Source organism: Haloferula chungangensis, assembly GCF_042664875.1.
Classification (GTDB): domain Bacteria; phylum Verrucomicrobiota; class Verrucomicrobiia; order Verrucomicrobiales; family Akkermansiaceae; genus Haloferula; species Haloferula chungangensis.
In genome coordinates this window covers 57672-139236 of record NZ_JBHTBS010000010.1, presented here as the reverse complement: position 1 = coordinate 139236, position 81565 = coordinate 57672, and the positions used below count along the sequence as shown (strand labels likewise).

At 58.5% G+C, this 81565-nt stretch carries 63 protein-coding genes (1 of these 63 running past the window's edge); 26 read left to right on the top strand and 37 right to left on the bottom strand.

The annotated features are described in order from the left end of the window. The first annotated feature begins 58 nt into the window (after nt 1-58). The 6 genes from ACFQY0_RS17020 to fabV all read left to right on the top strand — a co-directional run bounded on the left by ACFQY0_RS17020 (nt 59) and on the right by fabV (nt 5239). Nucleotides 59-184 carry a hypothetical protein gene (locus tag ACFQY0_RS17020; RefSeq protein ID WP_379714863.1) on the top strand — a complete coding sequence of 42 codons (126 nt, stop codon included), beginning with the start codon at nt 59-61 and terminating at the stop codon, nt 182-184. 106 nt (nt 185-290) lie between these two features. Continuing rightward, nucleotides 291-719 carry a hypothetical protein gene (locus ACFQY0_RS17015; protein WP_379714861.1) on the top strand — a complete coding sequence of 143 codons (429 nt, stop codon included), beginning with the start codon at nt 291-293 and terminating at the stop codon, nt 717-719. Between the two features lie 50 nt (nt 720-769). Then, nucleotides 770-1294, top strand: a complete 525-nt coding sequence (locus tag ACFQY0_RS17010; protein ID WP_379714859.1) for a hypothetical protein — start codon at nt 770-772, stop codon at nt 1292-1294. 650 nt (nt 1295-1944) lie between these two features. After that, nucleotides 1945-2463: a hypothetical protein gene (locus ACFQY0_RS17005; protein ID WP_379714857.1), complete on the top strand. Its 519-nt coding sequence runs from the start codon at nt 1945-1947 to the stop codon at nt 2461-2463. Between the two features lie 418 nt (nt 2464-2881). Then, nucleotides 2882-3850, top strand: coding sequence for an FAD-dependent oxidoreductase (locus ACFQY0_RS17000; RefSeq protein ID WP_379714855.1), 969 nt, complete (start codon nt 2882-2884; stop codon nt 3848-3850). A 195-nt stretch (nt 3851-4045) separates the two neighbouring features. Next, nucleotides 4046-5239, top strand: a complete 1194-nt coding sequence (gene fabV / locus ACFQY0_RS16995; RefSeq protein WP_379714853.1) for an enoyl-ACP reductase FabV — start codon at nt 4046-4048, stop codon at nt 5237-5239. 226 nt (nt 5240-5465) lie between these two features. Here the strand turns inward: fabV and ACFQY0_RS16990 are convergent, their stop codons facing one another. The 6 genes from ACFQY0_RS16990 to ACFQY0_RS16965 all read right to left on the bottom strand — a co-directional run bounded on the left by ACFQY0_RS16990 (nt 5466) and on the right by ACFQY0_RS16965 (nt 13343). Further along, nucleotides 5466-6881 (bottom strand): DUF1501 domain-containing protein, encoded by a 1416-nt coding sequence (locus ACFQY0_RS16990; protein ID WP_379714851.1) that lies wholly within the window; start codon nt 6879-6881, stop codon nt 5466-5468. 3 nt (nt 6882-6884) lie between these two features. Continuing rightward, nucleotides 6885-9737 carry a PSD1 and planctomycete cytochrome C domain-containing protein gene (locus ACFQY0_RS16985; RefSeq protein WP_379714849.1) on the bottom strand — a complete coding sequence of 951 codons (2853 nt, stop codon included), beginning with the start codon at nt 9735-9737 and terminating at the stop codon, nt 6885-6887. A 235-nt stretch (nt 9738-9972) separates the two neighbouring features. After that, the gene (locus tag ACFQY0_RS16980) at nt 9973-10788 is read right to left on the bottom strand and encodes a PEP-CTERM sorting domain-containing protein (protein WP_379714847.1); all 816 of its coding nucleotides are present in this window, start codon (nt 10786-10788) and stop codon (nt 9973-9975) included. 245 nt (nt 10789-11033) lie between these two features. After that, nucleotides 11034-11777, bottom strand: coding sequence for a DUF2459 domain-containing protein (locus tag ACFQY0_RS16975; protein ID WP_379714845.1), 744 nt, complete (start codon nt 11775-11777; stop codon nt 11034-11036). 31 nt (nt 11778-11808) lie between these two features. Continuing rightward, on the bottom strand, nt 11809-12996 hold the full coding sequence (locus ACFQY0_RS16970) for an FKBP-type peptidyl-prolyl cis-trans isomerase (protein WP_379714843.1): 1188 nt from the start codon (nt 12994-12996) through the stop codon (nt 11809-11811). 35 nt (nt 12997-13031) lie between these two features. Beyond that, nucleotides 13032-13343, bottom strand: a complete 312-nt coding sequence (locus ACFQY0_RS16965; RefSeq protein ID WP_379714841.1) for a DUF3817 domain-containing protein — start codon at nt 13341-13343, stop codon at nt 13032-13034. A 96-nt stretch (nt 13344-13439) separates the two neighbouring features. On the opposite strand from ACFQY0_RS16965, the gene hprK reads away from it, so the two are divergent. From hprK to ACFQY0_RS16905, 12 genes are all read left to right on the top strand, one after another. Next, nucleotides 13440-14390 carry an HPr(Ser) kinase/phosphatase gene (hprK, locus tag ACFQY0_RS16960; protein ID WP_379714839.1) on the top strand — a complete coding sequence of 317 codons (951 nt, stop codon included), beginning with the start codon at nt 13440-13442 and terminating at the stop codon, nt 14388-14390. A 90-nt stretch (nt 14391-14480) separates the two neighbouring features. Further along, the gene (locus tag ACFQY0_RS16955; protein WP_379714837.1) at nt 14481-14747 is read left to right on the top strand and encodes an HPr family phosphocarrier protein; all 267 of its coding nucleotides are present in this window, start codon (nt 14481-14483) and stop codon (nt 14745-14747) included. A gap of 293 nt (nt 14748-15040) precedes the next feature. Further along, a complete protein-coding gene (gene ptsP, locus ACFQY0_RS16950) occupies nt 15041-16804 on the top strand; it encodes a phosphoenolpyruvate--protein phosphotransferase (protein WP_379714835.1) in 1764 nt (587 codons plus the stop codon). 153 nt (nt 16805-16957) lie between these two features. Further along, nucleotides 16958-17509, top strand: coding sequence for a hypothetical protein (locus ACFQY0_RS16945; protein ID WP_379714833.1), 552 nt, complete (start codon nt 16958-16960; stop codon nt 17507-17509). 531 nt (nt 17510-18040) lie between these two features. Further along, nucleotides 18041-19414, top strand: a complete 1374-nt coding sequence (locus ACFQY0_RS16940; protein WP_379714831.1) for a DEAD/DEAH box helicase — start codon at nt 18041-18043, stop codon at nt 19412-19414. Between the two features lie 90 nt (nt 19415-19504). Beyond that, nucleotides 19505-20593, top strand: coding sequence for a chorismate synthase (gene aroC / locus ACFQY0_RS16935; protein WP_379714829.1), 1089 nt, complete (start codon nt 19505-19507; stop codon nt 20591-20593). 109 nt (nt 20594-20702) lie between these two features. Further along, a complete protein-coding gene (locus ACFQY0_RS16930) occupies nt 20703-21518 on the top strand; it encodes a hypothetical protein (RefSeq protein WP_379714827.1) in 816 nt (271 codons plus the stop codon). 32 nt (nt 21519-21550) lie between these two features. Next, nucleotides 21551-23011: an Asp-tRNA(Asn)/Glu-tRNA(Gln) amidotransferase subunit GatB gene (gene gatB, locus ACFQY0_RS16925; RefSeq protein ID WP_379714825.1), complete on the top strand. Its 1461-nt coding sequence runs from the start codon at nt 21551-21553 to the stop codon at nt 23009-23011. 51 nt (nt 23012-23062) lie between these two features. Beyond that, complete coding sequence (locus tag ACFQY0_RS16920) at nt 23063-23602, top strand: nucleotidyl transferase AbiEii/AbiGii toxin family protein (protein WP_379714823.1); 540 nt, start codon at nt 23063-23065, stop codon at nt 23600-23602. After that, the gene (locus ACFQY0_RS16915) at nt 23602-23811 is read left to right on the top strand and encodes a hypothetical protein (protein ID WP_379714821.1); all 210 of its coding nucleotides are present in this window, start codon (nt 23602-23604) and stop codon (nt 23809-23811) included. The genes ACFQY0_RS16920 and ACFQY0_RS16915 overlap by 1 nt, the downstream gene beginning before the upstream one ends. A 31-nt stretch (nt 23812-23842) precedes the next feature. Further along, the gene (locus ACFQY0_RS16910) at nt 23843-24661 is read left to right on the top strand and encodes a DNA-methyltransferase (protein WP_379714819.1); all 819 of its coding nucleotides are present in this window, start codon (nt 23843-23845) and stop codon (nt 24659-24661) included. Between the two features lie 77 nt (nt 24662-24738). Continuing rightward, nucleotides 24739-25509: an Hsp33 family molecular chaperone HslO gene (locus tag ACFQY0_RS16905; RefSeq protein ID WP_379714817.1), complete on the top strand. Its 771-nt coding sequence runs from the start codon at nt 24739-24741 to the stop codon at nt 25507-25509. A gap of 21 nt (nt 25510-25530) precedes the next feature. On the opposite strand, the gene ACFQY0_RS16900 is transcribed toward ACFQY0_RS16905, so the two are convergent. From ACFQY0_RS16900 to urtA, 7 genes are all read right to left on the bottom strand, one after another. Continuing rightward, nucleotides 25531-25866, bottom strand: coding sequence for an FmdB family zinc ribbon protein (locus ACFQY0_RS16900; protein WP_379714815.1), 336 nt, complete (start codon nt 25864-25866; stop codon nt 25531-25533). An 18-nt stretch (nt 25867-25884) separates the two neighbouring features. Then, complete coding sequence (gene fmdA, locus ACFQY0_RS16895) at nt 25885-27105, bottom strand: formamidase (RefSeq protein WP_379714813.1); 1221 nt, start codon at nt 27103-27105, stop codon at nt 25885-25887. Between the two features lie 36 nt (nt 27106-27141). Then, nucleotides 27142-27831, bottom strand: a complete 690-nt coding sequence (urtE, locus tag ACFQY0_RS16890; RefSeq protein WP_379714811.1) for an urea ABC transporter ATP-binding subunit UrtE — start codon at nt 27829-27831, stop codon at nt 27142-27144. An 11-nt stretch (nt 27832-27842) separates the two neighbouring features. Beyond that, nucleotides 27843-28589: an urea ABC transporter ATP-binding protein UrtD gene (gene urtD / locus ACFQY0_RS16885; protein WP_379714867.1), complete on the bottom strand. Its 747-nt coding sequence runs from the start codon at nt 28587-28589 to the stop codon at nt 27843-27845. Further along, on the bottom strand, nt 28579-29730 hold the full coding sequence (gene urtC, locus ACFQY0_RS16880) for an urea ABC transporter permease subunit UrtC (RefSeq protein ID WP_379714809.1): 1152 nt from the start codon (nt 29728-29730) through the stop codon (nt 28579-28581). Before urtC ends, urtD begins: the two co-directional genes overlap by 11 nt. A 36-nt stretch (nt 29731-29766) precedes the next feature. Next, nucleotides 29767-30696, bottom strand: a complete 930-nt coding sequence (gene urtB, locus ACFQY0_RS16875) for an urea ABC transporter permease subunit UrtB (protein ID WP_379714807.1) — start codon at nt 30694-30696, stop codon at nt 29767-29769. A 130-nt stretch (nt 30697-30826) separates the two neighbouring features. Further along, a complete protein-coding gene (urtA, locus tag ACFQY0_RS16870; protein WP_379714805.1) occupies nt 30827-32044 on the bottom strand; it encodes an urea ABC transporter substrate-binding protein in 1218 nt (405 codons plus the stop codon). Nucleotides 32045-32323: 279 nt separating this feature from the next. On the opposite strand from urtA, the gene ACFQY0_RS16865 reads away from it, so the two are divergent. Next, nucleotides 32324-33256, top strand: coding sequence for a LysR family transcriptional regulator (locus ACFQY0_RS16865; protein ID WP_379714804.1), 933 nt, complete (start codon nt 32324-32326; stop codon nt 33254-33256). Nucleotides 33257-33281: 25 nt separating this feature from the next. Here ACFQY0_RS16865 and ACFQY0_RS16860 read toward each other — a convergent pair whose 3' ends face one another. Beyond that, on the bottom strand, nt 33282-34193 hold the full coding sequence (locus ACFQY0_RS16860; protein ID WP_379714802.1) for an ABC transporter substrate-binding protein: 912 nt from the start codon (nt 34191-34193) through the stop codon (nt 33282-33284). A gap of 201 nt (nt 34194-34394) precedes the next feature. Here ACFQY0_RS16860 and ACFQY0_RS16855 point away from each other — a divergent pair, with 201 nt between their 5' ends. From ACFQY0_RS16855 to rpsU, 4 genes are all read left to right on the top strand, one after another. Beyond that, nucleotides 34395-35225, top strand: coding sequence for a fructosamine kinase family protein (locus ACFQY0_RS16855; protein WP_379714800.1), 831 nt, complete (start codon nt 34395-34397; stop codon nt 35223-35225). A gap of 125 nt (nt 35226-35350) precedes the next feature. Then, a complete protein-coding gene (locus ACFQY0_RS16850) occupies nt 35351-36139 on the top strand; it encodes an SDR family oxidoreductase (protein ID WP_379714798.1) in 789 nt (262 codons plus the stop codon). A 206-nt stretch (nt 36140-36345) separates the two neighbouring features. Next, on the top strand, nt 36346-39531 hold the full coding sequence (secA, locus tag ACFQY0_RS16845; RefSeq protein ID WP_379714797.1) for a preprotein translocase subunit SecA: 3186 nt from the start codon (nt 36346-36348) through the stop codon (nt 39529-39531). 184 nt (nt 39532-39715) lie between these two features. Then, a complete protein-coding gene (gene rpsU / locus ACFQY0_RS16840) occupies nt 39716-39982 on the top strand; it encodes a 30S ribosomal protein S21 (RefSeq protein WP_379714795.1) in 267 nt (88 codons plus the stop codon). A gap of 208 nt (nt 39983-40190) precedes the next feature. On the opposite strand, the gene fabF is transcribed toward rpsU, so the two are convergent. The 4 genes from fabF to ACFQY0_RS16820 form a co-directional block, all read right to left on the bottom strand. Then, complete coding sequence (gene fabF, locus ACFQY0_RS16835) at nt 40191-41438, bottom strand: beta-ketoacyl-ACP synthase II (protein ID WP_379714793.1); 1248 nt, start codon at nt 41436-41438, stop codon at nt 40191-40193. Between the two features lie 300 nt (nt 41439-41738). Continuing rightward, the gene (locus ACFQY0_RS16830; protein ID WP_379714791.1) at nt 41739-42485 is read right to left on the bottom strand and encodes a hypothetical protein; all 747 of its coding nucleotides are present in this window, start codon (nt 42483-42485) and stop codon (nt 41739-41741) included. A 5-nt stretch (nt 42486-42490) separates the two neighbouring features. Next, entirely contained in the window at nt 42491-42916 is a 426-nt protein-coding gene (locus tag ACFQY0_RS16825; protein ID WP_379714789.1) for an ExbD/TolR family protein, read from the bottom strand. Then, nucleotides 42913-43608 (bottom strand): MotA/TolQ/ExbB proton channel family protein, encoded by a 696-nt coding sequence (locus ACFQY0_RS16820; protein ID WP_379714786.1) that lies wholly within the window; start codon nt 43606-43608, stop codon nt 42913-42915. Before ACFQY0_RS16820 ends, ACFQY0_RS16825 begins: the two co-directional genes overlap by 4 nt. 257 nt (nt 43609-43865) lie before the next feature. Here ACFQY0_RS16820 and ACFQY0_RS16815 point away from each other — a divergent pair, with 257 nt between their 5' ends. The 3 genes from ACFQY0_RS16815 (at nt 43866) to nusB (ending at nt 46527) form a co-directional block, all read left to right on the top strand. Next, nucleotides 43866-45068 (top strand): bifunctional 3,4-dihydroxy-2-butanone-4-phosphate synthase/GTP cyclohydrolase II, encoded by a 1203-nt coding sequence (locus tag ACFQY0_RS16815; RefSeq protein WP_379714783.1) that lies wholly within the window; start codon nt 43866-43868, stop codon nt 45066-45068. Nucleotides 45069-45164: 96 nt separating this feature from the next. Beyond that, entirely contained in the window at nt 45165-45650 is a 486-nt protein-coding gene (ribH, locus tag ACFQY0_RS16810; RefSeq protein WP_379714781.1) for a 6,7-dimethyl-8-ribityllumazine synthase, read from the top strand. Beyond that, entirely contained in the window at nt 45643-46527 is an 885-nt protein-coding gene (gene nusB, locus ACFQY0_RS16805; protein WP_379714779.1) for a transcription antitermination factor NusB, read from the top strand. The genes ribH and nusB overlap by 8 nt, the downstream gene beginning before the upstream one ends. A gap of 145 nt (nt 46528-46672) precedes the next feature. Here nusB and ACFQY0_RS16800 read toward each other — a convergent pair whose 3' ends face one another. The 19 genes from ACFQY0_RS16800 to ACFQY0_RS16710 all read right to left on the bottom strand — a co-directional run. Continuing rightward, the gene (locus ACFQY0_RS16800) at nt 46673-48742 is read right to left on the bottom strand and encodes a Sip1-related alpha-galactosidase (RefSeq protein ID WP_379714777.1); all 2070 of its coding nucleotides are present in this window, start codon (nt 48740-48742) and stop codon (nt 46673-46675) included. 206 nt (nt 48743-48948) lie between these two features. Further along, entirely contained in the window at nt 48949-51384 is a 2436-nt protein-coding gene (locus ACFQY0_RS16795) for a glycoside hydrolase family 95 protein (RefSeq protein WP_379714776.1), read from the bottom strand. Between the two features lie 87 nt (nt 51385-51471). Continuing rightward, complete coding sequence (locus ACFQY0_RS16790; RefSeq protein ID WP_379714774.1) at nt 51472-55437, bottom strand: sulfatase-like hydrolase/transferase; 3966 nt, start codon at nt 55435-55437, stop codon at nt 51472-51474. Between the two features lie 192 nt (nt 55438-55629). Beyond that, nucleotides 55630-58425, bottom strand: a complete 2796-nt coding sequence (locus ACFQY0_RS16785; RefSeq protein WP_379714772.1) for a beta strand repeat-containing protein — start codon at nt 58423-58425, stop codon at nt 55630-55632. A gap of 169 nt (nt 58426-58594) precedes the next feature. Further along, entirely contained in the window at nt 58595-59548 is a 954-nt protein-coding gene (locus tag ACFQY0_RS16780; RefSeq protein WP_379714770.1) for a PEP-CTERM sorting domain-containing protein, read from the bottom strand. 153 nt (nt 59549-59701) lie between these two features. Then, the gene (locus ACFQY0_RS16775; protein WP_379714768.1) at nt 59702-60337 is read right to left on the bottom strand and encodes a response regulator; all 636 of its coding nucleotides are present in this window, start codon (nt 60335-60337) and stop codon (nt 59702-59704) included. Nucleotides 60338-60339: 2 nt separating this feature from the next. Beyond that, complete coding sequence (locus ACFQY0_RS16770; protein WP_379714765.1) at nt 60340-62412, bottom strand: sensor histidine kinase; 2073 nt, start codon at nt 62410-62412, stop codon at nt 60340-60342. Nucleotides 62413-62542: 130 nt separating this feature from the next. Next, nucleotides 62543-63727 carry a putative glycoside hydrolase gene (locus ACFQY0_RS16765; protein WP_379714762.1) on the bottom strand — a complete coding sequence of 395 codons (1185 nt, stop codon included), beginning with the start codon at nt 63725-63727 and terminating at the stop codon, nt 62543-62545. A gap of 135 nt (nt 63728-63862) precedes the next feature. Beyond that, on the bottom strand, nt 63863-66424 hold the full coding sequence (locus tag ACFQY0_RS16760) for a glycoside hydrolase family 95 protein (protein WP_379714759.1): 2562 nt from the start codon (nt 66422-66424) through the stop codon (nt 63863-63865). Between the two features lie 196 nt (nt 66425-66620). Further along, nucleotides 66621-68450 carry a DUF5060 domain-containing protein gene (locus ACFQY0_RS16755; protein WP_379714756.1) on the bottom strand — a complete coding sequence of 610 codons (1830 nt, stop codon included), beginning with the start codon at nt 68448-68450 and terminating at the stop codon, nt 66621-66623. A gap of 17 nt (nt 68451-68467) precedes the next feature. Further along, a complete protein-coding gene (locus tag ACFQY0_RS16750) occupies nt 68468-70690 on the bottom strand; it encodes a right-handed parallel beta-helix repeat-containing protein (RefSeq protein ID WP_379714753.1) in 2223 nt (740 codons plus the stop codon). 21 nt (nt 70691-70711) lie between these two features. Further along, nucleotides 70712-72115: a DUF1552 domain-containing protein gene (locus ACFQY0_RS16745; RefSeq protein WP_379714750.1), complete on the bottom strand. Its 1404-nt coding sequence runs from the start codon at nt 72113-72115 to the stop codon at nt 70712-70714. A gap of 23 nt (nt 72116-72138) precedes the next feature. Next, on the bottom strand, nt 72139-74751 hold the full coding sequence (locus ACFQY0_RS16740) for a DUF1592 domain-containing protein (protein WP_379714747.1): 2613 nt from the start codon (nt 74749-74751) through the stop codon (nt 72139-72141). 36 nt (nt 74752-74787) lie between these two features. After that, nucleotides 74788-76953 (bottom strand): right-handed parallel beta-helix repeat-containing protein, encoded by a 2166-nt coding sequence (locus ACFQY0_RS16735; protein ID WP_379714744.1) that lies wholly within the window; start codon nt 76951-76953, stop codon nt 74788-74790. 527 nt (nt 76954-77480) lie between these two features. Further along, nucleotides 77481-78281, bottom strand: a complete 801-nt coding sequence (locus ACFQY0_RS16730; protein WP_379714741.1) for a CAAX prenyl protease-related protein — start codon at nt 78279-78281, stop codon at nt 77481-77483. A 6-nt stretch (nt 78282-78287) separates the two neighbouring features. Then, nucleotides 78288-79457, bottom strand: coding sequence for an aminotransferase class I/II-fold pyridoxal phosphate-dependent enzyme (locus tag ACFQY0_RS16725; protein ID WP_379714738.1), 1170 nt, complete (start codon nt 79455-79457; stop codon nt 78288-78290). Nucleotides 79458-79560: 103 nt separating this feature from the next. Next, nucleotides 79561-80223 (bottom strand): metal-dependent transcriptional regulator, encoded by a 663-nt coding sequence (locus ACFQY0_RS16720; protein WP_379714735.1) that lies wholly within the window; start codon nt 80221-80223, stop codon nt 79561-79563. Between the two features lie 65 nt (nt 80224-80288). Then, on the bottom strand, nt 80289-81188 hold the full coding sequence (locus ACFQY0_RS16715; protein ID WP_379714732.1) for a squalene/phytoene synthase family protein: 900 nt from the start codon (nt 81186-81188) through the stop codon (nt 80289-80291). Nucleotides 81189-81196: 8 nt separating this feature from the next. After that, a protein-coding gene (locus ACFQY0_RS16710) for a protein kinase domain-containing protein (protein ID WP_379714730.1) crosses the window boundary here: on the bottom strand, nt 81197-81565 show its final stretch. Its footprint extends 2163 nt past the window's final position; 369 of the gene's 2532 nt are visible here — the last part of the coding sequence; its start codon lies off the right edge, out of view; it ends in the stop codon at nt 81197-81199.

Sequence of the window (81565 nt, the reverse complement as noted above, 5' to 3'; positions counted from 1 at the left end):
ACCAAGTGGCTGAGGCGAGTCGTTTATGTGCATTATCTTTTTTACGCATTAGTGAGCCATGACGGCTTCGCCTCACCTCTGCAATACCCACCAAACGAAATTGCCGCGCAGCGGCTCTGTTCAACAAGGCGAACAAGGCGAACAAGGCGAACAAGGCGAACAAGGCGGCGAAGGCGACGCCTAACAGCGGCCTTGTTGAATTCCCTCACCATGATTCAATCCTTTCAATCAGGCACGGAGCGCCGTCTCAGTTCGGGCGTCGCGCCATGCCTCAGACGTTCTGCAAAGAAATGAAGACCTTGGATGCAATAAGGATTCGTCAGCATCCACGCTTTCGGAGTAGGTCGCTCAAACTCGTCATCATCGGCACGTTGATCATCGCACTTGCACTTCCTTTCGAGTCTATCCGTATGTATGGCTACTTCGGTGTCGTAGTTGCAGCTATTGGCAATATTATTGGGGCGATTGGAACCTCGATATCGATTAAGCAAGATTCACTGGCCTACGGCACTGCAACAATTCCCTCAGAACTTGGAGATATCGCGATTTCAGTAACAGAGAGTGGCATTAGGATCGTTCGACCGAAGAAGCGAGAATTGAACCTTCGTGAGACGAACTATCACCCGGAAGATTGGCCAATCGTGACGGCCTTTTTCCGAGACAGCAAAAAGCAGCAGAACAAGCCGGACATGGCGACGGCGGATAAGCCGCTTTGTTGAATTTCGACCTTCTCCCCGCCGCGCCATTCCTCTAACGTTGGCGAAGAAATATGCATCGCGTTGCTTCAATCTGGATCGGGCCTTGCCTGTTGTTCCTAGCCGGCTGTGGTCCCGAAGAACTACAAGAGGATGTTGAGTCGCCATCTGAGGCGATGAGAGCACTAGAAGAGCTCCGTGCTCGAATTGATCTTTCCGACGACGAGCTCATCCGAGCGGTTGAGCGCCTGGCGAAAACAGAAGCAGCTTGGCGAGAGGCGATTGAGGCCGGGCTGATTACTGAAGAGGAGATCGCTCAGATGCATGCTTCAATGCCTGAAACGTTGCGGGAGACCAAGAAGTTGGTAGCTGAGGTGCAATTGCAGGATGAGATGGCTGCAGTGGTTGCCCTAAGCGCCCTCAGGAAGCATCGAGATGGCAACCTTGAGGACGCGCTCCCGCTTTTGAGACGAACGGTCGCTACCTACTACCGCGGAATTTCGTCAGAACCTTCTCCTCTACAAGAGAGCTTTCTAGAGAGGGTTGATGGCTTGGCCGAATCTGATCCCGAGCTCAAAAGCCTCCTCGAACAACCATAACGCCAACAAGTCGAAGATGGCGACGCCTCACAGCGCCCTTGTCGAATTTTCGGTTTGGTGGTTTCATCCAGCAACGAGAAACGGAGTGGCGCTGTAAGGGGACGGCGCCGCCATTTCTCAGACGTTGGCAAAAATATGATCCGCTCACTCCAAGCATCGGCCGTGCTCGCAATTCTGTGCAACTGTGCGAGCCATCCATCAGGTGCCAACTTGGTTTTCGAGCGTGCCGAACCGGACGCGGGTGAAGTTGGAGTTGTCTTGGGTTGGATCCCAAATCCAACTGAATACTACACTCCGAGAGGACTGATGACCGAGATCAGCGTTCATGAGGGAGCAAGGTCAGTCGTGATTCCGAAAGAGATGATAGCGACGATCCAGGATATCTGGCCCGAGCGGGTGACGCTCGCTTCGTCTGCACCGGGATTCTACGAGCTACGAATCCCATCGAGCGTAGGCGAGGGGTGTCTTGATGTGTTTAGAATCGATGATTACCGATTTTCAGGTCGACTCGACGCCCTTACGGAAGACCACCCGGAACTAAAACAAACTGCCAACAAGCCGTGGTAGGCAACCGCGACAAAGCCGCGAGTTCGCTGCGCTCTGGACACTCCAGCGCGCGGTTGCCTACACTCTGACGTTCGACAAAAAACATGAAAACCCTAGCTGCCATACTTGGCCTATTCGTAATCGTTGCAAATTCATCGGTCGCCAACCCAGTGATGATAAGGCTGGAAGTGAGCTACGAAGGTGTCGAGGCCAAGTGGTTTGCTGACCTGAGTTCAGATACCAAGAAGATCCTGAACCAGAATGGAGATTCAGTCGTCCTACCTACCGTGGTTGCAAGACCAGAGGAGAAAGCGGCGCTCGAGATTATCCGAGAATACATGCCGTCGTGGGCGAAGAGCAAAGAAGACGGCGTTCCTTGCGGAGTGGTTATCGAGTTCAACCCAAAAATTGTACCCGATGGAATTCACATTTCCGGAAGCAGCACGCTACGTCGCTCTACAACCCCAGACGATAATGAGGCGGCAATACGATTCGAGGCTCAACAGCTCATCCTCGATAATTTGCTTGAGAACGGGCAACCGAAAGCAATTGCGATGGAGGGCGGTGCTCAGATGGTGGTTACAGCAACCCTCGTCGAGGCGACTGGCCAATCGACAAAGTAGCAAAGTCGAACAAGCCGGATAAGGACGACGCCTGTCAGCGGATTTGTTAAATTTCTGTTTTTGTGATTCAATCTTTCCAACTTGGATCTGAGCGCCGTCCCAATTCACCGGCGCCGCCTGTCCTCGAACGTTGTGCCGAAAAAAACTGCGTTCTCGTGATGTTCAGGTTCCTCAGAAGAATGAAACCGTCTACAAATCAAAGCACCTGGCGCCCAGGGTTACTCTTCCCTTCTGGAGGTCCTTATGGAGCTGATGGATCGATTTACTAGAAGTCCCGTAGTCCGGGAGTGCATCCGCTCCGTGCTCGGCTACTGACGGAACCGACAGGTGAAGTTCCCGCGGGTGCGGTCTGATTGCCGTAGCGCCGAGCGTTTGCATTCGAACTTCCGTGGGGGGCTATTTTTGTTAGAGTCGGCTCATGAGCGACCGGAGCAAGAAAATCGCGGTCATTGGTCAAGGCTTGATGGGTCTTACCTGTGCGGAGCGTCTCCTCGAAGCCGGATTCAATGTTGATATTCATTCCAAAGATGAGTTCTGGAACACGACTTCCACATCGGCTGGCGCCTACTGGTGGCCGCATAAGGCTTACCCCGAAGAACGCGTTTCGAAGTGGGCCAAGGAGACTTACGAAGTCTACAAATCAGTCAGGAATCAAGCTCACACGGGGGTCACTTTTCAACGGCATCGACGCTTTTGTCTCGATCCTGATGACAGCGCCTATGCACGGCATCTTGTTGACGAGTGGGAGCGAATCGACGGGCACGACTACGGGATTGATTGTGTTGAAGCCTTTTCCGTCATCCTTCCTGTGATCGATGTTCCGATCTACATGCCGTTTCTCAGAAATGAGGTGGTGAAGAAGGGTGGTCGGATTCAGCTACGTGATGTCGGCTGTTTCACCGATTTGTTCCCTGAGTATGATCTGATCATCAACTGCACCGGAGTTGGAGCGGGAGAGCTCGCCAACGACAGGGAAGTCTTCTCGATTCGTGGACAGGTGATCCGCGTTTCGGCTTCTTCCGAGATCACCGAATCGACGAGAATTTACAAGGCGAGGGACGAGTTCACATTGGTGCTTCCTCGGAGTCGCGACATCATTCTGGGTGGGACCGCTCAGGAGAATGACTGGTCGCTCGAGGTTCGAGATGAAGACACGGAAGAGATTCTCCGACGCTGTCAGGAAATCGTTCCCGCTCTTGTGGATTGTCAGTTCATGGGCGCGTCGGTTGGTCTCCGGCCAGGTCGTAAGGTGATTCGCTTGGAGCTTGAGCGGCTCAATGATGGGAAAGCGGTCATTCACAACTATGGACACGGTGGTGGCGGCTTCACCGTGGCCTGGGGTTGTGCGAATGAGGTCCGGGACCTTGCGGAGCATTACTTTTGCTGAAGGGTCCTGTCCTCGTCCCATCATCGGGAAGATGTGGCCGTCGCCCCTCCGCCCACCGGCATTTTTCAGCGCGAACTCGGCTGGGGAGAGGCACAGGGTGATCCTCGAGGTCGAAGACGCCAGCCTGAGCATTGATCGAAGCATCCGATTCCCGCACTTGCCCCCTCCAAATCTGCCCTCTAGGCTCCTCAAATCATGATCGTTGAGCCCAAGATTCGCGGATTTATTTGCACCACTTCCCACCCGGACGGCTGCGCCAAGCACGTCGCCGACCAGATCGCCGTCGTTGAATCGCGCGGAGCCATCGAAGGAGGCCCCAAGAAGGTCCTCGTGATTGGTTCCTCGACCGGTTACGGTCTCTCCTCGCGGATCGCTGCCGCCTTCGGATGCGGGGCCGACACCATTGGCGTGTTCTTTGAAAAGCCCGGCGACGAACGCCGCACCGGCACCGCGGGCTGGTACAACACCGCCGCTTTCGAAAAGGAGGCCGCTGCTGCCGGTCTCTACGCCCGCTCCTTCAATGGCGATGCGTTTTCCGATGAAATGAAGGCCACGGTGATCGAGGCGATCAAGGCTGACATGGGCAAGGTCGACTGCGTCGTCTACTCGCTCGCCTCCCCTCGCCGCACCAACCCGCGTGATGGTGAGACCTACAAGTCGGTGCTCAAACCGATCGGCGAGTCCTATACCAACAAGAATCTCAACACCGGCACCAAGGTCGTCGATGAGATCACCATCGAGCCTGCCAATCAGGAAGAAATCGATCACACCGTTGCTGTTATGGGTGGTGAGGATTGGGAGATGTGGATGGATGCGCTGCAGGAAGCTGGGGTGCTCGCGGATGGCGTGAAGACCGTCGCCTACTCCTACATCGGACCTGAAGTCACCTGGCCGATCTACACCAATGGCACCATTGGCGCCGCCAAGGAGGACGTCGAAAAATCCCAGCGTGCCCTCGACGAAAAGCTCGCTCCGCTCAACGGCAAGGCATGGGTTTCCGTCAACAAGGCGCTCGTCACCCAGGCCAGCTCGGCGATCCCGGTTGTGCCGCTCTACATTTCCCTGCTCTACAAGGTCATGAAGGCCAAGGGCACGCACGAAGACACCATCGAGCAGATGGACCGCCTGTTCCGTGAGCGACTTTACGGAAAGTCCGATCCGCAGCCTGATGACAAAGGCCGCATTCGTGTGGACGACTGGGAGATGGCTCCGGACGTGCAGGCTGAAGTCGACAAGGCCTGGAAAGAGGTCAACACCGAGAACCTACGTGAGCTCGGCGACGTCGAAGGCTACGACTCAAGCTTCCTGCGGCTTTTCGGTTTCGGTCTGGATGGCGTTGATTACAGCAAGGACAGCGATCCCGCGACGGGAGTGCCGTCTCTCGCGTGACGTGGGTCCGCATGTCGGCTGCTCGGTTATTTCGCACTGAATTCAAGGCCGGTGCCTTTTGATTGAGCCTGAAGTCGCATGACTTCAGGCTCTTTTCTTGCTCACCTGCCATGGCGCTGGCGCCATCCCGCCATCCTGAGCCGATTTCTGCTTCCCCATCGACCGCGCTCTGAAGATTCTGTACCAGACCGACCAAGGCACCACGCTGACAAAGGATGATTGCTTTTCAGGCGAACAGCTCGGGAATCAGTTCTCCTCCGAACTGACTCAGCTGTTTGAATCTTCCCGCATGGAAGTAGGTCAGCTTGTTGTCATCCAGTCCCATCAGGTGAAGCATCGTCACATGCAGGTCACGGATCGGGTGCACGCAGTCCACCGCCGTCGCGCCCAGTTCATCCGTAGCGCCGACGATCGCCCCCTTTTTCACCCCGCCCCCGGCTAACAGCATCGTCATCGCATCGGCATTGTGTCCGCGCCCCAGGGAATAAACGCCACCTCGCTTGTTGTTGTCGGGCGTGCGGCCGAACTCCCCTGTCCAGACCACCAGGGTATCATCGAGCAAGCCGCGGGCTTTCAGGTCGCGAATGAGTGCGGCCATCGGCTTGTCGACGCTGCGAATGCGGGACGCGTGCCCGCGCTCCAGGTAGTCATGGCTATCCCAGCCACCGGAAAAGATCTGCACGAATCGGACGCCTTGCTCGACCAGGCGACGCGCCAGCAGGCACTGTCTTCCGAAAGCAGCGGTCTCCGGATCATTCATGCCGTACATTTCCCGCATGTATTCCGGTTCGCCGGCGAGGTCGGTGACTTCCGGGACCTCCATCTGCATGCGATAGGCCAGCTCATAGTTTTCCATTCTTGCTGCCAGCGAATCATGCTCCGGATGAAACTCTGCGTGCCTGGCATTGAGGAAATTCAATTCATCCAAGGTTCGGCGAAGATGCTCGCGGTCCTTGAAATCGGGTGATGCCAGGTCGAGGATGGGAGTGCCCTCGGGACGAAGCGGCGTGCCTTGAAACTGAGCAGGAAGAAAGCCACTGCTCCAGTTTCCCGAGCCGCCCTGAGGCTGGGCCAACTCCGTCATCACCACATATCCGGGCAGGTTCTGGTTCACCGAGCCCAGGCCGTAATTGACCCACGAGCCGAGCGCCGGATCGCCCCCGAGACGGCTTCCGGTATTCATGTGAAAGAGAGCCTCAGGATGATTGAGGGACTCGGCCTGGCAGCCGCGGTAGTTGCATAGTTCATCCGCCACGTCCGGCTCGGCGAGATGAACCCATTGATCAGACATCTCCAGTCCGGATTCGCCGACCTTGCGGGATTTGAAAGGACTCCCGACATAGAATTTGAAACCAGTCTCGAGTCCCCTCGTGCTTTTCGACTCCGTCTTGTGGAGTTTGTCGAGCATCGGCTTCGGGTCGAAGGTATCGACCTGGCTTGGTCCGCCTTCCATGAAGAGCATGATGCAGGCCTTTGCTTTGGGCGCGTGCATCGGCGGCTTGACGGCGAGTGGACTCATCGCCGCCTCCTTTGCCAGCAGATCACTCAAGGCGACCGAGCCCAAGGACGCGCCGAGACCGAAAAGAAACTCTCTTCGGCTGGCGGCATGGGAGATTGGGCGGGAACAAATCGGTGATCTCATGGCTTAGTAGACGTAGACGAATTCGTTTGAGTTGAAGATCAGCAAGCAGAAGTCGGCGAGCGCGCGGGTCTCCGCCGGGACCTCCGAGGGCTTGAGGTCAGGCTGATAGGATTCGAAGACCGGGAGGATCTCCTCGTATTCGAAGGGTTTTCCGGATAGCTCTTCGACCAAGGAGCGGGTGATACTCGTCGGGTACTGAACGGCATCCGGAGTTTTCTGCGCGTGATAGGCGGTCATGTCTTCGACGAATCTCATCATTCGTTCCCGTTCGGCGCTCGTGACGGATCGTCCAAGACCAAGCTTGAACGCGGCATCGATTCTCGAGCCGAGTGTCGGGTTCTCCTTTTCTAACCGACGGGCAAGAGCCATCGACCGATCGATCATCATGCTGCTGTTGAGCAAGGTGAAGACTTGAGGAGTCACCGTGGCCGCTGTTCGTGCCTCGCAGGCATCGTTCGGGTTCGGTTGATTGAAAATCTCCAGAAACGGATCCGCCATTCCGCGCACCCGATACGCGTAGATCGTGCGACGGTTTCTTTGCTCGGGAGTCGGAGACGGCTGATAGGCCGGGGCCAGTGAGAACTGCAACATTCTCGGCTGGAGCGCCACTTCCATGGTGATCTCAGGCCGTATCGGCAAACCACCAAGCTCGCGGTTCAGCTCACCCGTCACCGCGAGAAAGCTATCACGCAGCTCCTCCGAGTTCAGTCGGCGTGGAGGAAAATAGGCCAGCAGACGATTGTCGGGATCCGCATTCTTCAAAGCCTCGATCTCCGGGTTCCGGCCGGACTGTCGGTAGGCACGCGACATCATGATTTGCTTGTGCATGCGCTTGAAGCTCCACCCGCCGTCGACAAAGTCGGCCGCCAACCAATCGAGCAACTCCGGATGAGTTGGTTTCTTCCCTTTGCCGCCGAAGTTCGTCGGATTGCCTGCGATTGCTTCGCCAAAGTGGTGCTGCCAAATGCGGTTGACGATCGATCGGGTTGTTAGAGGGTTCTGCGGGTTCGCGATCCACTTCGCCAACTTGAGCCGTCTGCCTTCCAGGTCATCCGGGAGCAGGTATGGTTCTTCGCGGGAAGCCCCCTCCACCGGGAGCCCGATGACGCTCAGGACTCCCGGGGCCACGGGCTCGCCTTCGGCTTCCAGCGCTCCCCCGTTCAGCACGAAATTGCTCGGTCTCCATACCTCGTCGATTTTCCTGGGCATTCGCAACTTCCGCGCCCCCTTGCCCGACGCGTTGCTTCGTTGCCCGTTGTAGACGCTTTGAACCATCGGCTCAAATCGCTCCAATCGCCGGGTCCAGATCCACTCGTCCTGTTCGCGCACCTTGAGGAGTCCTTGTTCCACGTAGTCCAGGCCGACATGGCGTGGTGGTTTCATTTCATCAGGGAGGCCATTCCGTTGCGCCTCGGTGAGATAAGTGAGATGATTTTCGGAGTACCACTTTTTCGCGGCCTCTTCCTGCTTGGCCTTGATCTCCTTCGTCCCGCTCTCAGCGAAGCTCAGCAATCGCTCGACCAGCTCGCGTTCGCTCTTGAAATTCGCCCGATTCTCCTCGGCAAGAAACGGAGCCTTGCGTTCGGCCAGCTGGGTGCCGGCAAAGGCGGCATACATGCGGTAGTAGTCCCGCGTCGGCAGAGGATCGAACTTGTGATCGTGGCATTTGAAGCAACGCATGGTCGTGGCGAGAAAGGTCTGCCCCACGGAATTCACCACATCATCCAGATAGATCTGCCGGGCTTCGGGTTCCTTGATCATCGCCGTGTCCCAGCCCCCCATTCTCAGAAAGCCCGTCGCGATCAGCAGTTCACTTTCCTCAGCGCGGTAATCGCCGTTCAGTCGGACTTGATGAACGTCTGCCCCACGCTCCGCCACAAGCGCATCCGCCAGTTCGTCGCCTGCCAACTGCTCCAGGATGAACTCATCATAGGGCTTGTCCTTATTGAATGAGCGGATCACGTAGTCGCGGTAGCGCCACATGTTAGAGCGTTCCCAATCGTTCGAGTAGCCACCGGTATCGGCATAGCGTGCCACATCCAGCCAGTGCTGCGCCCAGCGCTCTCCGTAATGCGGACTCGCCAGGAGCCGATCAACCAAATGCTCCAGAGCTGCGTCAGAATCCTTCTCCCACGCTTCCTGGAATCGCCCGATTTCCCCGGGCGTGGGTGGAAGGCCTGTTAGATCGTAAGTCGCGCGGCGAATCATCGTTAGGGCATCCGCCTCGGGAGCCATCTCAAAGCCTGCTGCCGCCAGCTTTTCAGAGATGAATCCATCGATGGGATTCCCCTGCTCACCCGGAAGCGCCAGCTTTATCACTGGCTGAAAAGCCCAGAGGTCCTCCGCCTGGTAGCGTCGATACGTCCAGGCATCCGCCTGACCTCCGCTGTGGTCCACGATCACCCCGTCCTCGTTCTCCTTGTTCGCTCGCTCTGCCTTCTGATAGCTCCTCTGAGTCGCTTCGTCCGGCCACGGCGCGCCGCCATCGATCCACTGCTTGATCCACTCGACCTGCTGCGGGTTCAGCCGGTCATTTTCCTTGGGCGGCATCTCCAGGTCCTCATCCTGCCAGGTCACCGCCTGATAGAGCGTGCTCGTCTCCGCATTCCCCGGCACCAGCACCGGCCTTCCCGACTCACCCCCACGCAGCATCCCCTCGCGCGTCATCAAATTGAGGTCTCCCTTGATTTTCTCAGGGTCCTCGCCATGGCAGGCAAGGCACTTTTCCTGAAGCAGCGGCAGAACCTTGAGGGAAAAACCCCGCTCGCTGCTCTCCGTATCCGCCCGCAATTCGGCCGTTAGAAACAGCAGAGCGGCGAGGCTGAAAATTTTCGGGAGCAAGAATAAACAGCGCATGGCGACGAAAGAACTTCCCAACCATTCTAGGCAGTAATCGATTGAATACAATCTTCAGATTGGATTTCCGATCATACCGTCGCCGAGCGCTCAATCTATCGAGGTCATTGGTTTCGCCACCTTGTGACAAACGTTTCGGGCATTCTCCGCTCCCCCGTGGAGACCGAAAAACCCCCTGCTTTTGGAAAGCAGAGGGTCTCGTCATCGGACTTGGTTCAAGTCAGGGCGGAAGAACTCATCGGCGGCGGCGGGCTGCCAGGCCGAAAAGTCCAAGACCGACAAGGGTCATGGAGCTGGGCTCGGGGACGGCGATGTGTTCGATCTGAAAGTTGTCGACCTGAGCGAATGCGGTATTGAGCGCGATCTGACCCGAAGCGTTTCCGAAGGTGAACTGGGGACCGATTGAGTCTAGCCCCGCCGTGATCATGTCCGAGGTGATGAGCAGATCCTTCTGAACGGCGATCAGCTCGCCGTCCACGGCGTTCTTGTAGTCGTCCCAGGTATCCGAAAAGGCAATCACGTTGAAGGCGCTGTCCTTCAGGTTCCAGTTAACGGCCAAATCGTCCGTGCCCGTGACTCTGGCAGCCTGGACATACATGTCGAAGGTGACCCGGATCACGTCGCCCGCTGCGGGGGAAGTTAGAACGATGGGTGAAGGCTGATTGTTCAAACTTCCCACATTCACGATCGGCCCGGTGGAAATGACGCCATAACCGCCGGCAGTGTGGGTATGGATTTGGCCGACGGATCCCGATCCTGTGGTGAAGTTCGGATGCGCCACCGTGGTGTAGCCGCGGATGCCGTTCCGTGTGGAAAGGCCACTAACCGCACCGGTGCTCATGTAGATGCCGCCGGACGCGGCGTCCCCGACTGCATTGGTATCGCCGATCGTGGCATTGGCGGCGAAACTGACCGAGGCATTGCCATCGGAAGCCACCAAGGGCGCCTGATCGACGAGTGAGTCGAAATTTTCCGTGTAGAGGATCGCTGCCTGAGCGGTATTCGCCAGCCCGAGGGATACGATTGAGAGACCAAGTGAGAGGTTCTTCATTTGCTTCGTTTGAATAGGGTTTGATTGCTAAAGTCGGACCTGATCATCGGTCGATTGCCGACAATCGGTCACGGAGCGGAAAACTACACAGTCAAATCTGTATGGCAACTTTATTTGTATGACAGCCCTACCGATTCCTCGAATTCACGATGAGCCCAGAGGCGGCCACCTTTGGGCCAGACCGTTCTAAGTTTGCCTCAGCTTGCGACCTTGGGCCAATCCCGAGATTGACTCAGCTGCCCGCTTCACGGCAAGGTCTCGCCCATTTGCCACTCGGGTGCCCAGATTTGCTGGAAACCGTTGTCCGGGCTTGTCACCTGGCGGACCAGACCGTCAGCCGTCAGTCCTCTGAGGCCGCCAATCTTGAAGCCCGCCGCACGCAGCGCATCGACCGTCCAGATGTTGCAAATTCGGGGGAAATAGTAGGGGTGCGGTGATTGGACCAGCAGGCCCTCACCCCAGCTCGACTTGGCGACCGTGATTGGCCGGCCTTCTTCATTTCTAACAGAGCAGTGATTCAGGAAAGCCGCGAGCTCGGCTCCTGAGGCTTCTCTGGCGAAGCCCTGATAGAGGCGCTGGGTCGGCATCACTTCGGGGATATTCCAGTCCGCAGGAATGATTTCCATCACCGAGTCCGACGGCAGGAAGAGCGCATCGACGACTTGATAGGGAGTCAGCCAGCGTTCCTGCACGTAGGCGGTCTCGTCACCCCAGCTGAAGACCACATGCTCGTGCTCGCCAATTTCCGGAGGGGGAACAAATCCATGCCTTTTCAGCCAGGCGAGTTTCAAAATCAGACCGGTGTGCAGCTTGTCCGCAAACATCACCACCGGGACGTCGGGCGCCCCCGGCTCATCGGCCAGCGTCACCGGTTCCGCACGGGTCGCCATTTCGACCCGCTGCGACTCCACCTTCGGAAAGTGGAGCCCGCAAGACGCCATGAGAGTCGGGAATGCCAGCAGCAATAGCCGAACGATTCCTGACTTCATGGCGATCTAACAAACGACTTGGGTGTCGGCCTTAGCGGACGATCTCAAGCAACTCGATGTCGAACACGAGCATGCCGCCCGGTGCACCACCCTGGGGGTTCTCACCATAGGCGAGGTCTGCCGGGATCCAGAAGCGGCGCTTTTCACCGACGTTCATCAGCTGGACACCTTCGGTCCAACCCTTGATCACCTGATTGAGTGGGAACTGAGTCGGCTCACCACGGGTCACGGAGCTGTCGAACATCTTTCCGTCGAGCGTCCAACCGGTGTAGTGCACGCTGACAGTGTCGGTGGCTTTTGGCTTTTCGCCTTCCGCTGCCTTGATGACCTTTGAAGCGAGACCGCTATCGGTCTTCACCGCATCCGCAGGCACCGCGCCGACATCCTCGGGAACAGGAGGTGCTGGAGGAGCCTTCTTGAAGGAAATCAGCTCAAGTTCTGCGACGACGAATCCACCGGGGACCCGCGGCTCAGGCAACCAGCAAGTGCGCTGTTCACCTGCGACCATGTCACCGAGTGCCTCGGCAAGTTCGGGAGGAAGTCCCGGACCATTGAGCGGGACGCTGGGAGGAGTCGGAGCCGAGCGGGTGTCCTGAAGTGTCTGACCTTCCATGCTCTTGGCAGTCATGTGGAATGTCACCACATCATCCGCGCCTGGTTTGTCGCTGCCTTCACCCTTTTTGGTGACCTTGTAAGCCACACCCTTTTCGCTCTTCTCGGTTCCTTCAGGGGGTTTCGGTGCCTCCTTGATGGAGATGAGTTCCACATCGAAAACGAGCAGACCGCCGGGCCGACCACCGCCGGGATTCTCACCGTAGGCAAGATCCGCAGGGATCCAGAAGCGGCGTTTCTCGCCCTCGACCATCAGCTGAAGACCTTCGGTCCAGCCCTTGATCACCCCGCTCAGCGGGAAGCTCGTCGGCTCACCACGCTCCACGGAGGAGTCGAAAAGTTTTCCATCCGTCGTCCAGCCCGAGTAGTGCACCGTGACCGTATCCGTGGCCGTAGGCTTGGTTTTACCCTTTCCTTCGGTCAGAAGTTTGTGTTTCAGACCGCTCTCAGTTGTGAGGGCGTCTGCGGGCGCGGCGGCTACGTCGGATGGTGTTTCTGGCATGGTTTTGGCAGGTTTCCCTTCTTCCGCATCAGCGGCATACAGGGAGGCGGGCGCGGCCAGGACGAGCGTGGCGGCGGCTAGTTTGGTGAGGGTCCGGAGTTTCATGGACGGCGCAGCCATCTACTCAAAACGCCTCCGTGTCAATCGCCCGCCTCATCCTTCGCCAGTCGGCGGTCGATCAAAAACGGTCCGAAGGGCAGCAGCGAAGCCAGCACCACCAGAGCGGAATCCTTTGTCGAAAGCGCCTTCGAGCCCCAGGCTCCGGCCGTCACCAGCATCAACAGCACGAACAGGCCGCCATGGGCCGAGCCTGTGATTTTCACGGCCATCGGCATGTCGGCCATGTATTTCAGGGGCATCGCGATTCCCAACAGGGCGATATAGGAGATCCCCTCGGCCATGCCGACCCAGCGAACCCGGCCAACCGGGTGTTTTAATGATGGCTTGCTCATGCGCCCCACTGGCTCGGTTACAGGCCATCGAATGTCAACCCCCACCCCCTGCGAAAAGATTCGTCTATTTCGCGCCATTCATGGTTCATTTTCGCCATGCCTCCTCGGGTCAAACAAACCACCTCCGTCCCCATCGGCGAATTTTTCGAACGTCATGGTGAAGAGCTATCGATGAAGCTCCTCAGCAAGCAGCAGGGCTTCGACCACCCCATCAGCGAGCCCGCCCCCAACCGTCCCGGTCTCGCTCTCGCCGGATTCTTTTCCTATTTCGCCAAAAAGCGCATCCAGGTCCTCGGCAACTCCGAAATGTCCTATCTCAAGAAGCTGACTCCCGCGATGCGTGAAGAACGGTTTCTACGCATGTGCGAACGCGACATCCCGGCGATCGTCGTTGCCCGCGGCATTGAGTTCCCCCAGCATCTCCTGCCCATCGCCGCGAAGCATGCCATCCCGGTGTTTACCACCAAGCTGGTGACGATGAAGTTCCTCAACCTTGCCACCCTCAAGCTGGAGGGAGAGTTTGCCCCCTCGACCACTCTTCATGGCTGCATGATCGACATGCGTGGCATCGGTGTCCTGATCATGGGAAAAAGCGGGAGCGGCAAGAGCGAAACCGCCATCGGCATGCTGGAACGCGGTGCTGCCCTCGTCGCCGATGACATGGTCCGTGTGCGCTGGGCAAATGGCGAACTCACCGCCAGCGCCCCGGCCCTTTCCCGCGGATACATCGAAATCCGGGGCATCGGCATCGTCAACGTCGCCAACCTCTTCGGCCTCGCATCGATCCGGCCGGAGAAACGTCTCGACCTCGTCGTCAACCTCACTCCGCACGCCGATCAGAACGACGTCGACCGCCTGGGCCTCCAGCCGAAGTCCTTTGAAATTCACGGTCAGAGTGTCCCCTTGGTCGAAATCCCCGTCGCTCCCGGCCGCGATACCGCCCGCATGGTCGCGATTGCCGCTCTGGACCAGCAACTCCGCCGTCTCGGCTACAACATGGCCGATGAGTTCAATGACCGCCTGATGCGCCACATGGGAAACGCCTGATTATCAATTCGTCGAGAAAGACGAAAAAAACCCATCGACGGCCGCCCCCGTGCTTCCTAGAGTCCGCCCGGCCTGAGGGCCCCTCAAACGATGGCTCAACGTGAACTCACCATTCTAAACAAGCTTGGCATCCATGCCAGGCCCGCTGCCCAGTTCGTCAAAACGGCGAGCAAATTCACCTCCGAAATCCGTGTCGAGAAGGACGGCGAGGAAGTCGACGGGAAGAGCATCATGGGACTGATGATGCTCGCCGCCGGCAATGGCTCCGTCATCATCGTCGCTGCCGAAGGCGAAGACGAAGACGCGGCCCTCGAAGCGCTGACCGATCTCATCGAGCGGAAGTTCGAGGAAGATTAAGTCGCAGCTCATCCCCACTTTACGACTGGCGGATTGATTTGAGAATCCCGGCTGGAGCCGAGCGCCCAGCCTCATCTCGATTTTTTGCAGCGTATTCTTGCATCGCTGGCAAGGATTGAGCTGCTGGATGCTGTTCCCCTCAGGCGCGTTTTCAGCCTCCTTTCCCCGAGTTCCGCATGATCGGGCACCTAGTGCGGGTTGTCGCCTGATCTTGGCTACTACAAAACTGTTCCCATACGGCCAGAATTCGCCCTTCCCTATTCGTCCTGCCGTCCTCACGCTTCTCCCCGTTCATGGATTCAGTCAGGCCAAATACTTCCGGGGAAATCACCCTGCAGGGTATCCCCGTCTCTCGGGGCATCGGCATCGCCCCGATCCATGTCGTCGCCCGAGGCTTCAATGCACCGGAAGTATACCGCATCACGGATGTCGAATTCGAGAAGCAGCGATTCAGCGCCGCGCTTGAGCGCACCAAGGAACAACTCACCGAGCTTCAGAAGCGGATCGAGTCCATATCCGGCGAGAAAGACAGCCAGATTTTTGAAGCTCACCTGATGATGCTCGAGGACCGGGCCATCGTCGATAAAGTCAACGAAGCCATCGCCAACCGCGGCCAGAATGCCGAGTTCGCGCTTTACGCTGTCGCCCAGAATTTCCTCGAGGCGATGCGCCGCGTGCCGGACCCCTATCTCCGTGAACGCACCGCCGATATCGAAGACGTCTGCCAACGCGTCCTGAGAAATTTTTCTCAGGAAGACCAACGCGACAGCGCCCCCCAGGAGCAGCACGTGCTCGTCGCTTACGATCTCTCGCCCTCGGACACGGCGGCGATGAACCGCCAACTCCTGCTCGGATTCGCCACCGAACTCGGCAGCGTCAACTCCCACACCGCCATCCTCGCCCGCTCGCTAGGCATCCCTGCCGTCGTCGGCATCGAGGGTGCCGTTCTCGCGGTCAAGGCCCTCACGCCCGCGATTCTCGATGGCTATTCCGGGAAGCTGATTCTCGACCCCACGGAAGAAACCCTTCATCACTATTCCGAACTCAAGAAGGAAAAGGACCGGGTCCGTCATGAGCTGGAAGCGCAGCGTGACGACGCCGCGATCACCAGCGATGGACGCGCGATCACGCTTTCGGCCAACATCGAGTTGGTTGAGGAACTTCCCCTGGTTCAAAACAGCGGTGCCAAAGGCATCGGCCTTTATCGAACCGAGTTTCTTCTTCTCAATGGAGAGGAACTTCCCGGAGAGAACCAGCAGACCGAAACCTACACCCGTCTCGCCCAGGCGCTCGCACCCCACCCGCTGATTATCCGCACCCTGGATGCCGGCGGCGACAAGCTTCCCATCGAGCCTCTAACAGAGCCCGAACCGAATCCCTTCCTCGGCTGGCGCGGCATCCGCGTTTCGCTCGACCGTCCGGACATGTTCAAGGAGCAACTGCGCGCGATTCTTCGGGCCAGCGCCCACGGCCGGGTCGCCGTCATGTTCCCGCTGGTCTCCGGAATCAAAGAGGTCCGCCGCGGCAAGGACATGATCAAGGAGTGCATGGACGAACTCGCCAGCCAGGACATTCCTTTCGACGAAAACCTGGAAACCGGCGTGATGATCGAGGTGCCTTCCGCCGCCGTGATCGCCGATCTGATCGCCCCCGAAGTCGACTTCTTTTCTATCGGCACCAATGATCTCATCCAGTACACCGTCGCCGTCGACCGCGTGAACCACCACGTGGCCGATCTCTATCGTCCGACCCATCCAGCCGTCATCCGCTTGATCAAGCGGACCATCGACGCGGGAACCGCCAATGGCATCTGGACCGGAGTCTGCGGAGAAATGGCCGGCGACATCCTCCTCACCCCGCTGCTTCTCGGGCTTGGCGTGGAAGAACTGTCGGTCGGTCCGCATCAGGTCCCGCGGGTGCGTCGCGCGATCCGGGCGCTGAGCCACGCGGAATGCAGTGCCATGGCGGAAGAGGCGCTGCAAACCCCGCTGAGCCTTGATATTCTCGAAATGACCAGTACTTTGGCTTCGAAATACTATCCTGAACTCGTTGATTAGGGCCGCTCAAGTCGCTCAAAATCAGGAATTCACGAAAAAACTTCCCGAATCCCGGAATTATTTGGACTTTTTTGGGAACAATTCTATCCCTGAACTGTTCATACATCGGGCTACTTGCCCTTGAACCATCATACCAACCAACGAAACCAACCTATGAAACTGATTCTCAAATCCCTCATCATGGCCGGACTTTGCGCTCCTTTGGCCTTCGCCTGCGACAAGTGCGACAAGCACAAGAAGGATGCTGACAAGGAAGAAGTCCTGGTCGCTGAAAAGTGCAAGAAGTGCGACAAGGATGAAGCCGGTGAGGAGCCTGCTCTCGCTGACAAGTGCAAGAAGTGCGACAAGGACGAAGCCGGTGAAGAGCCTGCACTCGCTGGCAAGGGCAAGAAGTGCGACAAGGACGAAGCTGGTGAAGAGCCCGCTCTCGCTGACAAGTGCAAGAAGTGCGACAAGGACGAAGCTGGTGAAGAGCCTGCACTCGCTGGCAAAGGCAAGAAGTGCGACAAGGACGAAGCTGGTGAAGACCCTGCTCTCGCTGACAAGTGCAAGAAGTGCGACAAGGACGAAGCTGGTGAAGAGCCTGCACTCGCCGGCAAGGGCAAGAAGTGCGACAAGGACGAAGCTGGTGAAGAGCCTGCACTCGCTGGTAAAGGCAAGAAGTGCGACAAGGAAGAGTGCGAAGACGAACTCCTCGTTGCTTAATTCCTCGATCTTCGGATCATTAATCTCAAGAAAACCACTGGGTCCGCCCAGTGGTTTTTTTGTTTCCAGGCATTCAGACAAACCATGGACACAGGGCGATCAAGTTAGGGAGAGAATCGCCTCCAGCTGAATTTTTCCGGACCAAGATGGATAGGATCCTCCGTCGGACAGAAGGGTGGGATTTTGAAATCATGGTCCTCAGTTCAGGCTAGAATTGAGGTTCAACCATGACGATCATCACCAAAATAATTGGATTTCGTTGTCTTCATCCTATTGATCCCATCCATCCTGGTCCAATTTCTCCCCTAGCTTGATCGCCCTGACCATGGACAAGCCGGTTTTCCCTTGCCTTCCCCGGAATCCGGACTAAGAAGCCGTCGTCTTTCCTCGCGGAGGACGCAGCGATTCATTCGTCGAACCGCTCCCGTTGCCGGTCTTCATCGATGAGAGAATGGTCCTGGGTTCCACCTAACACACTCCTCATCGAGACCGCCCAGGCACCAGTTATTGGAAGCCGGGCTTACAGACAACATGACCCCGAATACATTCGAGGCGCTGCCACTGGCCGCGCCCATCCAACGTGCACTTGCCGAACGCAAATACACCACCCCCTCCCCCATCCAGGCCCAGGCCATCCCGCATTTGCTCGAAGGGCGCGACCTGTTAGGCTGCGCTCAGACGGGCACCGGCAAGACCGCGGCGTTCTCTCTGCCAATTTTGCAGGAACTCCACGCCGACCCCCGCCCGCTTCGCCCAAAGAGCCCGCGTGTGCTGGTTCTCACTCCCACTCGTGAACTCGCCACGCAGGTCGGCAAAAGCCTCGAAACCTACGGCAAGTACATCAAGATCAAGCATGCGCTCGTCTACGGCGGCGTCGGTCAGCGTCCGCAGGTCAACGCCATGCGCAGCGGCGTCGACGTCCTTGTGGCCTGCCCCGGCCGCCTGCTCGACCTGATCGACCAAGGTCACATCAACCTTTCCAGCGTCGATTTCTTCGTCCTCGATGAGGTCGACCGGATGCTCGACATGGGCTTCCAGCGCGATGTGCAGCGCATCGTTTCCCTGCTTCCGAAGAAGCGTCAGTCGCTGTTCTTCTCCGCCACTCTGGCTCCGGCCATGGTCAATCTCGCGCACACGATCCTCGTCGATCCCGTGACCGTTTCCATCGCCCCGGAAACCACCACTTCGGAGAAGGTCGAGCAACGCGTCTGCTTCATCGAGCGTGACAACAAGCGCGGCCTGCTCATCAAGCTTCTCAGCGAACAGAAGCCCGGCGAGTTGACCATCGTCTTTTCCCGCACCAAGCACGGTTCGGATAAGCTCGCCCGGATGATCAGCAAGGAAGGATTCGCCGCCGAAGCCATCCACGGCAACCGTTCCCAACCCCAGCGCGACCGGACCCTCGAGCGCTTCCGCGCGGGAAAGATTCCTGTCCTGGTCGCCACCGACGTCGCCGCTCGTGGCGTGGATGTCAAAGCAGTGACGCTGGTCGTCAACTTCGACCTGCCGAATGAACCGGAAGCCTACGTGCACCGCATCGGCCGCACCGGTCGTGCCGGCGCCACCGGCACCGCGATCTCCTTCTGCTGCCCGGACGAGCGCGACTACCTCCGCGACATCGAAAAGCTCATCGGCAACCCCTTGAGCGTCGACAGCGAACACGCATGGCACCTCGACTCTCTGGCAAAAGATCACGTGCGTTTCGGCAAGCGTTCCAACGGTGTGGCCAAGATCAAACAAGGCAACCGTGGGGGCGGCGGAGGTCGCCAGAACAGCGGAGCCCGCTCAGGGGGCGGTCGCTCCGGAGCTTCCTCTAACGGAGGAAACTCCGCTGGAGCCGGCGGAAATGGCGGAGGCGGTGGAAGCCGTCGTCGGCGCCGCGGTCCACGCCGCGCCAACGCCTGATAGACGCTCGGCCGCATCAACCGCCAAGTGCCTGATGCGGGCCAACCATCTGCTCTTGGCAGCGCCATTCGAAGCACTACACTGCGCCGCATGTCTTCGAGCTTCGGCCACGCATTCCGTATCCACACTTTCGGCGAATCCCATGGAGGAGGCGTCGGCGTCACCATCGACGGCTGTCCTCCGGGCATTTCCCTGAGCGCCGAAGACATTCAGTTCGAGCTCGATCGCCGTCGCCCGGGCCAGTCCGAGATTGTCACTCCGCGCAAGGAGTCCGACACCTGCGAAATCCTCTCCGGCCTCCACGATGGCATCACGCTCGGCACGCCGATCTGCGTGATCGTCCGCAACAAGGATCAGCGCCCAGGCGCTTACGATGAGATGGCGGTGAAATACCGTCCATCCCACGCCGACTACACTTACGATGCCAAGTTCGGCATCCGCGCCCCCTCCGGTGGGGGTCGGGCATCGGCCCGCGAAACCATCGGCCGGGTCGCTGGCGCGGCCGTCGCCAAGAAAGTCATCGCGTCCCTTTGCCCCGATCTCGAGATCCTCGCCTGGGTGAAGTCCATCCACGACCTTGAAGCCGAGGTGGATCCTTCGACCGTCACCCTTGCCGACATCGAATCCAACATCGTCCGCACCGCTGACCCGCTGGCCGCCGAAAAAATGATCGAGCGCATCAAGGAGGTTCGCAATGACGGCAACTCGATTGGTGGCACGGTGGAATGCGTGGTCCGCAATTGCCCGCCCGGACTGGGCGAGCCTGTTTTCGACAAACTTGAAGCGGAACTCGCCAAAGCCGTCATGTCGCTCCCAGCCACCAAGGGATTTGAAATTGGATCAGGTTTCGCCGGCACCCGCATGACCGGCCGCGAACACAACGATCCCTTCCGCATGGTCGATGGCAAGGTCCGCACCACGTCGAACCGCTCCGGCGGCATTCAGGGAGGCATCTCCAACGGTGAGAACATCGTTTTCCGTGTCGGCTTCAAGCCAACCGCGACCATCATGACCTCGCAGGAAACCGTCACATCCTCCGGCGAAAATACCGAACTGAAGGGTCGCGGGCGCCACGATGCCTGTGTGCTTCCACGTGCCGTCCCCATGGTCGACGCCATGGCCGCGCTCGTCATTTGTGATCACCTCCTCCGTCAGCGGGGTCAGTGTGGCAGTGTTTAAATCACCGGGACGAGTTACTACCAGCCGAGCCCCCTATCGCTGAGGCTTGATTCCCAGCCCTTTCCCCGCTGCCCTGAGTTTGTTCGGCACCAGATAGATCACCGATTTCATGAGTTCGATTCTTTCCGCCCTGAATCTCGACAGCATTCCTGAATTCAGTCTGGGAACGGCGGCTCTGTTGATTTTCGGCGCGATCGCCAGTCTGGCCGTGCTGCGTGGTCTGCTGCGAATCCTCTGGGGCACCACCATCCTCTGCCTTGCGGGGCTCGCCTCCTTCTACGCCTGGCAGCACGCCCACTCCCTTGCTCTGCAGTGGTTCAAACAGGAGCCCTCATGGTTTCCCATCGCCCTGCCGCTGCTCACCTTTCTCGCATCATTTTTTCTCTTGCGCGCCATCGGTCGCTTCGTGGCCCGTCCGCTCGGAGAGCCCAACGCGGAAATTGCCGAAAAGAACCGACGTTCTCCGATCCGCTGGGTCATCACCCTGTTTCTCAGTCTGATCCCCACCTGCCTCATCTGGTTCGCTGGGGCCACGCTGCTTCGCCACGCCGGCTCCGTGGCCGAGGTCAAAACCTACGCTGAAAATCTCGCCAAGGAGCCCGTCTCGAAGCAGACCGCCTACCTTGCCAAGCTCAAGAATGACATCGAAGCGGCCATCCCCTCCGACTGGTTTTCCAAAGTCGACCCCCTCACCAGCGAGCTGCGGCTGACACTGGCAAAGCTCATTTCCTCTGCCGACGACCCCGCCCCCAAGGCCGTCGCCGTGCTCGAGGAGCCAGAGATGAAAGCCCTCATTCTCAGCGACCCGGAGCTCCGCCAACTCGCCCGCGATGGCCGCTACTCCGATATCCTTCGCGACCCACGACTCGACAGAATGCTCGAAAACGACAACCTCCGCGAGGTCCTTCAGGATCTCGACTTGTAGTCACTCCCAAATTATCCAATTTCCAGTCTCAAATGCCTTCCATCTACCTCGTCACCATCGGCCTCGAAGTCCACTGCCAGGCGAAAACAGAAACCAAGATGTTCTGTTCCTGCCGCACCTCCTTCGCCGATGAACCGAACACCCACACCTGTCCCGTCTGCCTCGGTCTGCCCGGCGCCCTGCCTGTTCTCAACCGCCACGCCATCGAGAAGACGCTGCTCGCCGGACTGCTCATCGACTGCTCGTCGCCGGAAATTTCTAAATGGGATCGGAAGAACTATTTCTATCCGGACATGCCGAAGGACTACCAGACCACCCAGATGGATCTGCCCCTCTGCCTCGGCGGCGAAGTCCCCCTCTACGATCACTGCTACCCCACCGATGTGCGGAAAAACATCCCGCGCCCCGGCTTGAAGGTCCGTCTCAACCGCATCCACCTCGAGGAAGACGTCGCCAAGTCCACGCACCTGGGGAGTTCCTCGATCATCGACTTCAACCGCGCCGGCACTCCATTGATGGAGATCGTCACCGAGCCCGACATCGAGACCTCCGCCGAAGCCTTTTCCTTCCTCAACAGCCTCCAGATGATCCTCCGCCAAGGTGGCATTTCCGATGCCGACATGGAAAAAGGCCAACTCCGTTGCGACGTGAACATCTCCATTCGCAAGAACGAGAGCGACCCGCTCGGCAACCGCATCGAACTGAAGAACCTCAACTCGATCTCTGCCGTCCGTCGCGCCATCGACTATGAAATCGAGCGCCAATCCGAAGACCTCGATCAGGGAATCGAGCAGGTTCAGTCGACCCGCCGATGGGACGACGATCGTGGGGAATCCCAGCTCCTCCGCACCAAGGAGGACGCCCACGATTACCGCTACTTTTCCTGCCCGGACCTTCTTCCGATCCGCACCGCGCCGATCCTCGAAAAAGTCCGCCCGCTTCTAACAGAGCGGCCGCACGATCGCGCCGCCCGCTACGAAGCCGAGTTCGGCGTCACTACCTATGACGCTGCCGTCCTCTCCTCTGACCTTCCCCTCGCCGAATACTTCGAAGCGCTCGCCGCCAACCCGAAGCTCCCCGGAAAAAAGGCCGCGAACTTCCTGCTCAACACCCTCCTCGGACTCCTCAACGAGCGCTCCATTGCCATCGCCGACGCCCCGCTTTCCGCCGAGAAGACCGGCCAACTCCTCGAACTCGTCGAGTCCGGTCAACTTGCCCTCAACCAAGCCAAGGAAGTCCTGCTCGTGCTTCTCGAATCTCCGGAGAAAGATCCTGCTGCCGTCGCCAAGGAAATGGGCTTCGAGCCTGCCGACGCCGGCGAGCTTGAAGCCTTCTGCGACCAGGCCATCGAAGCCAACCCGAAACAAGTCGCCGAGATCAAAGCCGGCAACGAAAAGCTCATCAACTACCTCACTGGCCAGGTCATGAAGCTCTCCAAAGGCAAAGCCAACCCGAAGCAGGTGACGGAGATTTTGCAGAGCAAGCTCCAGTAGGAGCGTCGGGCATCGGCCCGCATCAACCTCACCGCGAAGCGCAAACCAGTTATGGAGATCAAACGTTACCTTCCCGAATTCGCCCATTCACTTTGCACTCGCTTCGAAAGTGAAAACATCCCGCTGCTTTTGGCAGGAGGATGGGCCGTCTGCTTTCACGGATACTCTCGAACCACCCTCGACGTCGACTGGATTTGCCAGCGTTCCAACTACGAGAAAGCGTGCAAGCTGATGTCCGAACTGGGATTTGAGAAGGGATCTGATGGTATGGCTTCCCGGTTCAAGCACGCCCGCGACCCCTCGATTCCATTTACCGATCTCATCTGGGTCGATGACCCAACTTTTGAGGCGATGTCAGAGACTTCGACTCATTCCTCGCCTCCATTGCCAGTCCCAATGCTCGGATTCACCTCCCTTCTCGCCATGAAGCTGTATGCACTCAGAGACAATGAAGATCGGGGCTACAAGGACCTCCTTGATATCAGAAAGCTTCTGCGTAATAATCCTGCCGTGGTAAACGACGAACAACTTAGGCTCATGTGCGAGCGCTACGCTACCCCTCAGACTTTCGACATGATTCGAAATCCCTAATGAAAATCATCGAACTCAACCTACCGGACCTCTCCGACCATCCACCAGATCCCCACGTGGATCTCGGAGTCTACGAGGCATGGGTCCGTGGAGATGCCGCAACCCGTTGCCGTGCAAACATGACCGACGATGAAATCGCTGCTGATTTCAAGAGGAACGAAGGAAGCCAAATCGGACCATGGCCAAACTTTGGATCGTTTCAGGGCTGAATTGCGACCTGCCCAATTCGAAAAGACTCGAATGCCCACAACTTCCCTTCTCCACGGCGACTGCCTTAAAGTCCTTCCCACTCTCGACGTAGCCTCCCACGACCTCGTCGTCACCTCGCCGCCCTACAACCTCGGCATCAACTACCGGTCCTTCGACGACACCGCCAGCCGCTCCGATTTCCTCGACTGGTGCCGCGCCTGGTCCGCCGAAATCAAACGCCTTCTAACAGACGACGGATCCTTCTTTCTCAACGTCGGTGCCGCCCCTTCCAACCCGCTTTTTCCCCACCAGGTCCTTCTCGCCCTGACCGAAGAGTTCTTCGTCCTCCAGAACACTTTCCACTGGATCAAGTCGATCACCATCGAGACGCGCAAGGGTGAACAAATCAGTGCCGGGCATTTCAAGCCGATCAACTCGAAGCGCTACGTCAACGACTGCCACGAGTATGTCTTTCACCTGACAAAAACCGGCAATGTCCCCCTCGACCGGCGTGGTGCCGGGGTCCCCTATCAGGACAAGTCGAACATCGCGCGCTGGGGCCACACCGGTGGCGTGGACAAGCGTTGCCGTGGCAACACCTGGTTCATCCCCTACGACACCATCAAGTCCCGCGACAAGGATCGCCCCCACCCCGCGACTTTTCCGATTGGCCTCGTCGAGCAGTGCATCCACCTCCACGGCAAAGGCCGCGACACCCGCCTGCTCGATCCCTTTCTCGGCATTGGGACCTCCGCGCTCGCCGCCAAGCGCCAAAAGATTGCCCATTTCACCGGCATCGAACTCGACGACCACTACCTCACCGTCGCCCGAGAACGCCTCGAAGCCCCGGAGAACCAAGAGCTCTTCTAATCCGGTGCCGAGCGTTCCGATCCCCGACCGAATTTTTTGGAGTTTGAAGTTTCGGATTTAAAGTTTTCCCTCTTCCTGTGTCCGAGCAAATTTCCGTCGAAGAATTCACCAAAGTCGAATCCATCTTCGTCCGCCACCGCAACGTGCTGGCCGTCCGCGCCCAATTCACACCGATCTACACCGATCACTACCTGCACCTGATGCAGCAGAAGATCCGCCACTCCGGCGAGCTCGATCAGATGCTCAAGGACACCCTCGCGATGCTCACCCTCCACGCCGTTGCGCGCCCGTGGGCCGAGACCATTGCCTGGACGATCAATCTCCGCGCCCCGCGCGTGAACATCTTCGCCTCCGCGTCGTCGCTTGAGGAAAACATCGTCGGCCGACTTTTCACCGAAGGTGTCCGCGAGCCCGACCGGAACTTCTTCTACGCCCAGACCATCTCGGAAAAATTGCCCGAGCCGCGAATGTCCACCCTCGAAGTCGACGACCGCGATCCCCTTCACTGGGTCGAGCAGTACTACACCCAGTCCGAACAACGCCCCGCCCGCGCGTTCCGCCTCGATGACGAAGTCTTCGTCCTGATCGTCGCCCAACCGGACTTCGACGAAGAATGGTTCGCCGGACTCGATGTCGAAGCCGTCGCCCGTCTGGAAAAGGACGAGGAGACCAAGGTGCTTGAGACCCGCAAATTCCGATTCAACTGCGGCTGCAACCTCGATAAGATCCTCCCCGTCCTCGGCGGTTGGCGTGAGAAGCCAGAGGAACTCTTTGAGGGAGCCGACCAGATCACCATCCAGTGCCCCCGCTGCGCCGCCAGCTACCTCGTCACCAGAGACATGCTCTGATGACGAGAGTCGCAGCGTCTCTCAATGCCCGAGCATCCACGGTCTGGCGCTGGCCTTCTGGCTGGCCAGCTTGCCGAGTTTCGTTTCCCTGGTCCGGTTCGGGCGGATTTTTGTTCCACATCCGCAGCCTGAACCGCAGGAGTGGGACTCCCGCACCCGTGGTTCGTGACGACTCTTTTCATTGATCGCCGAAGCCTTGCGGACCAAGGGGTTCATCATCGCCAGATTCGGCGCGAGGATCAAACGTCTCGCAGGACGCTCACACATCGGACAAGCTACCGAGTCATTCCTCTGCTCCATCGACTTGAAGCAGGTGAAATCCCCGCAGTCCTCACAGCTGTAATCATAAAGTGGCATGATACTCGGGCGTAGTTGTTAGAGAACCTTGGCCAGATCGTAGCCCGGCTTCACGAGTTTGGATGGTCCGTCGGCTCCCGGTAAAATATCGAAATCGAAGATCTCACTCGGAAGCCACAAGGTCGCACAGGCATTTGGAACATCGACAATTCCGCTGATATGCCCCTCGACCGGAGCCGTGCCCAGGATTGCATAGGCCTGTTCGCCGGTGTAGCCGAACTTCTTCATGTATTCGATCGCGTTCAAGCAGGCCATCTTGTAGGAAACGAACGGGTCGAGATAGTGCTGCTTTCCCGTCTCGTCCACGGAGATTCCTTCGAAGATGATGTGGCGCTTGTACTCCGGCGTCAGTGGACTTGGCAGGAAAAGTGGATTCCGAATGGCGTACTTCTCCACACCCTTCTTGATGAGGCTGACACGGATGTCGAGGTAGCCGGCCATCTCGATCGCACCACAGAAGGTAATCTCCCCGTCGCCCTGACTGAAGTGGATGTCTCCCATCGATAGGCCACCGTCCTTCACATAGACAGGAAAATAGACCTTTGATCCCTTGGTCAGGTTCTTGATGTCGCAGTTTCCGCCATGCTCCCGAGGCGGGACCGTTCGCGCGCCCTCAGCGGCAGCCTTGTCCCGCTCATCGCCCTTCATCCGTCCCATGTGGGCGGTTGGCGACGAAGGAAGGTTGCACAGTGGTGGAACCCGATCCGGCTCGGTATCAAACAACTCCTTCTCGCGCTTGTTCCAGTCATCCAGCAACTCCCTCGAAGGGAGGCAGCCGATCAATCCCGGGTGCATCACTCCCGCAAACTCGACGTTGGGGATGTGTCGGGACGAGGTATAGATTCCATGAAAATCCCAACATGCCTTTCTCGCATCAGGATAGTGGTCCGTTAGAAACCCTCCACCGTTCGTTTTGGCAAACAGCCCGGTGAATCCCCAGTTACTTTCCTCCAAAACTCCAACATCGAGAATATCCACCACCAGCAGGTCACCCGGCTCAGCTCCTTCGACACCGATCGGTCCGCTAAGGTAGTGCACCTTCGTCAGATCCACTTCATCGATGTCCTTGGCATTGTCATCGTTCTTGATCTGTCCCCCGGTCCAGTCGATGCACTCAACGCGAAACTCATCACCCGGCTTCACCATCGCAACCATGGGAATATCGGGGTGCCAGCGGTTGTGCAGGCAATCATGGGATTCGGGAGTCGCGTCCAAGTCTACTTTAATCAGTGTTTTCATCGTTCGTTGTTTTCTGCTGTATTTGGGAAAGTTGGTTCAAACGGCGAGCATGGCCTTGATCTTATCGGCATCGACATCCTCGCGTCGGTCACGCCGGGTCAGCTTGCCTTTATCGATCACGGTCAGGCTGTCGCAGGTATCGAGGACGAAGCTCAGCACCTGCTCGCTGACGACAATCGTCAGCTTCTTCAGGTCACGAATCTCGCGCAGGCTCCTGGAAATATCCTTGATGATGGATGGCTGGATTCCTTCGGTCGGCTCATCGAGAAGCAATACGCTCGGCTTGGTCATCAGGGCGCGACCGATCGCCAACTGCTGCTGCTGGCCTCCGGAGAGGTTTCCGCCTTTGCGGTTCCGCATTTCCTGAAGCACGGGAAAGAGCGCATAGATCTCTTCCACGTCCGTTCTGTTAGGTCGACCTCTCACGCCGGAGATCAGATTCTCGTAGACACTCAGGTAGGGAAAGATCATCCGCCCCTGGGGAACGAATGCCACGCCGTTGGCAACCCGCTTGAACGAGGGCTGCTTCGTGATCTTCTTGCCGTCGACCGTGATCTCACCGCTCTTTGCAGGAATCATTCCAATCAGCGCCCGGAAGAGCGTCGTCTTCCCCATCCCGTTCCTCCCTACGATTCCGAGGATCTCCCCTTTCTCGGCACTGAAGCTGATATCGGGAATCACCACACTCTGGCCATAAGCCACCTCGAGATTTTCTACTGTAATCATAATAATAGTTTTCAGTGACCGATGTAGACCTCGATAACCTTGGGATCGTTGCTGACGGCATCCATCGAGCCTTCCGCGAGAATCTTCCCGAGATGCATCACGGTGACGCGGTCGGCGATCTCCCGCACAAACTCCATGTCGTGCTCGATCACCATCACTGAGCGATTCATCGAAATTTTCCGGATCAACTCGGCGGTGGCGGCCCGTTCCTTAACGCTCATGCCTGCGACCGGTTCGTCGAGCATGATGATCTCGGGTTCCTGCATCAGCAGCATCCCGATCTCGAGCCACTGTTTCTGACCGTGACTCAGAATGCCCGCTTCTGTGTCCATGAGCTCCAGCAGGCCGATCTCCTCGGCGACACTACGACAACGTTCAAGAATCTCCGGAGTGCGGCGGAAAAGGAGGCACCCGATGACCCCGCGTCCGGCCGGATGGGAGATTTCGAGGTTTTCGAAGACGGTCAGGTTCTCGTAGATCGATGGGTTCTGGAACTTCCTGCCGATCCCTTCGCGCACGATTCGATACTCGCGCTTTCCCCGGATCTCCTTGTTGCGGAACTTGATGCTGCCGCTCGTCGCCCGGGTCTTTCCGCAGATCAAATCCAGAACCGTTGTTTTGCCGGCCCCATTCGGCCCGATGATCACGTGCACATGGTTTCGGGTCAGATAGAAATTGAACCCATCGACTGCCTTGAAGCCATCGAATGAAACTCCAAGGTCCTCAATCTCAAGCACTGTCTCGTTCTTAATGTTCATCATGAAGGGGCTCCGATGGAGCGGTTGGTGATTTCTCCTTGCTGCGGCTCTTGGCGAATGCGGACAGCTTGTTTCCGAGAACCGGGAACTTCTCCATCAGGCCAACCAGTCCGTTCGGGAAGAACATGACCACGGCAATGAAGGTTCCCCCCATGAGATAGAGCCAGAGGTCGGGATAGGCTTCAGAGAAGGTCGTCTTCCCCCAGTTGACCACCAGACAGCCCAGGATCGCGCCCAAGACCGAAAGTCGGCCGCCGACTGCCGTAAAGATCACCATTTCAATCGAGGGAATGATGCCGATGATCGATGGAGACATGAAGCCGACCTGGAGAACAAACAGGGCTCCTCCCAGACCACTCAGCATGGCGGCGAATGCGAAGACGAAGGCGCGGATCATCGCCACATCGTAACCGGAAAAGCGGACCCGGTCCTCGCGATCGCGAATCGCGACCAGCACCCGACCCAAGCGCGTATTGATGATGTACTTCGCACCAATCGCGACAATGAACAGCAGTGTCGCACAAAGGAAATACAGGGTCTGCTGCGCCCCTTCACTGCGGATATCCCAGCCTAACAGGGTGCGAAGATCGGTAATCCCGTTCCGGCCACCGGTGTAGCCTTGATTGCCATCGATTCCCAAGGAGAAGATCAGCGCCAGAGCCTGGGTGATGATGGCGAAGTAGACGCCACCGACACGTCTCCGAAACATCGCCCATCCGATGAAATAGGCCACCACCGCGGGCACGACGAATATCGCCACGATCGTAAATGGCAGACTTTTGAAGGGCTCCCAGAATCCCGGCAATTCGGTCAACTGGTTCCAGTCCATGAAGTCGGGAATTCCGGGGGTCGACTGAATCGACGTGGTCTCCGGATCGGATGCCTCGAGTTTGAGAAACATCGCCATGCAGTAGCCACCGAGGCCGAAGAACACCCCTTGCCCGAGGCTCAGGATCCCGCAGCGCCCCCAAAGGAGCACCAGGCCGATGGCGACAAATCCGAATGAGAGATACTTGCCCACCAGGTTCAGACGGAACACCGGCATGAACAGGGGGAAGATGATGAATACCACGATGAGGAAGAGGGCGAATCCGATCGCTTCCCCTTTGGTCTTGAAGATCGTTTGAATGAAACGTGACATGATTGATATCAGGTGAGAGTGAGTGGCCGTTCTTGCCTAATGCCCGCGAACCTTGCTCGGGAACAATCCCTGGGGGCGGATCATCAGGCCGATGACGATGACCAGCAGTGTCGCGACCTTGCCCTTCGTTCCATCGAGGAAGAACTCGAGGATCGACTGGGCTTGAGCGATACCGAAGGCCGAGGCGATGGTTCCGAAAAGACTTGCGGCACCACCTCCGACAACCACCAGGAAGGCATCCACAATGTAGCGGCTTCCGCTATCCGGGCCGGTCGAACCGATGGTGGTGAAGGCCGCACCGGCGATCCCTGCGATTCCACATCCGACGGCGAAGGCAAGCCGGTCCACTCGGGCCGTATTGATTCCGACCGCTCCACTCATCTTGCGGTTCTGAACGGTCGCCCGCAGGCGCAATCCGAAGTTCGACCGGTAGAGGAATACGATCAAAGAGCCTGTCACCACGATTGATAGGCCGAGGACGAACACACCATTGATCGGAATATCCAGGTCCTCGCTGAAGCTGAATGAGCCCATCAACCAGTCCGGAAGGGTTGGGGAAACCTCTCTGGCACCGAAGATGGTCCGATAGGTTTGCTGAAGCACGAGACTCAGGCCCCAGGTCGCCAGCAAGGTGTCCAGAGGTCGGTGATACAAGTGCCGGATCATCAACCACTCGACCAGTGCGCCTAACAGGGCCGCGACGAAGAAGGCGATGATGATGGCACAGACGAAATAGTAGGGGGCGAACTCGGGAGCGAATTTCTCCGTCAGGTTCGAGCAAAGGTAAACGGTGTAGGCTCCCAAGGCCATGAATTCACCGTGGGCCATATTGATCACTCCCATTTGCCCGAAGATGAGAGCCAGTCCCAGGCCCATGAGAAGCAAGACGCTGAAAAGACTGAGGCCGGAGAAGCCCTGCATGATGAAGATACTCTGAAGCTCTTCGTTGGTATATTCACTGAACATGGCGATCCTGTGGTTGGATGATTAGGGTGAGGTTGCTAGAAAAACGGTTGGGCTTTTTCCTTGGATGGGGGGTCGGGGCAACAGCCCCGACCCCGGAATTGGAAACCCCGTGGCGGGGTCGAATAAGCGTTTACTGGTAGCCTTCCGGAAACGGGTTCGGCTTGATCAGCTCGGACTCATAGAGAACCTTCGCCTGACCGTCGGCGCCCCACTGACCGATCCGCAGCTTGCTCCAAAGGTGGTGGTTGGGATCGATCTTCACGTAACCCTCAGGAGCCGTCTTGAGCTCGATACCGGGTGATGCCGCCGCGATCTTGTCGACATCGAAGCTTCCGGCCTTTTCAACGGCAGCCTTCCACAACCAGGGGCCGAGATAGGCGGCCTGAGTCACATCACCGATCACCGAGTTCTCGCCGTACTTCGCCTTGAAGGCCTTCACGAACGCCTTGTTGTTTTCGTTATCAAGGCTCTGGAAGTACTTCATGGCCGAGTAGAAACCGACAAGGTTCTCTCCACCGATTCCAAGCACCTCATCCTCGGTCACCGAAATGGTGAGCAGGGTCTGCTTCGCGCTGGTGATCCCGGCAGCCTTGAGCTGCTTGTAGAAGGAGACATTGGAACCACCTACGACAATCGCGTAGATGACGTCCGGCTTCTTCAACTTGATCTTGTTGATCAGCGAGCCGAACTGGGTGTGTCCCAGTGCGTAGTACTCTTCACCGACGACCTTGCCACCGAGGACGTTCTCGATGTGCTTGCGGGCAATCTTGTTGGAGGTTCTTGGCCAGATGTAGTCCGATCCGATCAAGTAGAAGGTTTTCGCGGACTTCTCCTTCGCGATCCAGTCAAGGCCCGCAATGATCTGCTGGGTCGCTTCCTGGCCGGTGTAGATCACGTTCTTGGACTGCTCGAGACCCTCGTAGAAGGTCGGATAATAGAGCATCCCGTTCTCCTTCTCGAAGATTGGCAGAACGGCTTTGCGGGACGCCGATGTCCAGCAACCGAAAACGGTTCCCACCTTGTCATTGACCAGCAGCTTCTTCGCCTTTTCGGCAAAGGTTGGCCAGTCACTCGCGCCATCCTCCTTGATCACCTCGATCTTCCGGCCGAGAACACCTCCCATCTCGTTGATCTGATCAATCGCCAGCTGCTCGGCCTGAATCGATCCGGTTTCGCTGATCGCCATGGTGCCGGTAGCCGAGTGCAGCTGACCTACGGTAACCGTAGTATCTGTCACAGCCAGTCCAGTGGTGTTCACCTCCGATGTCGGGGGTGTTTCGGCCAAGGCCGTGCTAGCGAGCGCCAGCGCGAAAGTCGGAACGACTCCCTGGCGCAGAATGCCCATCATTGTTTTAGTTACTTTCATATCGTTGCTTGTTTCTGAGACGTTTCCCTTTGCTTGACGGTTCCGTCGATTTCTTGATCAGGCCGTTCACTCGATGCTTCGATGAGCGACGTGTCGAAGCCCGTAGAGCAACGCGGGTGCCGCCGTCCTTGATCGGGCCAAGTTCGAAGCTGAATTGAATTAACTTTGAAATACTCCGTCGTTCGCTCGCCTTCATTCCGCGCCCAGCAGAGTTCCGCACCAAGCCTGCATGCTTTGTGCTACCGGTGGTCCAAGCACCTCATGAAGCCGTCCACCTCACAAGCCAACCCGCCAACGGATCGCCCTCCCATTGATCTGCGGCGGCTTCAGGTCTTCATTTCGTCCGCCAAGCATCTGAGCTTCGCCGCATCCGCCCACCAGCTTCACCTGACCCCCTCCGCCGTCAGTCATGCGATCAGGGGCCTTGAAGAAGAGCTGGGCTGCGTCCTCTTCCAGCGCCATGGCCCGCGCGTGACCCTCAGCAGAGCCGGGATCCGCCTGATGCCCATCGCGGAAGAGATGCTGGCGAGAGCATTCGAAATCCACAACGAGCTGGCATCGATCGACGAGGAATCCCGCCAACTGCGTGTTGGCATTCCTGAGTTCCTTTCGACGAGCCTGCTGCCCCGCGTTGTTCCTGACTTTTTTGAATGCTTCCCGTCCTTCGCATTTGAAACCGAGTTTCTTCCACGATTAGAAGACGCAGAGCACGCCTTGAGAAATCGAACGACCGATTTGAATCTGGGGATCTGGAATGAGCTGCCCGCAGATCCGGTGCGGAGAATTCTGTTCCGATCCGAGATTCAGCTCCATGTCGCCCCCTTCCATCGCCTGGCCCGGACGAAACGACTGCAGGCCAGTGAACTCTCCGGGCAGGTTCTGCTCATTCCGGATGAGAGTGTCCTTGCCTTGCTGAAATCGTCCGGGCTTCTTGAGAAGTTTCACGCCAGTCGTCTTTGGGTGATTCCGAGTTTGGAGAGCGTGCGCGAGTTCGCACGCATGGGGCTGGGTATCGCCGTGCTCTGTTCCGAACCCTTCAATCCGTCTCCCGACGCCAGGCAATTGCATCAACTCAATGGCGCGTGGCCTCCCATCGACGTTCAGTGCTCGGCATTCTGGCCCGGCCAAACCCAGCTATCCTGGGCGGCCGAGGCATTCCTGAGTTTCATCGAATTGTCGGGCGAAAGTTCCTGACATCCACGGAGCTCAGGCGGCCCGATCAGAACGCCAGCGCCTTCGCGATCTCCGCGATTGATGCCGGTTCCATGGCGATCGACCGTCGTCTGACCAAACTCCCGAGTTGTTCTTCAAACCATTGCCCATCCGGCCCGAACTCATCGGGGAGTTGATCGATCGGGTAGCGACGAAGAGCGAGTTCGAAGAGCTCCTGGGACAGCCCGGGGCTTCCCCCTTCGGCAAGTTTTGCCGACCACCATTGAAAGGACTCCGAGTCCGAATTCAGAACCCGCCCTGCTCGGATTTCTGCCGCGAGATTCCCCGGCAGCTCCCTGAGAGGGCCAGAGACTTCTTCGCTGCACACCAGCACGAGATGCTGGGCATGCTCCCCGACGTTGAAATCCGGATCCACCTTCCCCACCCCATCCAGCTCCGCCTGAAGACCCCACGGACTTGGGGCGAGCACTCCATCCACTTCCCCCAAACTAAGCGCCTTGATCATCAGGTGCATCGGCAGAACCTTGAACACCGGAGCGCCCATGCTCGACATCTTCAGGCCATCGATCCACGACAGAATCTGTTGCTTGGTAAAACTGTGGCGGGCCTCCACTCCAAAGGACAACTGAAGACTCCCCGCAGGGCGAGCACGGCGCTTCGAAGCCGTCACCTGTTTCCACGCCGAACGGCTAAGCGCCAGCTCCATCGGGCAGGCTTTCAAAACCACAGGAACCTTCCAGTTGCGGGTTTGCCCCGGCAGCGAAAGGAGTTCGGTCACGAAGAGTTCCCAGGGCAGAAGACCCATCTGCAGGTCGCCTGTTAGAAGCGATCTCACCAGGTTGCCATAGCCCGGACAGGATTGCGGCTTCACTCCGCGCCCTGTCGCCCACCCCAGGAAAGGCAGCACTTCGAGCGAGGGAACAAAACCCGCGGAAAAATGAGGCTCTATCAGTTTCATCGCAGCCTGCCGAGCCCGCCCTTCTCTTGATAATCCAGCATCTGAAAAAGTCGTCTCCATCCTCGATGCATCCACAAGCACGCATCATGCCCCATCGGACCAGCCCGGTGAATTCGGTTAATGATGAATCGAATTCACGATCGAGGCAGACTGGAAGCCCCGCCATTTCCGCGTAAGATCACGCATCATTTCCCCTTTCGTATGCAAATTCCGTCTGAGCTGAAATCCATCGTCGCAAATCTTCCTTCGGCTCCGGACAGCTGTCCTGTTCCGCTGGGTGGCGGCTGCATTCATCGCGCCTGGAAATGGGGCCCCTACTTCATCAAGACGAACTCGGTCAGCTACGAGCGGGTATTCCAGGCGGAAGCAGACTGCCTCGCTGCGCTCCGGCTTACGGGCTCCATTCGCGTCCCCGAATTGATTTCCCGAGGGCAGACGCAGGATTCTGCCTACCTCGTTCTCGAATATCTCGACCTGCAGCCGACGGGAAACGAGGCCCGTCTCGGAGAACAACTGGCAGCGCTTCATCATCACCAACACACCGACTTCGGCTTCCCATCAGACAATTTCATTGGTGCCAGCCCACAGTCCAACCAGCACACCCGTTCGTGGACCGATTTTTTTCGCGACCAGCGGATCCTGCCCATACTTTCGGCTCTTGAAGCGAAGGGCATTTCTTTCCAGCGGGCGGACCGCTTTCTTGAGCGCCTTGCGGAGCTCTTACCTCAGAGTCCGAAGGCCTCCCTGCTTCACGGCGACCTGTGGAGCGGAAACCGGGCATTTCTCAAGCAGGGCACGCCGGTCATCTTCGACCCCGCCTGCTATTTCGGCCACGCTGCCTGCGATCTCGCCATGACCAGACTTTTCGGTGGATTCGGTCCGCAATTCTATCACGCGTATCGGAGCCATTCCGCCTTCGACGACCCATCTCTCGACGAGATCTACAATCTCTACCATCTTCTCAACCACGCGCTGCTTTTCGGCGGCAGCTACATTTCCCAAGCGGGAGACATCATTCGGCGGTTCTCCTGATCACCCACATGAATCGCCTCCTGCCGATGCCTTCGGGGATGGAAAGTCAGCAAACACGAAGATCCATTGGTGACTTGCCACGTTTCCCACTTGCAACCTCTACGCCCGCCGCCAAATCTCCGCCCATGCCAAGCGCAAATTACTTTAAGAAAATGTTCAGCCTCGAAGGGAAGACCGCCGTCGTGATCGGTGGCACCGGCGAGCTCTGCGGCACCATGGGTGTCGGCCTTGCCAAGGCGGGGGCTGAAGTCGTCATCGTCGGCCGCTCCATCGAGAAAGCCGAGAACCGCATCGCAGAAATCGAGGATGCCGGCGGAACCGCTTACTTCGTGCGTGCCGAAACCACCGACCGCGACTCCCTCAACGAGCTTCTCAACCAGGTGGTCGAGAAATCCGGCCAAGTCGACATCCTCGTCAATGGTGCCGGCGTCAATTCGCCCACCCCAGCTCTCGAGATCACCGACGAAGAGTTTCTGCGCATCCTCGACGTCAACCTCGTCGGTACCCTTCGTGCCTGCCAGATTTTCGCCAACCATTTCCTCAGCCGCGAGATCCCTGGATCCATCATCAACCTCGGCTCGATTTCCGGACTGAATCCTCTCTCGCGGGTATTTTCCTACTCGGCCAGCAAGGCTGCCGTCCACAACCTCACCCGCAACCTCGCCCGCGAGTGGGCAGACCGCGATATCCGCGTCAACACCCTGGTCCCCGGCTTCTTCCCCGCCGAGCAGAACCGAGCCGTGCTGGACGAGTCGCGCGTGCTGGAAATCATGCGTCACACCCCGGCCAGCCGCTTCGGCAACCCCGAAGAACTGATCGGCGCGACCTTGCTGCTCGCCTCGAATGCCGCGGGTGGCTTCATCACCGGCACCGAAATCGTCGTCGATGGTGGCTTCAATGCCATGTCGATCTGATCAAAGTGGCGCATTTCCCCCCGCGCCACCACGTTCCCCATCGCTTGTTGCGGTGGGGAGAGGGAGCAGGCGGTCTTGAGCCGCCTGTTCATGCCTTTACAAAATCCGCGGAAACCTTCGCACCGTGCCACTTGCGCCGGGGGCAATGACGGTGTATGGCGTCCGCCTCAGCGGCTGATATCAAGCCTCTCAAAACAATTTCTCACATGATCAAGTGGATCCTTCAGAAAATCGTTGGCTCAAAGAACCAACGCGAATTGCGCCGAATCAAGCCAACCGTAGAGCGCATCAAGGAGATTGAAGAAGCGCTCCAGCAGGAGTCCGAGGGAAAGCTCCTCGAATTCACCGAGAAGTGGAAAACCCACCTCGCCCGCTATCACGACCTCGATGCCCCGGCCAAGCCCGCCCTTGAGCGCATGGATGCGGCCGACCTGGAGGAAACGGCCAAAATTGTCGAAGCCCGCATCGCCTCCCTCCGCGAAGAATTTCCACAGCTGCCCGCATCCGTTGAGGCCAAGGTCGATTCGATCGAAGCGGCAAAGACCGCCTTCCGCGAAGTCGAACCGGAATTCCGTCAGGCCCGCGCCCGCTACCTCGATCAGATCCTCCCCGAAGCCTACGCGGTGGTGAAAAACGCCGCACGCCGGATGTGCGGATCCAAGATCATGGTCAATGACCACGAACTCGCCTGGGAAATGGTCCACTTCGACGTCCAGCTCGTCGGTGGCATCGCCCTCCACAAGGGCATGATCGCGGAAATGCAGACCGGTGAAGGAAAGACCCTCGTCGCCACCCTGCCCGTCTATCTCAACGCCCTCACCGGCCTCGGCGTTCACATCGTCACCGTCAACGACTACCTCGCGCGTCGTGACTCCGAATGGATGGGAGCCCTCTATAAGTACCTCGGTCTCACCGTCGGCTGCATTCAGAACCAGATGCCCCCTTGGGAACGCCGCGAACAGTACCAGTGCGACATCACCTATGGCACCAACTCGGAGTTCGGTTTCGATTACCTCCGGGACAATGGCATGGCCTCCTCGAAAGAGGATCAGGTCCAGCACGGGCACTACTTCGCCGTGATCGACGAGGTCGACTCCATCCTCATCGATGAAGCCCGGACGCCGCTGATCATTTCCGGTCCATCGACCGTCTCCAGCCACCAGTTCGATCGCTACAAGCCACTCGTCGAGCAGCTCGTCAAACGCCAGACGGCGCTCTGCAACGACCTGGTCGTCGAGGGCAAAAAGGCGCTCGAAGACGAAGACCTCGAAGCCGCCGGCCGCGCGCTTTTCAAAGTCAAACTCGGTCAGCCGCGCAACCGTCAGTTCATGCGCCTGATGCAGGAGCCGGACGTCCGCCGCCTGATGGAGAAAACCGAGCTCTCCTTCTATCAGGACGCCCAAAAGAAGGCCCTCTTCGATCTGAAGGAGGAACTTTACTTCACCATCGACGAAAAAGCACACGACGCCGATCTGATGGAGACAGGCCGCCTGTTCCTCTCACCCGACGAGCCGGAATCCTTCGTCCTTCCCGACCTCGGCACCCTCTACGCCGAGATCGACGCCGACCCCGAACTCACGGACGAAGAGCGCTCGATCAAGAAGGAAAAGCTTCAGGAGAAGCTCGATCATCAGGCTGAAAAGATGCACAACATCTCTCAGCTTCTGAAAGCCTACTGCATCTACGAAAAGGATGTGCAGTACGTCGTCACCGAAGGAAAGGTCGTCATCGTTGACGAAAACACCGGACGTGAAATGGCCGGCCGCCGCTGGTCGGACGGCCTTCACCAGGCGGTCGAGGCCAAGGAAAACGTCGCCATCGAGAAGGAGACGCAGACCTACGCGACGATCACCATTCAGAACTACTTCCGTCTTTACGAAAAGCTCGCCGGCATGACCGGAACCGCTGAAACCGAAGCGGCCGAGTTTTCCGACATCTACAAGCTCGACGTTCTGCCGATTCCCACGAATCAGCCGAACAAGCGTGAAGACCTCAACGATCAGGTCTTCAAGACCCGCCGCGAGAAATACAACGCCGTGGTCGCCAAGATCGAGGACGCCCACAAGAAAGGCCAACCCGTCCTCGTCGGCACCGCATCCGTCGAAGCTTCGGAGACCGTTTCGCGCATGCTCAAGCGCGCCAAGATCCCGCACAACGTGCTGAACGCCAAGTACCACATGCAGGAAGCCGAGATCATCTCCAATGCCGGACAGCGCGGCGGAGTCACCGTTTCCACCAACATGGCGGGCCGCGGAACCGATATCAAACTCGGCGAAGGCGTCGCCGAAGTCGGAGGCCTCTTCGTGATCGGCACCGAGCGCTACGAATCACGCCGTGTCGACCGCCAGCTGCGCGGTCGTTGCGCCCGTCAGGGTGACCCGGGCATGAGCCAGTTCTACATCTCGTTTGAAGATGACCTGATGCGGAACTTCGCCGCGGCCGACCGCATGACCTCGATGATGGAGCGCTTCGGCATGGAAGACGGCGAAGCCCTCGAGCACTCGTGGCTCAACAAGTCCGTCGAAACCGCCCAGAAGCGCGTCGAGCAACGCAACTACACCTGGCGGAAGCGGGTGCTTGAGTTTGACGACGTGATGAACAAGCAGCGTGAAGTCGTTTACGGCTACCGCAACGAAGCCCTCAGCACGGAAAACCCGCGTGACCTCGTCAACGAAGTCATCGACAAGGTGATCCCCGAAAAGGTCGGCGAGTTCTTGAACGACCGCGATGAAGAATCGCCGGACTACAACGAGCTGATGCACTGGGTCAACATGACCCTGCCCATCCGCGTCACCCCGGAAGATCTCGACGTCACCAAGAAGTCGGCCGAAGAGATTTCCGAATTCCTCGTTAGCCGAGTCAAGGAGACCTACGACCTCCGCACCCGCGACCTGCCACCCGAGATTCTTGATTCCGAGGAGCGCCGGATGATCATGGTGGCGATCGACAAGCAGTGGCAGGCCCACCTTTACAACATGGACGCCCTGCGCGAAGGCATCACGCTGCGCGCCCAGGGTCAGAAGGATCCGCTGATCGAGTATAAGAACGAAGCCTACAACCTCTTCGTCACCTTGATGGGCAGCATCGAACAGGAGGCCCTGCAGAATCTCTTCCGCTCGGCCGCCAAGATTGAGCAGTTCCTCAATCAGCTTCATAGCGCACCGCAAAATCTCCAGAGCGCCGGTCAGGCCGAAATCTCGGAGGCGAACGTCGCCAGCTCCGGCAGCTCGGCCGCGATTGATCCTTCGAGGATTCCTGGAAGCGGCCAGTTCAAGCTGAACCTGCCAAAGCGCCGTCCACCAAGCTTCAATATCGATACGGTTGGCCGCAATGCCGACTGCCCCTGTGGCTCCGGGAAGAAGTTCAAGCAATGCTGCGGCAGAGAAGCGTAGCCTCACCGGCCGTCGCCCTCTCCGATCTCTGGACCAGGAGATCGGCGGTTGGGCAGGCCAGTTGGCGAAATCCCCATCAATTAAGGAAAAATCCTCCAATTCGGGCCAATTCCTGCCTTGACAAGGTAGCCCGATCCAACGAGCCTCCGCGCCCGACCTAAAAGGAACGTAGAAAGAACTAAGAATGAGCGACCAAGATATCCGTGGAGTAAGCGTCAAAAAAGGCGAACCGGTAGACCGTGCCCTGAAACGCCTGAAGACCAAGCTGGATACCGAGGGCATCCTCGAGGAAATGCGTCGCCGTCGTGCTTTCGAATCCCCTACCCAACGCAAGATTCGCAAGATGCGCACCGCGCCGAAGCGTCACAAGGTCCGTTGGCGTTACGTGAGCGCCGGTCAGGAAGCCAAGGCTGAAGAAGCCGCTGCTGCCCGCGCTGCTGCCCAAGCCTGAAGCTCTCACGAGCCTACCCATTTCAAACGACGGACACCGGAGACGGTGTCCGTTTTTTTGTGCCCTGTTAGTTACCGGACTGAAGCAGCCGACCAGTTGGCGCGAATCCGTAAGCGGCCTTCGCCGTCACTCCCTTACAGAGCCTCCGGAACTCCAGACAGCAGGGAGCAGAGCCGGTCCTTCGACCAACTCCCCCCTTCCCTTCAGCTTACGCAAAGCGCTTCACCAGCAGCGAGGCATTGTGACCTCCGAAGCCGAAGCTGTTGCTCAGGGCGATGTCGACCTTCGCTTCGCGTGCGACCTTTGGTACGTAGTCCAGATCGCACTCGGGATCCGGGTTGTCCAGGTTGATGGTCGGAGGAATGATGCCATCACGGATGGCCATCAGACAAGCGGCCAACTCCACGCCACCCGCAGCGCCCAGCAGGTGACCCGTCATGGACTTGGTCGAACTGACGAGCAGCCCGTTCTTCGCGTGATCCTTGAAGGTCCGCTTGATCGCCTTGGTTTCGCACACGTCACCGAGCCCCGTGGAAGTGCCGTGGGCATTCACATACTGCACGTCTTCCGGATTCACTCCACCGTGATGAAGGGCCATGTCCATGCAACGGCTTGCGCCCTCACCTTCCGGATGCGGAGAGGTCAGGTGGTAGGCATCGGCACTGATGCCGTAGCCGATCAGTTCCGCGTAAATTTTGGCACCCCGCTTCTGGGCGTGCTCAAGCGTCTCAAGCACCACCACGCCAGCCCCTTCACCCATCACGAAGCCATCACGGTCGACGTCGAAGGGACGTGACGCCCGCTGCGGGTCATCATTGCGGGTGCTGAGGGCCTTCATGTTGCCGAATCCGGCGAGGCCACAGGGGAGAATGCTCGCTTCAGCACCACCGGCAATCATCACATCGGCATCGCCGAACTTCATGATACGCCAGGCTTCACCGATCGAGTGATTGGAAGTCGCACATGCCGTCACGATCGACATGTTTGGACCGCCGAATCCAAATTCCATTGAGAAAATTCCGCTGGAAATGTTCGCGATCATCATCGGGATCAGGAAGGGCGAGACGCGGCCGATCTTTCCTTCCACGATCTTGCTGTGCTCGTTTTCAAGCGTGCCGAGACCTCCAATGCCACTGCCGAGCATCACGCCGGTGCGGAATTTATCGACGGCCTCGGGATCAATCGCCGAATGATCCAATGCCATGCGCGCGGCGGCCACCGAAAGCTGCACATAGCGGTCAGCGCGGCGACAATCCTTGGGATTTTTGAAGTAGGTTTCCGGCTTGAAGTCCTTCACCTCGCCGGCAATCTGGCAGCCATAGGGCTCGGGATCGATATGGGTCACCCGCGCAATCCCGCTGCGGCCCGCCTTCATGGCGTCCCAAGTGCTTTCCAGGTCGTTGCCCAATGGGCTGACACAGCCGATTCCAGTGATGACGATTCGTCTTTCGCTCATGAGTTGTTTGCGCGAGGCAGGTTTAGTCGTGCTTAGATGCTGCTTCCGGGGGTGGCAAGCCTCATCCCAATGCCTGTGGTCCGCCTCGATTGGTTTTTGCCCCGCATTCCGGGCAGTTCACCTCGGCCTGACGTCCAGAGTCTTCAAAAACCGCCAAACATAGCCGACAGACGATCCGATGTCGCAACGAACTTTTCTCCGCATGACTCGCAGCCCAGCGGGAAATCCATGCGAAGGACACGACACTGAGCATGGCCACTCCAATGACCACGAAGGCCAACTCTGTCAAAGTAACTTCGATCATGGCTCCACTGTGGATTCCACGACCAACCAGCCGTCCTTATCCTGATGATCTCTCACGCGCGCCCGCCCAAGCCAGCCCACCAGATCGGCAGGTGTGTCTTCCGGACTCAGAGGCGTGACTTCCCTCACCCTTCCATCGGACTGATACCCCACCAGAAAACGCCTCCCCGATGCAGCGACCGCATCTTTCGCCGCCAGCGGTAAGCGGGGCAATTGCAGGGACGGTCCCTTCCCTGAGCGAATCACCCTGGCACCGAGCGTCGTCTCGCGAGCCTGTTCGAATACCCGCTTTTTCGAAACCTCCGGGAGCGGGGGAAAGTAACCCATCTCGGCTTTCGTCCTCTCAGGAGGCGCCCCGAGGCTCAGTTCAAGTGGCAAGGGCTTGGATTGATACGGGATTCGGTCGCGACCCGCCTCACGCAAGGCCTGGCCTCGCAGCGCCGCGTATGCCGGATCGGCTGCGGGATTCCACGGGAATGGATACGGCCCGGCCTCGATCGCCAGCGCCTCAAGCCAGTGCCCCCCGCCCTCACTGGGTACCAGCACCAGGCTCGCACGCTGCTTTTCCCGGGGCAATTCCTGCGCACCCCGCACCCTGACAAGGGTCGCCAGTCCCACCGAAACCAAGCCCACCAGCAGCACTGCCAGCACCAGCGACGCCTTGCTTGTCAGGGACACCCGCCAACTGAAAACCAGGCCTGATTCCTGATCCTGACGTTGGAGTTTGGAGCGCGCACGAAACATCGGATCTACTTTAACTCTTCTGACTTCATCGGACGACCGAGAAGATACACCCGGAATCCTTGCTGCAAGGCAGCCTCTGCCACCATGCGTTCGTATGAAGCCGGAATCTCGGAATCCGACCGAATATAAACAGTGGGGACCGCCGCAGATTTTTCGCGTCGCTCCGCCAACTGACGGATCATGTCCGCCTCCGTCACGCGCTGCCTCTCGAGCCAGATCACCGCTGGATCGCCCTGAGTAATCGTGATCACCGCAGCATTCGGATCACGTTCGACCTGATAGCGCGACATCGGCATCTCGACCCGCACTCCCGAGAAGGTCACAAACGATGGCCCCAGAAGGATGAACACCAAAAGCAGGGCGAACAAATCGAACAACGGAATCGCGTGCAGAAAGCCCGCCCTCTCCGGCAATGTACTGACCAGCTTCATTTCTTGGGCTCCGGACGGTCGCGATCTCCGATGCTATCACGAATCAGCACCATGCCTTCCTCAGCACGGGCGTCGCAGACGATGTTCACCATTTCGATCCCCGTGCGCTCAATGCGGTGGAAAAGCCGCCTCGCCCTTGCGTGAAAGTAGACGTAGAAGAGATAGGAAGGTATCGCCACGATCAGACCGAACGCTGTCGACACCAGAGCCTGAAATACCCCTTCCGAGAGATCCACCGAAACCGTGCCTTCGCTCTGCTGGCGCAACCCTTCAAAGAGATCCGTGAGCCCCAGAATGGTTCCCAGCATCCCGACCAGCGGCGCGATGAGCGAAATTGCCAAAATCGCCCGCAGGTTCTTCTCGATCCGCGGAACCTCGAGCTGCCCCGCTTCCTGCGCCACATCCCGCAAATCCCGGCGATCCAGATGGTGTCGCAGCAGGACGGCATGAGCGACCCGAGCCACCGGACCCGGGGCACGCGCCGCCTCATGCAAGGCCTCCGCATAGGCCTTGCGGCGCACATGGTTCGAGAAACCGACCAAAAGATCCCCGACATTGATCCGGGCGCGGTGAAAGAAAAACAGCCGCTCAATGACGAACACCGCCCCGAAAAACGCCAAGGCAAGCTGAAGCCAAATGATCGGGCCTCCTCTTTCGAGAAGCCCTGACGGATCGAACAATTCGGTCGGCATGGAGGGAGCCTAACGACTTGCACCCGCCTTTGACCAGCACGACGAAGAAGAAACCCACCGCTCGTCCCCCGCCTCGATGCCGGCGTGAAAAGCCTGCAGGATCTTCGAAATCTTTCGAAGCGTCATCTTCCGCTCTCCTTCATCAGGGATGATCCAATCGCGAAAATGACCACGGATTTCGGATCGCCTGAATCCCACCGATCCTGCGAATTCCCCCACTTGACCACCGCCCGTCGAGCAGCGAGTCTCCACCGCCCATGGCAACCGCCCTTCAATTCAGTCCGATCGACGAAATCATCGCCGATGTCGCCGCAGGGCGCATCGTCATCGTCGCCGATGACCCTTCACGCGAGAATGAGGCCGATCTCATTGCCGCAGCCTCCCTCTGCACCCAGGAAACCGTTTCGTTCATGGCCACCCACGGCCGTGGGCTGATCTGTGCACCGATCACCGAGGAGCGGGCCGAAGAACTCGACCTCGCTCCGATGACCCGCCGCAATCGCGAGGTCCAACGCACCGCCTTCACCGTGACGGTTGATGCCGCCAAGGGCATTACCACTGGGATTTCCGCTGCCGATCGCGCCCTCGGCATGAAGCTCCTCGCCGATCCCGATGCCGGACCCGACGACTTTGTACAACCCGGCCACATCTTTCCTCTCCAAGCTCGCGCCGGAGGCACCCTGCGGCGCGCCGGCCATACCGAGGCCGCTGTCGATCTCGCTCGCCTTGCCGGCCTTCCCCCCGCCGGCGTCATTTGCGAAATCATGCACGACGACGGCAACATGGCCCGCGTCGGTGATCTCGGAGAATTTCAGGAAACGCACGGCCTCAAGGCCTGCACCATCGCGCAACTCATCGAGTGGCGTCGGCGTTCCGAGAAGCTCGTGGTTTGCGAGGAGGTCATCAAGCTGCCCACCGATCATGGCGAGTTTGACTGCCACCTCTACCGCATTGAGACCGATGGCTCGCATCATCTCGCTCTCAGCCGCGGTGAAATCGATCGCGAAAAGCCCACCCTCGTTCGCGTTCACTCCGAGTGCCTCACCGGCGATGTTTTCGCCTCGAGTCGCTGCGATTGCGGAGGTCAACTTCACGACGCCATGGCGCGCATCGCCGAAGAAGGAGGCGTGCTTCTCTACCTTCGTCAGGAAGGACGTGGCATCGGACTGGCTGCCAAAATCCACGCCTACAAGCTTCAGGAGCAGGGACTCGACACCATCGAAGCCAACGAAAAGCTCGGATTCTCTGCTGACCTTCGCGACTACGGCATGGGCGCCCAAATCCTTCAGGACATCGGACTCGGAAAAATCCGCCTGATGACCAACAACCCGAAGAAGGTGGTCGGACTCGAAGGCTACGGGCTTGAAATCGTCGAGCAACTTCCCATCAGCCGTCCCTCGAACCCCCATAACGAGCGCTACCTGGAGACCAAGCGCAGCCGGATGGGCCATAGCATTTGAAGAATCTTGATTCTGGCTTGTCCCCCCGTTGACAACCACGCTCCCGCCCGCCATACCCCGACCATGTCCTCGGCGCTCCCGCCTCAACCCCGAATCATGGGCCAACGTGTCCGTGTGTGCATCGTCGCTGCGAAATATAACGAACAGTTCGCAGACGCCCTTGTCGAAAACACCGTCGATGAAATCGGCGTGCTGATGCCTTCCACACGTGTCGATTTGATTCGTGTCCCTGGTGCCTTTGAAATCCCAGTTGCCGTCGCCACGGTGCTTGAGCGTGAAAAGCCGGCCGCCATCATCGCTCTGGGTGTCATCATCAAGGGTGCCACCGCCCATGCCGACCTCGTCGCCGGTTCGGTCACCCAGTTCCTACAAGGACTCGCCGTCGAACACCGCGTGCCGGTCATCAATGAAGTCCTTCTCGTTGATGACGAGAAGCAGGCTTATGCCCGCTGCATTGGCGCCAATCTCAACCGTGGCAAGGAAGCCGCCCGGGCCGCCGCTTCCATGGTCGATGTCTTCCATGAACTCGATCGAACCATGCCTAAAGACACCGGTAGGGCGAAAAAAACACGACATGCTTAGCCGTCGCCAAATCCGCGAAGCCGTCGTGCAGTTTCTTTACTGTGCGGACCTTGAAGGCGGTGCCGATCCAGCATCCCTTCGTGAGCCATTCTGGCAATTCGTTACAGAGTCAGACCGTCGCGCGCTCATGCTCGCAACGTGGAAGACCATCCACCACCTGAGTGTCAGCCGCGAACAGCGGCACAACGAATTCGCCGAACGACTCCCCGCCGCCTCGGCCATCCTGCGCGCCGATCCGAACACAGAGAAAGTCTCCATTCTCCTTGATCGCATTGCTTCACTCGAAAGTGAATGGTCCTCCCAGCTGGCCACCCTTTCCCGGATCCCACGCAACGACGACGATGACTCCGTCAGCACCCGTTTCGAAGAAGCCATCGGCAAGCTCTTCCGAATCGACCGCGACCTATCATCTTCGATCAAGCGCTTCTTCGAGATGCTTCTGGATCACCCCCGCAAGGGCAAGCAGCTCGAAGCCATCACCGGCAGTCTCCGTCGCCTCGACCGAATCTCCGATCGCATGCGCATGATCGAAAGCCCCGAGGATTTCCCGGAGCGCACCGAGCTCGCCAAGATCCGGGACACACGAGTCTCAATCCAGGCACTCCGCGACGAAGCTAACCGCATGACGGACTCGGTGCTCGGTGAAAAGGAAAGCATCGACGAGCGGCTTCATACCGTCATCGAGAACTTCTCGCCTGAGCGAATCGACCCCATCGACCGGGCGATCCTGCGCCTTGCCACCTGGGAGATCCTCCACGATCCCGAGGTCCCGGCCCCGGTTGCCATCAATGAAGCCATTGAACTCGCCAAACGATTCGGAACTTCCGATTCCGGCCGATTCGTCAACGGCGTGCTCGATAAGGTCGCCAAGAGCTGAGAGCTGGCGCGACGGGATGAGGACATCCTGGCTCAGTTGGGAAATTCACGGAAGCTCACCCTCGTATCGCTCGGGCCGATCGCGCGAGGCATCATTCAGGAGCAGGGCTCCCACCCGGCTCACTCGCCGAACAGGAATCCATGGTTCATCGGGTGATGCGAATCTCGCGCTCTCCCTCCTCTACCGGAAGTTCGGCGAGATAGAGCCCGCCGCCAAGCGGCTCGAACGACGCGCCCTCCATTTTCGGCGCTTCCTTTCCGCTCCATACCAGAAGTGGCCCGGATTCCATCAGGGTGAAGGTCAGCTCACTTTCGCCAGCCGATTTCACCTTCACCGCCGCAGCCGGCAGGTACTTGTCGCTGCGGCCGATCACCGCCCAGTCCTGGGTTTTTGGATAAAGCAGGTAAAGCCGGGCATCGAAGGTTGGAATCTCGGTCGTGAAACCTTCTCCCAGATCGACTACCGACCGGGACTCCCGATCATACACCAGCAGGCCGTCGGAAGGAGGCATCCATGGACGTCCCTCCGCCAGCAATTCTCCGGCATGACGATAGTCCGGCGCCTTGAACCCGCTGGTCAGCGCCTTGCCGCTCTCGGAGAAATTGAACAGGGCAATTGCCGCCACCCCATCCTCCAGCGGCGCCACCACGCGGAAGACTTCATCATTCCGGAAGGGATGGATGAAGAAGCTCTCCGGCAGCAAGGTCGCCGGTGCTGAAGTGCGGAGGAGCTTGCCGTTTACGTAGGCAAACGGGATCAACACATCCGCGTCAATCTTCGAGGGCTCGTCCGAAATGTAAACCGGCCCGCCCGAAATCGCGCGCGCGATCGCCATCGGATGAACGTCCCGCTCGTCATGCGAATGGAACATGTCGAGATCACCCCAGACGGTTTGGCTCAACCACAGGTGATTGGCAAAACTCTGGTAGGTGTTGCACTTGTTCTTATCCTTGTCGGCCTGGTTGTAATCCGGGCTCGAGCGCGTCAGGGCGCTGTGGCTGAACTGCAGCGAGTTGATGTTAGGCTGGGAAATGCAGTTGAGGAGCGGCAGCCCGTTTGCCTTGCATGCCTCCTCCAGCGCGGCGTTGTGATACTGTGAGGCTCGTGCGGCATTGCCCATCCCTCCATAAAGATCGAAAGCCTTGGTCTGAAAGTCGACCTTGGTAAAATCGAAGCCGTTTTCCACCGCATCGCGCGCCATCATGTCGTGAAGCGCCTTGGCGGCCTCCGGCGTTTCCGCGGGAACCAGGTAGGCGCCCTTCACCAGACTCTTCGGCGTCGTTACCATGCCCGGGACCAAATCATCCCTCAGGTCATCCATCTTATGATCCGGCGAAATGCCCTCCATGTATCCGAGCATGTTGCGCCAGATTCCGATCCATTTGATGCCGTTCTCATTTTTCAGATCGGTCACCGGACCCCAGCCATTGGGGAACTTTTTCGGTAGTGGGTCGAGGCTGACGAGCTTGCGGCCCATCTCCGTGAAATAGCCATCATCCACCATGACCCAGCGAAACGGTGCCTCCGAAGCCTCAAGGGACCTGGTCGCATCCGTAATGACCTTCTCGGAAATGTTCCGCTTGTAGTGCTCCCACGAGCACCAACCCAGATAACCGTAAGGTTCTTCCGGAAAGGCTTTCCCGGAACGTGGCTTGGCAGCGACATGACCGGATTCAAACACCTGCTTCCACACCGACGATGTCGCCGCGTAGGGAGAATCACCATAGGCCCAGATTACCAGCGGCACCTCACCTTCCACCTCGTCACGGCCGAAGTTTCCGGACTTCAGGAGCAACTTGCCGCCCTCGACAAAAAACTGCCCGTAAACCTCCTCCGAAGTCATCGGCAGCAGTGCCAGGTAGCGGTCATCCTTCAGTTCGAGCAGCATGAACTGCCCCTGCTGCACATTGGTGTGTGACTTGCGGGTTTTGGATGGCTTGTAGGACTGCAGATCTTCGACCGAATCGAAGGCCACGGCCTCAACCCGATTACCGCGAGCGACGCCGCCGGAAAACGGCCGGAAATAGGCACCTCGCTTGAACTCGGGCAACTTGATCTCCCGGGTCATCACGATACCAGCCTTGTCAGGCTTGGTTGATGTCAGCTTCTCGACCACAAAGCCTGACTGCTTGTCCGAAACAACGATGGGATTCGCGCCGATCAGCGAGGAGGCAAGGACGAGGCTTGAGGTAATTGTCGTTAACAGGGTCTTCATGGGTAAGTCGTGATCGTGAGGGCCGGCGTGCCGATCGATTTCTCGATACGCATCAACGGCAGTAAACTGGGGAGTTCCTTGCGATTTGCAAAGCCTCTCCCCATCATTCATCATTTTGGATTCGGGTTTCGTGAGCTAGGAGCAAAGCGTGGCAGTTGAGATTATTGGGGTTCTCTGATCCTGGTGGCTCCTTCTCGTGATCATTATCAGTCGATGATTCTGGCTTCTCCTTTCTTGAGGAAAATCTCCTCACTCGTCCTGCCATTCTGCCTGATCCGCAACTTCCCGTCCCTCGTAGCACGGATCTCAGCTCGGGTGAGCTTTCCTTCCTGCCACTCCATATCTACCTCAAATCCTCCTCGCGCCATCAATCCTTTCACCGAACCCTTGGTCCACGCTTGGGGAAGAGCAGGCAGCAATGCCAAAACCGGAGTACCCTGATTGGCATCTTCATGTGATTGGAGGAGCATCTCCGCAATCCCCGCCGTCGCGCCAAAGTTGCCATCAATTTGAAACGGTGGATGCACATCAAGCAGGTTCGACAGAGTCGATTGGGTCAACAAGGCCTGGAGGTTCTCGTGACACTTGTCTCCATCAAGAAGGCGGGCGAAGAAGTTGATGATCCAGGCACGGCTCCAACCGGTGTGACCGCCACCGTGATCCAGGCGGTGATCGATCGTCTTGCGCGCCGCGGTCGCCCACTCCGGCGTCGTGCCGGGCGAAATCTGCCACGAGGGATGCAAGGCATAAAGGTGGGAGATGTGCCGATGCCCAGGCGTCGCTTCCTCCAGCCCCTCCTGCCATTCAAGCACGCGGCCATTCATTCCGATCTTCACGGGGGGTGCCAATTCTTCCCGCAGTTCCTTCAACCGCTGGCGGTAGGACTCGTCCTTATCCAGAATTTCCGATGCGAGGATGGTGTGGGTGAACAACTCGTAGATGATCTGTTGGTCCATGGCCGGCCCCATGGACAGCGATCCGCGACTGCCGTCGGGCGCCTTGAGATTGTTTTCCGGAGAGGTTGTCGGGCCGCTCACCAGCTTCCCTGTCTTCGGATCCTTCACCAGGAAATCCGCGAAGAACTCACATGACTCCTTCATGGTCGGATAGGCGCGCGCCTCAAGAAACTGAAGATCGCCGGTGTAGAGCCAGTTCTCCCAGAACTGACGCAGGCACCACGCCGGTCCGGTGACCCACATGCCGTAGCGTGGATTTCCAAAAACCCAGCTGTTTCCCCAGATGTCAGTGGTATGCCCCGCCACGAATCCCCCACAACCAAACTGAGTTCGTGCCGTCTTCCGGCCGGTCGGCACCAGCGATTCGATCAACTCGAAGAACGGCTCATGGCATTCAGCCAGATTCGTCGACTGAGCCACCCAATAGTTCATCTGGATGTTGATATTGATATGATAGTCGGCACCCCAGGGCGGCGCGTAGCCATCCGCCCAAAGCCCCTGCAGATTCGCCGCCGAGCTGCCAGGTCGTGAGCTGGAAATCATCAAGTAGCGACCGAAATTAAAATAGAGCTCGATCAGCTGAGGGTCAGTCGCGCCGTTCTTCACCGCTTCCAATCGCTCATCCGTCGCCTTCGTGGCAACATCCTCCCCGCCGAGGTCAAGCTTCACCCGGCGGTAAAGTCGTCGGTGCTCGGCAAGGTGATCCTTCAGCAGTTGCGCATAACTCTTGGATGCGGCGTCCGCCAGTCGTGTCCGACTGAGTTCCAGTCGGCCCTCACCGCGGAAATCGGTAGCCGCCGTGATCAGAATCACCGCGGAGTTCGCAGCTTTCACCTGCACCTTGCCGTCCGCGGCCGACACAGCCCCACCCTCGGGGATCACTTTCATGTGCGCCGCATATCGGACACCATTCGTGCCCGAGGGAAACTTCGGATGCTGCTTTCCCACCTTCTGAGCCTTGCCTGACATGAACAGTCCGTCAGAGCCCACGATCTTCACCGTAGAATGATGTTGGCGATGCAGGGCGGCGGTGAAATCCACCTTGCCCGGTTGGTCGCTGCTGATGCGCACGACGATCGTCTGATCAACCGGGCTGGAAAAAATCTCGCGCAGATAGCCGACGCCATCGACTTCGTAGCGGACCCGGGCGACGGCTTCATCGAGGCTCAGATCACGGCGATAGTTCATCACCTCATCCGCAGTTGGGAACGTGAGCTCCAAATCCCCGAGCATCTGATAGGTATGCGTGTCCAACGGTGGGGGGGCGCTGAGGAACTTGTTCTTAATGAGTCCTTCAGCACCACGATACTTGCCGTCAAAGATCATTTCGCGAGCTTGCCGCAGGGCGTCGGGCGCATTGGGCTTGTAGTGGTCAATTCTGGCTCCCGTCCAAAGTGAGTCCTCGTTAAGCTGGATCCACTCGCGGTTCACACCGCCATACACCATTCCCCCCAGGCGTCCGTTGCCGAAAGGAAGTGCCTCGTTCCAATCACGGGCCGGCTGACGATACCAGAGCGTCTCCGACGACTCGGGCGCCAGCGCCTTTCCCGACAAGCTGCTTGCTGACTCAGCCAATAGCTTGGCGCGATAGTCGTTGAGCTTCTGTTTCGACGGAGGCGCTGCCTCCACCGGAATCGCGAGCATCGCACCCATAAGAGCGGCCAAATAGAAAGTTCGTCCTAACATGAGTTAATATGGTTGTCGTTTGAAGGTTTGGTCGCATCCAAGTCAGCGAGGTCAGCAGAGCGGCAAAGCCACCACTTCCTCTGAAGATCAATCGATGCGGTAACGCAGAAAGAGGCTTGCCGTGCTTCTTGCCAGAAGACCGTCCTGCCCCAGATACCAGGTGCCGGAAACTTCGCCCTGTGATCCCATGGACCGCTGATGGATGAATCCCGGCGGGTTGTCGTGCCACTCCCGCAGGTCGTGGCTGAACTGAGGAACCAGATCGTCTCCTACCGAAAGCGGAAGTCGATAGCCACCAACAAGAAACCCGGACTCTTCATCCAGGTGGATCGAACTGGTCTTCCGGGATTCGAGTCGCCACTGGGGGCGATTTACTTCAAGCGTCGTACCCTCCACCTCGTAGCCCCAGAACTGGAGTGGCGACATCGGTCCCCCTGCATTGAAGGACAGCGAGGCATTCCCAAGCCGAACCTCGCCAGCCCCACTGAGTGGATCAATCTCAAGAGTAACTTCGGCCCGACTGTTCGGGAAGTCGGCTGGTTTGAAGTCCTTACTCGAAAGGACACCGCTCTGGTTGCGCACTTCGAGGAGCATGGCATCGGAGTCGACGCGCACCGCGATGGCTTGTGCGCGATTTGTTGTGGAACTTAGAAGGAAGGAACCGGCCCCGCCTGCCGGGAATTGAAGAACCGACGTGAAGCTAACAGGCTCACTCAAACCGTCTTCGAAAGGCAGATAGTTGAAGCCGTAGCCTGTCCCTCCTGAACTGAGTCGGTACCCATTCGAAGCCCCGGAACCATCAGGCGGCCCGATCTGAAAGGCCGAGGGGGTAAGATTGTTCAAAGTGAAAAACTCGTCATCCGTCCTGAAGTACGTTGCACCTCGTACTTCGTGGGTTCCCTCGACGAGAGGGATAAGCTTTCCGAGAATGGAAGTCTCCGTTCCGGACAAGTCGGTCGTCTCGTAGGGATCGGAAGCCAGATTGAACAATTCGTAGCTCGGGGCACTGCCGTCGGTATCCCGATCGCGCACGATCTTCCAGTCACCTTGCCGAACGGCGCGCAAGCGCAGATTTCCCAGATTAAAATACCAGTAATGATATTTGCGTGGCTCCAGATCAGCCTCCGAACCTCCACGAAGAGCCGGGAGGATCGAGCGCCCGGTGATTTCCACCGGAGTCGAGAACCCGGCCATCTCGGCAAAGGTCGGTAGCATGTCGGCGAAGGTGCCGATCACGCCGGAGCGGCTCCCCGCCGGAACGGTGCCGGGCCACCAAGCCACGAATGGCGAGCGGATGCCGCCCTCGTAGCAGTCTCGCTTCAGACCCCGGAGGTCCTGATAGCCCGGCTTGAGGTGGGCAGATGTTAGAAAGGTCGGTTCATCCTCGCCATTGTCGGAGCAGAAGATCACCAGGGTCTTGTCATCGATCCCGAGCTCGACGAGCTTGTCCATGACCCGTCCGACATCGCGGTCGGCCGCCGAGACCATCGAGGCGTAGCAATGGTTGTTGAAGTTCGGCGACTGCGCTGTGCCACCGAAGGGAGCGCCGGGGTAGACCTCGTTGATCATCGTTTGATCGAGATCGAGCGGGTCGTAGAGCAAGCCGTCAGCATCGCTGAGCGCCTCCAGCGAGGCCGCCGGATACATGTAAGCGTGCGGCGGAGTCCAGGCACAGTAGAGGAAGAAAGGCTTGTCGGCGTTGTCCTCAATGAACTGCAGGCCCTCGGCAACGATCACATCGTGCGAGCAAACATTGCCGAACGGGTCGTTCCAATCGTCGGTGACCGCGTTGAAGTTCTGGGCTCCTGGAAGGTAGAGGCTTCCACCCTCGGACGTCGCGAGAGCCGGATCAAAGTAGATCTTCTGATTGTTTTTCCACAGGAACTTCGGGAAAAAGCGGTGGGCGTTCACCTGATCAAGATAGCCGCAGAAGAAGTCGAATCCCTGGTTCCACGGTGCCCCGACTGTGTTCGCATCCCCCAGACCCCATTTGCCGACGCAGCCGGTGGTGTAGCCCGCCTGCTTGAGCACCTCGGCGATGGTGACCCGCTCGGCAGCCAGCGGCAGCTTGCTGTTAGTGGTGTCCTGGGCGCGACGGGAATCCTGACCGGTGATCAGGCAGGACCGTGCGGAATGACAGACCGGACTCGCCGTGTAGAAATCGGTGAACATCATCCCCTGCCCTGCCATGCTGTCGATCCGTGGCGTCTTCAGAGTGGCCTGCCCGTAAACACCAATTTCGCGGGTATCGAGATCATCGATCATGATGAAGATGATGTTAGGTCGCTCTCCGGGCTGCTGCTCTCCGTCGAACGGGTCGACCCCGAGTGAGATCTCCAGACCGTCGGCAGCACCGTCGCCATCCGAATCCGCTACGATCGGATCGGTTCCGGTATTCTCATTGGAAACAAAAACGCCCGTGCCACTTTCCACGCCGTCGAGCAAACCGTCGTCATCGCTGTCAGAATCCAGCGGGTCGGTAACCCCTGCGACCTCGACTTCGTCGCTAAGGCCGTCGCCGTCGCTATCGGCCAGATTGGGATTTGTTCCATTGGCCTCCTCGGCATCGTTGTTGAGCCCGTCGCCATCGGGATTTCCTGAGTCAGTCTGGTCGAGTTTGCCGAAGTGCACCATTTCCCACGCATCGGCGAGCCCGTCCCTATCGCGATCCGCGTCCGGAAAACCACTTTCAAAGGCATCGCCGCGGATGAAGTGGCGGATGTGACGGTTGTCGGCAGTGCTGTGTTCACTCGTGGTGATCTGGATTCGCCCGCTCGACTCGCCCTCGTTGTACTGAAAATAGTCCGGACTCGCGGGTGTCGATTCCTCATAGCTCAACAGGAATCCCAAATTCACATCGTCGGCCACCACGACCGGGTTGGCAAAGCTGAAGGTCACGTAGGCGCCGTCGCTGACCAGTCCGTTCAGGGTGAAGGATTCGACCTGTCGTTCTGCGACGGTGGTATCGACGAAGTAGTCGTCTCCATCCATGGCAGTGCTGTGTCCGGTGCCGGTATCCCAATTCGCCTGGGTGCCTTCAAACACCCGAACTGTTAGCGTGTCGTTGAAAAAGGTTTGATCGCCATTCTTGTGAATGGTGACGCCGGTAATCTGGTAACCGCCGCTCGAGACCGCGGGCAGGTGGAAAAGCTGGCCACGTCCGTGATTGGAGCTCCTGTCTTCGTCGGAGACCTTCGAGAAGGTCGTGCCGGAGTTGTTCGATTCAAGGATGTCAGCCGTCGGCGCGACCGCAGAAACTAGGACCGATGACCTTGCTCCACCTACGAGACGAATTACTCCGCTAGTGTTCTGGAAATAGGTCTCGAAATCGTCGGCGGCAAGTTCGACACCGTCGACCGTGACATCACCTGCCTCGAAAACATCATCCCATGCGGTCGCCGAATCCAGGCTCAATGACCCGGTCCAATCAGAAATGAAGTTGACCGTCGAACTCGCACCATGGTTTCCGTCCTCAAACAAGTTGACAGTGGAAGCCGCATCGATCGTGAGGTCACCGCCAATCGTAACGGCCAGTCCGCTCTCATCAAACAAGCTCGTGGCGTTGGAGGCGACCAGGCTTCCTCCCATGAGACTGACGGTATTCGCACCGCTATTGTAGTCGAAAACATCAGCCGCTCGAGCCGTCGCAATCGAACCGGAGGTCATCCTCAAAGTGCCCGAACCACTCATCCGAAGGTGAGCGGCATCGAGATCACCGCCATCGATGGCAAACGTGATGCCATTGACGAAGAAGTCTCCTGCAGAGCTACTGGTCAGCGTCCCGCCCTTGAGATTGAAGGTGAAGTTGCTGTTACTGTGGTAGTTGAACTGACCACCCGAGCCATTTCCCGCCGTCTGGGTAATGCTGAAGGTTCCCCGTCCAGACAGGTTTGCATTTCCAGCGAGGGTGTAGTCACCGACGATCCGCCCATCGGGATCCCCTGCCGAGCCGGGAGCGCCCTGGTCCCAGTGGCTGTCCGTCATGTCAGGAACAGCACCGCTGTTGAGCGTCGTTTCTGCCGAAGCAGTGGCTGCGCAAAGTGCCAGGGCCACGAACGCACACGAACGTGGGAACCCCGAAAAACTACAAGTCTTGGGCATGAGTATGGAATTGAAACAGAGAAGTCGGATGACTTTGTTAGATCGGAATGATATTAAAAAAAGGTCCCCCGAACATTTGGATTTGTCCGAGGGACCTTAGCGAGAAGCCTGCTGGGGAGCTCCGGACGGCTCGCGCAAAAGAAGTCAGTCGTTGAGCACCGCGTTCAGCCTTCCAAACAGGGTGCCATCGACGGCGAGAGACTTGCTGATGGTGACGGTAACCGTCTGCAAGCCACCGGCTGGGGTTCCGAGGGTTACTTCGCTCGCAGTGGGTGGCGTGATCCTGAGATCAGTCCAGCCCATCAGATCGGAACCATACTGGAAGACCTGCGTCGTATCGTCTGCCGACTCTACCCGTCGGGTGAAGCTAAAGACGAAGTCGGCACCGGAAGTGTCGACGGCAGGAAGAATCGAGAGATCCGAAACCTCAGGATTGCCATTGAGGACATATTCCAAGGTGTTTTCGATGCCATCCATTTCCGGATCGCCGTTCGCACTGGTGTCGCTCAAGTTTGGGTAGAGATCCAGCCAAACACCGAAGCCCTTTTCAGGGGCGACCAAACTCAAGATGCCGGTGGCTTCAGTGAAGGTCCACTCATTGTCCCCATCCACCAGAGTCCAGACGCCCCCCGCTTCGTTGAAGTATCCCAGCGAGCTGTTGATATCGAAGCTCGCGCCGTAGTTAACGTCCAGATTGCTGTCATCCACCAGCAGCCAGCTGTTTCCATTGGTCAAATCGGCGGCGCCGAGTTCCAGGAAAAGCAGGCCGTCGAGATTCATGATGCCATTTCCCCCGGGCACGCCAGCTATCGCGCTGGACACGCCATTTCCCGTCGGTGCCATCACGAGTTCTCCACTGTTGGAAAGGGTGAGGGTACCCTCTTTGACAGTGGTGTTGCCGGTGTAGGTATTGAAGCCGGTGAGGGTTTGCGTGCCGCTCCCCTCCTTCGCGAAATTCCCCTGGAAGCTTCCATTGTTGGCCAGAGTGCCATCGAATGTTCCGTCTCCATCATCGACTCCAAAAGTGAACTCGGAATAACCGGTCCCTTCTGGATTCCCCCCCGATTGGATGATCCCGCTGCCGGTAAGAACGTTCACTCGAATATTCGCTTCGGCGCCTGAAAACGTCGCGCCAGATCCGACATTCAGGTCGGCAAGGTTGTTGCTCCAATCTTCGGCTCTGCCTGCCACATTGCCGTGCGAACCACCCACAAAAGTTCCGTTCTGAATATCGATCAGCGCACCTGAACCCAATTCAAAAACCGCCTTGGCTTCCCCCCAGCGAACGGTGCCTGGCCCCGTATTGAGAAGGGTGCCCGTTCCGCTGAACGTCGTATTGAATCCCGCTCCGATATTGAATCCCCCGACAGAGTCGAGCTCGATCAAGGTTGAAGCGGCGATGCTGTATGAGGAAGCACGCGGAGCTCCTTGGAAAACAAGCTCGCCGTCAGAAAGACTGACACTTCCGGCGTTGAGGTAGTCGGCTGCCAGAAGCAGCGTTCCCGCTCCCGATTTTTCGAAAGAGCCGTTTCCGTCGATGACGGCGTTGTGAGTGATGACCCCCGTGTTGTTGACGATCATTGCCGAATCATTGGTGATGGCACTGTCGGCGATGGAGCCGTTCGTCGTACCATTTCCCAGAATCAAGGTGCCAGCCTCGATCGTGGTGGCGCCCGTATAGGCGTGGGTCCCCAGGAGAGTGACGCTGGATGCACCAGATGTAGTAACTGTCGTGGTGCCTGAAATGCCAGTCGCGTCGCTACTGCTGACGACATAAGCATTCGAATCATTGGTGAAAGTGACCTTGGTATCCGGAATGCCTCCGAGTGCCACATCCACCGAAAAACTCGCCACATCCGCACTGCCTCCATCGAAGTCGTAGGCATCATCGAAGATCACGCCATTCACGACGGAAGTCGCGACGTCGAAAGTGGTGTTGTTCAGCGGATCCCCAGGTTCATTCGAGGAAAAATTGGCCGTGGAGTCCAAATCCCAGGTCGATCCCCCGAGACCGGTCCACATGGGTGTGGTGGACTGGGGAGCGATGGAAAGGGTGATGACGCCACCGTCATTCAGGAAATAGGATTCAAAATCCCCAGCGGCCAGCTCGACTCCGTCGACGCTGATCCCACCTGCTTCAAAAACATCGTCCCAGGCGACAAGAGAGTTCAGAGTCAGTGAGCCCGTCCAGTCGGAGGTGAAATTGAGTGTTGAACTATTTTCATGAATGCCACCGGTAAAGATATCCACCGCGTCAGGAAGATTGGCCGTCAGACTTCCACCAATGGTCGTGACCAGGTTGGTATGATGGATCAGCGAATTGTTGTTTCCCGAACCGGCGATGAGGCTTCCTCCGGTCAGGTTCAGCGTGGTCGAGTTGTTCGCTTGATTGAAGACCGGACCAACGTGGTTGGAAGTGGTGGTGCCGCCAGTCTGGCTGAAGGTGCCGCCTCTCAAGGAAATGATGCCGCCGGTCAAGCTCCCACTGCTCATGTTCATCGTGCCATTCCCCAATCGGAATTCCGACGCGTTGAGAGTGCCGCCTGCGAGATTGAAGGTATTCCCATTGACGATGAATGCCCCGCTGGTGCTGTTGATGCTTCCGCCATTCAAGTTGAAGGTGAATGCGGAATTGGCGGCCAGGTTGAATTGTCCGCCCGTTCCATCTCCAGCTGTCTGGGTCACACTGAAGGCGCCGCTCGGGAGAGGATTAACGTTGCCGTTGTCAGCAGCACCTAGAGTCGAAAAATCGTAGTTGATCGCAATCGTGCCGTCGTTGCCGAGTCCGGGTGTGCCGTTCGTCCAGTTGTCCTTGTTGGAATTGCTGGTGGCCGAGTCATCGAAAAGATCGAACACCGGCCCGATGTAGGTGGTTTCTGCCGTGGCGGTGGCGGCGGCGAGCGAGAAGCTTAGTATCGTAAATGCGGCTGTGGATTTCATGGGTTTATCGTGTAAGACTAATGGAAATATCAATTCCCCGCAGCTCCGACGGAAAGACCCTCAACGGAGCTTCTTGCCTTGCATTCAGCTCTTCAAACTGATGCCGATGAGCTGTAATGCCGACCGGGATTCCCGGAGCGAGGACGGAAGGGGCGAAATGATCGTAGAATCAGGCGTGCCGACGGCGACGCACCAGCAATCCCCCGCAACCAATCAGACCCAGCAACGCTGAGGATGGCTCGGGGACAAGGGTGATCACGCCGTTGTTGTTCTGGAAGTAGCTTTCAAAGTCGTTGGCACCGAGTTCGGTGCCGTCATAAAAAATATCGCCTGCTTCGAAAACATTGTCCCAGGCTGTGGCAGAGTCCAGAGTCAGCGACCCCGTCCAGTCAGAGTTGAAGTTGAGTGTCGAGCTATTGCCATGATTTCCACCTGCAAAGATATTCAAGGCACCAGGGAGGTCCGCCGTCAGGCTTCCGCCAATGGTCGTGTCCAGGCCGATGCTCTGGAGCAATGAATTGTTGTTATTTGCGCCGGCAATGAGACTTCCTCCAAGCAGGTTCAGAGTGGTGGTAGTGTCGGCTCGATTGAATACCGGACCTCCATGATTGGAAGTGATGATACCGCCAGTCTGATTAAAGGTGCCACCCCTCAGGGAGATGAGGCTGGCGGTAAAGCTTCCGCTGGTCACGTTCATGCTGCCATTTGCCAAACGGAATTCCAAGGCGCTCAGGCTGCCGCCTCCGATATTGAAGTTCGTGCCGTTAATGATGAAAGAGCCTCCATCACTGGTCATGCTTCCGCCATTCAGGTTGAAGGTGAAGTTCGGGTTACTATGAACATTGTATTGGTCGCCAATACCATTCCCAGCCGTCTGGGTAATGCTGATCGCCCCGAGACCGCTCGCGTCGAAGTTGCCTCCAGTATTGCCGCTGCCCATGTCGTCGAAATTGTAGTCCGTGTTGATCTGACCGTCAGGATCGCCCAACGCACTCGGAATCCCATTGTCCCAGGTTGCGTCAGCATCGAGGTCAAAATTGCTGCTTGTCAGGGTGGTCGTTGCCGCTGCGTTGGCTGCGGCGAGAACGAAGGCTACGAGGGTCAGAGAGGAGGAGGTTTTCATGGGTTTTCGAGGGCTTGTGACGTGGTGGGCCGCAAGCACAGGGACCTGCCGACCAACTTACTCCATCGTCGTCGATCTCCCCTCCCGGCGTCTACTGGCCAAATGGCCAGTTCTGCCGACGCCGCGGTGCCGGTGCGCGATGGCGGCGACCCATTAGATGATCCCCGAGCGCAATGCTTTGGCAACGGCACCCGATTGGGACTGGACCTGAAGCTTGCGGTAGATGTTCTCGAGGTGGAAGGCAGCGGTCCGACGGCTGATGCCCAAATGGTCGGCGATCTCCTTGACGCTTTGATCCTGAGCCAGCTGCTCGAGCACCTCGATCTCGCGTCCGGAAAGACCGAAAGTTTCGCGCGAAGACGGCTTGCGCACTTCCGTGAGTACGATCTTTGCCACCTCGGGACTCAGGGCGGCGCCCCCCTTGAAGACCTGCTCGATACCTTCGAGAATCTCCCGGCCCGTCGCCGTCTTCAGGAGATAACCCGAAGCACCCGCGCTCAGGGCATCAATCACTTTCTCCTTCTCCCGGAACACGGTGATCACGAGCACCGCAATGTCGGGGGCTTCTGCAGCCAACTTGCGAATCCCTTCCACCCCCGCCATTCCCGGCAGCCCCAGGTCCATCATCAGAAGATCAGGGTGTTCTTCACTCCCAAGAGCCTTGAAAAGCTCATCACAGGATGGGAACACCCGTCGACAGGAGGTCGCCTCCCCGGCATTGAGCAAATCCTTCAAAGTCCGGCGATAGCCCGCGTCATCCTCGACGACCCATATTGTTATTGGAGCCATTGCTAATTTGAGGTCTTGTAGGGTTGACTCGGTTCCTTGGAAAGCGCTGAAAGCGGAAGTCGGAGTCTAACCGTAGTTCCCCCTGCAGGAACAGCGTGCAGCTCCATCTCGCCGCCCATCTCCCTCGCGCGCTGTTTCATGCTTCCGAGGCCCCAGCCATCTACCGGCTGTGACCCGTCGAAACCACAACCGTTGTCACGCAGCTCGATCGTCAGTTCATTCCCGAACACGAAAATCGTCAAACGCACCTCCGTCGCCCGAGCATGACGCGCGCAGTTGTGCACCGCTTCCTTGAAGAACATCATCAGGTGCCGCTTGATCGAAAGAGACACCACTTCATCGGGACAATCACCTGGAATCTCCGAGCTGAATTTCACATCATCCAGCACTCTCTCAGCTCGTTCGTTGAGTTTCTGAAGCAACGCAGGAAGCCGGATGCTTTTCTGATCAGCCACCCACACCACCTCTCTCAGAGACACGCATGCCTCCCTCGCCATCAGCGAAAGGTTGAACATTCCATCTTTCATGCGCTCGCTTCTGGCGATCCCTGCCAGTTGTTCGACCAGCAGCGAGACACTACCCAGATTGCTTCCGACCTCGTCGTGGAGATCCGAATAAATTTGTCGTCGCAATCGTGCCTCCGCCCTTCTCCGGCTGCGCAGCAGATAAAGGACAACTCCCAGAATTCCCACCACGCCCGCCGCCGCCCCTCCGATCAGCGTCTGCGCACGGAACCGCCCCCATCGCTCCCTCAGCATCAACTGCTCCGCTTTCAATCCGGCAAGTCGAACCTCATGGGGTTTTCCCTTTGCCAACTGTCGCAGCCATTCAGGCAAATGGAGAATGTCCCGCCCTCCGACCTTGCCGTCCACCAGGGATCTCAGGCCGGGATCCTCTGCCATCTCGACGCCACGAATCGAAACCAGGCGGTCACGGGATAGATTGTGACCCGAACGGATGACCTCGATCTCGCCGAGCGAAAACACCGGTTGTCCCTGATAGGCGGGAAAGTCATTGCACTCGAACTCCAGCGCGTTCGCCACACTGCCGGCTCCGCGCAGGCGCAGCATGTTGTTCCCCGGGTTCTTCAACAATTCCTGATCAGGCAGAAGAAACCGCAACTCTTTACCATCCGCCCTCCTCTCGACTCGAAAAATTCTCATCGAGCCGGGGAATCCATATCCCGGAACGTCGATGCCCGAAGGACTGCGGCCCGGAAACAGATTGACCCAGCCGAGGACATTCGTGTCATCGAGCTCCACCCTGACCACCACGGGTTCATCCTGCCACTCGGTCGGAAGCTTCAAGATCAGGTTGCCCCCTGCCCCGTCCTTCGCCGAAAGCGGCATCCCGAGGGTGTATCGCTGGGAGGCGAGATAATCCTGCCCCCAATACGGTGGTGATTCAAAGCTGGACGAAACCGCGGCGACGCTCGTTTTCTGCAGTTCCCCCTGTCGAATCGGGTGAACCCTGCCGAGCGCGAAAAACTCGAGCGCCTTCTCCTCGTGACCGGCGAATATTTCCAACCTCAGGCCACCCATCGGTTCATCATCCTCAGGAAAAGAAAAGTAGACCGGACGCAGACCGGGATCGGGGAAATCCTGCGTCGTCCAGTCGACAAGAACTCCGCCTGCTACTCCCTGTTCATCGACCGAGCGGATCCGGAAGCGTTTCGGAAACGCATAGCCCCGCAGATCGGAAGACCGCTGGTCAAGAGCCGGCACCAATACCATCGCCTGAGTTGGAAAGAGCCCGGCTCCGAAATCCAAGGTCCATAAGGGCTCCGCCGAAATCCCATCGACCGCCGGAATGTAGTCGCTGTGATAGCCGAACTCATCAAACTGGATCCCGACCTGAAGCGGTGCCAGTGCAGCCAGCACGCGGGTTTCCTCATCGATCTCTTCCTCGATCTCCCCCAAGCGGGCGGGAATCCCGAAAAGGGAAACTTTAGATGTCCCATGGTCCGCAATCGCAGCGGGAGGCCTCAGGGGGTCCGAGTAACCGTCGACCGCACCGGCCATGGCGCCGGGAAGAAGCAGAATCCCCGCGAGACCATGGCACCCAATTTTGTGCATCCAACCGCAATTCTGCTTCACCAGGCCATCGTCCACCGAATTCCCCCTCGCCACCAAGCTGAAATCGCAAACATTGCCCGTGACCAAAAGCCGGACTCCCCCTGCTTGCTTCGCTGACTCACCTACGGCGTCATCGCCAGGTGATCTTCGCCTGCCGGCTCTCGGTATTCACCCACACGCTGGCGTGCTCGAACTCACGGGTGAATTCCCAGCCCTCGGGCTTGGTTCGCGTGTAGCGGCCTTTTGGCGGACCGAGCGGCTTTCTCAACTCGGGATAGTCGACCAGCGGACCCGTCGCCAGCTTCCACCCCCAGCTGTATATGAAATACGAATACGGCTGCGCTCCGATCAAATAGCAGGCGTGGGCGAACTCGAGTTTCTCTTTCGAAAGCTTCGGCATGTTCGGCTGCATGTGGCCGCGCCAGGTGCCTTCGACGCCAAGTCGGAACACCGAGATCTTCCCGTCCTTGGCGATCCGCTCCATGTCCTGCCACTCCGCGAGCAGGCTCTCCTTGCTCGACTTTTGGCGCGCGTAATTCTCGAACATGATCGCATCCGCCACCGGATAGATCCGTTTCGCCGATTCGCTGTAGGCATTGTTCGCGAGCAGGATCTTGTCGGATCCGATTGCCTTCTTGAGCGCCGCCATCATCTCACCCATCGCCATCTCAACTTCTTCGCGCTTGTCTTTGCGAAAGTCGACATTCCCGTGCATCTGGTCGATGAAGACGCCGTCGCATCCACTTTCCCTCATGCCTTTCGTCACGGTCTCCACCCACCATTTCCGGAACTCAGGGTTCAGGACATCGTAGCACTTCGCGCCGTAGCGATCGGCGAGCTTGCCGGTCTTCGGATCGGTGATCAGGACCTCCTTGAGCTTCGGATTCTTCTTCAGGCCCTCCGCGGTGAAGACCTTGTTGTAGCTGGTGTAGGGCCAGGCGTAGGCGGCATTGAAGTAGAACAGCACTTTGGCCTTCGGGTTGAGCTTCTTGAAGGCGGCCGCCTCATGCTTCGCCCCGAGTTCCGCCGTGCCCAGCGTGTCCATGCCGTGCGACTTCTCGATGCACAGGAAACTCGTCTGCTCGGAGATGAACTTCACCTGCTCCGGCTTCAGCAGCTTGTTCTTGTCGCCGAACATAAAGTAACGTGGCGTCGTTTCCCAACTGAACTCCGGATAGAAATTCTTCGGCTTGAAGACCCTGCCATCGCTGACGAGCAAAGAGCGATCACTCAGCTTCTCTGCCGATACCTGCCCGCTGGCATCGGAAGGCATCAGGGCGGCTGCAAGAAAGCAGATTTGAATCAGGGTCTTCATGGTTGTCGGTTTTGAGTTCTTAAGCCTTATCTCTGGATGACGAAATCGTCGGCGTCCGCGATCGAGGCATTGCCCCGGATCATCGCGACGTGGAGCAGGGTGCGGCGGGAAGGACGGTTCCTGAGAGGCGATGGTTCATGGTTGAAGCCGAATCAGCGTGGCACCTCGCTTGCTTTCGCGTCCATCAGCGCGGACGGCGGTGAGCTTGAGGGTCATCTGCGGGATCTGTTCCAAATCGTCGGCCTGATAGATGAAGCTGCTGCCCTTGATCTCAGTGGCGACCACTTCGTAATCCGGCGCATTGCCGACCGCGCGGTAGAGCTTGTAAGTGACGGCATCCTCGCTGGCTTTCCATGAGAGTTCGATCTGGCTTCCTCCGTCCTTGGCAATTTTCAGATCCGTCGGTGCGGCGACTGGTGTGAAAGTCGGGATCTCGGTGACCACATAAGTCTGGCCCTTGGCGGAGTCGATGCGGACCTGGTCGCTGCCTTTGGTGGTGAAGTCGACCTTCTTGCCGTCTGATGTCTTGATCACGGCCTTGGCGACATTGGGGTATCTCAAATCCAGAGTGCCGCCGACCTTGGACCGAACCTCAAGCCGAGTCGCCTGCCCCTCGGCCCACTTGGCGGAGACCTCGAAGTTGCCACGGGCGAGGAGGCCTCGATAGCTGCCGTCGGGCCATGCCTTTGGCATCGCCGCCAGGGGAGCCACCACGTGGTCCTGGCTTTGGAGTAGCATCTCGGCAACGCCGGCGGTGGCTCCGTAGTTTGCGTCTGCCTGGAAAAGCGGGCCGCCGCGGTGGTCGTTGAACAGGTTGTGCAGGTAGTTTCCTCCGAGCAGGTCCTGATAGAACAGATAGGCTTCATTGCCGTCATGCACCCGTGCCCAGAAGGCAACCCGCTCGGCTCGTGCCCATCCGATGTTACTCTTGCGGGTGCGCAGCGTCAGGGTTTTCTCGACGGCATCGAGCCAAGCTGGAGTCTTGTCGTTGATCAACTGTCCCGGATAGGAGCCTAACAGCATGGAGGTGTGCCGATGATGGGGGTCGATGCTGTTCTTGCCTTTGGCACCCTTGAAGTCGCAGTAGAATTCCTCCTGACGGAATTCCTTGATCTGGCCCGACTTGCCGACCTGGATCGGGTCGAGAAGCGGGAGCTGCTTTTCGTAGATCTCCAACCGGTCATCCGAACGTCCGAGGATCTTCGCCGCGGTCAGGGTGTTGTGATGGTTTTCATAAAACATCTGCTGGTCAAAGGTGGTCCCGACCGTATCCCGGATTTTCTGCTCCGGAGAGGACGAAGGCTTGGCTAACAGAGCTCCATCGATCTCTTGGACGAAGCGGGAGGCAAAGTTCGCTTGCTCATACATCACCGGATAGACGGTCTCAGCGAGCAGGGACTCATCGCGTGTGTAGTCGTAGTAGTCCCAGAACATCTGAGCGATCCAGCCACCGGTGCCAAAGCCCGCAACCGGTGACTTTCCGGGAATGATGTAGGGATTCGCCCAGAATGGGCCGGACCATCCGTTGTCACCCTTTGGATCGAGTTGCGAGGGGTTGTATTGCTTGAGATATTGCGTGGCGTACTCGCGCTGCCGGGGTTCGAAAGCTTTGAAAAAGTCCGCATAGGACTCGAACAACTCCGGCATGTTGGCGCAGAAGACGGGTGCGTAAGCCATCTGCACGTTGGTATCGTGCAGGTACTGCGACGACCACGGCGGCCGGGCATAGACATTCCAGATCCCCTGCAGGTGAGGCGGCAGCGTGCCCGGCCGGGAGGAACAGATCAGCATGTAGCGACCGAACTGGAAGGCGAGTTCTTCAAGGTAGCGGCTCGAGGCACCATCAGGGTAGGCATCCACGAGCTTGTCGGTCGTGATCGCGGGAACTTTGGCTCCCAGGTCGAGGCGAACCCGGTCGTAGATCTCGCCATAGTCGGCACGGTGATTCGCAAGGAGTTCGTCGTAAGACTTCGCCGCCGCAGCCTTCAGGTAACCGCTCACTTTGGCATGCGGGTGGGGAAAGTCCGCAAGCTTCTTGCTCGGTTCATTCGTCAGGAACACCTTGGGGTCGAGTTGGTAGTTGGTTCCAACCGCGATCAGGATCAGCGCGCTGTCGGCATCCGAGACGCTGATGGTGCCCTTCTGAGCGGCTGCTTCCATCTTGCCTCCCGTGGGGATCACCTTGAACTGACCTTCGAACTTGATGTCGAAGTAGGTCATCACTCCGGAGAGCGTGATGGTGTCACCAGCAGCCGAGACCGATCCGGTCTTGCCCTCGCCGATAAAGGGAATGGTCGGGCGCAGGGTGAACGACAGCGTACCCGGCTTCGAGGCGCCGAGGCGGATGACCATCACCTTGTCGGGGTAACTGGTGAAGTAGTCCCTCGTGAACTCCACCCCATCCTGCTCGTAGCTCACCGACGAAACAGCCTGATTCAGATCGAGCTCGCGCTGGTAGTTCGCAGGCTTGTCGTGCCCGAAGTCGATATAAACCTCGGCGAAGTTATTCACGCCGCGACGTTTGAATCCGATATTCTTGTCCGCCCAGTCATAGAGGCTGTTTTCGGTAATCTGGATGCGGTCGCTCTCCGTGCCGCCGAAAATGTTGACGCCCATGTAGCCATTGCCCATTGGGATCGAGTCATTGGCCCAGCCAAGATCGCTGTCAGGGGCGGGCTTGTCGTACCACAATCGCATCGCTTTTCCGGGACTTTCTGCGATCGAATGGGATGCCTGGTCCTCGGCCGAGACACATGGAACGAGAGAGTTCCCCATCAAGACACATCCCGCCACAGCCAGAGCTCCACTCATCATCCCAGACCTTGTTCTCATCATCATTGAATCAATCATATTATCTCAAAATTTTTCCCGAATCGCCTCAATCTCGCGACCATCATTTCAGTGCTCTCAGAAGCAACACCCAATCCTGCTCATCGTCGTCCGGTGCTTTTCCAAGCGATATCCGATCCTCGCCACCGACCACCGTCTCAGGGGTGCCGTCAGCCAAGGCCCCGCCCGTTCGCGGGTTGAACCACTGGACCGAGAACGTTCGATCCGCCGCCGAAGAGAGGTCGACGACGGCCTCGCCGCCGTTCTTCAGATAGACGAGGTAGATACTTCCATCGTTCGCCATCGCCCAGTTGTCGTTGCCGATTGCCAAAGCATCGTTCGGCTTCATCTCGGCGATCTCCTTCGCCAATTGGCGGTTCATGAATTCGGCGGCGATCCCCATCGCTTTCCAGCAATCCTCATAGGAGCGGTAGTCGATGTGTTTCACATCATCCTTGCCGGTGTAGAACTCCATGTGCCCGCCGGCCAGGATCGAACCCCAGACCACTTCCTTCCGGATCGTCTCCGCCAGGGTCGCCGGGCGCTTTCCCCACCAGGGTTCGTCCACCGCCACCACCCACGGATGCCCGGCCTCCGCGCTCAGGTCTCTCCACTTTCGAACCTCGTCGTGGTTGCTCAGCATATCGACCTTCCGTTTCGGTTTGATCAGGTAGGTCTGCAGGCTCGGGCCGGTGATGTCCTCGAAACCGAGCAACTGGGGAAAGATGTCGTCGAACACGCCGCCGGGTCCGTTGTGGACCGAAATATGATCTTCATAGTAGGTGAGCTTCCGGATCCAGCTCGCGAACTCCTTGCGCTGGGCATGGGTGTTCGGCTTCTCGAAACCGTCACCAGGCGCCTGATTCTCCTCCCCGATATTCCAGGTGATCGCCATGTGGTGGCCGAAGCGCGCCACCATTTCACGATAGAAAATCTTCCGCGTGTCGGCGAAGGCGCCACCTCCGTCCTTGGCCTCGAAGTAGTTGGTGTTCTCGGATTCCGAGAGCTGGAAGTGGACCATCAGGCCCATCCGGTCGAAGTGGGTGAAAAGGATCTCCCACTGCGCCAGCTTCGAAACATCGTAGACATCGATGTCGTCCGCGCCGGTCCACGGCCATGCCTCCTTGCCGTCGCCGTAGGCATTCATGCACAGGAAGTAGTGCCCGTTCACGCCGAGGCCTGAAAGGTAGTTGATCAGACCAATGATCCCCTTGCCCTTGCCGTCGCCCCAGGTCGGGTCGCCGGGCTTCCAATCCGCGATGTTCGGGGTGTAGAGATCCTTTTCGTGTCCCGGCGTACCATCGAACTCGCCATATTCTAACAGCACCTCCGGGCTGTTCGCGGCCAGCTTGATGAAGTGGTCGCCGTCGGCGAAACGCAGGTAGTGACCGCCGACATACTCAAGCTTGCCCTTGGCGCGGAAGTCCCGGCCCGCCTTGTCCTGGGCACCGATCCTGAAGCTGCCCTTTTCTCCATCCGGGCCCGTGCCGCCCTCACCGCCGGAGAGGGTGGCGGCGACATTCTCGCCGATGACGAAATTCGTGGTGTAGCTCCATTCGCCTTCCTCGCCTCCGGCAAAGCGGGCCTTCCATTTGTTGCCGCGGGTCGCGGAGCTGTTCGCCGGGTCGCCGTCGGCATCGAAGAAGCCCGGAACCTTGTACTTTTTCCCGCTCGGCGAGGTGAAGGTCACGTCGAGGCGGTGGTTGCGAAAAGTCGCGGGAGACTCGTCGACTTCAGGTCCATCGAAAACCAGCTCGATGCGGTGCCATTTCTTGAGGCTTCCGTCCGCGTTTTTCTCGCCATCGACGATCGCGGAAAGTGCCGGCAGCGACGATGCGAGGAGCAGGAACGCCAGTCTCGAGGTGGAGGATCGGGGAAGTCGTGGGGATTTCATGGTCTATCTCTTGAAGGTCATTTCTTACGCCCCATCTTCGAGGCGTCTAACGGTTCGATCCCAAGTTCCAACGCCGGGCTTCCCGGCTGAAAACCGAAGTCACCGTTTTCGGGATCGACGAACATCGGATCACCGAAGCGGCTGGCCTTCTCCAGGCCCGCAGCTCGCATCCTCGAAAGATGAGCATTCATCCATGCTTCGTCCGCCGGATTGAAGTACAGATTGAAATCCATCACCGTGGTCTCCAACTTCGGGCCTTCACTGGTTTGCCCGCCGCGGATGGTCTCGCCCATCGCCACGCCGCCATCGGGGTGGGCGACGATGATGTTCCGCTGCACCTTCGAACCGCGCACCGGCGCCCACTCAAAACTGATGTATCCCTTGTTTGGTGCCCGGGTCGAGTTCACGATGAAGTTATTGGTGATGTCGTTAACTCCTTTGGTTGCGATCCCGGCCGCACGGCCGCCATTGTGGTCGAGGATGTTTCCATGAATCAGGGTCTCATGCTGGTCGTCGTCGCAGCGAATCGGTGCGGGAAAATGTTCCGCCAGATTGTCGTGCACATGGTTGTAACGGACGATGTTCCCCGTTCCCGTTCCGGAAACATAGATGCCGTTGCCGTCGGAGAGCAGCTGCACGCAGTGGGAAATGTCGTTGTATTCGAGAAGATTGTGGCGGGCGTGGTTGTATTTCTCACGCTTCTTCCAGTTCTCATATCCGCCTCGCGACCGTTGCTGGTCCTCGGCCGCGATCTCGTGGCGACGAATCGTCCGGCCGCCCTCGCCGTCGAGTTCACGGTTCGGTTCGACCCGGGTGGTGATCAGCACCGCCGAGTAGCCGCTGTGGGAAAACTCGTTGTGAACCATCCGGTTGCGACCGCTCTGCCAAGCCCACAAGCCCGGGGAGTGCCAGGTGATCTCGCTGAAGTGGTGGATGTGGTTGTTGACGACATCATTGTGATGATTGACGTCCTTGGTTCCCGGACCGTAGCCAGCTAACAGAATGCCCGCCTCACCCAGATGCGCGAACTCGGAATCGACGATGCGATTACGCTGGGCGTGCAGGTCCAGCCTCAGCCCCGCCCCCCCGGAGTCGACAAAACGGCAGTTAGAAACCCGGCACTCCTCCGCACCACGAAAACGCAGTAGCGCCGTCGGTCGGTCGAACATCTCCCAATCGTGCTGCATTCCCCAGCCGACCCGACCCTCGTCGCTTTTCCATGCCCAGCGGTCGGCGTGCGAAAAGCTCAGGCCCTCGAAGGCAATACCTCGGACCGCTTTGTCCGCGGGACCCTCGTAATCGATCTCGCCCTCGACCCGGACCAGCTCGGTCGTCGCCGGTGCCAGAATCCCGCGGGGTGATCCGTCGTCCGCCGGGTCGGATGGCCACAGGTAGATCTTGCGTGTTTTGGTATTCACCACCCACTCACCCGGCTCATCCAGGGCCTCCAATACATTCTCCACCCAGACGACGGATTCGCCCGCCTTGTGCAGGTATCCGGGGAGCGGTCCCATGCCGTAGGTCGCCGACGCGCTGGTGGTCGCCACGCCCGCCTGCTCGTCGACCGTGGCCAGCGGCAACATGTTGATCGTCCAGGCACGCCCGGGTCTGGCCTGGATCTCGACGTCCTCCAGATTGTCCCAATCTTTCAGCGCCCCTTGCGGAAAATGCAGGGTCCGCTTGTTGCCCGCCTTGGTGTAGGCGAAGCCGGAATCGCGCGCCCGCTTCAGGCGACCCTTGCCATCATAGAGTGTGTAGAAGCGCTCCATGCCTTCCGGCATCTCGGCCACCCAGACCTTGCCGGCCGCCGTACTTGGCAGCTCCGCCGGCGGATCTAACAACTTCCTCCAACCCGTCACCGGCACCCCGCCACTCAGCACGGGTTTTTCCCCGGGATAGGCCGCGAACTTCAGATACGGTTCGATGATTTCTCCGGCACCGTATTGCTCAAAGACGGTCTCGCCTGAAGCCGCCGGCGCGCCGTCCTGGATGCCTAACAGTAGAGTCTCGTCCAGTTGGTGGCGCCCTTCCCGCAATAAAATTTGCGCCGGCTGCGTGTCGCCGGACTGACGCAGGCCCCTGACCGCCTCGACGGCTTCTGTCAGGGTTCCATAGGGCCGCTCAAGGCTACCGTCTCCCTCGTCATTGCCATGAGGCGCGACGTGAAACTCCGCCGAGAATCCGTTCAGGGGAGCGATGAGCGCAACGAGCGACGCAATCTTTCCAATCATCATCCTCATTCTAACAGATCAGCAGTGATCTCACACATCGGACAGAGTGCCGCTGATGCCGGCGAAGGATTCAGTTTCCACGCCCAGCCGCTGCAGCATGGTGACGTAGAGGTTCGACAAGGGAAGATCATCGCCGCCGACCTTCTGCCGCCACGGCTCCGGTTCACCGTTCTTCCATCCACCGCGGTAGGCGTCGGCTCCGGCGAAGTCGAGAAACTGCCCGTGCTTGAAGCCCATCGATTTGCCGCCCGCCAGGATCAGCGGGTAGTTGCGGGAAAGGTGAAAGGCGCTCGAGGCAGAGCCAAAAAGCAGCAGCGTGTTGTCGAGCATGCTGCCGGTGCCGGCCGGTTCCGGAGTGGCCTTGAGCCTGTCGGCGAAACGGCCGAACTCCTCGCTGACGAAGCGGCAGAAGGTCCCGAAGTTCTCCCATCCGCCGGGGGCCTTCGTCTGGTGCGAGAGCGCGTGGGTTTGTTCGAAACCGACCGCCCGGGCGAGGTAATCGCTGAGCCCCTTGCTGACCTCCTTGGCGAGCTGGTAGGTCACCACCCGCGTCGAGTCGGTCTTGAAGGCGAGGTAGATCAGTTCGTACATCGTCCGCAGATACTCCCGTGGCTCCTCCGGGGTGATCTCGAGGTTCAGGTGGCCGGCATCCACGGACGGAAGCGGCAGATCCACCCAGCGCGATGCCTTCTCGACATTGATCTCGGTCTGGCGCACGGAGTCGAGGAAGTCCTCGAACCTTGCCTGATCCTGCTCCGAGAGCTGTCGGCGCAGCGAGCGCGCGTCCTCCATCAGGTGGTCCAGCGCGCTCTTGCTGCGGGAAAGACGCCTCGCCGCATCCTGGCTGTCCTTGGCGAACATCATGTCGAAGATCCGCTTTGGCTTGTTCTCCGCGGGGATCGGGCGACCGTTGGCAGCGTAAGAAATCGTATGGGTCTTGCGCTGCGGTCCGGTGCCGCCGTCGGTCGAGAGCACCAGCGACGAAAATCGCGTCCGGTCGCCGACATGAGCCGCATACACCTGATCGAGCGAGATCGAGTTGTTATAAGCACTCCTGCCGCCGAGATCCGCACCGGTGAGGAACTGGTCGGCATTGTGATGACCGTGGGAGTTGCGCGCCGCCGGATGCGACATGCCGGAGATCACCGTCAGGTCGTCGCGCAGCGGTTCCAGCGGATCGAGGCACTTGGTGAAGCTGAAATCCCGGCCGTCGCCGTGGGGAAACCATGACCAGTCCTGATAAGCCGGGTCATCCTTGCGCGGCATCGGCACGCCATTGGGTAGGTAGAAACAGGCGAAGCGTTTCGGGTTCTGAGGCTGCGCCGAGGCACCCGCGACCTTGGCGAAGGTCTCAAAGGCCGGCAGCGCGAGGGCGAAGCCGGCGCTTCCGCGAAGAAAGCTCCGCCGGTCGAGTGTCGAGATTCTGGTCTTCATGTTGGGATTGGGGTTTTGGGTTTTTATTTCGAACGGAAGAGCTCGCTGGTCACCATCAGATTGATCAGGGTCGCGAGTCCGTCGCCTTCCTTCCTGAGGTCGGCGGTGATGCCTTCCACGCTCGCGCGATCGGCGAAGCTCAGCGGTCGCCCGAGGGCGAAGGTGCCAAGCTTGTGGACGATCGCCCGGGCGAACTGGTCCTGTCGCGTGCCGAGCAGGTAGCGCTTCACGCCATCGACCCCGTCGATTTCCTGCTGATTGTTGAGCAGACTCGAGGCGTCGATTTTCTTTCCCTGGCTTTCGCTGCGCCAGGCTCCGGTGGCGTCGAAGTTCTCGAAAGCGATCCCCCAGGGGTCGATTTTCTGGTGGCAGGAGGAACAGGCGGGATCGTCGCGATGATCCTCCATCCGCTCCTTGATCGTCATCTTCAAAACCTCGGGATCGGTTAGATCGATTTCGGGAACCGCCGCTGGCGGGGGTGGTGGCGGGTCGTTCAGAATGCTCTCGAGGATCCAGACTCCGCGCTTGAGCGGGTTCGAGTCCTTGCCGTCCGAATTCAGCGTCAACAAGCCCGCCTGGGTCAGCAGCCCGCCGCGTTTGTGCTCCGGCTTCAGCGGCACTTTGCGAAAATGGTTTCCCTCGACGCCGTCGATCCCGTAGTGCCGCGCGAGCTGCTGGTTGACCACCGCGTAATCGGCGTGGAGGAAATCCATCACGCTGCGATCATTCCGCAGCAGCTCTTCGAAAAACGCCACCGGCTCCTCCTGCATCGCCCCCATCATGCCGCGGTCGAAATCCGGATAGGTCCTGCGATCGATCCTGATGTAGGCGAGCCGCTCCATGTGCAGCCACTGCTTCACGAATTGCTCCGTGAAACGCTCATGCCGCGGGTCGGCGAGCATCCGTTTCACCTGGCGAAGCAGTTCCTCCGTTTCGCCGAGTCGTCCCTCGGCCGCGAGATCGAGCAGCTCGTCATCCGGCACGCTGCACCAGAGAAACATCGATAGCCGCGTCGCCAGCTCGAAGTCGTCGAGCGAGCGATCGTCTGCCGAAGGATCCGACTGCACCAGATAGAGGAACCTCGGCGAAGACAGCACCGTCGCCAAGGTCTCGACCACGGCTTGCTCAAAGCGGTCGCATTCGGGACGGATGCGATGAAAATAGGTCATCTGGAAATCGACTTCCTCCTCGCTGACCTGACGCCGCCAGGCCCGCCTCATGAAGTGCGACAGGATTTCGCGGGCATAGGCGATCTCGTCGTCACGGTTCTCGCTGTCTATAAAGATCCGCTGATGCGAGGCCGGCGGCCACTCTTCGAAGACCGGCGCGGTGATTTCGACGTAGTCGACGTGGACCTCACTTCGGGAGCTGTTGTGAAGGCGCAGGTATTCCGAAGGGCTGGTCAGGTCGACGGCTCCCATTTCGACATAACTGCGCAGCGGGTTGCGGGATCTCAACTCCTCTAGGGGGATCTCCCACTGGTAAAAGCTCATTTCTCCGGCAGGCGCATCGATCACCAGATCCTCCCGGCTGATCCTGAAGTCGTCCTTCTGGTCCAGGTCCCCTTGCCAGCCGAACTCAAGAGCGAGCTTCGGGGTTTGTCCGGAGTCCGCGGACGCCCGCGAGGCACGCACCCGGACCCTCAGGGTGCCCGCGTCCGGCAGGCGGTTGCCAAGTTCGACGACATGCCGCTGCCCGCCCGGAATCACGACGACATGCTCGCCTGATTCGGGCGGCTCCGGGAGGCTGCTCGTCGGCTCCCATGCGTCGAGCGCCTTCCGGAATGACCAGAGCGCGGAAACCGTTTCGCCCGATTCCAAATTCTTGTAATGCGCCCCCTTGGTCCCGTTTTGCGCGGCCCGCTTCTTCGTCCCCGGGTCTCGCGCTTCGAGCACCCTCACCTTTCTCTTCGACTCGGCATCCGCCGAAATCGCCCAATGCAGCTCCTCGGGACGCTCGCTGGAAACCGTCGCGCGCTCCAGGGCCTCGCGATTCAGGTCGAGATAGGTGCCATACTGACTGGCGGTGATCTGCAAGACCTCGGAGCTGTTCTTGAAGCCATCCTCCGACAAGGACTCGGGCGGCAGGCCATTTGCGAAGTCGACTTCAAGGCCGAGCAGGTCCTGCAGCGCGTAGTTGTATTCATAACTCGTCATCCGCCGGAACGACGAATGTCCGCTTTCAGCCCGCTGCGCCTGAGAAGCAAAATGGACCTGTCCGGAAAGCCAGTCGATGACCTTGCCGGGGTCCTCGTCGGCCAACTCGACATCCTCGTCCTCGGGCGGCATGTCGCCATTGGTCAGCACCTCGATCACCTCCAGCCACCACTCAGCGTCTTCGCCTTGGACCATGTCGGGATCCAGGGTGTCGATGCGAAACTTCGCCTTCTGCTTGTCAGGTCCGTGGCACTCCACACAAGAAGCCTCGAGGATAGGTGCAATCTCGCGACGGTAGCCTTCCAGATCGGCTTCTGGCGCGTTGCCCGACACGGGGTGTGCTTCTTCCGAAAGATACTTCGACAGTTTTGCCGCCGAAACCTTCAACTCCTCAAGCGTCCTCTCATCCTCCGCCTGCAGGGAAGAAGCCAGCAGTAGAATCGTATAAATCCCAAGCGAGGTTTTGGAGGCAAAGTTCATAGAACAGTCAATGATATACAGCGACGGGAAAATGATTCATTCAACAAGTGCACCCGAATTTCCCTCAATTACCTCGAGCTTTCTCAGTCCGACCTTGGTAAGGTCGATTTCCTTGATTCCCATCTGCTTCGCGGGCGACCCCGGCTTGAATCGGAAATCGCCACTTTCCGGATCCACAAACATCGGATCGATGGCACGGCTATTGGCGTCGATGCCATCGCCCTGAAGTTTCTTCAAGGTCATCTCTCCGCGCACCGGGTCCTCCTTACAATAGTAGATATTATGATCGGAATTGATATCCGCCATGCGCGCAGGAACCCTCCCCCGTCGATCTTCACCCACTTTACCCTTTCCAGATCCCGGCTCGGAAATAAAACTGCAGTCCGCTTGGGTGGAGTAGAAAATATTACGAATATTACTCGCCCCCTTCATCGGCCCCTCGACGATCTTGAGATAGACGCCCCGGGGAGCAATCACATCGGCAATGATGTTGTTTTCGAAGCGGTTGTTCAGCTTCAAGGTCATGCCCTGAGACTTGCACTTGTAGAGCAGATTCCCCGTGAAAAGCGTATCCATTTGTCCACCGTCGGTCCGCATGCCGCTCTGACCATTGATTGGAGATTCGAGATGATGGATAAAGTTGTCGCGAATGACGTTTCCCGCGCCTGCCCCTCGAATGTAGATTCCATTGCCATCGCCGAGCATCTGCATCACATGATGGATCTCGTTTCTCTCGATCAGGTTGTTGCGGGTATGCAGGTAGGGACGCACATCGTCGATCTCCGGATTTTTCGGCATATCGCCGACCTCGTGCCACCGGATGGCCCGGCTCGACTCGCGCTTGTCCTGCTTCACAAAGAATCGCGAGACAATCCCGGAGACGATCATCCCGGAGTAGTTCGTGTGGTGGATCAGATTGTTGGCCACCCGGTTCTCCCCGCTCTGGCAAAGAAAGATCCCGGGCGAGTGCCAGTAGATCTCACTGACATGGTGAATATGATTGTTATAGACAAGATTCTCCCTGTTCACGTCTTTGGTTCCCGGGCCGTATCCACAGAGCAGGATCCCGCCTCCACCCATGTGCTCAATGTGGTTGTTTGAGATGGTATTCTTCTGACCATGAAGGTCCACGCGGATTGCTCCGCTCCCGCCGAAGAGAAAATGGCAGCCATCGATCACGCAGTTCTCGGCGCCGCGAAGGCGTACCATGGCGTTGGCTTTATCAAACATATCCCAATCGTGCTGCGTCCCGGCGTCATCCTTCGCCAGGGTGTAGCGCTCGCCATGCTTGAAGGTCAGACCTCGGAAGCGAAGATTACGGACGGGGATATCCTTGGGGCCTTCTTCATCGACCTTCCCCTCCACCCGGATGAACTCAATCAATTGGGGGGCCATCACCGGCGACTTGTCGCGTGGCCAAAGATAGACTTTTCCCTCATTTGAGTTCAGCGCCCATTCCCCCGGCTCATCGAGTTGCTCCACCACGTTCTCGACCCAGCAGCCGATTTTGTTCATGCCGTAGGTTGCAGGAATCTCCGTGCGGGCCACCCCGGTCTTTTCATCAACCGAGGCCAGGGGAAGCACGTTCATCATCCAGAGCCGTGTCGGACGGACAATGATCTCCACATCGCTGACATTCGGCCATTCCTTCAGGAGTCCCTTCGGGAACTTGAGTTCGTTCACGCTGCCACTCGGCACAAAGCGCTCCGAGCGCGCCCGGGGCAGCATGCCCGCTTCGTCGTAGAGAGTCAGAAAGCGACCTGAAACCGAGGCTTCCCAGACATTTCCCCGAGCCTCTTCGGGCAATCCGGGAATCGGAGTCTCCACCTGCTTCCACTCCTTGATCTCCTTGCCCGAACTCAGAATCGGCGTCTCTCCCGGATAGGCGGCATAGGTAATGCTTGAATCCCCTTCGCCCCCATCCTCAAGTCCGAACACCACGGTTCTCTCGAGCGGATAGGTCCCGCCACGAATGAGCACGGTTATATCTCCCTTCTTGTTCTTTTTCAGTTCACGGACCGCATCCCGGGCCCGCTCCAGACTGGCAAAAGGGCCATCATCCCCCTCGATATTGGGGGCCTCCAAAGTCCCCGACCAATGGTCCGATCCGCTGGGTGAGATGTGAAAATCCGCCTCTATCTCAGCAGCCTGACACCAGATTCCCGTCACCAAAATTCCAGTGATCGCTCGTAGAGAATTCATACTATGTCGTGCTGCAGCTGTTTCCCATCACTTCAACTTTCAGACGGTGAATCATTTCGCTGGACTGCCTACCCTCTTTTTAGGGGGCAAGAACCGCGGCGCCCCCCGGGGACTGATGCCCTCAGGAACTCAACCACTCCAGGGGAGATAACATCGACACAATGATGAACGCTGTGGAAGTAATCTGATGTTTCATGGGTTTTTTCAGAATCGAGACGATATCGCGAGGCGTTTGAGTTTAAGAAGCGCGCCCCAAAAATTCGCGGCACCTGTCTACAGCACGCGCTAATTCTGACCTAGCGACGCCCATCGAAGTTCCGCAAGGTTAATCCGAAAAGACCGCATCCCAAAAAATAGGGATCAACCGGGACTTGAATCCATCGACGGACCACCGGGCCCATGGCAACAAGAAGTTCAGCACAGGGATCACGACGCGGCTGCCTGATCATAACAGGCCGATGCCGAGACGGCTCTGTGTTCGCTTATAAAAGGAGCGATGAAGCAGAACAACCCCGCTTGGGACAGATCTACCAGAGTCCCAGTTTGCCGAAGTTTACTGCATACAATCCCATCAGCAGGTTCGCCACGGCGTGCATCACCACGCAGGCACCGAGATTCTTGCTCCAGACGCAGAGCAGGTAGGTCAGGGAACCATAGATCAAAGCACCCGCGTAATCGACAGGAGCATGCGCAACCACGAACAGACCGGTGACGACCGCGAAGCTCAGCGCGGAGGGTTTCCCAAATGGCTGCTTCCAGTACTTGCCATCCCAATCGAGGAGCAATCGCATCAGAAACGATCGCCAGAAGATTTCCTCGACCAATGCGACGACCACGACCGCACGGAGAAAGCGCATCAAGAGGGCCGACCAGTAGCCAATCGTCCCGTCACCAAAGACCTCCGCCGGATCAAATCCCTCGGTCCTTGCGTCCAGTCCCAACCACTTCTGCCAGCCTTCCGTTTTCCCCTCCATGCCGAGCCAGTCGTAGACCGTTGTCGGCAGGAGCCAGAAGCCGATCCCGATCGCTCCGAACAGCACGCCAATGAGCGACCACTTCCACGACCAGTTGAACTCGTAACTCCGCCACCATCGGATCACCAGACCAAGGGCGATTACGGTTTGCAGCGGGTAGAGCCACTGCTCAGGCGCCCTTCTCCACCAGGGGGCATTCGGCAGATCGAGTTTGAAAAACGAGTCCGCCACCTGCAGGATCATCAGGAATCCGATGAACACGGCAAAGGGCAGAACCTGACGCGGCACCCAGGTATCGGGTGCCTCCAAACGCAAGCGTTCGGCATTCAGGTTCGCTGGATCGGGGTTAGACATGCTTCGTTAAAGCCGGCCGACAAACGCTTCCATCTTATCCATCGCCAAGCGCAACTCCTCCATGCTCGTTGCATAACAGCAACGCAGGAATCCCTCGCCGGAGTTGCCGAACGCCGTGCCCGGAACGGCAGCGACGCCTTCTTCCTCCAGGAGCTTCATCGCAAATTCCTTGCTGCTTAGCCCCGTCTTACGAATGTCCGGGAAGACGTAGAATGCCCCACCGGGAGAGTGGCACTCGAGCCCCATCTCATTGAGCCGCTTCACTAACAGGTCACGCCGCTGATGATAACTGTCGCGCATCTTCTCGACTGCCGGCGCTCCATTTTCGAGGGCCTCGATCGCAGCCATCTGACTCATGATCGGGGCGCAAAGCATCGAATACTGGTGAATCTTCATCATCGCCTCGATCACCGGCTCCGGCGCACAGGCATAGCCGAGACGGAATCCGGTCATGGCAAATGCTTTGGAAAAGCCGTGCAGCAGGATCGTGCGTTCCCGCATCCCGGGCAGAGAGGCAATCGATACGTGCTCTTCGTTGAGATCGTAGCGGAGCTCGCAGTAAATCTCGTCGCTCAGCACCATCAGGTCGTGCTCGATGCACAGCTTGGCGATGCCTTCGAGGTCTTCGCGGCTAGCCGTCGCGCCCGTAGGGTTGGTCGGAAAGTTCAGCATCAGCACCCGGCTTTTCGGCGTGATGGCGGCGGCGAGAGCCTCCGGTTTCAGGGAGAAGCCGTCAGACTTCCTTGTCTCCACCGCAACCGCCTTGCCATAAGCCATGACGATGCTTGGCGAGTAGGAAACGTAGCAGGGTTCGTGGTAGATCACCTCGTCACCCGGATCGAGCAAGGCCCGCAGCGCGATATCAATCGCCTCCGAGACCCCCACGGTCACGAGCACTTCACTCAGGGCCTCATACTTCACGTGGAAAAGATCATCGACATAGCGAGCGATCGATTTGCGCAAAGCGGGCAGACCGAGATTCGAGGTGTAGCTGGTATGCCCCTGTTCCAGGGAATAGATCGCCGCCTCGCGAATATGCCATGGAGTGACAAAGTCCGGCTCACCAACACCGAGGGAAATGACGCCCTCACGGCCTTGCACGAGCTCGAAGAAGTCGCGGATCCCGGAACGTGGGACACTGGCAACCTGTCGGGCGATTTTTTTCGTATAATCCATGGAATCCTCCGGCCTTCCGCCGGGCGCGGCATTTCAGAGGCTAGCTTGCCGTCACGCAATCCCAATCCTTCCCAGGACCGCAGAAGCTTCCAATAAAACAGATTTACTTCCGAACCCCCAGTACACCCGCAACCGCCTCCCCCATTCGAATCGACTCCGTCACGCCAGCCACGCGGATTTCCACAATGCCCGCCAAGGGATCGCGGGCCACCACTTCCACTTTGATTCCCGGTCTCAACCCCTGGCTCTGCAACCAGCTCAGGAACTCCGGTTCATCACGAGCCACACGCACCACCTGATACCGTCCCGGACCGCACTCGCTGAGCTTCCGCAGATCATCCTCGCGGACCACCCCGTTGACATCCGGAATCGGATCGCCGTGGGGATCATGTGCAGGTCGCCCCAGCATCTCGTCGATCCGTTCGACCAGACGGTCCGACAGCACGTGCTCCAGCACCTCCGCCTCCTCGTGAACATGCGCCCAGTCGAGATGCATGACCTCGACGAGGAACAGCTCGATCAGGCGATGACGACGCAGGACTTGCACCGCGGCGCCCACCCCTGAAGGAGTCAGGATCACCCCCTTGCGCGGCCAATACTCGAGGTAGCCCCCTTTCGCCAGGTGCTTCATCATCGTCGTGACCGTGCCAGGCGTCAGACTCAGCGCGGTCGCGATTTTCCCAATAGGCACCAATTCCTCACTCGCACCACCGTCGGACAAACGGAGAATCGCTTTCAGGTAGTTTTCAACCGTGCTGCTCGGCATCTGGCGGGAAGCTTAGATTTTGACGACTCAAAGTCGAGCAGTCGATTGGTTCAGGTCGCGACTTTTCACCAGAGCAGCGCGCGAAGCAGACTGCGGCGCACGCAAGCGCGCGTGATTTTCACCCCATCTTGAAGCCTCGCCCAGTCCGCGGTGTCGAGAAGGTCCAAGGTCTTCTCGCCGAGCAGTGCCGGAAGCACGCTTGCGGCCCGCAGACGCCGGACCTTCAGTTCCTTTGAATAGATTTTCCCTTCCATCAGCCACTCGCGGGAAATCTTCCGCCACTTGCTCGCCTCCTTCAACAAGGCGTCGTGGTCCTGAGCCGCAGCGACCGGAAGATAGCAGCGACCATTCTTCAGATCCCCAGGCAGGTCCCGCAGGATATTCACCAACTGCAATCCCTTGCCGTAAGCAATTCCACGAGTTTCCAGGTCGGCGGCATCTGCGCTGGAAAACCTTTCGCCCAAAGTCTCGAATCCGATCTTCGTCCAGAACGCGCCGACACAGCCGGCGACTCTCCAGCAGTAGTCCTCCAGGCTGGCGGCGTCCGGCAAGATGGCCGCGCCCTTTGAAAACCTCTCCACATCCAATCGCTGACCTCCCGTGATGATGTCGATCACCTCGCGCACAATGGCCTGCTCCCGCGCACTCAGCTGATCCAGCGCTGCGAAACATTCGTCGAGCCTCTCCATCAAACGTCGCTCCCCGGCATGGCTCTGCTTTTCGGAAAAGCGCCCGATGTCGCGTCGCCAGCCGACCTCACCCCCTCTGATCTCCGCAATGAATCCATCGAGCCACTGCATGCGTTCATCCGCGGGAACATCAGCCGTATCCGCGATGGTGTCGCTCGCCCGCGCCAGCAGGTAAGCGAGACTCACAGGTCCCCGCATCGGCCCGGGAAGCAGCTGAAGCGAGATTGAGAACGAACGCGAAACCTCACGCACCAGATTGTGATCGAGAACCGGCATGGATGGCTTCACTCAAGCTCGCGGAGACCCTGCCGGGTCCATTCCAGCGCCTCCTGATACTCCTCGTTCTTCGGACGTTCCCGACTGAGCGACTCCCATACTTTCGCGGCCCGGGCGAAAGCATCGATCGAAAGCTCCTTCTTTTCCTCCAACTGGGCAGCCAGTCCCATGTCAGCCAGAATGTATCCTAGCGAACGGCGCAACTGCTCACTTGTTAGGCCACCATGGGAGCTCTCCAGGAGATCCTCCAACATCGCAGCAGCCTGCTCTTCGTTCTGAATCTCCTTTTCCCGATCACCGCCGAAACCGAACATCCTGCCCTTCTCCCAGGTGAGCAGGGCAAAACGGTAGCGCGCCATCGGATCCGCGTCTTCACC

What these genes read in the sequence shown, in the direction of transcription:
- ACFQY0_RS17020 (WP_379714863.1), top strand. Translation starts at nt 59, where the DNA reads ATGACGGCTTCGCCTCACCTCTGCAATACCCACCAAACGAAATTGCCG.
- ACFQY0_RS17015 (WP_379714861.1), top strand. Translation starts at nt 291, where the DNA reads ATGAAGACCTTGGATGCAATAAGGATTCGTCAGCATCCACGCTTTCGG.
- ACFQY0_RS17010 (WP_379714859.1), top strand. Translation starts at nt 770, where the DNA reads ATGCATCGCGTTGCTTCAATCTGGATCGGGCCTTGCCTGTTGTTCCTA.
- ACFQY0_RS17005 (WP_379714857.1), top strand. Translation starts at nt 1,945, where the DNA reads ATGAAAACCCTAGCTGCCATACTTGGCCTATTCGTAATCGTTGCAAAT.
- ACFQY0_RS17000 (WP_379714855.1), top strand. Translation starts at nt 2,882, where the DNA reads ATGAGCGACCGGAGCAAGAAAATCGCGGTCATTGGTCAAGGCTTGATG.
- fabV (WP_379714853.1), top strand. Translation starts at nt 4,046, where the DNA reads ATGATCGTTGAGCCCAAGATTCGCGGATTTATTTGCACCACTTCCCAC.
- ACFQY0_RS16990 (WP_379714851.1), bottom strand. Translation starts at nt 6,881, where the DNA reads ATGAGATCACCGATTTGTTCCCGCCCAATCTCCCATGCCGCCAGCCGA.
- ACFQY0_RS16985 (WP_379714849.1), bottom strand. Translation starts at nt 9,737, where the DNA reads ATGCGCTGTTTATTCTTGCTCCCGAAAATTTTCAGCCTCGCCGCTCTG.
- ACFQY0_RS16980 (WP_379714847.1), bottom strand. Translation starts at nt 10,788, where the DNA reads ATGAAGAACCTCTCACTTGGTCTCTCAATCGTATCCCTCGGGCTGGCG.
- ACFQY0_RS16975 (WP_379714845.1), bottom strand. Translation starts at nt 11,777, where the DNA reads ATGAAGTCAGGAATCGTTCGGCTATTGCTGCTGGCATTCCCGACTCTC.
- ACFQY0_RS16970 (WP_379714843.1), bottom strand. Translation starts at nt 12,996, where the DNA reads ATGAAACTCCGGACCCTCACCAAACTAGCCGCCGCCACGCTCGTCCTG.
- ACFQY0_RS16965 (WP_379714841.1), bottom strand. Translation starts at nt 13,343, where the DNA reads ATGAGCAAGCCATCATTAAAACACCCGGTTGGCCGGGTTCGCTGGGTC.
- hprK (WP_379714839.1), top strand. Translation starts at nt 13,440, where the DNA reads ATGCCTCCTCGGGTCAAACAAACCACCTCCGTCCCCATCGGCGAATTT.
- ACFQY0_RS16955 (WP_379714837.1), top strand. Translation starts at nt 14,481, where the DNA reads ATGGCTCAACGTGAACTCACCATTCTAAACAAGCTTGGCATCCATGCC.
- ptsP (WP_379714835.1), top strand. Translation starts at nt 15,041, where the DNA reads ATGGATTCAGTCAGGCCAAATACTTCCGGGGAAATCACCCTGCAGGGT.
- ACFQY0_RS16945 (WP_379714833.1), top strand. Translation starts at nt 16,958, where the DNA reads ATGAAACTGATTCTCAAATCCCTCATCATGGCCGGACTTTGCGCTCCT.
- ACFQY0_RS16940 (WP_379714831.1), top strand. Translation starts at nt 18,041, where the DNA reads ATGACCCCGAATACATTCGAGGCGCTGCCACTGGCCGCGCCCATCCAA.
- aroC (WP_379714829.1), top strand. Translation starts at nt 19,505, where the DNA reads ATGTCTTCGAGCTTCGGCCACGCATTCCGTATCCACACTTTCGGCGAA.
- ACFQY0_RS16930 (WP_379714827.1), top strand. Translation starts at nt 20,703, where the DNA reads ATGAGTTCGATTCTTTCCGCCCTGAATCTCGACAGCATTCCTGAATTC.
- gatB (WP_379714825.1), top strand. Translation starts at nt 21,551, where the DNA reads ATGCCTTCCATCTACCTCGTCACCATCGGCCTCGAAGTCCACTGCCAG.
- ACFQY0_RS16920 (WP_379714823.1), top strand. Translation starts at nt 23,063, where the DNA reads ATGGAGATCAAACGTTACCTTCCCGAATTCGCCCATTCACTTTGCACT.
- ACFQY0_RS16915 (WP_379714821.1), top strand. Translation starts at nt 23,602, where the DNA reads ATGAAAATCATCGAACTCAACCTACCGGACCTCTCCGACCATCCACCA.
- ACFQY0_RS16910 (WP_379714819.1), top strand. Translation starts at nt 23,843, where the DNA reads ATGCCCACAACTTCCCTTCTCCACGGCGACTGCCTTAAAGTCCTTCCC.
- ACFQY0_RS16900 (WP_379714815.1), bottom strand. Translation starts at nt 25,866, where the DNA reads ATGCCACTTTATGATTACAGCTGTGAGGACTGCGGGGATTTCACCTGC.
- fmdA (WP_379714813.1), bottom strand. Translation starts at nt 27,105, where the DNA reads ATGAAAACACTGATTAAAGTAGACTTGGACGCGACTCCCGAATCCCAT.
- urtE (WP_379714811.1), bottom strand. Translation starts at nt 27,831, where the DNA reads ATGATTACAGTAGAAAATCTCGAGGTGGCTTATGGCCAGAGTGTGGTG.
- urtD (WP_379714867.1), bottom strand. Translation starts at nt 28,589, where the DNA reads ATGAACATTAAGAACGAGACAGTGCTTGAGATTGAGGACCTTGGAGTT.
- urtC (WP_379714809.1), bottom strand. Translation starts at nt 29,730, where the DNA reads ATGTCACGTTTCATTCAAACGATCTTCAAGACCAAAGGGGAAGCGATC.
- urtB (WP_379714807.1), bottom strand. Translation starts at nt 30,696, where the DNA reads ATGTTCAGTGAATATACCAACGAAGAGCTTCAGAGTATCTTCATCATG.
- urtA (WP_379714805.1), bottom strand. Translation starts at nt 32,044, where the DNA reads ATGATGGGCATTCTGCGCCAGGGAGTCGTTCCGACTTTCGCGCTGGCG.
- ACFQY0_RS16865 (WP_379714804.1), top strand. Translation starts at nt 32,324, where the DNA reads ATGAAGCCGTCCACCTCACAAGCCAACCCGCCAACGGATCGCCCTCCC.
- ACFQY0_RS16860 (WP_379714802.1), bottom strand. Translation starts at nt 34,193, where the DNA reads ATGAAACTGATAGAGCCTCATTTTTCCGCGGGTTTTGTTCCCTCGCTC.
- ACFQY0_RS16855 (WP_379714800.1), top strand. Translation starts at nt 34,395, where the DNA reads ATGCAAATTCCGTCTGAGCTGAAATCCATCGTCGCAAATCTTCCTTCG.
- ACFQY0_RS16850 (WP_379714798.1), top strand. Translation starts at nt 35,351, where the DNA reads ATGCCAAGCGCAAATTACTTTAAGAAAATGTTCAGCCTCGAAGGGAAG.
- secA (WP_379714797.1), top strand. Translation starts at nt 36,346, where the DNA reads ATGATCAAGTGGATCCTTCAGAAAATCGTTGGCTCAAAGAACCAACGC.
- rpsU (WP_379714795.1), top strand. Translation starts at nt 39,716, where the DNA reads ATGAGCGACCAAGATATCCGTGGAGTAAGCGTCAAAAAAGGCGAACCG.
- fabF (WP_379714793.1), bottom strand. Translation starts at nt 41,438, where the DNA reads ATGAGCGAAAGACGAATCGTCATCACTGGAATCGGCTGTGTCAGCCCA.
- ACFQY0_RS16830 (WP_379714791.1), bottom strand. Translation starts at nt 42,485, where the DNA reads ATGTTTCGTGCGCGCTCCAAACTCCAACGTCAGGATCAGGAATCAGGC.
- ACFQY0_RS16825 (WP_379714789.1), bottom strand. Translation starts at nt 42,916, where the DNA reads ATGAAGCTGGTCAGTACATTGCCGGAGAGGGCGGGCTTTCTGCACGCG.
- ACFQY0_RS16820 (WP_379714786.1), bottom strand. Translation starts at nt 43,608, where the DNA reads ATGCCGACCGAATTGTTCGATCCGTCAGGGCTTCTCGAAAGAGGAGGC.
- ACFQY0_RS16815 (WP_379714783.1), top strand. Translation starts at nt 43,866, where the DNA reads ATGGCAACCGCCCTTCAATTCAGTCCGATCGACGAAATCATCGCCGAT.
- ribH (WP_379714781.1), top strand. Translation starts at nt 45,165, where the DNA reads ATGGGCCAACGTGTCCGTGTGTGCATCGTCGCTGCGAAATATAACGAA.
- nusB (WP_379714779.1), top strand. Translation starts at nt 45,643, where the DNA reads ATGCTTAGCCGTCGCCAAATCCGCGAAGCCGTCGTGCAGTTTCTTTAC.
- ACFQY0_RS16800 (WP_379714777.1), bottom strand. Translation starts at nt 48,742, where the DNA reads ATGAAGACCCTGTTAACGACAATTACCTCAAGCCTCGTCCTTGCCTCC.
- ACFQY0_RS16795 (WP_379714776.1), bottom strand. Translation starts at nt 51,384, where the DNA reads ATGTTAGGACGAACTTTCTATTTGGCCGCTCTTATGGGTGCGATGCTC.
- ACFQY0_RS16785 (WP_379714772.1), bottom strand. Translation starts at nt 58,425, where the DNA reads ATGAAATCCACAGCCGCATTTACGATACTAAGCTTCTCGCTCGCCGCC.
- ACFQY0_RS16780 (WP_379714770.1), bottom strand. Translation starts at nt 59,548, where the DNA reads ATGAAAACCTCCTCCTCTCTGACCCTCGTAGCCTTCGTTCTCGCCGCA.
- ACFQY0_RS16775 (WP_379714768.1), bottom strand. Translation starts at nt 60,337, where the DNA reads ATGGCTCCAATAACAATATGGGTCGTCGAGGATGACGCGGGCTATCGC.
- ACFQY0_RS16770 (WP_379714765.1), bottom strand. Translation starts at nt 62,412, where the DNA reads ATGCACAAAATTGGGTGCCATGGTCTCGCGGGGATTCTGCTTCTTCCC.
- ACFQY0_RS16765 (WP_379714762.1), bottom strand. Translation starts at nt 63,727, where the DNA reads ATGAAGACCCTGATTCAAATCTGCTTTCTTGCAGCCGCCCTGATGCCT.
- ACFQY0_RS16760 (WP_379714759.1), bottom strand. Translation starts at nt 66,424, where the DNA reads ATGCGATTGTGGTACGACAAGCCCGCCCCTGACAGCGATCTTGGCTGG.
- ACFQY0_RS16755 (WP_379714756.1), bottom strand. Translation starts at nt 68,450, where the DNA reads ATGAAATCCCCACGACTTCCCCGATCCTCCACCTCGAGACTGGCGTTC.
- ACFQY0_RS16750 (WP_379714753.1), bottom strand. Translation starts at nt 70,690, where the DNA reads ATGAGGATGATGATTGGAAAGATTGCGTCGCTCGTTGCGCTCATCGCT.
- ACFQY0_RS16745 (WP_379714750.1), bottom strand. Translation starts at nt 72,115, where the DNA reads ATGAAGACCAGAATCTCGACACTCGACCGGCGGAGCTTTCTTCGCGGA.
- ACFQY0_RS16740 (WP_379714747.1), bottom strand. Translation starts at nt 74,751, where the DNA reads ATGAACTTTGCCTCCAAAACCTCGCTTGGGATTTATACGATTCTACTG.
- ACFQY0_RS16735 (WP_379714744.1), bottom strand. Translation starts at nt 76,953, where the DNA reads ATGAATTCTCTACGAGCGATCACTGGAATTTTGGTGACGGGAATCTGG.
- ACFQY0_RS16730 (WP_379714741.1), bottom strand. Translation starts at nt 78,281, where the DNA reads ATGTCTAACCCCGATCCAGCGAACCTGAATGCCGAACGCTTGCGTTTG.
- ACFQY0_RS16725 (WP_379714738.1), bottom strand. Translation starts at nt 79,457, where the DNA reads ATGGATTATACGAAAAAAATCGCCCGACAGGTTGCCAGTGTCCCACGT.
- ACFQY0_RS16720 (WP_379714735.1), bottom strand. Translation starts at nt 80,223, where the DNA reads ATGCCGAGCAGCACGGTTGAAAACTACCTGAAAGCGATTCTCCGTTTG.
- ACFQY0_RS16715 (WP_379714732.1), bottom strand. Translation starts at nt 81,188, where the DNA reads ATGCCGGTTCTCGATCACAATCTGGTGCGTGAGGTTTCGCGTTCGTTC.